General features: G+C 63.1%; 107 protein-coding genes (1 of these 107 cut by a window edge). 62 read left to right on the forward strand and 45 right to left on the reverse strand.

What is annotated here, in order from left to right; all coding sequences use genetic code 11:
• From WP12_RS24005 to WP12_RS06695, 3 genes are all read right to left on the reverse strand, one after another.
• On the reverse strand, positions 1 to 161 hold a 161-nt coding region (locus tag WP12_RS24005), incomplete at its 3' end, for a transposase (RefSeq protein WP_152663831.1).
• 37 nt (positions 162 to 198) lie between these two features.
• Positions 199 to 474, reverse strand: a complete 276-nt coding sequence (locus WP12_RS06690) for a dienelactone hydrolase family protein (RefSeq protein WP_160299172.1) — start codon at positions 472 to 474, stop codon at positions 199 to 201.
• Between the two features lie 38 nt (positions 475 to 512).
• Positions 513 to 2,684: a TonB-dependent receptor gene (locus tag WP12_RS06695; protein ID WP_052730256.1), complete on the reverse strand. Its 2,172-nt coding sequence runs from the start codon at positions 2,682 to 2,684 to the stop codon at positions 513 to 515.
• A 500-nt stretch (positions 2,685 to 3,184) separates the two neighbouring features.
• Between WP12_RS06695 and WP12_RS06700 the strand changes: the two genes are divergently transcribed.
• The 28 genes from WP12_RS06700 to WP12_RS06835 all read left to right on the forward strand — a co-directional run bounded on the left by WP12_RS06700 (position 3,185) and on the right by WP12_RS06835 (position 39,167).
• A complete protein-coding gene (locus WP12_RS06700; RefSeq protein WP_268794728.1) occupies positions 3,185 to 4,228 on the forward strand; it encodes an AraC family transcriptional regulator in 1,044 nt (347 codons plus the stop codon).
• Positions 4,229 to 4,465: 237 nt separating this feature from the next.
• Positions 4,466 to 5,215: an IclR family transcriptional regulator gene (locus tag WP12_RS06705; RefSeq protein WP_046193083.1), complete on the forward strand. Its 750-nt coding sequence runs from the start codon at positions 4,466 to 4,468 to the stop codon at positions 5,213 to 5,215.
• 367 nt (positions 5,216 to 5,582) lie between these two features.
• Positions 5,583 to 7,964, forward strand: coding sequence for a TonB-dependent receptor (locus tag WP12_RS06710; protein WP_046192934.1), 2,382 nt, complete (start codon positions 5,583 to 5,585; stop codon positions 7,962 to 7,964).
• Between the two features lie 113 nt (positions 7,965 to 8,077).
• Entirely contained in the window at positions 8,078 to 8,926 is an 849-nt protein-coding gene (locus tag WP12_RS06715; RefSeq protein WP_046192935.1) for an SDR family NAD(P)-dependent oxidoreductase, read from the forward strand.
• 108 nt (positions 8,927 to 9,034) lie between these two features.
• Positions 9,035 to 12,583 (forward strand): carboxylic acid reductase, encoded by a 3,549-nt coding sequence (gene car, locus WP12_RS06720; RefSeq protein WP_084691020.1) that lies wholly within the window; start codon positions 9,035 to 9,037, stop codon positions 12,581 to 12,583.
• Positions 12,584 to 12,617: 34 nt separating this feature from the next.
• Complete coding sequence (locus WP12_RS06725) at positions 12,618 to 13,823, forward strand: MFS transporter (RefSeq protein WP_046192936.1); 1,206 nt, start codon at positions 12,618 to 12,620, stop codon at positions 13,821 to 13,823.
• 287 nt (positions 13,824 to 14,110) lie between these two features.
• Positions 14,111 to 15,364: a 3-hydroxybenzoate 6-monooxygenase gene (locus WP12_RS06730; protein WP_084691003.1), complete on the forward strand. Its 1,254-nt coding sequence runs from the start codon at positions 14,111 to 14,113 to the stop codon at positions 15,362 to 15,364.
• Between the two features lie 61 nt (positions 15,365 to 15,425).
• Positions 15,426 to 16,457, forward strand: a complete 1,032-nt coding sequence (locus WP12_RS06735; protein WP_046192937.1) for an aromatic ring-hydroxylating dioxygenase subunit alpha — start codon at positions 15,426 to 15,428, stop codon at positions 16,455 to 16,457.
• Positions 16,458 to 16,585: 128 nt separating this feature from the next.
• Positions 16,586 to 17,980 carry an aromatic ring-hydroxylating oxygenase subunit alpha gene (locus WP12_RS06740; protein WP_160299174.1) on the forward strand — a complete coding sequence of 465 codons (1,395 nt, stop codon included), beginning with the start codon at positions 16,586 to 16,588 and terminating at the stop codon, positions 17,978 to 17,980.
• Between the two features lie 13 nt (positions 17,981 to 17,993).
• Complete coding sequence (locus WP12_RS06745; RefSeq protein WP_046193087.1) at positions 17,994 to 18,968, forward strand: 2-hydroxyacid dehydrogenase; 975 nt, start codon at positions 17,994 to 17,996, stop codon at positions 18,966 to 18,968.
• 1 nt (position 18,969) lies between these two features.
• Entirely contained in the window at positions 18,970 to 19,797 is an 828-nt protein-coding gene (locus WP12_RS06750; protein WP_443027856.1) for a kinase, read from the forward strand.
• On the forward strand, positions 19,794 to 21,017 hold the full coding sequence (locus WP12_RS06755; protein ID WP_046192939.1) for a CaiB/BaiF CoA transferase family protein: 1,224 nt from the start codon (positions 19,794 to 19,796) through the stop codon (positions 21,015 to 21,017). Before WP12_RS06750 ends, WP12_RS06755 begins: the two co-directional genes overlap by 4 nt.
• Positions 21,014 to 21,934 carry a hydroxymethylglutaryl-CoA lyase gene (locus tag WP12_RS06760; RefSeq protein WP_046192940.1) on the forward strand — a complete coding sequence of 307 codons (921 nt, stop codon included), beginning with the start codon at positions 21,014 to 21,016 and terminating at the stop codon, positions 21,932 to 21,934. The genes WP12_RS06755 and WP12_RS06760 overlap by 4 nt, the downstream gene beginning before the upstream one ends.
• Positions 21,931 to 23,346: a 3-isopropylmalate dehydratase large subunit gene (gene leuC / locus WP12_RS06765; protein ID WP_046192941.1), complete on the forward strand. Its 1,416-nt coding sequence runs from the start codon at positions 21,931 to 21,933 to the stop codon at positions 23,344 to 23,346. Before WP12_RS06760 ends, leuC begins: the two co-directional genes overlap by 4 nt.
• Positions 23,346 to 23,960 (forward strand): 3-isopropylmalate dehydratase small subunit, encoded by a 615-nt coding sequence (gene leuD, locus WP12_RS06770; protein WP_046192942.1) that lies wholly within the window; start codon positions 23,346 to 23,348, stop codon positions 23,958 to 23,960. The genes leuC and leuD overlap by 1 nt, the downstream gene beginning before the upstream one ends.
• A 282-nt stretch (positions 23,961 to 24,242) precedes the next feature.
• Positions 24,243 to 25,718 carry an aldehyde dehydrogenase family protein gene (locus WP12_RS06775; protein ID WP_046192943.1) on the forward strand — a complete coding sequence of 492 codons (1,476 nt, stop codon included), beginning with the start codon at positions 24,243 to 24,245 and terminating at the stop codon, positions 25,716 to 25,718.
• A 56-nt stretch (positions 25,719 to 25,774) separates the two neighbouring features.
• Positions 25,775 to 27,169 carry a M24 family metallopeptidase gene (locus tag WP12_RS06780; RefSeq protein ID WP_160299176.1) on the forward strand — a complete coding sequence of 465 codons (1,395 nt, stop codon included), beginning with the start codon at positions 25,775 to 25,777 and terminating at the stop codon, positions 27,167 to 27,169.
• Between the two features lie 46 nt (positions 27,170 to 27,215).
• Positions 27,216 to 28,436, forward strand: a complete 1,221-nt coding sequence (locus tag WP12_RS06785; RefSeq protein WP_046192945.1) for a cytochrome P450 — start codon at positions 27,216 to 27,218, stop codon at positions 28,434 to 28,436.
• 106 nt (positions 28,437 to 28,542) lie between these two features.
• Positions 28,543 to 28,848 carry a 2Fe-2S iron-sulfur cluster-binding protein gene (locus tag WP12_RS06790; RefSeq protein ID WP_235399017.1) on the forward strand — a complete coding sequence of 102 codons (306 nt, stop codon included), beginning with the start codon at positions 28,543 to 28,545 and terminating at the stop codon, positions 28,846 to 28,848.
• 26 nt (positions 28,849 to 28,874) lie between these two features.
• Positions 28,875 to 29,390: a MarR family winged helix-turn-helix transcriptional regulator gene (locus WP12_RS06795; protein ID WP_200894470.1), complete on the forward strand. Its 516-nt coding sequence runs from the start codon at positions 28,875 to 28,877 to the stop codon at positions 29,388 to 29,390.
• Positions 29,391 to 29,619: 229 nt separating this feature from the next.
• Positions 29,620 to 30,687 carry a maleylacetate reductase gene (locus tag WP12_RS06800; protein ID WP_046192948.1) on the forward strand — a complete coding sequence of 356 codons (1,068 nt, stop codon included), beginning with the start codon at positions 29,620 to 29,622 and terminating at the stop codon, positions 30,685 to 30,687.
• A 166-nt stretch (positions 30,688 to 30,853) separates the two neighbouring features.
• Positions 30,854 to 32,086 carry an MFS transporter gene (locus WP12_RS06805; RefSeq protein WP_084691007.1) on the forward strand — a complete coding sequence of 411 codons (1,233 nt, stop codon included), beginning with the start codon at positions 30,854 to 30,856 and terminating at the stop codon, positions 32,084 to 32,086.
• A gap of 251 nt (positions 32,087 to 32,337) precedes the next feature.
• Entirely contained in the window at positions 32,338 to 33,606 is a 1,269-nt protein-coding gene (locus WP12_RS06810) for an acyl-CoA dehydrogenase family protein (RefSeq protein ID WP_200894471.1), read from the forward strand.
• A gap of 87 nt (positions 33,607 to 33,693) precedes the next feature.
• Positions 33,694 to 35,808, forward strand: a complete 2,115-nt coding sequence (locus tag WP12_RS06815; protein WP_046192951.1) for a TonB-dependent receptor — start codon at positions 33,694 to 33,696, stop codon at positions 35,806 to 35,808.
• A 54-nt stretch (positions 35,809 to 35,862) separates the two neighbouring features.
• Positions 35,863 to 36,990, forward strand: coding sequence for an aromatic ring-hydroxylating dioxygenase subunit alpha (locus tag WP12_RS06820; protein ID WP_160299178.1), 1,128 nt, complete (start codon positions 35,863 to 35,865; stop codon positions 36,988 to 36,990).
• A 90-nt stretch (positions 36,991 to 37,080) separates the two neighbouring features.
• Positions 37,081 to 37,797 carry a dienelactone hydrolase family protein gene (locus WP12_RS06825; protein WP_046192952.1) on the forward strand — a complete coding sequence of 239 codons (717 nt, stop codon included), beginning with the start codon at positions 37,081 to 37,083 and terminating at the stop codon, positions 37,795 to 37,797.
• A 75-nt stretch (positions 37,798 to 37,872) separates the two neighbouring features.
• On the forward strand, positions 37,873 to 38,196 hold the full coding sequence (locus tag WP12_RS06830) for an EthD family reductase (RefSeq protein ID WP_046192953.1): 324 nt from the start codon (positions 37,873 to 37,875) through the stop codon (positions 38,194 to 38,196).
• Positions 38,193 to 39,167 carry a TAXI family TRAP transporter solute-binding subunit gene (locus tag WP12_RS06835; RefSeq protein WP_046192954.1) on the forward strand — a complete coding sequence of 325 codons (975 nt, stop codon included), beginning with the start codon at positions 38,193 to 38,195 and terminating at the stop codon, positions 39,165 to 39,167. Before WP12_RS06830 ends, WP12_RS06835 begins: the two co-directional genes overlap by 4 nt.
• A gap of 24 nt (positions 39,168 to 39,191) precedes the next feature.
• Here the strand turns inward: WP12_RS06835 and WP12_RS06840 are convergent, their stop codons facing one another.
• Positions 39,192 to 40,874 carry a sigma-54-dependent Fis family transcriptional regulator gene (locus WP12_RS06840; RefSeq protein WP_084691022.1) on the reverse strand — a complete coding sequence of 561 codons (1,683 nt, stop codon included), beginning with the start codon at positions 40,872 to 40,874 and terminating at the stop codon, positions 39,192 to 39,194.
• 656 nt (positions 40,875 to 41,530) lie between these two features.
• On the opposite strand from WP12_RS06840, the gene WP12_RS06845 reads away from it, so the two are divergent.
• Both WP12_RS06845 and WP12_RS06850 read left to right on the forward strand, forming a co-directional pair.
• Complete coding sequence (locus tag WP12_RS06845; RefSeq protein WP_160299180.1) at positions 41,531 to 43,633, forward strand: TonB-dependent receptor; 2,103 nt, start codon at positions 41,531 to 41,533, stop codon at positions 43,631 to 43,633.
• A 72-nt stretch (positions 43,634 to 43,705) separates the two neighbouring features.
• Complete coding sequence (locus tag WP12_RS06850; protein ID WP_046192956.1) at positions 43,706 to 44,113, forward strand: nuclear transport factor 2 family protein; 408 nt, start codon at positions 43,706 to 43,708, stop codon at positions 44,111 to 44,113.
• 138 nt (positions 44,114 to 44,251) lie between these two features.
• Here WP12_RS06850 and WP12_RS06855 read toward each other — a convergent pair whose 3' ends face one another.
• Genes WP12_RS06855 through hutI form a run of 5 tightly spaced genes read right to left on the reverse strand, consistent with a single transcriptional unit; the run spans position 44,252 to position 50,001 of the window.
• Positions 44,252 to 44,797, reverse strand: a complete 546-nt coding sequence (locus tag WP12_RS06855) for a HutD/Ves family protein (RefSeq protein WP_046192957.1) — start codon at positions 44,795 to 44,797, stop codon at positions 44,252 to 44,254.
• Positions 44,794 to 46,461: a urocanate hydratase gene (gene hutU / locus WP12_RS06860; protein WP_046192958.1), complete on the reverse strand. Its 1,668-nt coding sequence runs from the start codon at positions 46,459 to 46,461 to the stop codon at positions 44,794 to 44,796. The genes WP12_RS06855 and hutU overlap by 4 nt, the downstream gene beginning before the upstream one ends.
• Positions 46,461 to 47,282: an N-formylglutamate deformylase gene (gene hutG / locus WP12_RS06865; protein WP_046192959.1), complete on the reverse strand. Its 822-nt coding sequence runs from the start codon at positions 47,280 to 47,282 to the stop codon at positions 46,461 to 46,463. Before hutG ends, hutU begins: the two co-directional genes overlap by 1 nt.
• The gene (hutH, locus tag WP12_RS06870; RefSeq protein WP_046192960.1) at positions 47,279 to 48,808 is read right to left on the reverse strand and encodes a histidine ammonia-lyase; all 1,530 of its coding nucleotides are present in this window, start codon (positions 48,806 to 48,808) and stop codon (positions 47,279 to 47,281) included. The genes hutG and hutH overlap by 4 nt, the downstream gene beginning before the upstream one ends.
• Positions 48,805 to 50,001, reverse strand: coding sequence for an imidazolonepropionase (gene hutI / locus WP12_RS06875; RefSeq protein WP_046192961.1), 1,197 nt, complete (start codon positions 49,999 to 50,001; stop codon positions 48,805 to 48,807). The genes hutH and hutI overlap by 4 nt, the downstream gene beginning before the upstream one ends.
• A gap of 87 nt (positions 50,002 to 50,088) precedes the next feature.
• Between hutI and WP12_RS06880 the strand changes: the two genes are divergently transcribed.
• Together WP12_RS06880 and WP12_RS06885 are read left to right on the forward strand one after the other, a co-directional pair.
• Positions 50,089 to 51,468: a formimidoylglutamate deiminase gene (locus WP12_RS06880; protein ID WP_046192962.1), complete on the forward strand. Its 1,380-nt coding sequence runs from the start codon at positions 50,089 to 50,091 to the stop codon at positions 51,466 to 51,468.
• A 186-nt stretch (positions 51,469 to 51,654) separates the two neighbouring features.
• Positions 51,655 to 51,900, forward strand: coding sequence for a DUF6356 family protein (locus tag WP12_RS06885; RefSeq protein WP_046192963.1), 246 nt, complete (start codon positions 51,655 to 51,657; stop codon positions 51,898 to 51,900).
• 6 nt (positions 51,901 to 51,906) lie between these two features.
• Here the strand turns inward: WP12_RS06885 and WP12_RS06890 are convergent, their stop codons facing one another.
• The 3 genes from WP12_RS06890 to WP12_RS06900 form a co-directional block, all read right to left on the reverse strand.
• Complete coding sequence (locus WP12_RS06890) at positions 51,907 to 54,015, reverse strand: RelA/SpoT family protein (protein WP_046192964.1); 2,109 nt, start codon at positions 54,013 to 54,015, stop codon at positions 51,907 to 51,909.
• Between the two features lie 152 nt (positions 54,016 to 54,167).
• The gene (rpoZ, locus tag WP12_RS06895) at positions 54,168 to 54,509 is read right to left on the reverse strand and encodes a DNA-directed RNA polymerase subunit omega (RefSeq protein ID WP_046192965.1); all 342 of its coding nucleotides are present in this window, start codon (positions 54,507 to 54,509) and stop codon (positions 54,168 to 54,170) included.
• An 89-nt stretch (positions 54,510 to 54,598) separates the two neighbouring features.
• Positions 54,599 to 55,246: a class I SAM-dependent methyltransferase gene (locus WP12_RS06900; protein WP_046192966.1), complete on the reverse strand. Its 648-nt coding sequence runs from the start codon at positions 55,244 to 55,246 to the stop codon at positions 54,599 to 54,601.
• Between the two features lie 370 nt (positions 55,247 to 55,616).
• Here WP12_RS06900 and WP12_RS06905 point away from each other — a divergent pair, with 370 nt between their 5' ends.
• Positions 55,617 to 56,501, forward strand: a complete 885-nt coding sequence (locus WP12_RS06905; protein WP_046192967.1) for a LysR substrate-binding domain-containing protein — start codon at positions 55,617 to 55,619, stop codon at positions 56,499 to 56,501.
• Positions 56,502 to 56,626: 125 nt separating this feature from the next.
• On the opposite strand, the gene WP12_RS06910 is transcribed toward WP12_RS06905, so the two are convergent.
• On the reverse strand, positions 56,627 to 57,094 hold the full coding sequence (locus WP12_RS06910) for a peptidylprolyl isomerase (protein ID WP_046193090.1): 468 nt from the start codon (positions 57,092 to 57,094) through the stop codon (positions 56,627 to 56,629).
• Between the two features lie 146 nt (positions 57,095 to 57,240).
• Here WP12_RS06910 and WP12_RS06915 point away from each other — a divergent pair, with 146 nt between their 5' ends.
• From WP12_RS06915 to WP12_RS06925, 3 genes are all read left to right on the forward strand, one after another.
• Positions 57,241 to 58,791, forward strand: coding sequence for a DHA2 family efflux MFS transporter permease subunit (locus WP12_RS06915; RefSeq protein WP_046192968.1), 1,551 nt, complete (start codon positions 57,241 to 57,243; stop codon positions 58,789 to 58,791).
• A 77-nt stretch (positions 58,792 to 58,868) separates the two neighbouring features.
• Entirely contained in the window at positions 58,869 to 60,275 is a 1,407-nt protein-coding gene (mgtE, locus tag WP12_RS06920; RefSeq protein WP_046192969.1) for a magnesium transporter, read from the forward strand.
• A 22-nt stretch (positions 60,276 to 60,297) separates the two neighbouring features.
• Complete coding sequence (locus WP12_RS06925) at positions 60,298 to 60,714, forward strand: DUF1489 domain-containing protein (protein ID WP_046192970.1); 417 nt, start codon at positions 60,298 to 60,300, stop codon at positions 60,712 to 60,714.
• A gap of 9 nt (positions 60,715 to 60,723) precedes the next feature.
• Here WP12_RS06925 and WP12_RS06930 read toward each other — a convergent pair whose 3' ends face one another.
• From WP12_RS06930 to WP12_RS06950, 5 genes are all read right to left on the reverse strand, one after another.
• Positions 60,724 to 61,452: a head GIN domain-containing protein gene (locus WP12_RS06930; protein WP_046192971.1), complete on the reverse strand. Its 729-nt coding sequence runs from the start codon at positions 61,450 to 61,452 to the stop codon at positions 60,724 to 60,726.
• 127 nt (positions 61,453 to 61,579) lie between these two features.
• Positions 61,580 to 62,098 (reverse strand): CarD family transcriptional regulator, encoded by a 519-nt coding sequence (locus WP12_RS06935; RefSeq protein ID WP_046192972.1) that lies wholly within the window; start codon positions 62,096 to 62,098, stop codon positions 61,580 to 61,582.
• Between the two features lie 232 nt (positions 62,099 to 62,330).
• A complete protein-coding gene (gene fdxA, locus WP12_RS06940; RefSeq protein ID WP_046192973.1) occupies positions 62,331 to 62,669 on the reverse strand; it encodes a ferredoxin FdxA in 339 nt (112 codons plus the stop codon).
• Between the two features lie 30 nt (positions 62,670 to 62,699).
• Positions 62,700 to 62,981 carry an RNA-binding S4 domain-containing protein gene (locus WP12_RS06945; protein ID WP_046192974.1) on the reverse strand — a complete coding sequence of 94 codons (282 nt, stop codon included), beginning with the start codon at positions 62,979 to 62,981 and terminating at the stop codon, positions 62,700 to 62,702.
• Positions 62,968 to 65,517, reverse strand: a complete 2,550-nt coding sequence (locus tag WP12_RS06950; RefSeq protein WP_046192975.1) for a helicase-related protein — start codon at positions 65,515 to 65,517, stop codon at positions 62,968 to 62,970. Before WP12_RS06950 ends, WP12_RS06945 begins: the two co-directional genes overlap by 14 nt.
• A gap of 213 nt (positions 65,518 to 65,730) precedes the next feature.
• On the opposite strand from WP12_RS06950, the gene WP12_RS06955 reads away from it, so the two are divergent.
• The gene (locus WP12_RS06955) at positions 65,731 to 67,278 is read left to right on the forward strand and encodes a M23 family metallopeptidase (protein WP_046192976.1); all 1,548 of its coding nucleotides are present in this window, start codon (positions 65,731 to 65,733) and stop codon (positions 67,276 to 67,278) included.
• Positions 67,279 to 67,376: 98 nt separating this feature from the next.
• Here the strand turns inward: WP12_RS06955 and WP12_RS06960 are convergent, their stop codons facing one another.
• Positions 67,377 to 67,670: a hypothetical protein gene (locus tag WP12_RS06960; RefSeq protein WP_046192977.1), complete on the reverse strand. Its 294-nt coding sequence runs from the start codon at positions 67,668 to 67,670 to the stop codon at positions 67,377 to 67,379.
• 120 nt (positions 67,671 to 67,790) lie between these two features.
• On the opposite strand from WP12_RS06960, the gene WP12_RS06965 reads away from it, so the two are divergent.
• On the forward strand, positions 67,791 to 69,419 hold the full coding sequence (locus WP12_RS06965; RefSeq protein WP_046192978.1) for a helicase HerA-like domain-containing protein: 1,629 nt from the start codon (positions 67,791 to 67,793) through the stop codon (positions 69,417 to 69,419).
• A 46-nt stretch (positions 69,420 to 69,465) separates the two neighbouring features.
• Here WP12_RS06965 and WP12_RS25760 read toward each other — a convergent pair whose 3' ends face one another.
• Positions 69,466 to 69,984, reverse strand: a complete 519-nt coding sequence (locus WP12_RS25760) for a hypothetical protein (RefSeq protein ID WP_235399018.1) — start codon at positions 69,982 to 69,984, stop codon at positions 69,466 to 69,468.
• A gap of 39 nt (positions 69,985 to 70,023) precedes the next feature.
• Between WP12_RS25760 and WP12_RS25765 the strand changes: the two genes are divergently transcribed.
• The gene (locus tag WP12_RS25765) at positions 70,024 to 70,509 is read left to right on the forward strand and encodes a hypothetical protein (RefSeq protein WP_235399019.1); all 486 of its coding nucleotides are present in this window, start codon (positions 70,024 to 70,026) and stop codon (positions 70,507 to 70,509) included.
• Positions 70,510 to 70,584: 75 nt separating this feature from the next.
• On the opposite strand, the gene WP12_RS06975 is transcribed toward WP12_RS25765, so the two are convergent.
• The 3 genes from WP12_RS06975 to WP12_RS06985 all read right to left on the reverse strand — a co-directional run bounded on the left by WP12_RS06975 (position 70,585) and on the right by WP12_RS06985 (position 73,957).
• Positions 70,585 to 72,219, reverse strand: a complete 1,635-nt coding sequence (locus WP12_RS06975) for an ATP-binding protein (RefSeq protein WP_046192980.1) — start codon at positions 72,217 to 72,219, stop codon at positions 70,585 to 70,587.
• Between the two features lie 68 nt (positions 72,220 to 72,287).
• A complete protein-coding gene (locus tag WP12_RS06980) occupies positions 72,288 to 73,046 on the reverse strand; it encodes a TIGR02186 family protein (RefSeq protein WP_046192981.1) in 759 nt (252 codons plus the stop codon).
• On the reverse strand, positions 73,043 to 73,957 hold the full coding sequence (locus tag WP12_RS06985; RefSeq protein ID WP_046192982.1) for a sulfite exporter TauE/SafE family protein: 915 nt from the start codon (positions 73,955 to 73,957) through the stop codon (positions 73,043 to 73,045). Before WP12_RS06985 ends, WP12_RS06980 begins: the two co-directional genes overlap by 4 nt.
• 122 nt (positions 73,958 to 74,079) lie before the next feature.
• Between WP12_RS06985 and pdeM the strand changes: the two genes are divergently transcribed.
• Complete coding sequence (gene pdeM / locus WP12_RS06990; protein WP_046192983.1) at positions 74,080 to 74,742, forward strand: ligase-associated DNA damage response endonuclease PdeM; 663 nt, start codon at positions 74,080 to 74,082, stop codon at positions 74,740 to 74,742.
• Positions 74,743 to 74,778: 36 nt separating this feature from the next.
• Here pdeM and msrA read toward each other — a convergent pair whose 3' ends face one another.
• From msrA to WP12_RS07005, 3 genes are all read right to left on the reverse strand, one after another.
• Positions 74,779 to 75,516: a peptide-methionine (S)-S-oxide reductase MsrA gene (gene msrA / locus WP12_RS06995; protein ID WP_046192984.1), complete on the reverse strand. Its 738-nt coding sequence runs from the start codon at positions 75,514 to 75,516 to the stop codon at positions 74,779 to 74,781.
• Positions 75,517 to 75,615: 99 nt separating this feature from the next.
• Positions 75,616 to 76,818 (reverse strand): pyridoxal phosphate-dependent aminotransferase, encoded by a 1,203-nt coding sequence (locus WP12_RS07000; RefSeq protein WP_046192985.1) that lies wholly within the window; start codon positions 76,816 to 76,818, stop codon positions 75,616 to 75,618.
• A gap of 73 nt (positions 76,819 to 76,891) precedes the next feature.
• Positions 76,892 to 77,518 (reverse strand): aminotransferase class IV, encoded by a 627-nt coding sequence (locus WP12_RS07005; RefSeq protein WP_046193091.1) that lies wholly within the window; start codon positions 77,516 to 77,518, stop codon positions 76,892 to 76,894.
• A gap of 198 nt (positions 77,519 to 77,716) precedes the next feature.
• On the opposite strand from WP12_RS07005, the gene WP12_RS07010 reads away from it, so the two are divergent.
• Entirely contained in the window at positions 77,717 to 78,385 is a 669-nt protein-coding gene (locus WP12_RS07010; protein WP_046193092.1) for an MBL fold metallo-hydrolase, read from the forward strand.
• A gap of 32 nt (positions 78,386 to 78,417) precedes the next feature.
• Here WP12_RS07010 and WP12_RS07015 read toward each other — a convergent pair whose 3' ends face one another.
• Positions 78,418 to 78,858 carry an MAPEG family protein gene (locus tag WP12_RS07015; protein ID WP_046192986.1) on the reverse strand — a complete coding sequence of 147 codons (441 nt, stop codon included), beginning with the start codon at positions 78,856 to 78,858 and terminating at the stop codon, positions 78,418 to 78,420.
• A gap of 175 nt (positions 78,859 to 79,033) precedes the next feature.
• On the opposite strand from WP12_RS07015, the gene rpmF reads away from it, so the two are divergent.
• The 5 genes from rpmF to WP12_RS07040 all read left to right on the forward strand — a co-directional run bounded on the left by rpmF (position 79,034) and on the right by WP12_RS07040 (position 82,092).
• Positions 79,034 to 79,213: a 50S ribosomal protein L32 gene (gene rpmF, locus WP12_RS07020; protein ID WP_046192987.1), complete on the forward strand. Its 180-nt coding sequence runs from the start codon at positions 79,034 to 79,036 to the stop codon at positions 79,211 to 79,213.
• Between the two features lie 24 nt (positions 79,214 to 79,237).
• Positions 79,238 to 80,302 carry a phosphate acyltransferase PlsX gene (gene plsX / locus WP12_RS07025; RefSeq protein ID WP_152663928.1) on the forward strand — a complete coding sequence of 355 codons (1,065 nt, stop codon included), beginning with the start codon at positions 79,238 to 79,240 and terminating at the stop codon, positions 80,300 to 80,302.
• Positions 80,299 to 81,270: a beta-ketoacyl-ACP synthase III gene (locus WP12_RS07030; protein ID WP_046192989.1), complete on the forward strand. Its 972-nt coding sequence runs from the start codon at positions 80,299 to 80,301 to the stop codon at positions 81,268 to 81,270. The genes plsX and WP12_RS07030 overlap by 4 nt, the downstream gene beginning before the upstream one ends.
• A gap of 93 nt (positions 81,271 to 81,363) precedes the next feature.
• Positions 81,364 to 81,666 (forward strand): integration host factor subunit alpha, encoded by a 303-nt coding sequence (locus WP12_RS07035; RefSeq protein ID WP_046192990.1) that lies wholly within the window; start codon positions 81,364 to 81,366, stop codon positions 81,664 to 81,666.
• A 12-nt stretch (positions 81,667 to 81,678) separates the two neighbouring features.
• A complete protein-coding gene (locus WP12_RS07040) occupies positions 81,679 to 82,092 on the forward strand; it encodes a MerR family transcriptional regulator (protein WP_046192991.1) in 414 nt (137 codons plus the stop codon).
• A 34-nt stretch (positions 82,093 to 82,126) separates the two neighbouring features.
• Here WP12_RS07040 and WP12_RS07045 read toward each other — a convergent pair whose 3' ends face one another.
• Entirely contained in the window at positions 82,127 to 82,669 is a 543-nt protein-coding gene (locus tag WP12_RS07045) for a SixA phosphatase family protein (protein ID WP_046193093.1), read from the reverse strand.
• Positions 82,670 to 82,777: 108 nt separating this feature from the next.
• Positions 82,778 to 84,880, reverse strand: coding sequence for a TonB-dependent siderophore receptor (locus tag WP12_RS07050; RefSeq protein ID WP_235399021.1), 2,103 nt, complete (start codon positions 84,878 to 84,880; stop codon positions 82,778 to 82,780).
• 163 nt (positions 84,881 to 85,043) lie between these two features.
• Between WP12_RS07050 and WP12_RS07055 the strand changes: the two genes are divergently transcribed.
• From WP12_RS07055 to WP12_RS07065, 3 genes are read left to right on the forward strand one after another with little or no spacing between them, the layout of a single operon-like run.
• Positions 85,044 to 85,355 carry a hypothetical protein gene (locus WP12_RS07055; protein WP_046192993.1) on the forward strand — a complete coding sequence of 104 codons (312 nt, stop codon included), beginning with the start codon at positions 85,044 to 85,046 and terminating at the stop codon, positions 85,353 to 85,355.
• Complete coding sequence (locus WP12_RS07060) at positions 85,352 to 86,935, forward strand: PepSY-associated TM helix domain-containing protein (protein WP_046192994.1); 1,584 nt, start codon at positions 85,352 to 85,354, stop codon at positions 86,933 to 86,935. The genes WP12_RS07055 and WP12_RS07060 overlap by 4 nt, the downstream gene beginning before the upstream one ends.
• Before the next feature lie 5 nt (positions 86,936 to 86,940).
• Positions 86,941 to 87,207 carry a hypothetical protein gene (locus tag WP12_RS07065; RefSeq protein WP_235399024.1) on the forward strand — a complete coding sequence of 89 codons (267 nt, stop codon included), beginning with the start codon at positions 86,941 to 86,943 and terminating at the stop codon, positions 87,205 to 87,207.
• Here WP12_RS07065 and WP12_RS07070 read toward each other — a convergent pair.
• Positions 87,172 to 89,898, reverse strand: a complete 2,727-nt coding sequence (locus WP12_RS07070) for an ATP-dependent DNA helicase (protein WP_046192996.1) — start codon at positions 89,896 to 89,898, stop codon at positions 87,172 to 87,174. The two genes, WP12_RS07065 and WP12_RS07070, sit on opposite strands and share 36 nt — an antisense overlap.
• Before the next feature lie 204 nt (positions 89,899 to 90,102).
• Here WP12_RS07070 and WP12_RS07075 point away from each other — a divergent pair, with 204 nt between their 5' ends.
• Positions 90,103 to 91,689 carry a lysine--tRNA ligase gene (locus WP12_RS07075; protein ID WP_046192997.1) on the forward strand — a complete coding sequence of 529 codons (1,587 nt, stop codon included), beginning with the start codon at positions 90,103 to 90,105 and terminating at the stop codon, positions 91,687 to 91,689.
• Between the two features lie 291 nt (positions 91,690 to 91,980).
• Here WP12_RS07075 and WP12_RS07080 read toward each other — a convergent pair whose 3' ends face one another.
• The 4 genes from WP12_RS07080 to WP12_RS07095 form a co-directional block, all read right to left on the reverse strand.
• A complete protein-coding gene (locus WP12_RS07080; protein WP_046192998.1) occupies positions 91,981 to 93,792 on the reverse strand; it encodes a DUF885 domain-containing protein in 1,812 nt (603 codons plus the stop codon).
• 106 nt (positions 93,793 to 93,898) lie between these two features.
• Complete coding sequence (locus WP12_RS07085) at positions 93,899 to 94,375, reverse strand: RcnB family protein (RefSeq protein WP_046192999.1); 477 nt, start codon at positions 94,373 to 94,375, stop codon at positions 93,899 to 93,901.
• 276 nt (positions 94,376 to 94,651) lie between these two features.
• The gene (locus tag WP12_RS07090) at positions 94,652 to 95,476 is read right to left on the reverse strand and encodes an RcnB family protein (RefSeq protein ID WP_046193094.1); all 825 of its coding nucleotides are present in this window, start codon (positions 95,474 to 95,476) and stop codon (positions 94,652 to 94,654) included.
• A gap of 130 nt (positions 95,477 to 95,606) precedes the next feature.
• Positions 95,607 to 96,176: a (2Fe-2S)-binding protein gene (locus tag WP12_RS07095; protein ID WP_046193000.1), complete on the reverse strand. Its 570-nt coding sequence runs from the start codon at positions 96,174 to 96,176 to the stop codon at positions 95,607 to 95,609.
• A gap of 208 nt (positions 96,177 to 96,384) precedes the next feature.
• Between WP12_RS07095 and rpsU the strand changes: the two genes are divergently transcribed.
• Both rpsU and WP12_RS07105 read left to right on the forward strand, forming a co-directional pair.
• Positions 96,385 to 96,591 (forward strand): 30S ribosomal protein S21, encoded by a 207-nt coding sequence (gene rpsU / locus WP12_RS07100; protein ID WP_029548939.1) that lies wholly within the window; start codon positions 96,385 to 96,387, stop codon positions 96,589 to 96,591.
• A gap of 75 nt (positions 96,592 to 96,666) precedes the next feature.
• Positions 96,667 to 97,230: an FKBP-type peptidyl-prolyl cis-trans isomerase gene (locus WP12_RS07105; protein ID WP_046193001.1), complete on the forward strand. Its 564-nt coding sequence runs from the start codon at positions 96,667 to 96,669 to the stop codon at positions 97,228 to 97,230.
• A gap of 210 nt (positions 97,231 to 97,440) precedes the next feature.
• Here the strand turns inward: WP12_RS07105 and WP12_RS07110 are convergent, their stop codons facing one another.
• Genes WP12_RS07110 through pyrE form a run of 5 tightly spaced genes read right to left on the reverse strand, consistent with a single transcriptional unit; the run spans position 97,441 to position 101,108 of the window.
• Complete coding sequence (locus WP12_RS07110) at positions 97,441 to 98,481, reverse strand: AI-2E family transporter (RefSeq protein ID WP_046193002.1); 1,041 nt, start codon at positions 98,479 to 98,481, stop codon at positions 97,441 to 97,443.
• A gap of 4 nt (positions 98,482 to 98,485) precedes the next feature.
• On the reverse strand, positions 98,486 to 99,361 hold the full coding sequence (gene lepB / locus WP12_RS07115) for a signal peptidase I (RefSeq protein ID WP_046193003.1): 876 nt from the start codon (positions 99,359 to 99,361) through the stop codon (positions 98,486 to 98,488).
• A gap of 36 nt (positions 99,362 to 99,397) precedes the next feature.
• Positions 99,398 to 99,799 (reverse strand): holo-ACP synthase, encoded by a 402-nt coding sequence (gene acpS, locus WP12_RS07120; protein WP_046193004.1) that lies wholly within the window; start codon positions 99,797 to 99,799, stop codon positions 99,398 to 99,400.
• Positions 99,796 to 100,521, reverse strand: coding sequence for a pyridoxine 5'-phosphate synthase (locus WP12_RS07125; RefSeq protein ID WP_046193005.1), 726 nt, complete (start codon positions 100,519 to 100,521; stop codon positions 99,796 to 99,798). Before WP12_RS07125 ends, acpS begins: the two co-directional genes overlap by 4 nt.
• Positions 100,518 to 101,108 carry an orotate phosphoribosyltransferase gene (gene pyrE / locus WP12_RS07130; protein WP_046193006.1) on the reverse strand — a complete coding sequence of 197 codons (591 nt, stop codon included), beginning with the start codon at positions 101,106 to 101,108 and terminating at the stop codon, positions 100,518 to 100,520. Before pyrE ends, WP12_RS07125 begins: the two co-directional genes overlap by 4 nt.
• A 193-nt stretch (positions 101,109 to 101,301) precedes the next feature.
• Between pyrE and coxB the strand changes: the two genes are divergently transcribed.
• The 8 genes from coxB to WP12_RS07165 all read left to right on the forward strand — a co-directional run bounded on the left by coxB (position 101,302) and on the right by WP12_RS07165 (position 107,713).
• On the forward strand, positions 101,302 to 102,321 hold the full coding sequence (gene coxB, locus WP12_RS07135; protein WP_046193007.1) for a cytochrome c oxidase subunit II: 1,020 nt from the start codon (positions 101,302 to 101,304) through the stop codon (positions 102,319 to 102,321).
• 10 nt (positions 102,322 to 102,331) lie between these two features.
• Positions 102,332 to 104,017: a cytochrome c oxidase subunit I gene (gene ctaD, locus WP12_RS07140; protein WP_046193008.1), complete on the forward strand. Its 1,686-nt coding sequence runs from the start codon at positions 102,332 to 102,334 to the stop codon at positions 104,015 to 104,017.
• Between the two features lie 85 nt (positions 104,018 to 104,102).
• Positions 104,103 to 105,014 (forward strand): heme o synthase, encoded by a 912-nt coding sequence (locus WP12_RS07145; RefSeq protein WP_046193009.1) that lies wholly within the window; start codon positions 104,103 to 104,105, stop codon positions 105,012 to 105,014.
• The gene (locus WP12_RS26210; RefSeq protein WP_268794727.1) at positions 105,011 to 105,139 is read left to right on the forward strand and encodes a hypothetical protein; all 129 of its coding nucleotides are present in this window, start codon (positions 105,011 to 105,013) and stop codon (positions 105,137 to 105,139) included. Before WP12_RS07145 ends, WP12_RS26210 begins: the two co-directional genes overlap by 4 nt.
• Positions 105,136 to 105,711 carry a cytochrome c oxidase assembly protein gene (locus WP12_RS07150; protein ID WP_046193010.1) on the forward strand — a complete coding sequence of 192 codons (576 nt, stop codon included), beginning with the start codon at positions 105,136 to 105,138 and terminating at the stop codon, positions 105,709 to 105,711. Before WP12_RS26210 ends, WP12_RS07150 begins: the two co-directional genes overlap by 4 nt.
• Positions 105,712 to 105,744: 33 nt before the next feature.
• Positions 105,745 to 106,611: a cytochrome c oxidase subunit 3 gene (locus WP12_RS07155; RefSeq protein ID WP_046193011.1), complete on the forward strand. Its 867-nt coding sequence runs from the start codon at positions 105,745 to 105,747 to the stop codon at positions 106,609 to 106,611.
• Between the two features lie 86 nt (positions 106,612 to 106,697).
• Positions 106,698 to 107,081 carry a DUF983 domain-containing protein gene (locus WP12_RS07160; protein WP_046193012.1) on the forward strand — a complete coding sequence of 128 codons (384 nt, stop codon included), beginning with the start codon at positions 106,698 to 106,700 and terminating at the stop codon, positions 107,079 to 107,081.
• Positions 107,081 to 107,713, forward strand: coding sequence for an SURF1 family protein (locus WP12_RS07165; protein WP_046193013.1), 633 nt, complete (start codon positions 107,081 to 107,083; stop codon positions 107,711 to 107,713). Before WP12_RS07160 ends, WP12_RS07165 begins: the two co-directional genes overlap by 1 nt.
• Positions 107,714 to 107,786: 73 nt before the next feature.
• Here WP12_RS07165 and WP12_RS07170 read toward each other — a convergent pair whose 3' ends face one another.
• From WP12_RS07170 to WP12_RS07180, 3 genes are read right to left on the reverse strand one after another with little or no spacing between them, the layout of a single operon-like run.
• Positions 107,787 to 108,521: a glutathione S-transferase family protein gene (locus WP12_RS07170; RefSeq protein ID WP_046193014.1), complete on the reverse strand. Its 735-nt coding sequence runs from the start codon at positions 108,519 to 108,521 to the stop codon at positions 107,787 to 107,789.
• A 25-nt stretch (positions 108,522 to 108,546) separates the two neighbouring features.
• Positions 108,547 to 109,020: a nuclear transport factor 2 family protein gene (locus WP12_RS07175; RefSeq protein ID WP_052730261.1), complete on the reverse strand. Its 474-nt coding sequence runs from the start codon at positions 109,018 to 109,020 to the stop codon at positions 108,547 to 108,549.
• A 22-nt stretch (positions 109,021 to 109,042) separates the two neighbouring features.
• Complete coding sequence (locus WP12_RS07180; protein ID WP_084691013.1) at positions 109,043 to 111,280, reverse strand: TonB-dependent receptor; 2,238 nt, start codon at positions 111,278 to 111,280, stop codon at positions 109,043 to 109,045.
• A gap of 314 nt (positions 111,281 to 111,594) precedes the next feature.
• On the opposite strand from WP12_RS07180, the gene WP12_RS07185 reads away from it, so the two are divergent.
• Both WP12_RS07185 and WP12_RS07190 read left to right on the forward strand, forming a co-directional pair.
• Positions 111,595 to 112,845 (forward strand): CaiB/BaiF CoA transferase family protein, encoded by a 1,251-nt coding sequence (locus WP12_RS07185; RefSeq protein WP_084691023.1) that lies wholly within the window; start codon positions 111,595 to 111,597, stop codon positions 112,843 to 112,845.
• A gap of 21 nt (positions 112,846 to 112,866) precedes the next feature.
• The gene (locus WP12_RS07190; RefSeq protein WP_046193016.1) at positions 112,867 to 113,643 is read left to right on the forward strand and encodes an SDR family NAD(P)-dependent oxidoreductase; all 777 of its coding nucleotides are present in this window, start codon (positions 112,867 to 112,869) and stop codon (positions 113,641 to 113,643) included.
• 15 nt (positions 113,644 to 113,658) lie between these two features.
• Here WP12_RS07190 and WP12_RS07195 read toward each other — a convergent pair whose 3' ends face one another.
• The 3 genes in view from WP12_RS07195 to WP12_RS07205 are tightly spaced (at most 18 nt apart) and all read right to left on the reverse strand, a layout consistent with a single transcriptional unit that may run on beyond the window.
• Complete coding sequence (locus tag WP12_RS07195) at positions 113,659 to 114,051, reverse strand: YybH family protein (RefSeq protein WP_046193017.1); 393 nt, start codon at positions 114,049 to 114,051, stop codon at positions 113,659 to 113,661.
• Between the two features lie 18 nt (positions 114,052 to 114,069).
• Complete coding sequence (locus WP12_RS07200; protein ID WP_046193018.1) at positions 114,070 to 114,387, reverse strand: hypothetical protein; 318 nt, start codon at positions 114,385 to 114,387, stop codon at positions 114,070 to 114,072.
• Between the two features lies 1 nt (position 114,388).
• On the reverse strand, positions 114,389 to 114,850 hold the 3' portion of the coding sequence (locus WP12_RS07205) for a VOC family protein (protein WP_046193019.1). It continues 174 nt past the right edge of the window; only the last 462 of its 636 coding nucleotides appear in the window; the start codon falls outside the window, past its right edge; it ends in the stop codon at positions 114,389 to 114,391.

The following is a 114,850-nucleotide window of genomic DNA, read 5'->3' on the forward strand; positions in this document are numbered from 1 at the left end:
GTCGGCAGATCACGCCATGGACTGCCCGTCCGGACAATCCATAGCACTGCCTCCAAAAATAGACGGTTGTTCCTCCCGCTTCGTCCCGGGTCGGTCGGCTTACCCAGACAATGCGGTTCCATCTTTGCCCACTGGGCGTCGGTCAGTACGAAGCGTTCCATCCAAAGTGTGAATCACATCTCCCCAAAAATGTGAATCCTAAATCCCCACAACCCCTAGAGCCTTTGCACGGTCGGTTTCGGAAGAAGGATCGAGCTCGACGTCAGGTTCTGTCCGCCAGTAGAGATCGGGGGCGATCGCGGCATAGCCCGCATTCGCCAGCTCATCGACGATCCCGCGAATGTTCGCGTTGACGCCGAAAATTTCCTGCAGGACCACCACGGCGACATGCCCGCCGTTGCCCGGTGTCGCGAAATAGGCGCTGAACCCTGCGTCGCCGTTCTCTATCCGGATAGTGCCATTCTGCTTGGTCAAGGCCTGCTCCCCAAAATCAAATGTGAGATTGCTGCGCATCAGAAATTATATCGCGCCTGGATCCCATAGGTCCGCGGAGGGCGCAGTGTCGTCGAAATCACCGGGATGGCCGGATACACGGCGTGAAGGAACACGTTGCCGGAGACGTTCTTGTTCTCCAGATTGTTGACGTAGGCCGTCGCGCTCCACCGTTTATCGGGCGCGTTGTAGGTCAGGCTGACATCGGTCCTCGTGTTCGAACCCGAGCGTGTCTCTGCCAGGTAAGATTCGGACACCCAGCGGCTGCCTTCGAACCGAGTGCGCACCTCTGCGACGATCGATGCGCCTTCGGCGAGGTCGACGGTCTGGCGGATAAACCCGTTTGCCGTCCAGGTCGGCGACTGGAACATCCTGCGCCCGCTGCAGTCGATTGTGTATTGGCCGCCCGCCAGGGTGGAGCGGCAGCCCGTATTGGCGGGGATCGCCCCGGGCGGGAGGCCCAGCAGCGGCGAAATGTCCGGGCTCAGATAGGAATAGCTGTCATAGCGCGAATGCACATAGTTTAGTTGCGCGCCGACGAGGAGGCTGCGGGTCACGAGATACTGGGCCTCGGCTTCGAGGCCATAGATGGTCGAGCGGCCCACATTCTCGGTCGGGAAGCCAGATATCGGGCCGGTCAGGGAGTCGACCAGCGCCAGGTGGGCCAGTTGCTGATCTCGATACTTCAGCAGGAAGATTTCCGCGTTAAGCTGAAGCCGGCGGTCGAAGAAGCGGTTCTTCGTTCCCAGCACATAGGAGGTGACCTTCTCCGGTTCATAACTATTGCGGGTCTGGGAAAAGAAGAAGCCGCCTGCCTTGAAGCCGGTGCCCACATTTGCGTAGACCAGCGAGCTCGGCCCAGCATCGAATTCGACACCGATCTTCCAGTTCACCGCCTCGAAGACCCGGGAGGTGTTGATGATGATTGATGGTACGGCCGGAACGATGACGAGCGGATCAAGACCTGGCCCACTTGTGAGAACGGCAGGCGGCCCGGATCCGTTGACCCCGTCGAGCGACTTTCTTTCCCAGGTGTAGCGAAGCCCGCCGGTGATCCGAAGACGATCACTCGCGGCGACTATTATCTGTGAGAATGCCGCGGCGGTTTTCGTGGCGACGCTCGCGTCGGTCTGGATCACGCCCGCGAACTGAGCGTCGGGTGCCGTGATGAAGGATGACGACTCCTTGAAATAGTAGCCACCGAGCAAATAACGGATCGTCCGGTCGTCATCCGAGGCTAGCCGCGCTTCCAGCGATGTCTGACGCTGCTCGCCCTGGTCGACGAGGAAATAGCCCGTTGAGGTAACGAAATTGTCGATCGACAACTCTCGATAGGCGGGGACCAGGGTTAGGGTGCCGACCGGCGTCACGGCTGTGATCTCGGCCATGACGCCGCCCGTCTTGTTTTCGATCCTGGCGAGTCGCTGGGGGATCGGCGTCGCGGCGCCCGGAAACAGAAGGAAGTTGATCGGCAGGTTCTGGAACAGGGCCGCCACCGCCGGATCGCCGAGTCCGCCGCGGACGGGGGTCGTGCCCAGCGGCAGCAGCGCGACGCCGGGTCCCCTCCCTCCGGCCTTGGAGTAGTCGCCGACGATATTGACCGAAAGGTCCGGGGTCAGTTGCGACCGCATCGACAGGCGGAAGGACCGGGTCTTCGCATCGTCGGTGCCGTCGCGATAATATCCGTCACGATCCTCGGTCTGGAATGCAAGCCGCAGTCCGCCGTCCGGGCCCATAGGAAGATTGAGCGCACCGTTCAGCACCAGCGTATCGTAATTGCCGTACTGCGTGCCGAGATAGCCGTTGAATTCACCCAGGTCGGGCTTGCGCGACAGCAGATTGACCGCACCGCCCGTGGCATTCCGGCCATAGAGCGTGCCCTGCGGCCCCTTGAGCACTTCGACCCGTTCAACGTCGAAAAACTGGCCGTTCACACCATTCGGGCGTGCGATATAGACGCCGTTCAGATTGAAGGCGACGGCGGGCTCGGTGAAGGGGTTCAGCGCCAGGCTGCCCACCCCGCGGATGTAGAACACGGAATATCCGCCCTGATCCGACGCCTGAAGCGCGGGCACGACCGCCGTCAGAGCGGAAGCGGTGGTGATCGACTGGCGGGTGAGCTGATCGGAGCTTACCGCCGACACAGATATGGCTGCCCGTTGCAGGTTTTCCGACCGGCGCTGCGCTGTCACGACGATATCCTGAATGCCGTCGGTCGTAGCCCCATCCGTCGGGGATGCCGGAGTGCTTTCAGGGGGAGGGACAAGTGTCTGTGCCGAGGCGGCGGAAAGCGCCGCAGGCAACAGGAACGATGCCGCCAAAAGACCTGTTCTAAAGTGCTTCATCTCCGGGGTCCCCTCACTAAATTTTCTATTATTTACAGCTATGACTGCCCGTCTGGCGCCACGCCGCAAATCTGACGGATGATTTCCGGTACAGAGTGCTGCGGCGCCGACGGCATAGCGGTCATATCAGGGACAGCCTCCAACGCTTTAGCGGGAGCCGCCAATCGACTTGCGTAAGGCGCCAATCTGCGAGAGGCTGTGCCGGGCTCAGCATCCGCATCGAATATCGGCGGCGTTGATATTATAACGTATGCATGATAAATTTGCGTTTCAGCCTTTTGCTATTTTTACTTCCGGATTTCAGGCAGATCCAAGATTAAGAGTACAAAGAGATGACGATCCTTTCCATGGATGCATGTAAAATCCCTCCGGCCTTCTGGCGTGCGCTCGAGCATGTCGGTTTGCGGCCGGCGCCGGTGTTGCGGCTGGCCGGCTTGCCGGCCACGCTTCATCTCAATCCTTATGCCCGGATCACGACGGCCCAGCTCTTCGCTTTCTGGAAAGCCGTCGAGGTGCTCGCGGCGGATGCGGGTTTCTTCCATAAGTTCGTAAATGCTTTTGATACGACGGGACATCAGCCGGCATTCCTGGCGGCATCCTTCGCCGCCGATTACCGCGACGGGCTGAACCGGATCGATCGTTTCAAGCGTCTAAGTTCCAGCGAACGGTTCCGTCATGAAGAGCGGGAAGGCGAATTTCTGGTCTATAAGGACTGGCCGTTCGCCGTCGAACCGGAGCCGGCGATTTCCATCGAACTGTCATTCGCTTTCTTCGTCAAACTTGGCCGGATGGGTACCGGGCGGCACCTGACGCCGGCCCGGGTCGAGTTCGCCCTGCCAAAAACCGATCGCGATGAGCATCGATCCTATTTCGGATGCGAGATCATATATGATGCGCCCCGCAACCTGATCGTGTTGAGGGCCGAGGATCTCGACCGTCCCTTTCCGGGGCATAATCCGGAATTCCTTGATCTGCTAACGCCGGCTTTGGCCGCATCGGTCAAGGAGATCGAAGCGAAGGCATCGGTGTCGGAGCAGGTCAAGATCGTCTTGCGAAAGACCCTCGCAAGCGGGCGGCCGGACCTGGCTGACGTCGCCCAGGATCTTGGCACAAGCGAACGGACGTTACAGAGGCGGATAACCGAAGAGGGCAAGACGTTTCGCGCCCTTCTGGTGGAAGCCCGGCAGGAGGTCGGCCGCGAACTTTTGTCGGACCCCTCGGTGGAGGTCGAGGAGGTGGCGTGTCTGCTCGGTTACCAGGACACAAGTTCGTTCTACAGGGCGTTCAGGGAGTGGGAAGGGGTCACGCCGAACCGCTGGCGGACATTGAACCATATCAGTCGTTATAACGTCGCCGGGCCGCAGCCGCGCTTCAGCACGCATCTGTCCTAGGCTCGTCCGCCCTGGTGAGGCGGGTGGGCGATGTCGTGGGTTGGCGGCGGCGGCAGCCGCCGTGCGGCGGTTCGCGATGTTCATCCACGCCATGGCGTCTCATGAATCGACTTGCCAGCCAGAGGCAACCGTTTCAAAGCATCGGGATATGCCGCGCTGCGATCTTCGTTCCTTCGTGTCCTCGACATTCGCGAGCCACGCGATTCAGGCGTCGCGTTCCTCGGGCTGCGTCCTGGTATGAGCACGGCCGATAACCTGCTCACTGCATTGGCGCTGTTCACGATGGAAGCGCCCGAATGGTCGGTCGAGGGTGCCGCCGCCAGCCTGGGCGTATCCGGCAGCACGGCATATCGCTATTTCAGCAGCCTCGCCAAAGCGGGGCTTCTCGAACAATCGACGGGCGGACGTTATGTGCTGGGGCCCGCGGTTATCGCGCTGGATCGGCAATTGCGCCTGCAGGACCGGCTCATCCGCGCGGCTGACGTCACGATGAGGCGGCTGATCAAGCGGAATGACGGCCAGGGCGTGACGTTGCTTTGCCGCCGCTTTCGTCAGCAGGTCATGTGCATCCATGAGGTTTTCGAGAATCGGCCGGCCAACGCCGTCAGCTACGAGCGCGGCCGTCCGATGGGGCTGTATCGCGGCGCGGCTTCGCTGACGATCCTGGCGCATCTGCCGGTCAAGACCTTGCGCGAGCTCTGGGCGCGTGATTGGGAATTGATGAAGGATACGCTCGGCGCCAGCTGGGAAGAGGCGCGACAGACGCTGAAGACCATCAGGAAGGAGGGCGTCCTCGTGACGCACGCCCATCTTGATCCCGGTGTCGTGGGAATCGCGGCGCCGATCTTCGATCCTGAGCGGAAGTCGGTTCATGCGATTAGTCTGGTGGTCGCCGAAGGGTCGGCGACCTCCAGCGAACTTGCGGGGCTGCAAGGACTCGTCCAGGCGGCGGCCCGTGAGATCACCGGAGCCTGCAAGGAAGACTAGGCGACTCGACACGGATCGAATCATCCGCCGCTCCAAAAATCGTGATGAAGAGAAGCTTGGCCCGCGGCCCCTCGAGCAGCCACATGCTCGTGGGACGGGTCGAGGCGACCCGCCCCTAAGGCCGGCTGATGCCCCGTCCTATCGAAGGCATTCACGTATTTATGAAGTATCGCGGCTCTGCGGCCGCGCTCGCTCACTCAATAATAACCTCATAAACAGTCACATAAAGGGCATGATCGTGATCATATAATCTCTGAATTATCATAATACGACGAATTCGATCGTAAAAAACGGATCGCAGCGTTGACGTTGGAGGTCGTCGTGATAGGATGGCCGCTCTACTTGAAAGCAAGAGAGGGGAGATCGGATGAAAGGTGGTCAGCATCTGCTGGCGGCGCTGCTTTGCAGTGGTGCGGCAACAGGATTGGCACAGGCGGGCCATGCGCAGGCGGTGGCGCCCCGGCCGCCGCTTCCATCGGCCGACAATGCCGTCGTCGATGCCGGCTCGTCGATCGAAGACATCATCGTGACGGCGCAGAAGCGCTCCGAAAGATTGCGGGATGTCCCGATCTCCATCACGCCGGCCAGTGGCGATCAGCTGAAGGCGCAGGGGATCACGAGCCCCGAGGATCTCGGCAGGGTGGTTCCTGGATTCACGGTCGCCAAGACGACCTATGGCACTCCGGTCTTCTTCATTCGCGGGGTTGGATTCAACGATACGACGCTGGGCGTCAGCCCCACCGTTTCAGTCTATATGGACCAGCTGCCGATAGCCTATTCGGCGATGGCCCGGGGGACCACGCTGGATCTTGAACGGGTGGAGGTCCTCAAGGGACCGCAGGGCACCTTGTTCGGGCAGAATTCCACCGGCGGCCTGGTCAATTACATCGCGGCGAAGCCCACCGACCAGCTTGAGGCCGGGTTCGATCTGACGTTCGCGCGATTTAAGGAGGTCAACGCGGAGGCATATGTCAGTGGGCCGCTGAGCGACACGATCTCCGCGCGAATCGCCGTGCGCAACGAATATCGCGACGACTGGCAAAAGGGCTACACCACCAACCAGTCGATCGGCAGTAAGCACTTCCGGAACGCGCGACTGATCGTTGACTTCAAGCCCTCGAGCCGCGTGAAGATCGAGCTGCTGGCGACGGGCTGGGAAGACAAGTCCGATTCTCAGCAGGTGCAGTTTGTCGCCTTCGATCCGCTCAGGCCCGGTCCTGCCGGCTATCCGATTCCCTTTCCGATCGGTACATTCCCCGCAGCACCGAGCAACAACCGCGCAGCAGCATGGGATCCAGGCCGCGATTTCGGCATGGATAAGTCCTTCTACCAATTCGGTGCGCGCGCCGATGTCGAGATCGCCGACAACTTCGATCTGACATCTTTGACGTCCTATTCGCATTACAGGCAGAGCGTGGCGACCGATTTCGACGGGACCGTCTTTCCGTTGTCGGTGAACACCGACAACGGGCGGATCCGATCCTTTTCCCAGGAGCTGCGCCTCAGCGGGACGACCGCCGATGGCCGCGTCAAGGGGATGGCCGGGATCAATTATCAGGACGACAGCGTCTTCGAGAACCTCGTGGCGGATCCGATCACGAACACCGCCTCGCGGTTCGGACCCTTTCTCCTGAGATCGACATCGAACATCAATTCCCAGGATGTCAGCACGACGGCCGTATTCGGCAGTCTCGACGTCAGCCTCACCGACACGCTGACCCTTCAAGGATCCGCCCGATATACATGGCATGATCGGGATTTCGAGGGGTGCTCCTATGATACGGGGGATGGCTCGGCCGCAGGCGTGTTCGGATTCCTTTCGACGATTGCCACCGGTGTTCCCCGGACGATCGCTCCGGGGGCGTGCATAACGCTGGATACGACCGGTGCTCCGGTCACCAACATCGTCTCAAAGCTGAAGGAGCATAATCTTTCCTGGCGCGGCAGCCTCAACTGGAAGCCGACATCGGATATGCTGGTCTACGCCAATGTCACCAAGGGCTATAAGTCGGGAAGCTTTCCCACGCTCCCCTTCGTCGTGACGACGCAGGCCAATGCCATCAAGCAAGAATCCGTACTGGGATATGAAGCGGGATTGAAGCTCGGCGCCTTCTCCAACAGGCTGCAGATCAACGGCGCCATGTTCTATTATGATTATAAGGACAAGCAGCTGAGAGGATTTATCCTCGCCCCGCCGCTCGGGGTATTTGCCACGCTGGTCACTATCCCGAAGAGCACGGTCAAGGGTGCAGAACTGAGCGTGACGATGCGCCCTGTGGGCGGACTGACGATTTCGGCCAGCGGCACCTATGTGGATACGCGGATCGACCGCAACCCTACGCTGCCGATCGGCTCCTATGGCAATGTCGCCAATTTCGTCGGCCAGCCCTTTTCGAACGCTCCGAAATGGCAAGGCATATTGGATGCCGAATATCGCTTTCCTGTCGGCACGGACCTCAGCGCCTATCTGGGCACGACCATCAGCGCCCGCAGCTCCACGGCCGGGGCATTGCGCAGCGGCGATCCCGCCGTAGCCGCACGGGAAGATCTGTTGACCCTTCGCGGATATACGCTGGTTGATCTGCGTGCCGGGGTCGAAGTCGATGGCGGGGCGTGGCGGGCCGAAATATTCGGACGTAACATAACCAACAAATTCTACCTGATCGGCAGTGGCAAGTTCTCCGACTATGTCATCCGCTATACTGGCACTCCGGCGACATATGGGGCCAGTCTATACTTCCGTTATTGAGGATCCGGTTGCCACCGATGCGGGAAATACTCGTATCGATGGCGGCGGCCTAGTTTTTTCCAGACGGCTCTCGACTGTTTCCGGGCGGAGCCGGGCAATTACAGGAGGCAGGCATGTCGAGGATTTGGTTCATCACCGGTGCGTCGCGGGGGTTCGGGCGTATCTGGGCGACGGCGGCGCTGGCGCGCGGAGACAGGGTCGCGGTCACCGCTCGTGATGCCGAGAGCCTGTCTCATTTCACGGAGGAGTTTGGTGACGCCGTCCTGCCCTTGACGCTCGACGTCACCGATGCGGCGCAGGCGGCAAACGCTGTCGTGAGGGCGCATGATCATTTTGGCCGTCTGGACGTCGTCGTCAACAATGCCGGATATATGCTCGTCGGTACGGTCGAGGAAGCGAGCGAAGCTGAAGCGCGCGCGCTCTTCGACACCAACTATTTCGGTACGCTCAGCGTCATCCAGGCCGCGCTGCCGCTGATGCGGGCGCAGGGCGGCGGCCACATCATCGGCGTGTCCAGCGCGCTCGGCCTCGTCTCCTTTCCGCTGATGGGCCTGTACTGCGCTTCCAAATGGGCCGTCGAAGCTCTGCATGAGGGGCTGGCCCAGGAGGTGGCGCCGTTCGGCATAAAGGTGACGCTGGTCGAACCGGGCCCCTATGCGACGGATCTGACGAGTGGAAAGTCCCTGAAGATATCGCCCGGCCTCGATGTCTACGCCGCCAGCCGGCAATGGATGCAGGAGCATCTGTCCAACGGCGATATCGGCGATCCCGACGCGACGGCCGCGGCCATCCTGGCGATCGTGGACGCCGAAAGGCCACCGCTTCGGATCGCGCTGGGCTCCATGGTTCTGCCGATGATCCGGGCCAGCTACGCCGACCGGATCGCCACCTGGGACAGCTGGGAAGCCGTCTCCAATGCCGCGCAAGGCGAAGCGAGAAGAGGGGTCGTCAGGCAGTTTTGACGGTGTTCGGCCCGGTCCGATCGTTCGGCGACGGCGCGGGGCGGCGCCCCTTCTTTCCAACTGCGGGAGCGTGCCGATGCCGCTCCCGGTGCAAGGACATCTATGGAAATGCGTTCGAAGCCTAGGCACGAAGCCTCTCCACTGTCCGTTCCGGGCTTCGCGCAGGATGTGCAGGATAGGGTGCGGGCGCTGATCAAAAGCGATTCCCACTTTCGCGCTGCGCTCCCGTCGCCGGACATCAGCGCCATGACGCGGCGGGACTCCCTTCGGCAGATCGAACTGCTGACGGCGGTGATTGAAGGCTATCGGGACCGCCCCGCGCTGGGCCGGCGAGCGACCGAACTGGCGGCCGATCCCGTCACCGGCAAGACCGCCCGACGGTTGTTGGATCGTTTCGAAACGATCAGCTACCATGATCTTCTGAGCCGGGTGCGTGCGCTAGCGGCCTTTTGGTATCACCACATCGCGCGTCCGCTGCGACCCGATGACATGCTCTGCGTGATCGCCGCTTCGGGTTTCGATTTCACCACGATCGACATCGCCTCGATTCATCTTGGCGCGGTTCTCGTGCCCGTTCAGGCCAAAGCCCCGGCGGCGCAGTTGCTGAGCATCCTGGACGAAGTGCAGCCGCGCTGGCTGGCTGCCAGTGTCGATTCCCTGGACAGCGTCGTCGAACTGGTTCTTGCGGGCGTGCGTCCGGTGGGGATCCTCCTGTTCGATTATCACCCGGAGGCAGACGACGAGCGTGAGGCGCTGGAGCGCGCGAAGACCATTCTGGCCGAGAGCGGCCATGATGGACTGATCGTCACCCTGTCCGACGCCATCGAGCAGGGCGGCAGGCTCGCTCCTGCCCCGGCCTATCTGGACGGCGACATGGAGCGGCGCGTGTCCACGATCATCTACACCTCGGGCAGCACCGGGCAGCCCAAGGGTGCGATGTGGCCGGAGAAAACGATGACCGGCTCCTTGCGGGCGTTTTCGTCACTCCCCTCCATCGTGCTGCATTATGCGCCGATGAACCATTCGATCGGTCGGCCGGGCGTGTTCGCGACGCTCTGCGCCGGGGGAACCTGCTATTTCACCGCCCGGAGCGACCTTTCCGAAGTGCTCAACGACATCAGCCTGGTGCGTCCGACGCAGATGTTCTTCGTGCCTCGCGTCTGCGAGCTGCTGTTCCAGCAATATCAGATCGAGCTCGATCGCCTGAAGGCTGGCGCGGACGACGTCGGGGCGGTCGAGCGATCGCTCATCCTGGACATGCGCGAACGCGTGCTGGGCGGGCGCTTGCTGTCCGCCGCCTTCGGCACGGCACCCTTGTCACCAGCCCTGAAGACATTCATGGACCAGTGCCTGGGCTTCCCACTGGTCGACGGCTATGGGTCCACCGAATGCGGGCGGGTCCTGCTCAACAGCCAAGTCCTGCGTCCCTCGATCATCGACTATCGCCTGGATGACGTTCCCGAGCTCGGCTATTTCAACACCGACAAGCCGCATCCCAGAGGCGAGCTGTGGGTCAAGTCGTCGACCATGTTCCTGGGCTATTTCAAGCGGCCCGACGTCACCGCATCGGTGATGACGGCGGATGGTTTCTACAAGACCGGCGACATCATGGCGGAGATCGCCCCCGATCAGCTGGTCTATCTCGATCGCCGTAACAATGTGCAGAAGCTCGCACAGGGCGAGTTCGTCGCGATCGCGCAACTCGAAACCCTCTTCACAAACGGCGATGCGCGGATCAGGCAGGTCTTCCTTTATGGGACGAGTGACCGATCCTTCCTGCTGGGCGTCGTCGTGCCCAGTGAGGATGCCGTCCTGCAGTCGGGGATCGATCCGGAGGGGGAAACGCGCCTTAAGGCGGAGCTGCAGGCCGCGATCAAGAATGTTGCCCTGAAAGAGGGCCTGAAGGCCTATGAAATGCCCCGCGATTTCATCGTGGAGCTTTCACCGTTCACCGTCGGCAACGGCCTGTTGGCCGACGTCGGCAAATATCAGAGGCCTAACCTCCGGAAGCATTATGGGCCCCGGCTCGAACGTCTTTACGAACAGATCGCGGCGGGCCAGGCCGACGAGCTGATGTTGCTGCGCCGGAACGCGCGGGACATGCCCCTGCTCGATACGGTGATCCGCGCCGTCCGCGCCACGCTTGGGCTCGATGATGTCGACCTGTCGGGCAGCACGAAATTCTCCAGGCTGGGCGGAGATTCCCTGTCGGCGCTATCCTGTTCACTGTTGCTGGAGGAGATTTACGACGTCGACATCCCGGCGGCGGTGATCAACGGCCCGGGAGGAACCCTGCAGCACATCGTCGACCATATCGCTCGCGCCCTGTCACAGGATCGCGGGCGCCCCACCTTCGCATCCGTCCATGGGCGCGGGGCCACGGAAATCCGCGCCGCGGACCTGAAGCTCGAGAAGTTCCTGGATGCCCCCTCTCTCGATGCCGGCCATGCGGTGCTGCCGGCCCGCCAGGATGTCCGCACCGTCCTGGTCACCGGTGCGACCGGTTTCCTCGGCCGCTTCCTGTGCCTGGAATGGCTGCAGCGTATGGCGGCGGTGGGCGGGCGCGTCATCTGCATCACGCGGGGGCAGGATGCCGCCGACGCCTATCGCCGTATCGCCGATATGTTCGAATCCGGGGATGCGGACCTGAGGCGGCATTTCAGTACATTGGCCGACGGAGCACTGACGGTGCTCCGCGGCGATCTTTCGGAGCCGGACCTTGGCCTGTCCCGGGCCGACTGGCTGGATCTCGCCGAACGCGTTGACCTGATCGTCCATCCCGCGGCGCTGGTGAACCATCTGCTGCCCTATTCCCAGCTGTTCGGGCCCAATGTCGTCGGGACGGCGGAACTGATCCGGCTGGCCATAACCCATCGCCTCAAGCCCTTCATCAACCTGTCGACCGCCACGGTGCCGATGCTGCCATCGTTGTCGCCTGTGGATGAGGACGCGGACGTGCGCATCGCGATGCCGGTCCATCAGCCGGACAATGCGCGCTATGCGGATGGATATACGCTGAGCAAATGGGCGGGCGAAGTCCTGCTCCGCGAAGCGCATGACCGCTATCGGCTGCCGGTATCGGTTTTCCGATCCAGCATGATCCTGGCGCATGAGGCCTATGCCGGCCAGATCAATGTGCCGGATGTGTTCACGCGGCTGTTGTTCAGCGTCATCGTCACCGGCCTGGCGCCGCGATCCTTTTATGCGGGCGACGGTGCGGCAGCCCATTATGACGGCCTCCCCGTGAACTTCACCGCCGCAGCGATATCGGCGCTCGGCGCCGGCGTCCTTTCGGGATATCGCAGCTATCATGTGGTCAACCCGCATGATGATGGCGTGTCACTCGACACGATCGTCGGCTGGATAGCGGCCTCGGGCCGTCCGATCGAGTTCCTCGACGACTATGCGCAGTGGATCACCAGGCTTGAGCCGGCGCTGCGCAGCCTGCCGGAAAGGCAGCGCAACCAGTCGATCCTGCCGATCATCGATCATTTCGGGCAACCGGCCCCGGCCGTTCCCGGCATGCCCCTGGCTACCGAGCGGTTCAGGGCCGACCTCGACCGCTTCGCTCCTGAAGGCGCCAGGACCATTCCCCATCTGACGCGCGCCTTCGCCCTCAAATACCTGTCCGACCTGCGCGCGCTGGGCATGGTCTGATGACCCGTCATCGGCCGCATGAAGGGAGTATTGCATGACCAGGCAGAAACTGGTGCTCGGTTCGCTGTGGTTGCTGCTGCTCGCGAATTATCTGGAGCGGGTCGCGATCAGCTTCGCCGGCCCAAGCATCATGGCGGCACTGTCGATGACGCCCCGCACCTTCGGCGCCGTGCTGTCGGCGTTCGGCATCGGCTATCTGCTGGCCCAGATCCCGGGCGGGCTGCTTGCCGACCGCTACGGTGCCCGGCGGATGCTGGTGATCGCGGCGGTCCTATGGGCTTTCTTCACGGGGCTGACCGGGCTCACCGTCACCGTGACGGCTTTCGTGGTCGTGCGCTTTCTGTTTGGCCTTTCGGAGGGCGTGGTCATGTCCTCCTTCTACAAGACCATCGGCGATAATTTCGAACCCGCGAAGCGCGCAAGGGCGGTTTCGATCGGGCTGACCGCGATTGCAGTGGCGCCCGCCTGCGCGGGGCCGCTCGTCGGCGGACTGGTGGCGCATTCGGGCTGGCAGGCCATGTTCCTGTGGATGATGATCCCGGCATTGCTGGCCGCCCTTTGCGCCTATTTCTTCATCCCACAGCAAGCGTCAGTGGCGCTGGCGGAGCCGGATCCGCCCGAAGAAAGGGGCGGCTATATCGATGTTCTCAAACAGCCGAGCCTATGGCTTCTGTCGCTCGCCGCTTTCGCCTGGAACATTCCCTATTGGGGTTTCCTGGGCTGGATGCCCAGTTACCTGGCGATGGCGCGCGGCATCGATCTCAAGATGCTGGGTATGCTCGCGGCTATCCCCTATGTGTTCGCCTTCCTCGGTATCCTCGCCTTCGGCTGGCTGGGAAGCAGGCTTCCGCGCCACTGCACCTATATCGTGGCCGGCGGGTTCGCGGCCGCCGCGCTGTCGCTCGCAGGTGCCTATCGTGCAGAGACGGTGCCGTCGGCTATCGCGGGCCTGTCGGCCGCCGCCTTCTTTCTGTTCGGCGTAGGCGGCCCGATCGGGAAGATATCGCTCGACCTGGCGCCTGCACGCCGGCGGGCGGCGTTCGTCGGCACATATGGCACCGCCGGCCAGATCAGCAGCGCCCTCGCGCCTGGCGTGATCGGCTTTCTCGTCTCCGAGACCGGCAATTTCGGGAGCGGGTTCACATTGATGGCCGTCTCGCTCGGCCTGTCGGCCGTCTGCCTGCTCGCACTGACGCCCGCCGCCGCGCGTGGACATCGCGCCGGGACGTTACCTGCGTAAGTGCAACGGAGCCAGTTTCGCGCCGACGTCGTCCCGGGCAGATGTTTCCGGGGTGCAAGCGGGAATCGGAGAATTATAAGCATACATATTAATAGCTTAATGAGCCATTTCTTAACTGGGAGGGAGGCATCGAAGTTTGCGCCTTCCGATATGAAGTAGCTCGCCGCCAGCGCTTGATACTCCCCGTCACAATCGTCCGATAATAGCCCTATTCCGCGCTTTCTAAATATTGACAGTATACATTCTATCTCTATGCTGCTCCCATAATTAGAGACTCAGGGGAGAGTATGGCGAACGGTCCTGTCATCATCTGTGGCGGCGGCATCGGCGGGTTGTCCGCCGCGCTGGGTCTGGCGAAATTCGGCGTTCGGTCTATCGTGCTGGAGCGGGCGCCGCAGATCGCCGAGATCGGCGCCGGCATTCAGCTGGGCCCCAACGCGTTCCACATCTTCGATTTTTTCGGAATCGGCGCAGCGGTTCGCGAGACCGCGGTGTTCATCGATCGGTGCCGTCTGATGGACGCGATTTCAGCCGAGCAGATCACCGAGCTGACGATCGACGAGGCATTTCTGGCGCGTTTCCAGAACCCTTACGCCGTCGTCCACAGGGCCGAACTGCATAGCCTGATCCTCCAGGGTTGCCGCGCCAGCGGGCTGGTGGAGTTTCGCACCAACGCGGAAGTTGTGGGCTATGAGCAGGGCGAGGGCGAAGCCGCCGCGATCCTGGCCTCGGGCGACAGGGTGCGGGGTCGCGCCGTCATCGGCGCCGATGGCCTCTGGTCGAGCATCCGGAGCCAGCTGGTAAACGACGGCGCGCCGCGCGTGACCGGCCATACGACCTACCGCGCGGTCATCCCGGTCGAGGATATGCCCGAGCAGCTGCGCTGGAACGATATGGCGCTTTGGGCCGGTCCGAAATGCCACATCGTCCATTATCCATTGTCGGGCTGGAAGCTGTTCAACCTGGTCGTCACCTACCATAACCATGCGCCGGAGCCGGTTTCCGGCGTGCCGGTGGATGCGGCCGAAGTGCTGCTGGGGTTCGAGGATGTCCATGAGCTGCCCCGGCAGGTCATCTCCATCGCCCGGGACTGGCGCAAGTGGGTGCTGTGTGATCGCGCGCCGCTGATGAACTGGACGCAGGGTCGCGTCACGCTCCTCGGCGATGCGGCGCACCCCACGATGCAATATATGGCCCAGGGCGCTTGCATGGCGATGGAGGACGGCGCGGTGCTGGCCTCGGAGATCGCGCAGGCGCCCGACGATGTCCCGGCCGCCCTTCAGCGCTATCAGGAACGCCGCCTGCTCCGTACCGCGCGCATCGTGCTGCTGTCGCGTGAGATGGGCGATCATGTCCTGCACGCAACGGGCGCTCATGCGGCTCTGCGAAACAACCTCATGGGACGCAAATCGCAGGCCGAGTGGCATGAGATCCTGGACTGGCTTTACCGGCCTGGCTGCCTCGGTGATGACATAGTCCAGGCTGCCTCCAGCGACTGCGAAACGTCTTCGAGCTCTGAAAAAGCGTTGGCAGCCGAATAAAGTATAACAACGAAAATATAATATAATGGGCGACATAATAATAACGGTTTGAGGATGTGTTATGTCATTTCTTCGCAATTGTTGGTATATGGCGGCGTGGAAGGATGAGATCCAGGATAAGCCGCTTGGCCGGCAGATCATTGGCGAGCACATCGTATTCTTTCGGCGTTCGACCGGAGACGTCGTCGCGCTGTCGGGCCGGTGCTCCCATCGCTTCGCGCCTCTGCATCTGGGCAAGATCATCGATGACGCGATCGAATGCCCCTATCACGGCCTGCGCTATAATGGGGAAGGCGCCTGTGTGCTCAATCCCCAGGGCAATGGAGCCACACCCAGGAGCGTCCGCCAGACCGTCTATCCGCTGATCGAGCGCTACGGCGGATACTGGATCTGGATGGGTGATCCGGACCGGGCGGACCCGACCCTGCTGCCCGATTATTATTTCCTGGAGGATCCGCGGTTCAACTATGTGAGCGGCTATATTCATTCAGCCTCGAACTATGAGCTGATGACCGACAACATCCTGGATCTCGGCCATGTTGATTTCCTGCACGCGGGAACGCTCGGATGCGAGGCCACGGTTCGCGCCAAGACCGACGTCCGCCAGATCGGCGACCGGGTGGAATGCGATCGCTGGATGGCCAATGAGGTGCAGAGCCCGGTCATCAACTATATCTTCCGACGCGAGGGACGGGTGGATGCATGGCTCGACGTGCGGTGGGAGCCGCCCGGGCTGATGATGCTGACCGTCGGCGTGACGGATGTGGGCGCGTCGCGCGAAGCCGGTGCGGCGATCGAGAATGTTCATCTGATGACGCCTGAAACCGAAGATTCGACCCATTATTTCTGGGCGAACGCACGCGACTTCCAGCTGAACGACGAGGAGTTCGATCGGAACCTCTACGAATCCGCGACTGCGGCCTTCACGCTCGAGGACAAGCCGATGATCGAGGCGCAGCAGCGGATGATGGGCACCAATGATCTGTTCTCGTTGAAGCCAGCATTGTTGCCCGGCGATGCGGCGGGCGTGATGGCGCGCCGGACACTCGCAAAGCTCATCAAGCAGGAAAGCGAGCGTGATCATGCGGGATGAGATCGACCATTTTGAGCAACTTGCATCAGCCTCACCAGCAGCTGAGCAACGGACAACCCGGCGACAATGGGTTTCGCCCGCGGCCTGACGCCCATGCCGCGAATCCCCTTATGGACGGAGTGATGAATATGATGAGCGCCGCACTCGAAGCCACCGACAGGGCCTCTGAGAAGGAAATTGCCCGGAACGATTATCCGGCCGGTTTCCCTGCACTGCACCCTGTTCCGATCGGCCGCTACACCGATCCCGCCTTTCTGGAGGCAGAGAACCGCCACCTCTGGAAGTCTTCCTGGCTGCTGGCCGGGACGGAGGGGGACATCCCGGAATCGGGCTCCTATATCCTGTTCGAGAATGCCGGATTGTCGATCATCATCAGTCGCGGCGACAACGGCGTCATTCGCGCCTTTCACAATATCTGCCGGCATCGCGCCGCAGCGCTGCTCGAAAAGCCGCAGGGCAAGGCGAAGCGGTTCGTCTGTCCCTATCATGCCTGGAGCTATTCGCATGAAGGCAAGCTCGTCTCGGTACCGCGCGAGCATGATTTCGCCTGTATCGAGAAGGCGAAGCTCGGCCTTATCCCGGTAAGGTGCGAGTCGTGGCGCGGCATGATCTTCATCAACTGCGACATGGATGCCGCGCCCCTCAGCGAACTCCTGGCGCCAATCGCGAAGTCGACCGAAGGATTCCCGATCGAGACTGTCGTGACACGCGGACATTTTCGGATCGAAATGGATTGCAACTGGAAGCTGGCCTATCAGAACTTCCTGGAATTCTATCATGCGCCGGCCATCCATGCACAAAGCCTGGTGCCGCATTTCTCGCTTAAGAGCTTCCACATGTCGCTGCTCGGCAACGCGCATGTGAGCTACGCGATCAAGAAAAAGGGCGGCAACTCCGTCTATGTGGGCGACGCGGCATTCGCGCCCGAGGGGATCGATCCGGTCTATTACGACTATATGATTTCGCTGGGCCTTTTCCCGAACAGCTTTGCGGCTCTCGATCCGGCCGGTTTCGCGCTGCAGTCCTTCTGGCCACTGGGTGTGGATCGTTCGGTGATGGAGGTCCGTATGCTCGGCTGGGACACGGGCAAGGACGAGGGCAATTACTGGGAAGCCGTTCGCGAACGCTTCGACGTCGTGGTGGGCGAGGATACGCGCTATACCAGGACGCTTCAGCGCAGCTGCGAAAGCGGTTTCGCGACGGACCTGATCATGGGCTATCAGGAGCGGGCGCTCTATCGGTTCGAAGAGGAGCTGGATCGGCAGATCGGCGTCGAGAATATCCCGGAGCACCTGCGGGTGACCCAGGTCCTGCGGTTGGCGCCGAGACCCGGTAGCGGGAACGCGGCGATCGATCATCCTGCTGCTTCGATCGACGGCCGGCCAAGCAGCGGGGGGCGGGCTTCCGACCGCCCACCGGCGCTGATCTCCGCCCCGGACGAGTATCTCCGTGCGGGAGCGCCGACAGGACGGACGCGGTCATTCACCGATCGCGTCCGGTCCGGCCCGGATGGAGCGAGCTGACCGCGAGGAAATGATGGCAAGCCAACCGAAATTGCTCCTCACCCGACGTTGGCCGGCGCCCGTCGAGGCGGAAATGCGATTGCGCTACGACGTGACCGTCGATCCGGACGACCGGCCGCTGACGGAGGCGCAGCTGCGAGAGGCGATGACGCTGTTCGACGTCCTGTGCCCCACCGTGTGCGACCGTATCGACGCTTCCGTGCTTTCGGTTTCCAACCCGCGTGTCACGCTGGTCGCCAGCTATGGCGCGGGGGTCGATCATATCGATCTCAAGGCGGCTGCTGCGGCCCGGCTGATGGTCAGCAACACGCCCGACGTCACCACGGATGCGACCGCCGATACGGCGATCCTGCTGATGATGATGGCCAGCCGGCGAGCGAGCGAGGGCGAGCGCGAGTTGCGGGCGGGGCGGTGGTCGGGATGGCATCCGACACATCTTGTGGGCCAGAGCCTCAGCGGGAAAACCCTGGGTCTCGTCGGCCTCGGCCGCATAGGGCAGGCGACCGCGACCCGGGCCGCCAGGGCTTTCGGCATGAAGATTCTCTATCATAGCCGGACGCGCCGTCCCGCGGAGATCGAGGCGGAAACCGGTGCGCGCTACGTCGCTTCGCTCGATGCGCTGGCGGCCGAAGCCGATGTGCTCTCGCTCCATTGCCACGGCGGCCCGGCGACCCGTCATCTGGTCAACCGCCGGCTGCTCCAGCTCATGAAGCCCAGCGCGATCCTCATCAACACCGCGCGCGGCAGCATCGTCGACGAGGCCGCCCTGGCCGATGCCCTCGCCGCCGGAACGATCTGGGCTGCGGGCCTCGACGTGTTCGAGCGCGAGCCGAACATCCCCCATGCCCTGTTGCGTCTGCCCAATGCCGTCCTGCTTCCGCATCTGGGCAGCGCAGTCGAACAGACACGGGTCGCAATGGGTATGCGGGTCGTGGCGAATATCGATAGCTTCTTCGCCGGAAAGGAGTTGCCCGATCGTGTCTCCTGAGATTGCGGGCCCGGCCATCGACATGATCGGGCCCCATGTCCATGCGCAGCTTGCGGCGCGCGCCGGGCGGCCGGTCGTCATCGGAATCTGCGGCGCGCAGGGGTCGGGCAAGTCCACGATCGCCGCCGGCCTGGCCGAGCGCCTGCGCGTAGCGGGGCTGAGGGCGGCGACGCTGTCGATCGACGACATCTATCTGGACAGGCAGGAGAGGGAGCGATTGGCGGCGACCCACCCCCTGCTGCGCACGCGTGGCGTACCGGGAACCCATGACGTCGATCTCGGCAGGCGGACCATCGAGGCATGTGGTCGCGACGGAACCTGCATCCTGCCGCGCTTCAGCAAGTCCGCCGACAGCCGCGCGCCCGAAAGTGCCTGGGAGCGCGTCGAAGGCCCCGTCGAGGTGCTATTGTTCGAAGGCTGGTGCGTCGGTGCCCTGCCGCAGGCGGCGGCGGCGCTCGCCGAGCCGGTCAACGCCCTCGAGCGGCTCGATGATCCGGACGGGCGCTGGCGGCGCTATGTGAATGATTGCCTCGACGGGAGCTATCGGCCGCTGTTCGACAGGATCGACTGGCTGGTCCTGCTTGCGGCCCCGAATTTCGACTGTGTCGCGGGCTGGCGCAGGCAGCAGGAGCACCGCCTGCGCGCATCGCTCCCGGCCGCGGGCAAGGGGCTGGACGCCACGATGGACGATGCCGGCATCGACCGGTTCGTCCAGCATTACCAGCGCATCACCCAGCATATCCTGGCCGAGATGCCGGGACGTGCCAATCTGACAATCCGTCTCGACGAAGCGCGGCGACCCGTCGCGCAGCAGGAGCCACTATCATGATCGGCGACAGTTCCCCCCTCCATGGCCTGAGGGTGCTGGAAATCGGGCATTTTGTGGCGGCGCCCTTCGCCACCCGGCTGATGGCCGATCTGGGTGCGGACGTGATCAAGATCGAGCCGCTTACCGGCGATCCCGTTCGGCAATGGGGCGATCAGATCGACGGAAAGTCGCTCTGGTGGTCACTGCACGGCCGCAACAAGCGGAGTGTGGCCTGCAATCTGAAGGATCCTCGCGTCAGGGACCTGATCCTCAGGCTGGTCCGCGAATGCGACGCGGTGGTGGAGAATTTCCGCCCGGGCCAGCTCGTCAAGCTCGGGCTTGGCCCGGATGTGCTTCGCAGGGAGCGGCCCGACCTGATCATCGCTCATATCTCCGGCTATGGTCAGACCGGACCTTATCGCGACCGGGCTGCATTCGGCGTGATCGGAGAAGCCATTGGCGGCCTTCGCCACCTGACCGATCAGCCCCCTGGCGTGAGCGATCTGCCGCCGGTGCGGGTCGGGGTCAGTATCGGAGATTCCCTAGCAGGGCTCTATGCCGCGTTCGGGCTGGTATCCGCACTGTGGCAGCGCGACCGGTCAGGCGGAGACGGCAGGCCGCGGACCATCGACATAGCCCTCACCGAGAGCGTTCTAAGCCTGATGGAGGGGATGCTGCCCGAATATGGAAAGCTGGGAAAGATACGCCAGCCCACCGGCGGTGGGATAGCGACGGCGGCTCCGACCAACGCCTATCCCAGTGCCGATGGCGGCTTCGTGCTGATAGCCGCGAACTCCGAACCGCTGTTCGCGAAGCTGATGCATCTGATCGGCCGGGCGGATCTGGTGGGCGTTCCAAGGTTTACCGGCAATCAGAAGCGCGTCGAGCACAGCGGAGAGCTCGATCAGCTGATTGCCAACTGGTCACGCCAGCATGATCGTGAAACGCTCATCGGGCTGCTCAACGAAGCGGATATTCCCAGTTCGTTGGTCTACACCGCCGCGGACATCGCCGCCGATCCGCAATATCGCGATCGCGGCATGGTGATCGACGTCCATGACGAACAGTTCGACGGATCGATACTCCACCCCGGCGTCGTACCCCGATGCGGTGCCGAGCCGGCGGCCATCCGGTGGGCGGGGCCGGCCATCGGCGCCCATACTGATGAGGTGTTGCAAGGGCTGCTCGCGATGAGCGGCGAGGAAATCTCCGAATTGCGCGTGCAAGGAGCGATATCATGACCCCGGACGCAACCCTGATCGAAGTGGGGCCGCGTGATGGTTTTCAGCCGATCGGTCCGCTGATCGATACGGCCATCAAAATCGACTATATCCGCAGGCTTCATGATGCCGGCATCCGCCGCGTGGAAGCGACGGCCTTCGTAAGCGACCGGGCGGTGCCGCAGTTGTCCGATGCGATCAAGGTGCTTGCTGCGGCGAAAGCCTTGCCCGGTCTCGACGTGCAGGTCCTGGTTCCCAGCCAGCGATATTGTCAGAAAGCCATTGAAGCCGGCGCGGAGAACATCGCCTTCGTCCTTTCCGCAAGCGAAAAGCACAACATGAATAATGTGCGTCGCACGCCGCAGGATTCGGTTGAAGAATATCGGCGGTTGGTTGCCGATCTTCCGAACGAGACAAGCCTGCGGCTTAATCTTGCGACTGCCTTTGACTGTCCGTTCGACGGCAGCGTGGCGGCCAGTGAAGTGGTCGCGCTGCTCGATCAGCTCGTTGCCATTCGCCCCGATGCGGAGATCGCGCTCTGTGATACGACCGGAAGAGCGACGCCGGGCGAAGTGAGTGCACTATTCGCTCAGGTGATGGCTCGCTTCACAAGCGGGCCGAGCTGGGTTTTCCACGGTCACGATACCTATGGCCTTGGCGTCGCAAATATACTTGCCGCCTTTTCCGTCGGCGTGCGGAATTTCGATGCGTCCTTCGCAGGTTTGGGCGGCTGTCCGTTCGCGCCGGGCGCGACCGGCAATGTCGCGACAGAGGATGTCGTCTGGACATTCGACCGGATGGGCGTCTCGACGGGCATCGATCTTAATCGGCTACTAGACGTTGCCGAAGATGGAGTTTGCATCCCGGGTGCGTCATCGGGGGGACGTGTCCGCGCGGCGTTGCGCGGCGAGGCATGCGTTCCGGCACTAAGCGCATGAGCAGCCCGCGAACACTTTACCAGAAAATATGGGACAGCCATGTCGTCGCCGCGCTGAGTGATGAGGAACGGCTTATCCAGGTCGACCGCCACCTCGTCTATGAGGTTACGAGCCCGCAGGCCTTCGAAGGCTTGCGCGCAGCCGGACGTAAGGTGCGCCGTCCCGACCTGACGCTTGCCGTCGCTGATCATAATGTTCCGACGGAGGGACGCGCGGGCGGGATCGCATCGATCAAGGATCCGGACAGCCGGCTGCAGGTGATGACACTCGAGCGCAATGCTGCGGAAACCGGCGTTCGCTATGTGCCGTTGACGAATCCCAGGCAGGGAATTGTCCATGTCGTAGGTCCTGAACTCGGGCTGACGCTACCCGGCAGCGTGATCGTATGTGGTGACAGCCACACCTCTACGCACGGCGCTTTCGGCGCACTGGCGTTTGGCATTGGCACGTCCGAGGTCGAGCATGTGTTGGCGACTCAGACGCTGATCCAGAAGCCGTCGCGAAATATGCTCGTCCGTGTGAACGGAAAGCTCGGCCCAGGCGTCACGGCGAAGGACGTGATACTCTACATCATCGGGGTAATCGGAACGGGCGGGGGTACCGGCCATGTAATTGAATATGCCGGAGACGTGATCGAGCGGCTCGACATGGCCGCGCGTATGACGATCTGCAACATGACCGTGGAAGCCGGTGCACGGACGGGGCTCATCGGCCCCGATGAGACGACATTCGCGTTTCTGGCCGATAAGCCGCTGGCCCCCCAAGGCGCGGAATTCGAGGCGGCAAAGGCCTATTGGAGCAGCCTGCGAAGCGATGAAGGCGCTCGTTATGACCGGACGGTCGAAATAGATGGTTCAGCCATCGAGCCGATGGTCACCTGGGGGACGACGCCCGAGGCGGTGACGACGATTGGCGGATCGGCGCCGGACCCCGCCCAGGAACCCGACCCGCTCCGGCGGAAACAGGTCGCACGCATGCTCGACTATATGGGTCTGAGGGCCGGTATGCCACTGGCGGGGATCCCGGTCGATGTCGTCTTTATCGGATCTTGCACGAACAGTCGGATCGAGGACTTGCGCGCGGCGGCATCGATCGCGCGGGGGCGGAAAGTAGCCGATCATGTCCGCGCGCTTGTCGTTCCAGGATCGGGAAGCGTGAAAGCGCAAGGGGAAGCAGAGGGCCTCGATCGCATATTCTTGGAAGCAGGATTTGAATGGCGGGATTCCGGCTGTTCGATGTGTCTCGGCCTCAATCCCGACAGGCTGGAGCCTGGGCAACGTTGCGCATCCACGTCGAACCGTAATTTTGAAGGACGGCAGGGTGTCGGTGGTCGAACCCACCTCGTTTCGCCGACAATGGCCGCCGCCGCCGCCATCAACGGCTGCCTCTCCGACGTAAGAGAATTAGCGTAATGGAGCCCTTTCTCTCGATCACTGAAATCGCGGCCCCGTTGGAGATCGCGGATATCGATACCGATATGCTGTTTCCGGCCGCATTCCTGAAGACGGTAAAGCGCAACGGCTTGTCGAAGGCGCTGTTCTATAACATGCGCGTTGAGCAGCCTGATTTTGTGCTGAACAAATCTCCCTGGGACCGCGCCGGTATTCTGATCGCTCTGCATAATTTCGGCTGTGGATCCAGCCGTGAGCATGCACCATGGGCGCTGATGGATTTCGGCATAAAATGCATCATTGCACCAAGTTTTGCGGAAATTTTCCAGGGCAATTGCTTCAAGACGGGGATCCTTCCCATCGAGCTCGATGAGGGCGAGGTGAAATTGCTCCTGTCCGAGGCAAAGGATCCCGCCACGGCGATGATGAAAGTCGATCTGGAAGATCAAATGATCACGCGCGCCAAAGGCCAGCGCCTGCCCTTCTCGGTCGACCCTCAGCGGCGTCAGCGTTTGCTACATGGCACCGACGACATTGAACTGTCGCTGGCCCATGTCGAAGACATGACGCGACATGAGCAACGGTCCGCCGAGGCGCAGCCGTGGTTGAAACCCATTCCCGCCGAATTGCCCTGATCTGCAGATCGCTGAAACGCCGCATACCGGCAGGAGCGGCGGGGGGATCCAGGAATGTACCCGTCCCCGATACGCGCTGCAGTTGATCGGTGGCCCTAATCAGCACTCGTTCGGGGCTTTGGCGCAAATTGCAGCCGTATTGGCGCCTTCAGTTACTGCCGGAACGCCGCTTGCCGCCTAGATAAATGCCAGGCGCTGGCCAGGTGAAGAAGCCAGGCAGGCTCGTTGCCAAAGCCCTTCCCGCCGATGATCAAATTATGACCAATCAATAGGAGAATCTTTATGGACGTCGAAGCCATGGAAAAGCCAGCGGCCAGCAGTCAGGCGGCAACCATATTGATTGACGGTAAGTGGGTAGGTTCGCAGTCGGGCGAGAGCTTCCCCAGTGTCAATCCGGCGACGGGCGAGACCGTTGGTGATGTCAGCGCTGGCACCGCAGCGGATGTGGACGCCGCCGTGCGCGCCGCGCGGGCATCGTTCGAAGACCGGCGCTGGATCGATATGCCTTATCCCCAGCGGGCCAAAATCATGTTCGACATCGCTGACCGTATCGAAGCGGCGATGGAAGAGCTGATTGTCAATGAAACCCGTGAGAACGGCATGCCCCTCATGGGCGCGCGCGGAACCATCGGCAATGGTGCACAGGAGTTTCGGTATTTCGGAGGCTGGATCGGCAAGGTTCACGGCCAGACGGGTGAAATCGCTGCCGGCCCAGCCTATCACGCTTACACGCTCAAGGAGCCGGTGGGCGTTGCGGCGCTGATCATTCCCTGGAATGGCCCGTTCATGCTGGCGTGCCACAAGCTGGCGCCGGCACTTGCGGCCGGCTGCAGTGTGATCCTGAAGCCCGCCGAAGACACGTCGCTTAACACGCTTAACCTGGCGCGCATCTGTCTCGAAGCCGGCGTTCCGCCAGGCGTCATCAACGTCGTTACTGGCCTTGGTCCAGTCGTCGGTCAGGCGCTGGCCGAACATCCGGACATCGATAAGGTCAGTTTTACGGGTTCGACGGCCACCGGCCGAAAGCTGATCCAGGCATCGGCAGGCAATTTCAAGCGGCTTTCGCTTGAACTTGGCGGGAAGTCTCCGGTGATTGTGCTCGACGATGCGGATCTGTCCCTGACCGTTCCCGGTATTCTCGGGGGGATCATGGCCAATTCGGGCCAGGCCTGTATCGCGGGATCGCGGCTGTACGCACAGCGTGGCATCTACGACAAACTCATCCAGGCGCTCTCTGACGCAGCATCGAAGATGGTCGTCGGCAATGGTCTCGACCAGGGTGTTCAGATGGGGCCCGTGATTTCCCAGCGGCAGTTCGATCGCATCATGGGGTATATCGACAGCGGGGTCTCCGAAGGGGGTGAAATCGCCACCGGCGGCAAGCGGCGTGGCGATACCGGCTTCTTCATCGAGCCTACCATCCTTTCAAATGTCCCAGCTGATTCGAAGGTGGTGCGGGAGGAAATCTTCGGTCCGGTACTGTCGGCACTGCCATTTGATGACCTCGATTGGGCCATCAAGGAAGCGAACAATTCCCGCTACGGGCTGGCCGGCGCGGTCTACACGACGTCGTTTGCGAAGGCGCACATCGTCGCGCGGTCTGTGAAGGCCGGCACTTTCTGGATCAACGCCCATCGTCCGACGGACTTCTGGATGCCCTTTGGCGGGTACAAGGAGTCGGGCTGGGGCCGCGAAGGTGGTGCCATGGGCGTTGACGCCTTCCTGGAGACGAAGTCGGTGGTTGCCCGCCTCTACTGACCATCGTCGCCGCTTAAGCACAGCGCGCTAGCGGGTCGCCCCTTTTTCAAGAAGTTTTGGAAGAGGCGCGGCCTGCGCGCGGTGCTCGGGCGGCGGGCGGGCAACGAGTTCGCATCGCGACCGGACCGCATTTGTCGTCCATGCCTGGCACCGGATCCAGCGGATTGGCTGGTCGGTCGTCGCAAGCAACAACAACCCCGGCGCATCCACTATGCGCAGCGATCGCCGGTATATTTTCTGGGATGGCCGATATGCAAAGTGATCTGGTGGCCGATGTGCCGCGCTTCTCGCTGGAGGAACGAACCCGCCGATGGGCCCGGGTCCGCGCCATGATGCGTGAGGAGCGGCTCGATGCGATCTTCGTGCCGCCCAACACCGGCTTTTGGGACCAGTTCCAGGCCAATGTCCGCTATCTTACCGGGATCGGCGGCAATTGCGCCCAGATCGCCGCGGTGTTCCCGCTGGAAGGCGATGTCACGGCCGTGACCAACCCGGACATGGACGTGCGCTATTGGCAGGCGCGGCAGGATTGGGTTCACGACATTCGTCCGGTCAGTGCGGGATGGGGCTATGTCGGTGGCGCGATCGAGCGGATGAAGGAATTGTCGCTGTCCGAGGCGCGGATCGGCGTCACCGGCCTGACGGACAACACGCGCTTTCCCGAGGGCATCACGTCGCTCGGCATTTTTCGACGTTTGCAGGAAGCCTTTCCGAAAGCGGAAATCGTCAATGCCAACCTGCTGCTGGAACGCTCCCGTTTCGTGAAGAGCGACGAGGAGTTGGCGTTCATGAGTGCGGCCACGGCGCTGGTCGAGGGCGCCGTCGAGACCTTGCGTCGCGAGGCCCGGCCGGGTGTTGCCGAGAACATCGTTTACGCCCGCATGCTGGCCAGCATGATCGAGGCGGGCGGCGAAACGCCGACCATGATCCTGTGGTCCGCCGGCTGGCCGCAGCCGCCGTCCAACCAGTATCTGCCCTCGCGGCGAAAGCTCCAGACGGGCGACATGATCTGCATCGAAGCCGAGGGCCGGTGGGGCGGATATTGCGCGCAGAACACCCAGCCCATTTTCGTCGGGAAGGCGCCGGCGGAATATCACCGGATGTTCGCCCGTCAGCAGGAAGCGGTGGCGGCTTGCTACGCCAAGCTCCGGCCGGGCTCTACCGTCGGCGACATCGTCGAGGCCGCGTCGGCTTTCACGAACGATGAACTCCAATGCCGCCTGTTGATGCATGCCCGCGGCTTGGGGGACGATTCGCCGATCGCGATCTATGCCGCGCGGAACGAGCTGATGCGCGATTGGCCGATCGAAGAGAACGCCACCTTCATCGTCAAGCCGATGATCAGCACGCCTGATCACCAGAAACGCATCTACTGGGGCGACACCGTCAAGGTGACCAAGGACGGCGCGCAGCGGCTGGGCAACAGGCCCGCGGAAATCATCGAATTATAAGATGTGGCGTTGCCCGCCGGGATCGGGCCGAGGGGAGAAATTGTCGATGAGTCAACATACACCCAAATGGCTGAGCGAGATTGACCCGGTCGAGTTCGAACGCGCGTTGACGGACGACCCCTACCCGTATTGGGCTCGGCTGCGGGAGGAGGCGCCGGTCGCGTGGGTTCCGTCCATGCAGATGTGGATGGTGACCCGCTGGCGCGAAGTGCGCGCCGTCGCCATGGACAGGAAGAGTTTCCATGGCGCGTGCGATCCCGCTCATATGCGGTTGTTCGGCGAGAACAACGTCCTGTCGGCTGAAGGCGCGGTCCATGCCGAGATCCGTTCGTTCGTCGATCCGCATCTGCGCAAGAACAAGGTTTCGACATATGTCGACGATCTGGTCAGGCCAACCGCGCGGCGATTGCTGGAATCGCTGAAGAGCAGGCGCAAGGCCGATATCGTCGCCGAATATCTCGAACCGGTAAGCGTCCGCGCGCTGGGCGATTATCTGGGCCTGCGGGATGTGCCCTCCGCTCAGCTCATGCGCTGGTTCCACGGGCTCGGCACCGCGCTGGTCAACAAGGGCATGGACGAGCACGGCAATTTCCTGGCTCCTGAGGCCCAGCAACATGCCGATGTCATCAAGGCGGAGATCCGCGCGACCGTGGATCCGATCCTCGATCGGGTGCGGCGGACACCCGATGATTCAGGGCTGTCGCATTGGGTCAACGAGGCGACGCCGCCGGGGCAGCCGCGGTCTAACGACTTCATCTATCCCACGCTGTTCGTGACGATCCTGGGCGGAATGCAGGAGCCGGGTCATGGTGCGGCGAATACGCTGCTCGGGCTTTTCTCCCGGCCGGATCAATTCGAAGAGGTGCGCGCGGACTGGAGTCTGATCGAACTCGCCAATCATGAAGGATATCGCTGGATATCGCCGATCGGCGTGTTCACCCGTCGGGTGATGAAGGATACCGAAGTGGGCGGCGTCCTGATTCCCGAAGGGGCGATCGTCGCGGGGTCGATGGCATCGGCGAACCGGGATCCTGAGCAGTTTCCCGATGGCGACGTCTACGACCTCCGGCGGCCGCCGAAGTCGCACATCGCCTTCAACATGGGCGCGCATTCCTGCGCGGGGCGCTATTTCGGCAGCGCCGTGCAGCGCATCGCACTTGAGGAGCTGTTCGCGGCCTTCCCCGGCCTTGCTCAGGACAAGGATGCCGATCCGACTGTGTCCGGCTGGTTCTTCCGCGCTACGGTGGGGCTGCCGGTCGTCTGGTGACGGACGGCCGACAGATGCAAATCTGTCGCACGGCCGTCACGCAGACTACGGCGCGCTGGCGCATCCGGATCGGGAGAAGGTAGCGCGGATGATAAGGGTCAATTTCTTGCTGGCGGATCAGCGCGTGGTACAGGTCCGCGCTGAAGCCGGCGACAGCGTGATGCATGTGGCGCTCATGCAGGAAGTCGAAGGAATCCTGGGCGAATGTGGCGGGGGCATGATGTGCGGCACCTGCCATTGCTATGTGGGCGACGAATGGGTCGATGCGGTCGGGCCGGCGTGCGCCGACGAAGCGGACCTTCTGGAGGGCGCGATGGCCGAGATACTGCCCAGCAGCAGGCTGTCATGCCGTATTCTGTTGTCGCAGGCGCTCGATGGTCTGGTCGTCCGCATCCCCCAAACGCAGGGCTGACGATAGCTGCGGCCGGCTTTTCCGGCTTGCCCAAGCCGGCGAGACGACGCTACGTATCCTGCGACATGAAAATGAGCCACGTGAGAACGTTTCCCGGGCACCTGCTCAGGCGAGCGAACCAGATTTCGATGGCGATCTTCGCTGAGGAAATGGCGGAGACGGAGCTGACCTCGGTCCAGCATGTCGCGCTCATCGCGATCGCCGAATATGGCAAGCTAGATGTCACAAGGCTCGCCGAAATCATCGATTTCGACAAGGCGACTATCGGTGATGTCGTCCTGAGACTCGAAAGAAAAGGCCTGTTGAAGCGCACCGTCAGCGAATCCGATGGCCGGGTGAAGCTGCTGCGGCTCACCGCCGCCGGAAAAGCACTGCTGTTCGTGAGCGAACAGCGGGTCGAAGCTGTCCAGGCACGGATATTGGATCGCCTGCAGGAAGACGAGCGTGCGCACTTCATCGCCCTGCTCGCGAAACTGGTGGGTGGAAACGCTGCCCAACCGGAAGATAGCGAAGATAATCTGGTGGCAGATCTTCGCCGGTGAACTTGGATGTGCACGGGTAGTAACGGCCATCCCCGAACAAGTATATTCTGGGAACAGCCAGAAGCGCCAAGACATTGACGAGTTGCGCCAATCTGGAGCGACGCGCTGGGCGAAGGAGGCCGCACCATTGTACTGGTGACAACGTTGCCATAGTCAAACCACTGACGATGATATGGCCGCAGCCTTTCGATCATCTCCGAGATCATCCCGGATAACAGCCGAGGTACATATGCGCGACGCGTTCGTTTATTCAGCAAACCCGTCACGGATCATATTCGGGCGGGGCAAGCTGGCCACCCTAGCGGATGAAGCGGACAGGATAGGCATATGCCGCGCGCTCGTGCTTTCCACGCCCGAGCAGGCGGCGTCCGCTCTAGATATCGCAGGCCGGCTTGGTTCCCGTTCCGCCGGCACCTTCACCGGCGCGGTCATGCACACGCCGGTGGAGGTGACGGACCAGGCGCTCGCCGTCGCGAAGGACCTTGGCATTGACGGGATCGTCGCTGTTGGCGGAGGTTCCACGATCGGCCTCGGCAAGGCGATAGCGTTACGCACGGATCTGCCGCAGATCGTCGTGCCGACGACCTATGCCGGATCGGAGGTCACACCGGTGCTTGGCGAAACCAGGGATGGCCAGAAGGTTACGCAGACCAATCTCAAGGTGCTGCCAGAGGTCGTGATCTACGACGTCGACATGACCCTGGGTCTTCCCGAACGCATGTCGGCGACAAGCGGCATCAACGCGATCGCCCATGCGGTCGAGGCGCTCTACGCGATGAACGGCAATCCGATCATCGACATGATGGCCGCGGCCGGGGTTCGCTCGCTTGCCGGGGCGCTACCGCGCATCGTCGCCAACCCCATGGATCTCGCCGCACGATCCGAGGCTCAATATGGCGCCTGGCTTTGCGGCACCTGCCTGGGCGCAGTCGGCATGTCGCTCCATCACAAGCTTTGTCACACGCTCGGCGGCTCTTTCAACCTGCCTCACGCGGAAACGCACACGATCGTCTTGCCGCATGCGTTGCGCTACAACGCGCCGGCAGTCCCCGGAGCGATAGCGGCTCTGGCCAGCGCGCTGGGCGCCAGCGATCCGGCATTGGAATTGTTCGATCTCGCTGGTCGGCTCGGTGCGCCGCGCGGCCTGAAGGATATCGGAATGCCCGAAAGCGGCATTGATGAGGCTGTCGATCGGGCACTCGCCAATCCCTATTACAATCCCCGGCCGCTCGATCGCGCTTCGCTACGCGCGTCGATCGCGGCTGCATGGGCGGGGGGTCCGCCACAAGGCAACTAACACCGCCCCACCCGCACTGTGGTTGGCATTTTCATGCGTATTATGATCAAATCGGCAATATCATTGCGCCAAACATTCACAATACGATAAGGCTGGCAAAATTGTCTGCCGAGGGGATTATGATGACAGCCGAAATTCGCGCGCCATCCGGACGGATATCGGGCCGATGAGCGACGTGAGCCAGCAAGTCGGCACCTTGGGGAAAACGCGTGCGCGGGTCGCGGCGGCAGCGGTCATCATGACTATGGACGGGTTCGACTCTTTCAGCCTCAGCCTGATGGCGCCCCTGATCACCCGCGAGCTCGAGATCCCAGCCGCGACTTTGGGACTCGTCTTCGCCAGTGCGATGGGCGGAATGACCATCGGCGCCCTGGTCGGAGGAACGCTGGCGGACAGGTTCGGGCGGCTGCGGCTGTTGTTCGTGTCGATCCTGCTCTTCGCCCTGGCCGCCCTGACGATGCCATTGGTCGGCAGTCCGGGCGAGATCATCCTCAACCGAGCCATCGCCGGCATGGGGCTGGGCGCGGCGGGTCCGATCGCGACATCGTTGCTCAATCGCCCCGGTGAGAAGCCGCCGGGCGAGTTCGCGGTCGCGCTGGTCTGGTCGGGCATAGCCATTGGCGGGTGCCTCGCTGCGCTGTTCAACTATGTGTTTGCGGCTACCTATGGCTGGCGGCTGATCTTCATCGTCGGCGGCCTGCTGCCCATTCCCGTCGCCATCTGCACCTATTTCGTCTTTCGCGATACGCCATCTGGCGTCCCTTCGGGTGGGATGGACAGGGCGGCTGCGCGCCCGCGGATATCGGGTCTCTTCACCCATGGCCGCGCCGCTCGCACGTTCATCGTCGCGGGCATGTTCTTCTTCGGCTTCGTCACGACATCGATCATGGTGTACTGGCTGCCGACGGTGCTCAGCCATCTCGCGGCGTCGTCCTTCATGATCTCCGCGACCTTCGCCGGCATTAACGGCGGTTCCGTGGTTGGAATGCTGCTCCTTGGTTTCCTGGCTTCCCGCGGACGATCGGCACGGATCAGGACATGGACGTGGGCCTCTGCCGGCCTGTGCGGCCTGGGGGCGTCGCTGCTGAGCGGCAACGCGGCAATGATCGCCTTGCTGGCGATTATCGGGGCAACGATCGCGGCGGGCGGCCAGTCACTGGCGATTTCGCTCGCCAACGACCTCCACCGCACAACCGGCCTTCAGGCCACCTCGGTCGGCTTCATGACCGCGGCGGGACGCATCGGTCAGTTCAGCGCACTGGGTATCAGCGGAGTGATCGTCGCATGGAGTGGTCAGGAGACGGTGGTGTTCGCGCTCGCGGGGGTGGCGGCGCTCCTGGCGGCCCTGCTGTCCGCTATTGCCGCCAGATCGATGGAGAAGCATGTCGCGCCGGTTTGACGGGCTCCGACTTCGTCCGGTCTCGCCCGCCGGCCAGTGACCACTATCATGGCTAATTTTAACCAGTAAAATTGAAACTGGTTTAATTTAGCCATGATTAGGCCGCCGGTCGGAGTGGCAAAAATCGAGTTGAAGAATAAATCATTGTTTTTCAATCCATTGAAGGAATTCCGCCTCTGCCGTTGAACTGGCACGGCTCCTGCAATGCCTCCCGCAACGCGGCTTGACCGCTCGCTGGAGAGGATCTGCACTTGGCTACCCCGTCAAACACGGTTGAAAGCATATCGGAAGGGGGCGGCGGTTCCGCCACCGGCTGCATGGATTCCTTCTTCGATGCACCGGGGCCGGACCACGAGATCGTCGCCAGCGCGCGTGCGCTCCAGCCGCTCATCCGTGAACATGCCAGCGATGGCGACGCCAACCGTCGTGCAAGCGACACCGTGATGGACATACTTCACGCGCAGGGCTTGCTGCACATCGCCGTTCCGAAGCGGCTGGGCGGCAAGGGCGCGAATTTCCGCACCTTCATCGATGCGGTGGCAGAGATCGGCTATGCCGATGGCGGCACTGCATGGGCGTCCGCGCTGCTGAACGTCTGCACCTGGTTCGCGACGCTGTTTTCGGAGCAGGCGCAGGCCGATGTGTTCGGCGGCGGCAAGCTTTCCCGGGTCTGCGGCATATTCACGCCGCCCCAGATTTCGGAACGGATCTACGACAAGGTAAGCGGCGGCGTCCGCGTGACCGGGGAATGGCCTTATGCGTCCGGGTCCGCGCACGCCGATTGGGCAGTGCTGGGCGTGAAGGTCGGCGAAAATGCCGATGGTTCGCCCATCCTCGGCCTCGGCCTGATTCCGATGGCGGATCTCTCTCTCAAGGACAGCTGGTTTGTCGCTGGTATGCGGGCCTCGGCCAGCAATACGCTGGTGGCCAACAACGTCTTCGTTCCTGATCACCGCATCCAGCTGTTCGAAAGGATGGGCGACGAGGATTATCTGCGGGAAGCGTCGGACGAGGCGAGCGACTATGCCTCGTTCATACCGGTGGCCGCGCTCGTCCTGTGCGGTGCGCAATTGGGACTGGTAAGGGCGGCGCTCGACCTGAGCCGTGAAAAAGGCGCGGCGAAGAATGTCGCCTACACGATATACGCCCAGGCGCGGCAGTCGCCCGCGCATCAGATCGCGATTGCGCAGGCGGCCAGCGAAGCCGATCAGGCCTATCTTCTGCTCGCCCGCGCCGCCGCCGACATCGACAAGGCGGCATCACGTCGCGAGAAGCTCGATCGGCTGACACGCGCCCGCATCCGGATGGATACGGGCCAGACCGCCAGGCTTTGCCGGACCGCCATCAATCGCCTGCTCAGCTTCAACGGCGCCAGCAGCTTTGCGGACGTCAATCCGATCCAGCGGATCTGGCGCGATAGCGAGATAGCGGGCCGACATGCTTTCGTGATGCCGGAGATCGCCGACCTGATCTACGGCCGTATCCTGCTCGGCCTCGAGGAACCTGTTCAACCTTTTTGATGCGGCCGGCGGCGCCGGTTGCGGCCGTAAGATTAAATATTCCGACGTCGGACAAGAATGATTCTAGAATTAGAAGAGGAGGGCATAATGAAAAAAGGCAAAATATTGCGGAGCACGACCGCCATGCTGATCTGCACGATGGGTGCGGCGGCCAGCGCGCAGGTCGCTTCTCCTTTAGCGGGAGAGGCGGCTGCTGCCGTCGAGCAGGGCGATAGCGTCGGCGGCGACATCATCGTCACCGCGCTCAAGCGCTCGGAATCGTTGCAGGACGTACCGGCCGCCGTGTCGGTGCTCAGCAATGAAAAACTCTCGACGCTGGGCGTTACCAATCTCACCCAGATCGGCAACATCGCGCCGGGCATCAGCGTCACGCCGATCCGCACCCAGGCATTCATCTTCATCCGGGGCGTTGGACAGACGCTGACCTCACCAAATGCGGATGCCCAGACAGCGACCAATTTCAACGGCGTCTACCTTCCCGCGGAGATTGCCGGAACGGCGTTTTTCGACGTCGATCGCGTCGAAGTCCTCCCCGGGCCTCAGGGGACGCTCTATGGCCGCAACTCGACGGGCGGAGTCGTCAACCTGATCAGCCGCAAGCCGGGAACTGATTTCGGGATCGACGGCCTGCTGGAAATCGGCAATTATTCGCGGGTTCAGGCTCGGCTGGGCGTGGATGTACCGCTGTCGGACACGCTATCCTCGCGCACCGCAGGCACGCTCATCCGCCACGATGGCTATTTCAACAATGGCGAGGACGATCAGAAGACCTGGTCCGTCCGCGAGACCCTTGTCTGGGCGCCTCGCGACGGGACCAATGTCACGGCCGTCGCGACCTATACGCATGATGGCGGCATCGGAAACACGCTTCAGAACATTCCACCGCGCGAATGCGGATCGCGCTGCGCCACTTTCGATCCGAAGGCGCTCGGATATTATAGCGACGCCGATACTTTCATATCGAGCCTTCAGGTGCAGCAGGACCTGTCGGACAGCGCGCAACTGACCTACATTGGCGGCTATTCCAAGCTCAAGCTCGATTCGCTGAACACGATCTTCACCGGCCCGCCGGTGGCGCCGCTGCGCTTCATCGAGGATATCGACAGCCAGAGCCATGAGCTGCGCCTGTCCGGCCAGCTTGGCCAGGTCGATTTCGTCCTGGGCGGCTATTATTTCAAGCAGGACGCGACCTACGACTTCTTCGCGTCTCCCGTTCCGGCCCAGAAGATCACTACGATCTTCCGCGCGAAATCACATGGCGAGGCCGCGTTCGGCCAGGTCAGCTATTCGATCACGCCCGAATTGCGGCTCGTCGGTGGCCTGCGATATTCGAGCACGACGAAGAGCCTCGACGGCTTCAACGCCGTCGACAATGCCGCCAATGTCCGCATCCAGTTCCGCCCCTATGAGGGCAAGTCGACGTTGAACCGGTTAGACTGGAAAGCGGGTGTGGAGTTCGATGTGACGCCGGACTCGCTCCTGTACGCGAACGTCGCCACCGGATTCACTCCGGGCGGGTTCAGCACCGGGCCAGCCGTTGTCGGCCAGATCCAGGCGGCGTCGTTCGAGCCCGTGAAGCTGCGGGCCTATACAGCCGGTGCCAAGAACAAGCTTTTCAACGGGCTGATGACGCTGAACGTCGAAGGCTTCTACTATGACTACAAGAACTACCAGGTCAGCGCGCGCGATATCATCACGCTACAAAACCTGGTGTTCAATGCCGACAAGGCGACCATCTACGGTGCCCAGATCGACTCGCGGCTGAACCTCGGCTCGCATGACGAGTTCGCGGTCGGCGCCACCTATCTCGATGCCAAGGCGGATCGCCCGATCACGCCCGTGGCCAACTATAGCGGCTTCGCTCTGCCCTATTCGCCGCGGTGGACGCTCAACGCTTTCTATCAGCACCGCTTCGATCTCGCCGACGGCGCCGAACTGCGCGGATCGGTCAATTTCAAATATACCAGCAAGCGCTGGTCGATCTACAGCCATGGCGTCGGGTTCGACATCAAGTCCAACACGCACACCGATCTCAACTTCGGCTATTTCGCCGATCGCGACAGATGGTCGCTCCAGGCATTCGTGCGCAATCTCGAAGACAGCCTGGTCAAGACGTCGTGCGCCAATGCGATCCCGGGGCCCGCCGGATGCTTTTTCGAGCCTCCGCGCACCTACGGCGTTACTCTGCAGTTCAATTATTGACGTATGACCACGATACCGGATCTCGATGATCCGGTATCGTTGAAAGGAGCAGCAATGGACGTCGAGCAAGAGGGAACACGCGATAGCGAGCGTTCCGAAAGCTCCAACGGCGCCGGCCCGGCAGGCCGGGCATCGCGCGCCAGGCAAGGCCATCCCGGTCAGTTCCTGCGCAACCAGTGGTATGTCATCGCGTCGAGCGCAGAGCTGGTCCCCGGGACGCCGCTCGCGCGTACCCTGCTAGCCGAGCCGATCCTGCTGTGGCGGAGCGAGGGCGGGGATGTCAGCGCGCTGGCGGATTTCTGTCCACATCGTTACGCGCCGCTGAGCTTCGGCCGGCTGGATCATGAAGGTGTGCGCTGCGGCTATCATGGCCTCAAATTCGATGGCCGTGGGCGATGTATCGACAATCCCCACGGGCCGATTGTCAGCACCCTGGCCGTGCAGGCCTTCTCCGTCGTCGAGCGTCACGGTTATATCTGGCTGTGGATGGGTAAGCAGGACCTGGTCGACGCATCGCGTATCCCTGATCTCGGTTTCATCGATGAGCGGCCCGCCACCGCCGTGAGCCAGGGGTATTTATTTTCAAAGGCGGACCACCGATTGTTCGAGGATAATATCTTCGACCTGAGCCACGTAGATTATCTGCATGCCTCGGCGCTTGGAGGCGGATCGGTCACGCGGAGCAAGGGCAAGGTCACGGAAGGCGAGGGTGGCGCGGTTCGTATCGAGTGGTCCGCGGAGGACGAAGTGCCATTCCCCTTGTTCAAGCCGGATCTGCCGCCCGGCGCCAATGTCGACATGCTGATGAGCGTGGAGTGGTTTCCTTCCGGCGTGATGATCCACCGGACGCAGGTCACCCCGACGGGGACGCCGATGGAGCAGGGGTTCGGATCGTGGAATGCGCATTTCATGATGCCTGAAACGGCGCGGACGACGCATTATTTCTTCTGTAACACGCGCGATTACCGCGCCGACGACGCCTATCACAATGCGGCACGCGCGGCGCATATCCAGGAGATATTTGGGACGCAGGACAAGCCGATCATCGAGGCGCAGCAATTACGCCTTGGCGACGCCGACCTCTTCGATCGCGAACCCCGGCTGTTGCCGACCGATGCTGCCTCGACCCGCGCGAGGCGGGTCTACAACCGCATGCTCGCGGATGAGGTGGCCGCCTGGTGACAAGGCTCGACGTTGCTGAAGCACAGCGAAAGCTCGTGCGGGCCGCTCGTCGTCGCCTCATTGCATTTCTAGACCAATAGAGAGTGATTTATGTCCATACAGCGCCACACCGTCATCCACGAGGGCCCAGGCGGTCCATTCGAGTCGACCGCATTCCTCGATCCATCGGCCGGCGTTCAGCCTGGTCTGTTGCTATTCCCGAACTTCCTTGGCGCGCAGCAATCCTATGCGGAGATCGCGGAGGACATAGCGGGCCTCGGTTTCAAGGTGCTGGAGGTAGACTTCTATGGGCAGGGCAAGCGTGCTTCGGATGGTGAGACCGCGACGAAGCTGATGGGGGAACTGGTATCCGACCGGGCGGTGATGCGCGATCGACTGCTCGGTGCACTGGCGGAGCTCCGGAAGCTGCCGGGCGTAGATGCGGCCAAGGTCGGCGCGGTCGGCTTCTGCCTGGGTGGCAAGTGCGTGCTCGATCTGGCGCGGGCCGGTGCCGACATCGCCGGTGGCGTGGTTTTCCACGGCGTCTACGATCGCCCGCCTTTTCCCAATGCCGCCATCACCGCGAAGCTGCTGATTTGTCACGGCTGGAACGATCCACTCTGTCCGCCGGATGCGACGGCCGGGCTCGCGCAGGAACTGACGGAAGCGGATGTCGACTGGCAGTTGATTGCCTACGGCCGTACCGGGCACGCCTTCACGGCGGCGCAGATGCCGATGAACGAAGCCAGAAGCTTCGGTTTTCAACCCGATGCAAACCGCAGGAGCTTTAAGGCGATGGAGAACTTCCTGGCGGAAGTGTTCGCCTAGCGCCGTCCGTCCGCGGTTTCGCGCGCCGACGCTGTCGTCGGCGCGCATCGTCTAAACCATCCGAGGAGGCGGCCGATGCATAAACTCGTCGCACTTTATCATGAGCCCGCCGATCGCGATCATTTCCGAACCCATCTGCTCGAGGTGCATTTACCCATCGTGCGTCGGTTCCCGCGCTTGCGTGCAATGCGCGTAGCGTTCGATCTGGTCGATGCCAGTGGTGCATCGTCCTATTTCGCGATGGTGGAATGCGGGTTCGATGACCAAGCCGATTTACAGGAGGCGCTGGCTTCCCCAGCCGGGATCGAAGCATCGCAGGACGTGCCGAACTATGCCGGCGCGGGCGTGACCATCCTGACTTTCGACAGCTACGACGCGTTGCAGGGAGATATGGCATGACGCCTTCGGCACCGACAATTTCGCGGTCGGTCACGCTCAACTTCAATGGCGACTGGGGCTATGCGAACTTTCATCGCATATGTGCCTGGCTCACCCAGGAATTTTGTGACCGGGCCGGGCCCAGATCGAGGACTGCGATCTGGAGCTTGCGCGGCGGTGGATCCGAGCCGCTCTATCTCCTCAACGATGGTGAGTTGGACCTCTGCATCGCCACTCCGACGATGATGCTGCCCGACGCGCTCGCCGGGAAAGGGATGTTCGCCGGAACGCCGATGCCCGAGCTTCGGGCGCTCGCGACTATCCCGCAAAATGACCGGATGGTGTTCGCGATAGATCCGAAGTTCGGCATTTCCACATTCGAGGAGCTTCGCGCCAAGAAGCCGGCGCTCCGGATCGCGGCCTCGATAGACGATGGATCAAACTTTATCGGCTATGCCAGTCGGCGCATGATGGAGGCTCACGGGCTCGACGAAGCGACTCTCCTGTCCTGGGGCTGCGAATATGTCGTTGATAACCGGCCCGACGATTCCCTGGCGCGGATGCGTGATGGCGAGGTGGATGCGATCGTGCAGGAAGCGATCATGATGCCTTGGTGGCGCGCGGTCATCGACACGCGCAACGCCATACCCCTGCCAGCGGAAAGCGCCGCGCTGTGCACGTTGGAAAAAGATTATGGCTATCGCCGCAACAGCCTTCCGGCCGGCTTCTTCAGCACTCTGAAAGACGAAATCCCGACGCTGGATTTCTCCGACTTCGCAATCCTCGTGCGAAGCGACTTACCCGACGATATCGCCTATCTGCTGACGTGGTGCCTCGTCGAGACGCGGGGAGCTCTCGAAGCGCAATATCGTCATGTCCCGTCTGATCGAAGCCCGGTCAACTATCCGATCGAGCCGAAGAAAATGGCTATGACCTCGATCCCGCTGCACCCTGCCGCCAAGCGTTTCTATGAAGAAGGCGGTTATCTCTGAGCGACGGGGGCGCCGTTTCTCCCGCTATTTGTCTCTCAGTCGATAGCGCATCTGTGACCTCGTCAGACCGAGTTTCCGCGCCGCCTTGGAAACATTTCCGTGACAGGCGGCCATGGCTTCGCGGACTGCGATTGCCTCGATTTCCCACAGATGCAATCCGGACGTCAAACTGGTTTGCGCGGGCTCCGGCTGCTCCCTGAACTCCTGCTCGATCAGCGCACCCGATGTCAGAGGCGTAAGAAAGGTTTTCTTCAGGTAATTCTTGCCGTGGAAAAGATGCAGGGCGTCGATCGGCTCGTCATCCAGCGTCAGGATCGCCGCCCGTTCGATCATATTCTCGAGCTCCCGCACATTGCCCGGAAAATCGTGCAGCAACAGGGCATCCGCCGCCGACTGCGTAAAGCCCGCCACGCGCCGCCCCGTGCGCTGGTTGAAGCGTGCGAGGAAGTACTGGATGAGCGGGGGGATATCGTCGCGGCGTTCGCGCAGCGACGGAATGGTCAGCGGAAAGACATTGAGCCGATGCAGCAGGTCGAGGCGGAAATTTCCGCGGCGCACCTCATCCTCGAGATCGACGTTGGTGGCGCATATGAGGCGGACGTCGACCTTGCGCATCGTGGTGCCGCCAACGCGCGCAAATTGACCGTCCTGGATGACTCGAAGCAATTTGGCCTGCGCATTCAGGGCAAGCGTGCCGATCTCATCGAGAAAAAGCGTGCTTCCGTCGGCGGCTTCGAACCATCCGGGCCTCGAATGGTTTGCGCCGGTATAGGCGCCTCGCTCGACGCCGAAGAGTTCGGCATCTATGAGGCTTTCCGGTATTGCGGCGCAGTTGACGCTGTATAGCGGCTTGGCGGCGCGGGGGCTCTCATCGTGCAGCGCACGCGCGAACACCTCTTTGCCCACGCCGGTTTCGCCTTGAAGCAATACGGTAGTGGTCATCGGAGCAACCCGCTTCAGCAGATACCAGGCTCCCAGGAAACCGGGAGACGTGCCGATGACCCCGACCGGCATCCTGTCCTGAATCCGGTCGCCTACCGGCGGCAGTACGACGTGAGGCGTCATGACCATATTGGCCGTGTCAGGCCATTCCTCGGCGGGCTTGCCGACTATCCGGCAGGTCGGGTCACCACAGGCAACACATTCGACCTCACGAAACTCGATAGGCCGTTCCATGACGGCGCTCGTATAGCCCGAGGCATATCCGATCTGCATCCAGCATACCGGGTCGGAGCTGCCGCCGAAACAGGCGACGTGGCTTTCCGCTTCCGCCGAATTGCGCCAGATGAGTTCGCTATAATATTGGCCGGACTCGACATCGGCGTCGATGGAAACCGGCTCCACGAACACTTCGCCGCGTAGCGAGTGAAGCTGCGGGCCGACCAGAAATGCGTCGAGCTGCGGCTTGCCTGCCCGAACCTTTAACGCGATTATGGCCTCGCGCGTGCCCGCGGCATAGCCCATTCGAAACAAACTCGCCCGCGCCTTGCCCGGTCCGAGCGCCTCGAACAATTCGCGACGCATAGCGATCAGCGCTTCCAGATTCAGGATCACCACGCGCTGGTCGTCGAGCCAGATCTGTCCCTCGTGCGGCGAAAACCTTATGCGCCTGCTGAGATCCGAAATGTCCGGCAATATGGACGTATCGCCGGTGCTTGCCCCGGCATTGGCGTTCTCTCTCAACGAAAAGCTTGTGAAACGCGTCATCAGCGGCGCTCGCTTTTGCAGCTCAATTGCCGGCAGAAAAGGACGTTGGCCCCCCGCAATGCCGCCGCCCATCCGGGATGATGTGGACAGCCGATTTCATAACAAGCTTGGCTATCATTAGCCATTTAGAATCCCGCCGCAAAAGGAACATGCGCATTGCGCTTCGCGATTGGCGCATTCGGCCAAGAACGTGGCGGTTTTTGCCACTGTCTCCCGGGACCCCGGGTCTTAGCGTCAAGCCCAGACCGCATGAATGGTCGATTTCACTAGGGAAAATATCGGAATTCAGACCCACGGGAGAGCGGGTCCGAAGCGATGGGAGCGGCTGGATGCCTGGCAAAAACCGCCACGCCGTGAGGAGCGCTGTACACGCGGTCATCGAATGCTGACGGAAAGGCAAGCGAAGTGAATAAATTTGCCGACGCGGCTAACGTTCTCATCACAAGTAAGTAGTGAATAGATGTTTTTGATATTCTATAGAATAATTGATGTATCTAATAAGTTAATTTCAAAAAAATTTGTTTGATCAATAATATTAAAAATAGAAACATAATTAGGAAGGATGAGCGATGAAGAAGGGGTTACTGTCTGTATCAACGGCCGCGTTGCTTTGCTGGCCGGTCATGGCGAATGCTGTCACTGGAGAAGCCCTCGGCGTGGATGCTTCGTCTGTCGATACGCGCAACGATGCTTTGGCTGAGATCGTGGTCACCGCGCAGCGTAAGGCTGAGCGCCTCCAGGAAGTCCCCATCAGCGTCAATGTGGTCTCCGGATCGCAACTTGCCGCGCGCGGCGCCGGTTCGTCGATCGATCTGGTATCGCTCGTGCCGGCCCTCCAGTTCACGACGTCCGGCGGTGGAGGAACGCCGTTTCTTCGCGGCGTCGGGACCACGAACGGGGATCCCAACGTCGAGCCGTCGGTCGCCACCTATATCGACGGCGTCTACATCGCCAATAACTATGTGAATGTCACAGCGCTCGGAGATGTTGAGCGCATCGAAGTGCTCAAAGGGCCGCAGGGTACCCTTTTCGGGCGCAACGCCACGGGTGGCGTCATTCAGGTCATCACGCGTGATCCCACACCGGTCCCCGCGATCGAAGCATCTGTGGGCTATGGCAATTATGACAGGATTTTTGGCGCAGTTTACGCGACGACAGCCATCACCGACCGGTTGAGCGGCAATGTTTCGGTGCAAGCGTCGAACCAGCGCGAGGGCTGGGGCAGGAACGTCGTCAGTGGTGGCGAGACCTATAAAGCCAAGGATCTCTCCATTCGTGGTAAACTTCTATGGGACCTTTCCGACGATCTCGTCGTCCGCCTTGCCGGCGACTACGCTTATGTGAAGAGCGGAACGGGAGACTTCCGCCTGCCATCGGGGGGAATAGGTTTCGACGGGGTCGCCTTTCCGTCAAATCGCTACGACACCCGCGGGGATGTGCTCATTGAGGGTCTCGGCGAGCCTTTCGTGCAGACCGAGCAATATGGCGGATCGTTGCGGATCGACTATACGACGGATTTTGGACAGTTCGTGAATATAACAGCCTATCGGGAATCATCCGGCGTCGCGGTCGCCGATCCCGATATGACGCCCATCCATGTCCAGGAGATAAAGTGGCCGGTTCGACAGCATAACCTTTCGCAGGAGCTTCAATATATCTCGCCCACCTCCTGGCCGGTTTCCGTTACCGCCGGCATCTATTATTTCGATAACAAAGCCGGCTATGCCAATGCGCTGATCGGCGGCCTCGCGCTCAGTCCGAACTTCGATCAGTTCGTGACGGTGGGGTTCACGTCCTCGCAGCGCTCTCGCTCGCTTGCCGGCTACATGCAGGGAGATGCGACCATATTACCCAAGACCAAGCTGACATTGGGTATTCGTTACACGCACGAGCGTGACAAGGCGGACGTCAGCTTCCTTGGTTTCCCGATCCCGACGCCGAAGATCGGCTATGACAAGCCGACCTGGCGCATGGCCATCGATCACGCTTTCACGCGCGATATCCACGCCTATCTGTCCTACAATCGTGGCGTGAAGGCGGGTGGTTTCGATCTGGTGGACTTTTCAGGCGTCTCGACAGGCTTCGATCCCGAGACACTGGATGCCTATGAAGCCGGTATCAAGACAGAATTGTTCGGTAATCGGCTTCGCTTCAACGCGGCCTATTTCTATTATAAATATCGCGATATCCAGCTGCAGGTCCTACCGGTGGGCAGTGTTTCGATAGCGCAGACCATAAACGCGGCGAGAGCCCGCATACACGGGTTCGATGTGGATTTTGCCTTCGTGCCGTTCCGGAATTTCCGAATCAACGGCGGCTTTGCCTATGTCGATGGTAAGTATCTGAAGTTTGACAACCTCGTTCCTTCCTGTCCGATATCGCCGTTGATTCCTGCGCCGGCCCCAGGTTTCCCCAACGGGAATCCTACCGTTCGCACTCCCAAATACAGTGCCAATCTAAGTGCCAGCTACGAGATAGAATCCTCGGTGGGCACCTTCAGCATGACCGCGTCGGGCAGCTATAACGGCGCCTATTCGTTCAGTCCCGACAACAGGTTTCGGCAGGACGATTATGTCCTGATGAACCTCTCGTTGGGTTGGGCGCCGCTCGAACGCGATTTCGGCGTGACGGCATTCGTGCGAAACGTCACCAACGCGCGCTATTATTCAGCGCAGGTACCATCATCCTTCGGCCCCTTCACATCCTATGCCGCGCCGCGAACATATGGGGTGTCGGTGCGGGCGAAGTTTGGCGGTTGAACGCGAAGCGGCCCCGCCGATCGGGGCCGCTTCACCAATCTAACCGCATCCGGCATATCGAACAGGAAACTCATGACGATCGAACAGAATAAGAGGACAGCACGTCGGCTGGTCGAGAGCCTTGGTAACAACGGCGATACCGACGCTTTTGATTTGCTCGATACAGAACTCGTGTGGACCGTTATGGCGGATAGCGGGTCGTTTCCCGTCGCAGGCGATATGTCGAAAAGCCAATTCATCGATCATTTCGAGGGTTTCCGTAACGCGTTGCCCGAGGGGATAAATGTCGTCGTCACTGGCATGACCGCAGAAGGTAATCGGGTAGCGGTAGAGGCGGAATCTACTGCAGTATTGGCAAACGGAAACAGGCTTAATCAAGTCTATCATTTCCTGATAGAAATAGAAGGTAGTAGTATAACTAGAGTAAGAGAGTATATCGACACCGCTCATGCGGTAAGAGTATTTGGCGGCGATAAATAATATATCAGGAAGACGATCTGAGTAGAATAATGTGAGCGGCGATCTGATGTAGGCGGATCAAGCCTCGGACGCGACAGCGTGATCGAGCAGCAGGTTACGGTCCCCAATCGTGACCGCTCCGGTCTCAGCGTGCCACTGCTAACCGGCTTGGCGCGGCGTCGCGTATATGCTCAGGGCGCCGCCGGTCGCCGCGATGGGCGCGTCGATTTCGGCGCAATCCCGATAATCGAGCACCACGTCTCCTACCGCCTGTCGGGCCAGGGCAAAGAGCAATGTGGTGCCTTTGCAGATGACGGTGTCACCGGTCCCCACGCGGCGGACTTCGATGTCATATTGGCTGCGACGGGCCATGGCATTGAGATCCAGCACCGGCCCATGCAGTGGCGAACCGGTCACGTCCGCTCCACCGTCAAATGCGAACGGCAGGCTGTCGCCGTCCAGCTCGGTCGCGAAATCGCGGCCGCGCAGTTCGAGCTTGCCCTCAAGCACGGTCAGTACCCGGTTCACGCCGCCAAAGGCCGAAAACGGACCGGCCGTTTCGACCCGAGCCATGCTGAGCCGCCATAGAAAATCGTCGATGCCGGCCCCGGGCGGAAAGACCGCGATCTCGCGTGTCGTTCCGCCACCATTTTTCCAGGCGATTTCCGGACAATCGCTGTGGCGAATGACCCGGACGACGCTCAACCGATGATCCCCGGCAGATCGAGCCCCTTCTCCTCCGCGCAGGCCCGGGCGATGTCATAGCCCGCGTCGGCATGGCGCATGACGCCGGCGGCCGGGTCGTTCCACAACACGCGCTCCAGCCGGGCGGCCGCCTCGGCTGTGCCATCGGCGACGATCACCATGCCGCTATGCTGCGAGAAGCCCATGCCGACCCCGCCGCCATGGTGGAGCGACACCCAGGTCGCGCCCGAAGCGGTGTTGAGCAGCGCGTTGAGCAGCGGCCAGTCGCTCACAGCGTCCGATCCGTCCTTCATCGCTTCGGTTTCGCGATTGGGGGAGGCGACCGATCCCGAATCGAGATGGTCGCGGCCGATCACCACCGGCGCTTTCAGCTCGCCATTCGCCACCATCTCGTTGAAGGCGAGGCCGAGGCGATGACGGTCGCCCAGGCCGACCCAGCAAATCCGCGCCGGCAGGCCCTGAAAATGGATCTTCTCGCGCGCCATGTCGAGCCAGTTGTGGAGATGCGCGTTATCGGGCAGCAGCTCCTTCACCTTGGCGTCGGTCTTGTAGATGTCCTCCGGATCGCCCGACAGCGCCACCCAGCGGAACGGGCCAACGCCCCGGCAGAAAAGCGGGCGGATATAGGCAGGCACGAAGCCGGGAAAGTCGAAGGCATTCTCGACGCCTTCATCCTTCGCCACCTGGCGGATGTTGTTGCCATAGTCGGTGGTGGGCACGCCCGCCGCCTGGAAGTCGAGCATCGCGCGAACATGAGCCGCCATCGAAGCCTTGGCGGCTTTCGCCACAGCTTCGGGTTCGCGCTCGCGGCGCTCGATCCATTCGGCCACGGTCCAGCCAATCGGCAGATAGCCGTTGACCGGATCATGCGCGCTGGTCTGGTCGGTCAGCAGGTCGGGGCGGATGCCGCGCTTGTATATCTCGGGAAGCAGTTCGGCTGCGTTGCCGAGCAGGCCGACCGAGACCGGCTTCTTGTCGGCGCAGCTCTTTTCTATGATTGCCATCGCCTCGTCGATCGTCGAGGCCGCGACATCGAGGTAGCCGGTGCGCAGGCGCATCTCGATACGGCTAGGCTGGCACTCGATCGCGAGGCACGATGCCCCGGCCATTACGCTGGCTAGCGGCTGTGCCCCGCCCATGCCGCCCAGCCCGGCGGTGAGCAGCCATTTGCCCGCTAGGCTGCCGCCATGATGCTGGCGGCCCATTTCGACGAAAGTTTCGTAGGTGCCCTGCACGATTCCCTGCGTGCCGATATAGATCCACGAACCGGCGGTCATCTGGCCGTACATCGCGAGGCCGCGCTTATCGAGCTCGTTGAAATGCTCCCAGTTCGCCCAGTGTGGCACCAGGTTGCTGTTGGCGATCAATACGCGCGGAGCATCTGGGTGGGTACGGAATATGCCGACCGGTTTGCCCGACTGGACGAGGAGGGTCTCGTTGTCTTCGAGACGCGTCAGCGCCTCGACGATCTTGTCATAGCTTTCCCAGTCGCGCGCGGCGCGGCCGATGCCGCCATAGACGACCAGCTCCTCGGGCCGCTCGGCAACATCGGGATGAAGATTGTTCATCAGCATCCGCAGCGGCGCTTCGGTGAGCCAGCTTTTCGCGCTCAGCGCGGTGCCGGTCGCGGGCTTGATGATGCGGCTGTTGTCGATGCGGGTCATTATCGGGCTTTCTGGTCGGTGAAGGCGATGCACGCCTTGATGATGTCGGTGAGAATGGGGGTGATCGCCGCGGCGCGGGCGGGGTCGTGATCCGGGGGCCAGTTGTCCTCCGCGACAAGCTCGGGTTCATCCATATAACCCCGGATCGCCAGCTCAATCTGGATCGCGTGGACGCCCCGTTCGGGCCGGCCGTAATGGCGGGTCGTCCATCCGCCGCGAAAGCGTCCGTCCAGGACATAAGACCGCCCGCTCGCTGCGCAGATATCGCTTACGGCGCTCGCCAGCGCGGGATCGCAGGTGACGCCGCCATTGGTGCCGATGTTGAATTGCGGCAGTTCGCCATCGAACAGGCGGGACACCCGGCTCAGGATCGAATGGGCGTCATAAAGCACGACCGTGCCATGCATTGAGCGCAGCCGGTCGAGCTGCTCGTTCAGCGCGGCATGATAGGGATCGAACCAGTTGACGCGCCGTCGCGCGATTTCGGCATCATCGGGCGGACTAGCACGATAGAGGGGCCGGCCGTCAAAAGTCGTGGTCGGGCATAGTTCGGTCGTCGCCTGGCCGGGATAAAGCGAGGCGCCGGAAGGATCGCGGTTCACGTCGATCACGCTGCGCGAAATGCGGGTGCGCACCATCGTCGCGCCGAGCGCGGCGACGAAGGCATAGAGCTGCTCGATCCACCAGTCGGCATCCTTGCGCGCGAGCCAGGTCGAAACAAAGCCCTCCGCCAGTTCGGGCGGGATGTCGGTGCCGGTGTGCGGAAAGCTCACCACCAGCGGCGCGTCGCCGCGGTGTATTTCGAGCCAGTCCTGGGTCACGCGAGCCCCGGAAGCGCGATCTCCGCGGCGGCGATCAGGTCGCCCGAGCGGACGATTGCGTTGGCCGCCTCCATATCGGGATGGAAATGCCGGTCATGGTCGAGCATCGGCACGTCGCGCCGCAGCCGCGCCCTTGCGGCTTCGAGCGGCGTGCTCGATTGCAGCGGGGCGTGGAAATCGCAGCCCTGCGCCGCGGCGAGCAGTTCGATGGCCACGACCGCGCTGGCATTGGCCGCCATGTCGAGCAGGCGGCGCGCGCCATGCGCGGCCATAGAGACATGATCTTCCTGATTGGCCGATGTGGGTATCGAATCGACGCTCGCCGGGGTCGCGCGCTGCTTGTTTTCGGAGACGAGCGCCGCCGCGGTCACCTGCGGGATCATGAAGCCCGAATTGAGCCCCGGCCGCGGGGTCAGGAAGGCGGGCAGGCCCGACAGCGCAGGATCGACGAGCATCGCGATCCGCCGCTCGCTGATCGATCCGATCTCGCAGATGGCGAGCGCGATGATGTCGGCGGCGAAGGCGACGGGCTCGGCGTGGAAATTGCCCCCCGACAGCGCTTCGTCGGTGTCCGGGAAGATGAGCGGATTATCGGACACGCCATTGGCCTCGGTGCCGAGCGTGGTGGCGGCGTTGACGAGGATGTCGAACGCGGCGCCCATCACCTGCGGCTGACAGCGCAGGCAATAGGGGTCCTGCACACGCGCGTCATTGTCGAGATGGCTCGCGCGGATCGCCGATCCGTCCATCAGCCGGCGTAACGCGTCGGCGGTCTCGATCTGTCCGGGCTGGCGGCGCAGCGCATGGATGCGAGGATCGAACGGCGTGTCGGATCCCTTGGCCGCCTCGGTCGACAATGCGCCGGTGATCAGCGCCGACTGGAACAGGATTTCGGTCTCGAACAGGCCCGCCAGCGCGTTGGCGGTCGAGAACTGGGTGCCGTTGAGCAGCGCGAGCCCTTCCTTGGGGCCAAGCGTCAGTGGGGCGAGGCCGGCGCGGGCGAGCGCGCCTTCCGCGCTCAAAGTCTGGCCGCCGACGTCGATATGGCCGACGCCGATCATCGCCGCCGCCATATGCGCGAGCGGGGCGAGATCTCCGCTGGCGCCGACCGAGCCCTGCGCGGGCACCACCGGCGTCAGTCCGGCGAGCAGCATCGCTTCGAGCAGTTCGATCGTCTCGATCCTCACCCCCGAGGCACCCTGCGCGAGGCTGGCGAGTTTGAGCGCCATCATCAGCCGGATAACAGGGGTGGGCGAGGGCGCGCCCGTGCCCGCTGCATGGCTGAGCACTATGTTGCGCTGAAGCGTGGCGAGATCTTCGTCGCCGATCCTGACGCTGGCCAGTTTCCCGAAGCCGGTGTTGATCCCGTAGACCGGCTCGTGCCGCGCGAGGATGCGGCCTACCGCCGCCGCGCTTTCGGCGATGATCGGCGCGCAGGCGCTGTCGAGACTGGGTACCGCGCCGCGATAGATGGCGCGCCATTGATCGAGCGGTACGGAGCCTGGCTTGAGAATGATGTCGCTCATAGGCCTTTCCAGATGCGGGCATGGAGGGAATTGAAACCGATGCGGTAGACGAGCTCGGCGGGGCGCTCGATGTCCCAGATGGCGAGGTCGCAGCTCTTGCCCGCCTCGATCGTGCCGGTCTCGCCGGATAGGCCGAGCGCGCGGGCGGCGTTGCGGGTGACGGCGGCGAGGCATTCTTCAACGGTGAGGCGGAACAGCGTCGCGCCCATGTTCATGGCCAGCAGGAGCGACGTCAGCGGCGACGTGCCGGGATTGCTGTCGGTCGCCAGCGCGATCGGAACGCCCGCCGCGCGCAGCGCCGCGACCGGGGGAAGATGAGTATCGCGCATGAAATAATAGGCGCCAGGCAACAGGGTTGCGACGGTGCCCGCGCGCGCCATCGCGGCGATGCCCTCCGCATCGAGATGTTCGAGATGGTCCGCCGACAGCGCCCCGGCGCGGGCCGCGAGCGCAGCGCCGTTCAGATTCGAGAGCTGTTCGGCGTGGAGCTTGACCGGCAGCCCGACCTTCGCCGCCGCATCGAATACGCGCTGCGTCTGGGCTGGCGTGAAACCGACCCCCTCGCAAAAGGCGTCGACCGCATCGGCCAGCCCGGCCTCGGCGATCGCGGGGATCATCCAGCGGCAGACGAGATCGACATAGCCATCGGCATCGCCGGCATATTCGGGCGGCAGAGCGTGCGCGCCAAGAAAGGTCGTGCTTATCCTGACGCGGCGTTCCTTGCCGAGCCGCCGCGCCGCGCGCAGCATCTTGGTCTCGTCGTCGCAGGTCAGGCCGTAGCCCGACTTCACCTCTATCGTGGTGACGCCCTCGGCGATCAGCGCATCGAGCCGGGGCAGGGCGCCGGCGACGAGATCGTCCTCGCTCGCGGCGCGCGTAGCCTTCATCGTCGAGACGATGCCGCCGCCGGCGCGGGCGATCTCCTCATAGGACGCGCCCTTCAGCCGCAGCTCGAACTCATGCGCGCGGTTGCCGGCATAGACGAGATGGGTGTGGCAATCGATCAGGCCCGGCGTGATCCAGCGGCCTTCACAATCGATGACCTCGGCCGCGTCGAACATCGGGGCCGCAGCTTGGGGGCCGGCATGGAGGATGACACCGTCCCGCGCCGCGATCAGGCCATGGTCGATTGCGTCGACGCCCTCCGCCATGGTGGCGAGACGGGCATTCTTCCATAATGTGTCACAACGCATTGCCGTGAGGTCCCCTGCCTGTTCCACCCTGATTGCATCATTCGAATTTAATGTATAGACAAAATGTCGAAAGCGGGAGCAATTTTCATGTCATCGGGGTCCGCCGCGCGCGCCACATCGCTGTTCTTCCGGCATCTGCTGCTGCCCGCCGGATGGGCGCGCAATGTACGGGTAAAGATCGAGGGCGGGCTGATTTCCGCGACCGATGCGGACGCCGATGCCCGGCCCGATGACGAACGCCATGACTGCGGGCTGCCCGGCATGCCCAACCTGCACAGTCACGCCTTCCAGCGGGGCATGGCGGGCCTCGCCGAACGGCGCGGCCCGACTGGGGACAGCTTCTGGACATGGCGCGACCTTATGTACCGCTTCGTCGAGCGGATGACAGCCGACGATGTGCGGGTGATCGCGACGCTGGCCTATATCGAGATGCTGGAGCGTGGTTTCACCCGTGTCGGCGAATTCCATTATCTCCACCATGATCGCGGCGGCGCCCGCTTTGCGGACATCGCGGAGATGAGCGGGGCTATCGCCGCCGCCGCCGCCGACAGCGGCATCGGACTGACGTTGCTCCCCGTCCTCTATTGCCATGCGGGTTTCGGCGGGCAGCCGCCGCGCCCGGATCAGGCGCGCTTCATCCTCGATCTCGATGGCTATGCGCGGCTGCTCGAAGGAGCCGACCGCGCTGTCGCGGCCTTGCCGGACGGCGTGGTCGGAACCGCGCCGCATAGCCTGCGCGCCGTTTCCCCGGGGCAGCTGAAGCAGCTCGAGCAGCTGACTGCCGGCCGACCGGTCCATATCCATATCGCCGAGCAGGTGAAGGAGGTCGATGATTGCGTCGCCTGGAGCGGGCAGCGGCCGGTCGAATGGCTGCTCGACCATGCCGACGTCGATGGCCGCTGGTGTCTTGTCCACGCTACCCACATGACCGATGCCGAGGCCACGGCCATGGCGCGCAGCGGCGCGATCGCCGGACTATGTCCGATCACCGAGGCCAATCTGGGAGACGGGCTGTTTCCGGCGGAGGTCTTCCTCAGTGCGGGCGGGCGCTATGGGGTCGGCAGCGACTCCAACGTCCTGATTGACTGTGCGGAGGAATTGCGGCTGCTCGAATATGGGCAGCGGCTGGCGCGGCGCGAACGCAATGTTCTGGCGCGCGGGGCGGGGCGATCGACGGGGGCCGATATCTACGCGGCCGCGCTGGATGGCGGGGCAACGGCGCTGGGCGTGGCGGCGGGGCTCACCATCGGCGCGCCGGCCGATATCGTCAGCCTCGACCTGCGGCATCCGTCGCTCGACGGGCGGGAAGGCGATGCGATCACCGACAGCTATGTTTTCGCGGCGGGCAGCCGAGCGATCGACTGTGTCTGGCGTCGCGGCGACAAGCTTGTCAGCGGTGGCGTACATCGCGACCGCAGCCGCGTGGCCACATATTATCGCGCTGCGTTGGGCAAGCTGGTCGCCTGAGATTTCACCGCCGCGGGCCCGCCGCCGACGTCGGCGGCATTGGCCATATGGTCGGCAGGGTCATGACTCGCATCTCTTCCAAAGCGATGATCTTCTGACCGGCACGGCCCGGCGCGATCCGTTCCATACAGGCTGACATCCGCTGGTTTCCGGCTACACTCCCTGGGCCAGCCGACGGAGACTCGCATGTTCGACCGCCTTTTCCTCGCCCATCCCCGGTCGGTGGATGAAAGCTACTGGGCGCATTTCCGGGTGGCGAGCGGCGTTGGCCTGAAGATGGTCGGCGGCGGGCTCGCCTGCTTCGTCCATGCCGTCCTCCCATCGCTGCACGAGCGCACCGGGAGCCGCACGATCCGTGGGCTCAACGCTCAGTTGCAGGGCCGAACGGCGACTCAGGCCGAACTGGATGGGGAGCTGACCTACGACATCTGATGCGGGCTAACCGGCGGGCGTCCGCTCGGCCTGTGAAACCGCGTCGGCGGCGCGCAACGCCGCGACGATCTTCATCAGATGCTGAACGTCGTGGACCTCGATCGTGACGTCATAGGTGTGAAAGGCGGTGTCGCGGTGCGACAACGAAAGATTGACGATGTTCGCATGATGCGCGCCCAATATCCCTGACATCACCGCCAGCGCGCCCGGCTCGTTCTTGACGATGACGGTCAGCCGCGCGGTGCCGCCGTCCGAACCGTCCCCCCAAGCGAGATCGACCCAGTCGGCATCCTGGCTCTCGGCGAGCTTGCGGCAGTCGATGGTATGGACCTCGACCGGCTCGTCGGGGCGTCGCACGCCGATGATGCGGTCGCCGGGCACCGGGTTACAACAGCTGGCGAGCTGGAAGGCGACACCGGGGGTCAGCCCCTTCATCGAGATCGCGTCGCGCTGCGCGCCTTCCCGGCGCTTGACCCCCGCCTTCTCGGCGCTGCCCGGCATCAGTGCGTCCATTACCGTGGCGTCGTCGACCAGCTTGCGGGCGATCGCCTCCATCAAGGCTTCCTCATCGGGCAGCTTGAGCCGCTTGAGCGCCTCCGGCAGCGCTTCCTTGCCGAGTTCGGCGGGAATGCGCTTGATAATCTCGTCATAGAATTTGCGGCCGAGCGCAATCGTCTCCTCGCGCTCCTTCTGGCGGACGAAGCGGCGGATCGAGGAGCGCGCCTTGCCGGTGAAGGCGAAGGTCAGCCATTCGACCTGCGGCTCCTGCGCTTTCGAGCGCAGAATCTGCACCTGGTCTCCATTTTCGATCGGGGTGCGCAACGGCACCACCCGGCCATTGACCTTCGCGCCGACCGTCGTGTCGCCGACGTCGGTGTGCACCGCATAGGCGAAGTCGATCGCCGTCGACCCCTTGGGCAGCTGGATCAGCTCGCCGGTCGGGCTGAACGCGAAGATGCGATCCTGGTACATCGCCATTTTGGTGTGCTCGAGCAGCTCTTCGGGATTGCCGGCATGTTCGAGGATGTCGACCAGGTCGCGAATCCAGCTGTGGCTGCTCGCCTTGCTGGCTGACTTGTCGCCCTGCTTATAGGCCCAATGCGCGGCGAGACCATATTCGGCCTGGGCGTGCATCTCCTCGGTGCGGACCTGCACCTCGATGCGCATCTTCTCCGAATGGATGATCGAGGTGTGGAGCGAGCGATAGCCGTTGCGCTTCGGCGTCGAGATATAATCCTTGAACCGGCCCGGCACCATGGGCCAGCGCCGGTGAAGAACGCCCAGCGTCTTGTAGCATTCGTCGATGTCCTTCACGATCACACGGAAGGCCATGACATCGGACAGCTGCTCGAAACTGATGTGCCGTTCGGCCATTTTTCGCCAGATTGAATAGGGGTGCTTCTCGCGGCCCTGGATCTCGGCCTTGACCCCCGCGCGGCTCAGCTGGAGGCGCAGCCCCGAGCTGATCCGCGAGATGATGTCGCCGCCGCCCTCGTGAAGCTGGTGCAGCCGCTTGGTGATGGAGGTATAGGCGTCGGGTTCGAGTTGCTGGAAGGCAAGCGTCTGCATCTCGCGCATGAACTCGTACATGCCGATCCGTTCGGCGAGCGGCGCATAGATATCCATCGTCTCGCGAGCGATGCGGCGGCGCTTCTGTTCCGATGCGATATGGTGCAGCGTGCGCATATTGTGGAGCCGGTCGGCAAGCTTGACGAGCAGCACGCGGATATCGCTCGACATGGCGAGCAGGAATTTGCGCAGATTCTCGGCGGCGCGCTCGTTTTCGGTCTGCGCCTCGATCTTGGACAGCTTGGTGACGCCATCGACCAGCCGCGCGACCGAGGGGCCGAAGCTCTTCTCGATCTGTTCGGGGGTGGCGACGGTATCCTCGATCGTGTCGTGGAGAATCGCGGTGGCGATCGTCTCGTCGTCGAGCTGGAGATCGGTCAGGATGCCCGCCACCTCGATGGGGTGGCTGAAATAGGGGTCTCCGCTGGCGCGCTTTTGGCTGCCATGCGCCTGCATCGAAAACACATAGGCGCGGTTGAGGAGCGCCTCATCGGCGTCCGGATCGTAGTTCAGTACCCGATCGACGAGTTCATATTGTCTCAGCACCCACTTATGTGGGGGCGTGTCCGCAATGGATGCAACAGGCAAAAGGCGGATTTCGTGGCATTATTGCCACAAAATGCCATTCAACTCGCCCGAAACGAAAACGGCCCGCCTCCGTGGGGAGGCGAGCCGTGTCGGTTTAGTCGCGCGGTGGCTTATTCGTAGTCGCCGCCGATGTTCTGGTTCCGCGGCGGCGCGGCGGCGGTAAGGCGCAGCGCCTCGGCCGAAGCGGCCAGCGAGCCGATCTCATCGGGCGCATCGTCGTCGTCGACGCGCACGCGCTGCAGGCTGGAGACCAGCGACTCGTGCAAATCGGGAGGCGTGACCGTCTCCTCGGCGATCTCGCGCAGCGCGACGACCGGGTTCTTGTCGCGATCGCGATCGATGGTCAGCTCCGCACCGCCCGATATCTGGCGCGCGCGTTGCGCCGCCATCAGCACCAGGTCGAACCGGTTGGAAATCTTGTCGACACAATCTTCGACAGTGACGCGCGCCATGAAACGCTCCGCTAATACAGTTATTCGGAAAGAGGGCGCGGCTAACAGGCGCGGGCGCGAATGTAAAGGAAAATGGGCTGCCCGAGCGATCAGCCTTCGGGCGGCTCATCCGCCTTATAGGCCCAGAACAGGCCGCATGGCGGGATGTTCCACCATTCGAGGTCGCGATCGATACGAGCGAACAACGGTTCGACCAGCCGCAGCACATAAGCCGAATATTGATAGATCAGAAAAGCGCCGCCGGGACGAAGCACGCGGTGAGTCGCCTCGGCGATCGCCGGCCCGACGCCATGCGGCAGGGTCGAAAAGGGCAGGCCCGAGAGGACATAGTCTGCCTTGTCGAAGCCGTGCGCGGCGATGATCTCGTTGACGTCGGCAGCCGAACCGTGGGCCGCGACAAATCGGGTATCGGCATATTTGCGGCGCAGAAAATCGACGAACACCGGGTTGGTGTCGATCACCAGCAAGGTCGCATCGGGCGCCAGCCGTTCGAGAATGGTCCCGCAGAAGGTGCCGACGCCGGGCCCATATTCGACGAACAGCTTCGTATTGGCCCAGTCGACTGGCGACAGCATCGCCTCGATCGTCCGCTTCGACGATGGGATGATCGATCCGATCATGACCGGATGCCGCAGGAATTCCCGGAAGAACAATGCGAAAGGATTTACCGCGGTGGAAGCCGAACTGCGGGCCTTCGCGCCATTGTCGAGCGCCTGTTCGGCCGAGAAATCACCCATGATGTTCCTGTCGGGCTTATGATCTTGCGCACCCCGTTCGCAAATGGCGCGGGCAAAGGCAAGCGGCACACGTTACGGACGCAATCGTTCGAAGGCGAAACCCTCCGAAACGCGGAGAGTTGCCGAGCAGCAAAAAAAAGGCCGACCCCAAGGGGCCGGCCGTAAAGTTTTAGGAGAGGATGCCTGAAAGGCCCGATCTTTTTGCACTGCGGCATCAATCTCCGCAAATGCGAAAACAGGACGAGCAATTGCAAAAAATGCAAGCAAGAATCTGCTGAAATCTGGGGTTTAAGCGACCACTCGGTCGTCAATTAGTGGCTCACCGATATTTTGCATTGCAACGCAGCCCGGCGTCTGATGAAATGATGCCATGCGTAGATTGCCGCCGTTGACCGCCATCGAGGCCTTTGTCCAGGTGGCGCGCCTTGGCTCCGTCAAGGCCGCTGCCGAGGAACTGGCGCTGTCCTCGCCGGCGCTGAGCCGCCGCGTTCAGGCGCTGGAGCGATTCATGGGTCGCAGCCTGTTCGAACGCCGGCACCAGTCGATGATGCTGTCGAGCGATGGCGAAATGCTGCTGTCACGCATCGCGCCTGCGCTCGATGCGCTGACCCTGGCGATCGACTCGACGTCTGGCGACAGCGAACTGGTGCGGCTGCGGCTGGCGGTGATGCCGCTCTTCGCTTCGCAGCGGCTGATGGGCCGGTTGCCCGAACTCCGGCAGCGCCACCCCGAACTGCATATCGATATCGACACAGGCAGCCACGCCCTTGCCCGGCTGGGAGAAGGCGTTGATGCCGCGATCGTCCTGGCACGCGATATCGATTCGAGCCTCTATTCACGCCGGATCGATCGCGACACCACGGTGGCGATCGTCAATCGTTCGCTTCTTTCCGGTCGTTTCCCGGTCAGTCGCGTCGAGGATCTCGGGCGGCTGACCATCTTCCTTCATCGCGACATGCCCGAACTGTTCACCGTCTGGCGCGAGGCGCTGGGCCGGCCCGATCTTGAGCCTGCGGCGGTGGACGTGTTCGATTCGGGGCAGCTGATGCTCGACGCCGCGGCGCAGGGGCTTGGCGTGGCCTTCATGTTGCGCAGCCATCTTGAGGATTCACGCGACGAGCGGCTGACCAAATTGTTCGATGAGGCCGTCGAGAGCCCCTATGGCTACTGGTTCGCCTGCCGCCGCCCCGCGCTGTCGACCCGCGCGGTGCGGGTCTTCCACGATTGGCTGTTCAGCACGCTGTCGACGTCCTGATTGGTGTCAGCTTGCGCTGAAACGATCACCGGCCCGCACCCCGACCCGGCTCCCACCAGATAAACTGTTTGGGAGGTCGGGTCGGGATGCGGGCCGGTACCGCATCCGGCGTTAGCCGGACTAAATCAGGCCTCGGCGGCGATGCGTGCCTTGATGATCTTGCCGGGCTCGCGCGGCGGCTCGCCCTTGGGCAGCGCGTCGACATGCTCCATGCCCGACTCGACCACGCCCCACACGGTGTACTGACCGTCGAGGAAGCGGGCATCGTCGAAGCAGATGAAGAATTGGCTGTTCGCGCTGTTCGGGTTCTGGCTGCGCGCCATTGAGCAGACGCCGCGGACGTGCGGCTCGCGGCTGAACTCGGCCTTCAGGTTCGGCTTCTCCGAACCGCCCATGCCCGAGCCGGTCGGATCGCCGCCCTGCGCCATGAAGCCGGGGATGACGCGGTGGAACACGACGCCATCGTAAAAGCCTTCGCGAACCAGCGACTTGATCTGGTCGACATGGCCGGGCGCCAGATCGGGACGCAGATTGATGACGACATCGCCGCCCTCAAGGGTCAGCACCAGCGTGTTTTCGGGATCGGCAGCCATCATCGTCTCCTTTTGGACAAAGCGAATCTGGGCCGTCCCTATCGGCAGATCGCCGTCGAGGCGAGCGATGATTGCGGGGCTGCGGCGATCTGGTGGGCGATCAGGTCATTGCGGTCTGCTGGCGCGAGTCCTAGAGCGGCGTGGTGATGGCGACGGTACATAGCGCAGACGTGGCGGCAGTCCCTGTCGCACCGGTGCCCAAGGCCATAGCGACGGCCCTGATCATGGCCGCGACCATCCTAGTCGTGCTCGACCAGACGATCGCTACCGTCGCATTGCCCCATATGCAGGCCGCGCTGGGCGCGACCCCGGAGACGATCAACTGGGTGCTCACCTCCTATATCTTGGCGACCTCGGTCGGCATCCCGCTGACAGGGTGGCTGTCGGGACGCGTGGGAAGGGGCCGCCTGTTCGGCATCTGCATCCTGGGGTTCACGATCAGTTCGGCGCTATGCGGACTGGCAGTATCGCTGCCGATGATGGTCGCCGCCCGGCTGGCACAGGGCTTCTTCGGGGCTTTTCTGGTGCCGATGTCGCAATCCTTCCTCTACGACATGAATGCGCCGTCGCAACAGATGCGGGCGATGACGTTATGGGGCGTCGGCGTGATGGTCGGTCCGCTGGTTGGTCCGGTGCTTGGCGGCTATCTGACCGAGACCTTCGACTGGCGCTGGGTCTTCTTCATCAATGTGCCGATCGGGCTGGTCGCCGGCCTGGGCATCCTCGCGACGATGCCGGCCTTTCCTGCGGTACGGCGCGCGTTCGATCATGTCGGCTTCATCCTGATCGTGGTGGCGCTCTGCGCGCTCCAGCTCGCACTCGACCGGGGAAGTCAGTTGGACTGGTTCGACTCCACCGAGATCGTGATCGAGTGCGGAGTCAGCATTGCCGCCTTCTGGATGCTGATCTTCCACCTGTGGCATGCCCGCGAACCGATCTTTTCGATCAGCCTGTTTCGCGACCGCGCCTTTTCGATCGCGTTGCTTCTGTCGCTGGTGGTCACGCCGGTTATGATTGCGGCGACCGCCCTGCTGCCGGCGCTGCTCCAGACCCTGCTCGGTTACCCGGTCACGCTGGCCGGCTTGCTGAGCCTTCCCCGCGGTATCGCGATGCTGATCGGCATAATAATCGGGGGAAGACTGTTCCGGATAATCGGTGCGCGCGCGCAGGTCGCCATGGGACTGGCTTTCACGGCCTTCGCGACGTGGCTGCAAACCCGGATCAATCTCGAAATGGACAGCCATCTGATTATTTGGGCGGGCATGGCCCAGGGGCTTGGGACGGGAGTTGCGCTGACCGTACTCAACTTTCTGACCGTAGCGCATGCGCCGACCGCGTTCCGCACCGATGCGGCGGTGCTGTACAACCTGGCCCGCAATACCGGCGCGTCGATCATGATTGCGGCGTTCACGGCGATCCTTGCCCGGAACATTCAGGTGAATCATGCGGAAATCGGGGCGGCCATAGGGGCGACCAATGTGCCGTTGGGGCTCTCGCAGATGGCGGGCGGCCCGTATCTTACGAACCGGCTTGCCGCCTTGATCGACGCGGAAGTGACCCGCCAGTCTATGATGATCGCCTATATTAACGACTTCTGGCTGATGATGTGGCTTACCATCCTGGTCATGCCACTGGCCCTCCTGCTGGGCCGCGAGCGTCCGCGGCAGAAGCCCGACGAGATGATGATCGTCGAATAGCCTTATCCCGCATTGCGACGACGCCATTCTCCCCCTAGAGCCTCCCATGGACGCGGCCGAAATGCGCGGAGGACGGCATGAGCGAAACCGATATCGAAACCGCCGACGCCGCGCCCGCCGAGACGCTTCACGACGAGGATGACCGGCTCAAATCGACCTTCGTCGATGCCGTCATCGCCTGTGTCGAAGAGGGCGACGCCGAAGGCGCTCGCGATCTCGTCCGGCCGCTCCACCCCGCCGACATCGCCGACCTGTTCGAGCTGGCGCCGCAGGATATGCGCCGCCCGATCGCCACCGCGATCGCGGAACTGCTCGACGGCGACGTGCTGTCGGAAATGAACGAATGGGTGCGCGACGAGCTGATTGACGCGCTCGCGCCCCACGAGGTGGCCGAGATCGCCACCCAGCTCGACACCGACGATGCGGTCGCGATCATCGAGGAGATGGAGGAGGAGGACCAGCGCGCCGTCCTGCGCGCGATGGAGCCCGATGACCGCGCCGCGATCGAGGAGGCCCTGTCCTATCCGGAAGAATCCGCCGGTCGCCTGATGCAGCGCGACCTGATCGCGGTGCCTGAGCATTGGACGGTTGGAGACGTGCTCGACTATCTGCGCCGCAACGAGGACCTGACCACTGATTTCTGGGAAATCTTCGTCGTCAATGCCGCGCACCATCCGATCGGCAGTTGCAAGCTCAGTTGGGTGATGCGCACCCCGCGCAAGATTTCGATCAGTGACGTGATGCAGCGCGAGCAGACCCTGATCCCGGTCGAGATGGATCAGGAAGAAGTCGCGCTGCGTTTCCAGAAATATGCGCTGATCTCCGCCGCGGTGACGGATCCTGCGGGACGGCTGGTCGGTATGATCACCGTCGATGATATCGTCCACATCATCCAGGAAGAAGCCGGCGAGGATATCCTCAAACTGTCGGGCGCCGGCGATGGCGACATCAACGAGCCGGTGTTCGAGACGGTCAAGGTGCGGCTGTCCTGGCTGGTCGTGAACCTCGGCACCGCAGTGCTCGCGGCGTCGGTCGTCGGCCTGTTCCAGGATACGATCGCGCAGTTGGTGGTGCTGGCGGTGCTGATGCCGATCGTGTCGGGCATGGGTGGCAATGCCGGGACCCAGACGATGGCGGTGGCGGTGCGCGCGCTCGCGCTCAACCAGCTCACCTCGTCCAACACCCAGCGCATGATATTTCGCGAATTCCGCATCGCGATCATCAACGGACTATGCCTGGGCGCTCTGATCGGCGTCGTCGTGACGCTGGTTTACGGCAAGGCCGATCTGGGCATCGTCATCTGCCTGGCGATGGTGATCAACAACATCATCGCGGGGCTGGCCGGCATCCTTGTGCCGGTGGGGCTCGACAAGGCGGGCGCCGACCCGGCGGTGTCGTCGGCGGTGTTCGTCACCACCGCGACCGACGTGATGGGTTTCTTCTCCTTCCTGGGCCTGGCTGCCTTGTGCGGCCTGCACGGTTGATCCAAAGCCGGCTCATGCCAATATGCTGGGCATGAGCGAACTCCATCTCACCAAGATCGCCTATGGCTGCGATAGCTTCGATTATCTGCGCGCGCGGCTGCAGGATCGGATCGACCGGGGCGAGAACATCCTGCTGTCGACCCGCTACAAGCCCAAGCGCGCCGACGAACTGGTCGGGGGCTCGCTATACTGGATATCGCAGCATCGCTTCGGCCTGCGCCAGCCGCTGATCGGCTTTGAGGATGCGGAGGGCGGGCGCTGCTCGATCGTCCTCGCGCCAGTGCTGATCGAAGTCGAGCCACGCCCCCGCCGCGCACATCAGGGCTGGCGCTATATCAGCACAGCGGACGCGCCGGCGGACCTTGATGCGGGCATCGATGCCGAAGGCCGGATACCGGCCGGGCTCCACGCCGAACTCGCGACGCTCGGGCTGATATAGGTCCGGACGCTAGTCCTTCTTGTCCATCAGCTTGCCGCCGCAGCGGATGTCTCCAGAACCAACCTTGTTGAACGTGCAGCTGGGGCGGCCGCCCACGGTTATGTCGCCCGATCCCACGATGCTCGCCCTGGCGATGCGCGTCGGCCCCACCGTGATGTCGCCCGATCCCGCGACCGACGCGGTGAGCAGGTTGACCGTCAGACCGGCGGCGCGCAGGTCGCCCGATCCCTGCACCATGGTGTCGGCCCGGCCTGTGCGGCCGGCGATCGACAGGTCGCCCGAGCCCGTCACCGCAGCCTTGAGCCGGCTGGTTTCGAGCTGACCGACCACCATATTCCCTGATCCTGTGAGCAGCGCACTGAAGGCGGTGGTGCGGACCTTGTCGATGCTGATGTCGCCCGATCCGGTCAGTTCGGCCGACTCGAGGGTCGCGACGCCGATGTCGATCATGACCGCGTCGTTCTTGCCCCAGCTCACGCTACGCCAGTTCCAGCCTTTCTCGGTGGTGACGACCAGCATGTCGCCGCGCGATTCGACGATCAGCTTATCGATCCGCGCCGCCGGTCCATTGGCGACCACCGAGGCCCTGCCGCCGCTGCGGACCCGCACCGTATAGGGGCCTTCGACGCGGAGCTTGGTGAAGCTCGGCACCGGAAAGCTGCGTGTCGCGGCATTGGCGGGCAGGGCGACGGCGGCAGCCAGCGGCAGGCCGATCAGGGTGGCGATCGATAGGCGCATCGGGGCGATCCTTTCCTTCTGTATTATCGAAATAATACGGGGAAGAGAGTGCCGCGGCAAGCGGACATGAAAAAGGGCGGCCCCGAAGGACCGCCCTTTTTCAGACCACCGCCCATGGGGCAGGAGCTTATTTGTTGTGGATCGCCGCAGCCTTGCGGAGGATGTCGAGGATCTTTTCCTGCGCGGTAGGCTCATCGACCGCTTCCATCGCCGCGAGTTCGCGGGCCAGGCGGCTGGTCGCCGCTTCGAAGATCTGACGCTCCGAATAGCTCTGCTCCGGCTGATCGTCGGCGCGAAACAGGTCGCGGACCACTTCGGAGATCGACACCAGGTCGCCCGAATTGATCTTCGCTTCATATTCCTGGGCGCGGCGCGACCACATGGTGCGCTTGACCTTGGGCTTGCCCTTGAGCGTGGTCAGGGCTTCGCCCATCGTCACGCTCGACGACAGCTTGCGCATGCCGACGGCCTCGGCCTTGTTGGTGGGGACGCGCAGCGTCATGCGCTCCTTTTCGAAACGCAGCACATATAGTTCGAGTTTGGCTCCCGCAATTTCCTGGCTTTGCAATTCGACCACGCGGCCGACACCATGCTTGGGATAAACGACATAATCGCCGACGACGAAGCTCAGCGCCTTGGCAGCCATTTAGCAGACCTTTCTTTGGGATGCCGGAAAAGGCCCCGCCAGATCCGCCCTCCCCGCGGCGATCGACGGCAATCCTGACACGGCGGATCACAGGTTCCATGTTGCAGGCGCTCTTGGAACGCGCCCGAATACGAATCTTGTAACACATTGGTAAGCGAAAAGCCAGCATCTCGGGCATTTCGCCTTCGAGGTGCCGGATTCGCGCTATCGATTTCGCAATGACAGAGGGCGGTCAGTCGCCCTGGCCGGGCTCCGGCGAGAAATATTTGTCATATTTGCCGTCGACGCCTTTGAATTCGTCGGCATCGGCGGGCGCGTCGCGCTTGCGGGTGATATTGGGCCACTGCGCCGAAAAGGTCGTGTTGACCTCCAGCCACTGCTCCAGCCCGGATTCGGTATCGGGCAGGATCGCCTCGGCCGGACATTCCGGCTCGCAGACGCCGCAGTCGATGCACTCGCTCGGGTTGATGACGAGCATGTTGTCGCCTTCATAGAAGCAGTCGACCGGGCACACCTCGACACAGTCCATATACTTGCACTTGATGCAGGCATCGGTGACGACGTAGGTCATTGTAGCTCCTTGGGGACGAACGGGCCCCCGTTAGGTCCCCGCCAGCCCGCCGTCAACAGGGGGTGGGGAGAGGTCGCTATAGCAGGCGCGAGCCTCCGGCGCGGGGCCGCGCCGCACGGGCAGCGCTTCGATCCTGATCACGCGGACCCGGTCATGCAGCGGAAAGCTCAGCACATTGCCAGGCGCGACGTTGATATGAGCCCGGTCGATGACGCGCCCGTCGATCCGCATATGGCCGCCCGCCGCCACCGCCTGCGCCATTGCGCGGGTCTTGGTCAGCCGGGTGAACCAGAGGAACTTATCGACCCGCATTGCCGGCGGCGGCACCCGGATAGAGGTCGGCCAGCGCGCCGAAGGCGTTGCCGGGCCGGCGGATCACCTCCTTGCGCGGTTCGCGCTTGCCTTTCCAGACCCAGGCATCCGGCTCGCCCTGTGGGGTCGCGCGGAAGCCGAGTGCGAGCATAAGCTGGGCGAAGCTGGCATGGCGCAGGCCGAGTGATGTGGATAATCCGGGATCAGGGGTAAAGGGCGTGCGGCCGCTGCGCGCATCATGGGCAAGACGCGCGAGCCGTTCGACCAGATCCACCCGGAGCATCTGCGCTCCGAGCGCACGGAAGCCGGCGCGCACCATCGCCTCGCAGGCGGCGGTGTCGGGCGGGGTATTCATCGACACCGCGCCGGGCACCGGCAGCTCGGGCATCATTTGTCCCTCGGCCGCGGCGAACAGCGCCAGCCGCCAGCGGGTCGGCTCCGGTTTAAGCAGCGTCGGCGAATGGACGTCGAGGGTTCCGATCTTGACGTCGAGCCGCTCGGCGCGCGAGCGCCCATCGCGGTCGAGATGCTCGATCGCCGAGGCGATGACGGATCGCGATATCACGCCGCCCGCCTCGGCCAGCGGCGACAGCAGGGCGCGCAGCGAGGCGGGGCAGGCCGGGTCGCGCGCCGCCTCGAAATAGCGGGTGAGCGGTTTCAGCTCGCGTTGGACTCGCGCTTCGAGCCAGGCGGCGAGCCGTTCCTCGACGCCCGAGCGGTCGGCCGTGCTGAGCGTGTCGAGCGCGCGGTGCAGGCGGATGCGCGGGCTGAGCAGCGTCCGCCCCTTTTCGAGCCGAGCCACGACATCGCCGCGCCAGAAGATCGCGACGGGTCGGCCAGCGTCGGTCGCGAGCGTGAAATGGCCGTCCTCGTCGGCGGCGAGTTGCCGCGCGCGAGACGCCAGCTCGGTGCCCAACCGCCGCTCCGCCGCCGCCATCAGGCGCTTCATGTCACCATGCCGGGCAAGGTGATCGGCCTTGAAGCGGAAACCGATCAGCCGTCCGATCGGTTCGCCGTCGACCGTGACGATGCCCTCCTCGTCGACCTTGACCGGGAGCAGCAGATCGCCGCCCTTTGCGCCCAGATCGCGCATCAGCACCGATGTCCGCCGGTCGACGAAACGCTGGGTCAGCCGCTGGTGGAGTGCGTCGGACAGCTTTTCTTCCAGGGTGCGGGTGCGCTCGGCCCAGGTCTCGGCATCCGCCAGCCAGCCCTGGCGGTGCGCGATATACGCCCAGGTGCGCACGCCGGCGATGCGGTCGGCGAGCGTCTCGACATCGCCCTGGACGCTGTCGAGACGGGCCAGCTCGTCGGCGAACCAACTGACCGGAAGATGGCCGTCGTCCTCGCTGAGATGGCGAAACACGCGCGCGACGAGGCGGCCATGCGGTTCGGGACCGGTTTTGCGGAAATCGGGGAGGCCGCAGGCGGCCCAGAGCCGCGCAATCATCGGCTGGCTCTTGGTACGGTCCCGGACCCAGTCTTCCTCGGCGAGCCGCTTGAGCACCGCGAGATCGATCGCCTGCGGTGCTGCGCGTAGCACCTGCCGGTCGGGCCGCCGTTCGAGATCGCCGATCAGCTTGTCGAGGCTGGCGAGCGAGGGCTGTCCCTCGCGCCAATAGAGATGGTCGATAGACGGGAAGACATGCGCCTCGATCGCATCGACCTCCTCATCCTCGAACCGCCCGCCGCTATTGCCCTCCAGCGCCAGTGTGCCGAAGGTGCCATCGCGCTGGTGGCGGCCGGCGCGTCCGGCGATCTGCGCCATCTCGGATATGGTGAGGCGGCGGGAGCGCCGCCCGTCGAACTTGCGGAGCGAAGCAAAGGCGACATGGTTCACGTCCATGTTCAGGCCCATGCCGATCGCATCGGTGGCGACCAGATAATCGACTTCACCTGCCTGGAACATCGCCACCTGGGCGTTGCGCGTGCGCGGGGACAGCGCCCCCATGACCACTGCCGCTCCACCGCGCAGGCGGCGCAGCATCTCGGCGACGGCATAGACTTCCTCCGCCGAGAAGGCGACGATCACCGATCGCGGCGGCAGGCGCGAAAGCTTGGTGGCCCCGGCATAGGTCAATGTCGAGAAGCGCGGGCGGCCGATAATCTCGGCCTTCGGCACCAGTGCGCGGATCATGGGCCGCAGCGCCTCCGACCCCAGGATCATCGTCTCCTCGCGACCGCGCGCACGCAACAGCCGATCGGTGAAGACATGGCCGCGCTCGGGATCGGTGCCGAGCTGGGCTTCATCGAGCGCGACGAAGGCGAATTCGCGATCGAGCGGCATCGATTCGGCGGTGGTCAGATAATATTGCGCGTGGGGCGGAAGCAGCTTCTCCTCGCCGGTGAGCAGCGCGACGCGCTCCTTGCCCTTGATCGCGACGACCCGGTCATAGACCTCCCGGGCGAGCAGGCGCAGCGGGAAGCCGATCATCCCGCTCGAATGGCCGCACATCCGCTCGATCGCGAGATGGGTCTTGCCGGTGTTGGTCGGGCCCAGCACGGCGACGACCGGCTCGGCACTGAAGTTGGACATGGCCACAAGATTGGCAGGGCATGTTACGAACGCAAGTGCGAAACCGCGAAGACTCGACTCACGGAGAAAATGACTCGGTTCGTCGCATAGCCTTGCGACGAACCGTTGCATTAGTTTGACTTTAACCATGCTGAGGCAGACTGAATCTTGTCCGGCAAAAAATGTCTCGTCAGGGCAAGTAGATAGGCGTTCTTGAGTAAAGGGGCGGGGGCTTTGTTCCAAAGCAGCAGCCAGGGATTTGACGGTCAGGGTTATGCAGCCGTTGGCGGTGCGCGGGCGTTGACGCTCGTCAAGCCGAGCCGGTTCAGCCTGGTCGACAGCCCGTTCGGCGGCGCGGTGGACCGGATCGTCGGTGCTGATCTCGTCGTCGACCTCGGCGCGCGCATCGGTTCGCGCGAATGGTTCCAGGGACTGTTCACCTGCCTCGCGCTGTGCACCGCCGCGGGGATGATGGCGCCGACCTTCAAGCCCGTCCGCTTCGCCGCCGAAGCGCCGCTGGCACCCACCCAATATGAACAGGCCCGCGCGCTTGCCATCGCGCCTCTGGGGCTCGGCGGCGACACCGGCCACCGCATGGCCGGCACCAGCGCGGTCGAACCGCTTACCGACACGCCCGAGCGGCCCCGCGTCGAACTGGCGGCGACGATCGGTCAGGGCGACGGCTTCGCCCGCGTCCTCGAACGGGCGGGCGTTTCGCGCGCCGAGGCCGGCAAGGTGGCCTCGCTTGTTTCCGATGCGGTTCCATTGAACGATCTCAGCGCCGGCACGCATATGGACATGGTTCTGGGCCGCCGCGCGGTGAAGACCGATCCGCGCCCGCTGGAGAGCCTCGATTTCCGCGCCCGCTTCGATCTTAAGCTGGCGGTTCAGCGGGTCGATGGCCAGCTTCGCCTCAAGCGTATTCCGATCGCGGTGGACAATACCCCGCTGCGCATTCAGGGCCGGGTCGGGTCGAGCCTCTATCAGTCGGCGCGTGCCGCCGGCGTGCCCGGCAGCGCGATCGAATCCTTCATCAAGGCGGTGTCGCAAAAGCTGGCGATGCGCAGCATCGGCTCCGACGCCCGCTTCGACGCGATCGTCGAACATGCCCGCGCCGAAACCGGCGAGGTCAAGGTTGGCAGCCTTTTGTTCGCCGGGATCACGCAAGGCGGCAAGAAGACCCAGATGCTCAAATGGACCACCGGCGGCCGTGACCAATGGTATGAGGCGTCGGGCGTCGGTGAGACCAGGGGCGTGATGCGCCAGCCGGTGCTCGGTCGCCTCACCTCCAGCTTCGGCCTGCGCCGCCACCCGATTCTCGGCTTCTCGCGGATGCATCAGGGCATGGACTTCGGCGCGCCGATGGGCGCACCGATCGTCGCGGCGACCGATGGCGTCGTAAGCTTCGCGGGCCGTCATGGCGGTCACGGCAATTATGTCCGGCTGAGTCACAGCGGCGGCATTTCGACCGGCTATGCGCATATGAGCCGGATCATCGCCCGTCCGGGCGAGCGGGTCCGCCAGGGGCAACTGATCGGCTATGTCGGTTCGACCGGCATGTCGACCGGCCCGCATCTCCATTATGAGGTGTTCCGCAACGGCAAGGCGATCAATCCCTCGTCGATGAAGTTCACCACGGTGCAGCAGCTCGCTGGCCGCGACCTCGCCAATTTCCGGGCGAAGCTCAACAAGCTCCTTTCGGTCCGCATCGCCAATGGCGGCGGCGAGAAGAAGGTCAAAAAGAGCGCCGAGGTTAAGGCCGAAAAGGCTAAGAAGGGCTGAGTCTGTCGCGTCGCCCCGGCAGAGCCGGTGCTGCCCCATTCAGCGGGTGACCTTGCCCTTGCCGATGCGGCCCCGGCCTCTGCGGGGGACGATGGCGATCATTTCTTCGCATTCTTCCGACGCGTTACCCAACCTTTGCGCGCGGCTGCCGACCGCTGCTCGGTAGATCCCGACCTGTTCGCCTTGCCGCCTCGTGACGAGGAGACGTGGGTATCTTTCTTGCCCCGGCCCGAGCCCGACTTGTTGCCGCCGCCCGATTCCTTGTTGACCGTCGCCCAGGCGCGCGCTTCGGCCTGCTTCCTGGGTACGCCGCGCTCCTCGTAGCTTTCCTCGATATGTTCGGCCTTGCGCTTCTGCTTGTCGGTATAGGCGTCCTTGTCTCCACGCGGCATGTCACTCTCCTGTCTCAGTCATGGCGATGAAACGCGCGACATAAGTCCGTGATCCGGTCGGCCCTCCTTCCGCTGGCCGGCTTCGCGGTCTAAGCTCGCCCTCGACAAAGGAGAGCCGGCATGATCGACGAGAAGGGCATTTTCCTCGGCGCGAGCCCAAACACCGCTGGCTCCCAGCCGCAATATCTCAACCTGCGCCGCGCCAATCGCCACGGCCTGATCGCGGGCGCGACCGGCACCGGCAAGACGGTTACGCTGCAGGGTGTCGCCGAAAATTTCTCCGCCGCCGGGGTGCCGGTGTTCATGGCCGACGTGAAGGGTGATCTCGCCGGCATCGCAATGGCGGGGTCTCCGACCGCGAAAAATGCCGATCGGCTGGTGGCGCGCGCCGCCGAGATCGGGCTGGAGCCTTTCACCTGGGGCGACAATCCGGCGATCTTCTGGGATCTCTATGGCGAGCAGGGTCATCCGATACGTACCACCGTGTCGGAGATGGGCCCCTTGCTGCTCGCCCGGCTGATGAACCTCAACGAGGTGCAGGAAGGCGTACTCAACATCGCCTTCCGCTATGCCGACGAAGAAGGGCTGCTGCTGCTCGACCTCGGCGATCTTCAGGCGATGCTCGCTTATTGCGCCGAAAATGCCGAGGCGCTGTCGGCGCGCTTCGGCAATATCACCAGGCCCAGCGTAGGATCGATCCAGCGCCAGCTGCTCCAGCTCGACAGTCAGGGCGGCGCACATTTCTTTGGCGAGCCCGCGCTCGACATTCATGATTTCCTGGGGCTGGACGACCAGGGGCGCGGCTATATCAACGTGCTGGCCGCCGACAAGCTGATGCAGAGCCCCAAGCTCTACGCCACCTTCGTGCTCTGGCTGCTCAGCGAATTGTTCGAGACGCTGCCCGAAGTCGGCGACCCCGATAAGCCGAAGCTCGTCTTCTTCTTCGATGAGGCGCACCTGCTGTTCGAGGACGCGCCCAAGGCGCTGACCGACAAGATCGAACAGGTCGTGCGGCTGATCCGGTCGAAGGGCGTCGGCGTCTATTTCGTCACCCAGAACCCGATCGATATCCCCGAAGATGTTGCGGCTCAGCTTGGCAATCGCGTCCAACACGCGCTGCGCGCTTTCACGCCCCGCGATCAGAAGGCGATCGAGGCGGCGGCCGACACATTCCGGATCAACCCCGATCTGGACGTCGCCAGGGCGATCATCGAACTGAAGGTCGGCGAGGCGCTGGTTTCGGTGCTGCAAGACGACGGCAGCCCGAGCATCGTTCAGCGCACCCTGATCGCGCCGCCACGCTCGCGGCTCGGCCCGCTCGACGCGAAGGAGCGCGCGATCATCCAGGCGATCTCGCCCGTTGCCGGCAAATATGACGACGCGATCGACCGCGAATCCGCCGAGGAGATATTGGCGGCACGCGGCAATGCATCGGCTGCCGCCGCACAGGCCGCCAAGGCGCAGGTTGAAGCCGACAAGGCTGCTGCCGTGCAGGCCAAGGTCGAGGCGAAGCAGCAGGAGCAGGAGCTCAAGGAACAGGCACGGCTCGATGCGGTCGCGGCGCGTGAAGCGGCGAAGCCGTCGGGCGTCGACCGCGCTATCCAATCGGCGACCCGAGCGGCGGCCTCGTCGGTGGGACGCCAAGTGGCGAACGAGCTTGGAAGGGCCGTGTTCGGCGGTAGCAAGCGTGGATCGAGCGGTATCGCAGGCCAGCTTGTAAGGGGAATTTTAGGTAATTTATTCCGATAGTTAGTCTTGAGTATCTATGTATTAAGCCTATGATTCCCTGATTATATCAGGGGTTACAGTGCGTTTTGCAGCGAAGCGTCGCGAGGCAGCCGATCGGCGGATCGCCTATCTTTTTGGATGCGATGATCAACGTGGCGTGGTGCGCGCCGGTGGAGCCGGCCTTTACAATCGGGGCAGCACCGATGTCTGGCGGCTTCGCGGCGATGGCGATGGCGATGGCAGGTTCCTGCGGTTGCACATCCCAGGCAATTTTCGCCGGATCAAAGTGCGGCCTTCGCTTGCCGAAGTTGGCACTATTCTCAACCTTATCACCGATCCCGAACTCAATCCGAATGTGCTCAAATATGCCGACCGATATTTGCGGGGGCATGAAGGCAGGATCATCAATCGGCCTGCCGATGTCCTCCGCTCGGGCCGGGACCACGTCGCGAAGCTGCTGGCTGGAATCGATGGACTGATCGTGCCGCGGATCGTCCGCTTTCGTGGCCGTCCGAATCTGGCGCGGTGCGCGATGGACGACATGGGCATCCGATTCCCGGCGATCTTGCGCGAAGTCGGGACGCATAATGGCGATATCGTAGGTCTCGTCGCCACGACTGACGACGTGCTGGCGAAGATCGATCCGCAGAAGACCTACTTCCTGACCGAGTTCGTGGAGACGCATTCCGCGGACGGTTTGTATCACAAGATCCGCCTTTATTTTTTCGGATCTCATCCGCTGGTTCGCCACAGGATCGTGTCAGAGCATTGGAACGTGCACGGGCCTGATCGTGAGCGGGTCCTGCAGCATTATCCCGCCGCGATCGCCCTGGAGAAGGCGGTGATCGAACAGGGCCTCGCGGCGTTTCCGGCAGCGGTGCAGTCGGTGTTGCTCGCCATCCGCGCGCGGATGCCGCTCGATTATTTCGGGATCGATTTTGCCCTGATGCCTGACGGACGCGTGCTGCTGTTCGAAGCCAATGCGACGATGAACTTCTTTTCGTTCACTGCAGAGCCGCCCTTCGAATATTTTGCGCCCTTATTATTGGAGGCCCAGGGGAAGTTCGGCGCGATGCTGGCCGCCGATGGTCGATCCACCGGCCATGTATGACACTTATCCAGAAACCATATGCGGATGGGGAGGTGGGCGCGGCCGCACGGTGCCGCTGCCACCTGGCGGGCAAATTCAACGCCCCTGATTCCGCCACCGCCCGATGACATGCTCTACCAACGCATCCTCGTCGCCGGCGCAGCGCCACAGGTCGGAGAAGACCGGATCGTTCGAGGCGGGGCGCAGGCCGTCTGCGAGGTCGTCGAAAGCGACGCGGATCGGGATCGACACGCCTTCGCCGCAGATGATCGCCTCGCGGTTGCGTAGAGCCGGGATCGAATCGAGGAAACCGCGCGCGCCCTCTGGCATTGCGGCGCGAACGAAGGCCTGGTCACGCTCGTTGTTCAGGCGCATCGCGATGATCGTGCCGCATTGCGACAGCACGCCTTCTGCCAGGTCTGACGGGCGCTGCGTCACCAGGCCCAGCGAGACGCCATATTTACGGCCTTCCTTGGCGATTCGTTCGAGGATCTTGCGGACCGGGCCGTTATTGGTCGAGCGGTCCGAAGGGACGTAGCGATGCGCCTCCTCGCAGACGAGCAGGATCGGGTGCTGCGCCTGTCCGCGCGCCCAGATCGCATAGTCGAACACGCAGCGCGCCAGCACCGCGACCACCACCGAGGTGATTTCCGACGGCACGCCCGACACGTCGATCACGGAGATCGGCTTGCCCTCCGCCGGCAGGCGGAAAATGCGTTTGATGAAGCTTTTCATGCTGTCGCCGACGAGCATGCCCGAGAACATGAAATGATAGCGCGGGTCTGAGCGGATTTCTTCGATCTTGTGCTTGAGGCGCAGATAGGGCGCGCTGTTCGATGCCTTGTCGAGCTTGCCCATCTCGGTCTGGATGATGTTGGTCAGGTCGGACAGCACATAAGGAATTGGGCTGTCGACGGTGATGCGCGCGACGCTGTCGGCGGCGCGGTTCTTCTGGCGCGCGGCGAGCATGCATTTGGCGAGTATGTCGGCATCGGTCTGCCGCTCGGCGCCGGTCGTGGTCAGCAGAACTTCGCAATGCTCTTCGAAGTTCATCAGCCAATAGGGCATGGCGAGGTTGGTGACGTTATAGGACGCGCCGACCTCGGCAAAGGCGGCGTCATATTCGCCGTGCGGGTCGATCATCACGATATGGCCGGCCGGGGCCATCTGGCAGATGCGGTGTAGAATCAGCGCGGTGGCGGTCGATTTGCCGGTACCGGTCGATCCGAGCAACGCGAAATGCTTGCCAAGCATCGCATCGACCAGCAACGCGGCGCGGGTCGAATTGGTGGGATGGACGGTGCCGATCTCGATGTGCGGGACATTGCCGGCGCTGAAGATCGCCATCGTATCGATGCTGGAGACGGCGTGGACCGGAGTGCCGGGCAGGGGATAGCGCGTCACGCCCCGTCGAAAGTCGGCGACATGGCCCTCGCCGTCGATCACGCCCTCACCGAGGAAGGCGATGCGCGCGGTGATCTCGCCGCCTTCGCTGCCGAGATTATGGACCGAGGCGATGACGCAACGGCCCGCCACCATCATTCGCAGCATCGAGCCGATCTCGCCCGCCATCGCGACGGTGCTGTCGCCGTCGCGCGACATGAGCTCGAGGAGCTGCGGGTCGAGGCGTACCTCGGCATCGCCGCCGGTGACGCGCTCGATCCGCCCCAGCGGGGTCGCGGCGAGGGTCGCCGTCTTCTCGAACGGGCTGCCCCCGGTGATGTCGTTCATGCCGCCAAATCCTCCATGCGCCCGCGATGGTTTACGGAGGAGCGGTTAATTCTACGTTCCTGTGGGCTTCATTCGCGAAGCCGCTTGAAGATCGTGCTCGCCAGCCAGCCGAGCGAGAGCGAGAGGATCACGGCGAACAGGCCATAGAGGAAACTGTGGCGCTCGGCGGCCTGGGCGACGAAGGCTTCCATGCCCGACTTGTCGATATCGATGTCGCGGGTCGCGGCGGCGATGACGCGGCCCTTTTCGATCAGGAAGGTCTCGGCGGTGTAGCGGCCCACGGGAACTCGCGCGGGGATGGCGATGCGTGCGCGATACAGAACGCCTTCGCTGATCTCGACCCCGCGGTCGGTCTCCGAATAATAGCCGCCGCGGCGCTTGAGATCGATCAGCCCGCTTTCGAAGCGGCGGTCCTCGGCAGGGGCGCCGCCGCTGGCGGGCGACAGCTGGAGATTGTCGATGCCCAGCTCATAGATCACCGAGGTGCGCGGATCGACGATGCTGGCGATCGGCTTTGACGAGGCGAGCGCATAGAAGGACGGCACCGAGCGGAAATCGGCGCTGTCGGCGTTGATCCACATGCCGGCGATCTTGCGCTTCTCGCGGATCAGCACGGGTTCGGACGGTCCTTTCACCACCACCGCGATCTGGGCGTCGTCGCTGGGGGCCCGGCCGCCGGGATAGAGGATCGCACCGAACAGCAGCAGCTCCGCGCCGGTGAAACTATAGATGATCTCGATCTTGCGCTGCGAGACGTCGGGCACCAGCCGGGGGCTCTCCGCGCCGATCAGCAGGGGCGCGAGCATCAGGAGAAGAAGCTTCCTCATAAGCTCTGCACCGTGAAGATTTCGGGCGGACGCCAGGTCAGGCCGAGCAGCATGCGGATCGCCACCACCAGCACGATGAAGGCGAGCGCGAGGCGCAGATATTCGGGCTTTATCGTCTGCGCCATGCGCGCGCCGACCTGCGCGCCGCTGACACTGCCGATCAGCAGCAGGCCCGTGAGGACGAGGTCGACCGCGCGGGTGGTCATTGCGTGGACCATCGTCGTCGCGGCGGTCACAAAGAGTATCTGGAACAGCGAAGTGCCGACCACGACCCGCGCCGACATGCCGAGTAGGTAGATCATGGCGGGCACCAGGATGAAGCCGCCGCCGACCCCCATCAACACCGTCATGATGCCGGTCAGCAGGCCGAGCAGAAAAGGCGCGAGCGGCGATATGTACAGCCCGGATTTATAGAAGCGCCAGCGGAAAGGCAGCATCGCGATCAACGGATGGTGGCGCTTGCCCTCGACCCGGGGCCGCTCGCCGCGCCATTCGGCCAGAAGCGCGCCGATCGCATCCTTGGCCATCACGATGCCGATGCCGCCGAGCATAAGCACATACATGACGTTCACGACGGTATCGATCTGGCCGACATCCTGCAGCACGCGGAACAGGAAGCCGCCGAGCAGCGAGCCGAGCGCGCCACCCGCCACAAGCACCGCGCCCATATGATAGTCGACCCCGCCCCGGCTGCCATGCGCGAGCACGCCGGAGACGCTGGCGCCGGTGATCTGGGGCGCCGAAGAAGCGACCGCGACCGCTGGCGGAATGCCGTAGAAGATCATCAGCGGGGTGGTCAGGAAGCCGCCGCCAACGCCGAACATGCCCGACAGCAGGCCGACCAGCCCGCCCAGGCCGATGATGACGAGGATGTTCACCGAAAGGCCGGCAATGGGCAGGTAAAGATCCATCGCCAAGGGCTAGAGCATTTTGGGGGCGCGAGGGAAGGCTTCCTATCCCGAAATGGTCATTCTGACGGACGGACGCGTGAAGAGACCCTTGCCCCGCAATCCCGACGCGATATATCGGGGTCATGGTTCCCTTTTCGTTCTGTTCGGTGGACTTGTGCGCATTGGCGGAGGGCGGACTGTTCCATTCCGCATCGCGCAGCCTGCTGCTCGCCGATCTCCATCTCGAAAAGGCGAGCAGCTATGCGCGGCGCGGGCAGATGCTGCCGCCCTATGATTCGATCGAGACGCTGCGCCGAGTCGCCGCGCTGGTCGAGCGGACGGGGGCTGAGGCGCTCTATTGCCTGGGTGACAGCTTCCATGATCGGGGCGGGGTGGCGCGGTTGCCCGACGAGGCGCTGGGCCTGCTCGGGCTGCTCACTGCCAAGACGCGCTGGACCTGGATCACCGGCAATCATGATGCGGCAATCAGCGATCCACTCGGCGGGCATGTCGCGGCGGAGGTCGATCTTGATGGGCTGCTGCTCCGTCACGAGGCCGATCCCGCCGATCCGCGACCCGAGATATCGGGCCATTATCATCCGCGATATCAGGTGACGTTGCGCGGCCGCCGCGTATCGCGGCCCTGTTTCGTCGCAGGGCGAAGCAAGCTGATCCTGCCGTCCTTCGGCGTACTCACCGGCGGCATGAACGCCGCCGATCCGGTTATCCTGAAAGCCGTCGGCGCGGATGCCCGCGCGCTGATCGCGGTGCAGGAGAAGCTGCTCGATTTTCCGCTGGCGGCGTGATCTTTTACCGCCTCGGCCTCCCCGAAGGCGACGCGCTCACCCGATCGGGTAAACCGTCACCGGCCGCTTCTCGAAATGATTTGGGAAGGCGACGCGCAGCGCCTCCACTTTGGGCAGATCGTTATAGACGATATATGGATAATCGGGTTTCCGGATCAGGAAATCCTGATGATATTTCTCAGCTGCGTAGAAGCCGCGATTGCGCTCGACCCGGGTGACGATGGGCGCCTTCCAGGCCTTCGCCGCGCGGAGCTGGGCGATATAGGCCTCGGCCACCGCCTTCTGCTGCGGCGTCGTCGGAAAGATTGCGGTGCGGTACTGGCTGCCCCGGTCGGGGCCTTGCCGGTTCAGCGTGGTCGGGTCGGCGACCACCGCGAAGAAGATACGCAGGAGCGTGCCGTAGCTGACCTTCGCTGGGTCGTAGGTGATTTTCACCGCCTCGGCATGACCGGTCGAGCCCGATCCGACCGCTTCGTAATTAGCAGTCCGGGCCTGGCCGCCGGCATAGCCCGACACCGCGGACTTCACGCCATCGACATGCTGATACACGCCTTGAACACCCCAGAAGCAGCCGCCGGCGATAACGGCGGTCGCGGTGGCGCCGGGTTCCTTCGGGTCCACCGCAGGCGCGGGCACGCGGACGATCGGGCCGGCATCGACCTTCGGCGTTGGGGCGACGGCGGGGCTGCGCGTGGCTATCATGCCGGCGGCCGCCAACAGCAGCATGCCGGCCGAGATCCCGGCGATGAGCGGCCGGTTAGGAGTGTCCGTCAAGAGGGCATCCTTTTTTTCATCTTGTGACGATTATGTCACACAGATGGGGGCCGGCCAATCAGAATCAATGATTTGACGACGGCTCCGAAACGATCTGTCTTAACGCAGCGCTGCGCAGGCGGCCTGGATGCGCTCGCAAGCCTCGGTGAGAATCTTCTCCGACGTGGCATAGCTGACCCGGAAGGCGGGCTCGAGACCGAAGGCCGCGCCGTTGACTGCCGCAACGCGGGCATCGTCGAGGAAGTAGTCGATCAAGTCGGCGTCGTTGACGATCTTCTTGCCGGCGGGGGTCGACAGGCCGATCAGCTCGGATACGTCGGGATAGACGTAGAAGGCGCCTTCGGGCCTAGGACAATGGATGCCCTTTGCCTGGTTGAGCATCGACACGACGAGGTCGCGCCGCTTCTGGAAGGCAGCATTGCGGTCCAGAAGGAAGCTCTGGTCGCCATTTAGGGCAGCGGTCGCCGCCGCCTGTGCGATCGAGCAGGGGTTCGAGGTCGACTGCGACTGGAGCTTGGCCATCGCCTTGATCAGCGGCAGCGGCCCGCCCGCGTAGCCGATCCGCCAGCCCGTCATCGAATAGGCCTTCGAGCAGCCGTTGATCGTCAGCGTGCGCTCGTACAGATCGGGTGCGACCTCGGCGATCGTGGCGAATTTGAAATCGTCGTACAGGATGTGCTCGTACATATCGTCGGTCATCACCCAGACATGCGGGTGGCGGCGCACCACCTCGGCGATCGCCAGCAGTTCGTCTGCGCCATAGGCGGCACCGCTCGGATTGGACGGCGAGTTGAGCAGCAGCCACTTGGTCTGCGGGGTGATCGCCGCTTCGATCTGCTCGGGCGTCACCTTATAGTTCTGCGCCGCGCCGGCCTTGATGAACACCGGAGTGCCGCCGGCGAACTGAACGATGTCGGGATAGCTGACCCAGTAGGGCGCGGGGATGATCACCTCGTCGCCGGCTGAGACGGTGGCGACCAGCGCGTTGAACAATGTGTGCTTGCCGCCGACGTTGACGCTGATCTGGCCGGGTTCGTAGGTCAGGCCGTTGTCGCGCTTGAACTTGGCGATGATCGCGGCCTTCAGCTCTGCAGTGCCGTCGACATTGGTATATTTGGTTTGCCCGTTGCGGATCGCCGCGATCGCAGCTTCCTTGACGAAGTCGGGCGTGTCGAAATCGGGCTCGCCCGCTGACAGGCCGATCACGTCGACGCCCTTCGCCTTCAGCTCGAGCACCCGGCTGGTCATGGCGAGCGTCGGAGAGGGCGATATACGGTTGAGGGCAGGGGCGATGAGGCTCATGGCGAGGCGCTTTCCTGATTGCTTCGGTTAGGAATCGCGGGCGCTATAGGAGAGTGAGGCGCGCGCCTCAACCTTAGTTGTGCGGTGCCGCAACCAAGCGGGCCGGGATCAGGCCGCGCAGCGAATTGCCGATGAAGAAATCCCCCGCCAGATCCGCAGGGCGGACATCGCCCTCTACCGCCTCGTCACGCTCGAGCAGCTTCTCCCGCAATATGCCGGGCATCAGCGATCCGCTCCGGGGCGTGACCAGCACGCCGTCGCGCTCGACGAAGAGGCTGGTGAAGCTGCCTTCGGTGAGGAGGCCGTCCGGACGCGCGAAGATCACGTCGAATGTGCCGGCCGCATGGCGGGCATCATCGAGGAAGGCGCGATCGGTGGTCTTGTGGGCCAGGCGTGGATCGTCGGCGGCGACCGGAAGCGGTACTATGGTGACGTGGACCGGCCCGGCCGGCTTTGCGGGCATCGGCCGCACCTCGATCGCCAGCGCGCCGCTTTGTGACAGCAGCAGGCGGATGCGGGCATCCTCGGTAAGGCGGAAGGTCGCGGCCTGAAGGTCGTTGCGGCAATCATGGCGATTGAACGCGAAGCCGAGCGTTTCGGCGCTGGTCTTCATCCGCTCGAGATGGCGTTCGAGATCGATGAAGCCGTCGAGCGCCTCGAATCGCATCGTCTCAATCAGGTCGAATGCCCTTGCCGCCATCGCGACCAAATGTCCCTGTAACCGGTGGTCTGACAAATACGCCGTCGCCAGCCGATAGCTTTCGACTCGGCAACAGGCGGGAGCCTAGAGGCAAGTTGCCGATTCGCCTCGAAATTTTTCAGTTATGCGTGTTTTTTGCGCGGCCTGTGTCCGCGTCGCCTTCTTGCATTGGTGGGCGGCATTGATCATGTCGGGGTGATGACCAGTCCCGCCGATGCTCCCCTGAAAGCCGTGATCGTTCCCGTCACCGCGTTTCAGCAGAATTGCACCCTATTATGGTCCACCCGCACGATGAAAGGCGCCTTCGTCGATGCGGGCGGCGATCTCGATCGGCTGAAGGCGGCCGCCAAGCAGCATGGCGTGACGATCGAGAAGCTGTTGGTGACACATGGCCATATCGATCATTGCGGCGGCACGGGAATCCTTGCCGAACAGCTCGGTGTGCCGATCGAAGGGCCGCATCCGGAAGACCGCTTCTGGATTGCGCGGTTAGGCGATGACGGCCGCAGCTACGGTATCGAGGGCCGGCCGTTCGAGCCCGACCGCTGGCTCAAGGACGGCGATCAGGTAACGGTGGGCGAACTGATATTCGACGTAATCCACTGTCCGGGCCACACCCCGGGGCACGTCGTCTTCCACCATCCGGCGTCGAAACTGGCGCTGGTCGGCGACGTGCTGTTCCAGGGTTCGATCGGCCGCACCGATTTCCCGCGCGGCAACCATGCCGACCTGATCGCTTCGATCACCAAGAAGCTGTGGCCACTCGGCGGCGACACCGCCTTCGTCCCCGGGCACGGCGCGATGTCCACCTTCGCCCACGAACGCGCTGGCAACCCGTTCGTGGGAGACCAGGTGGTCAGCGGCTAGCAGCTTTCTACCCTGTCTTGGGAACGGCCGGTCTAGTTTCCGCTTCTCAGGCTGTCGCTGGTCACGGTCGTGATCATCCCGCTCTTGGTCGTGTAGGGGATGGTCAGCGCGTAACCGGCCAGGCCGAGCATGACGATCCAGGTCGTCAATATGCCGGCGGCACGCAGCGGGTGTGGGGTCTGCCTGTCCATGCCGAACGGATGCAGGACGCGGCCCAGTATGTAGATGATGCCAACCGCCCACAGCCAGCCCTGTGTTCCGCGCGCCAGTTCGATCAGGCCGATCAGGATGAGGACTATCGGCGTATATTCGGCGAAGTTGATCTGGGCGCGGGTGCGCGCGACGAGCAGCGGGTTGCCGCCGTCGCCGATCAGCACCTTTGCCTTCATGCGAAGCGTAACGATGCGCAGAGCAAGCCAGAGATTGACTACAGCGGCGGCGCCGGCGATCGTCAGGGTAATCGGTAGGATCATTATAGCCCCCTCCTGTAAGTGTGTGGGATGATTGGCAGGTCCCATCGCGAGGGTCCAGTCCCCCTACTTGCAACGCGGAGCGAAATCGCTATAGGTCGCGCGCTCGCGGCGAGCCCGGCCCTCAGCGTGTCGGGCATTCGCCGCTTTATTTATTTAGCTAGGAATAGGTGCCGACATGGCCGTCCCGAAGAGAAAAACCTCGCCCTCTAAGCGCAATATGCGCCGCAGCCATGACGCGCTGACCGTCGAGGCCTATCAGGAATGCCCGAACTGTGGCGAACTGAAGCGTCCGCACAACCTGTGCAACGCCTGCGGCCATTATAACGGCCGTGAGATCGTTTCCGTCGAGGCCTGATAGAGGCCAGCAGGGGAAATGACTGTGGACGAGGCGCCGCGAATCGCACTCGACGCGATGGGCGGTGACGGCGGGGCGGCGACGATGGTCGCCGGTGCCGCAATCGCTCGCGAGCGCGACTCTGCCATCGGCTTTACCCTGTGCGGCGATGAGACGGCCATTCGTGCCGAGCTTCAGCGCTACCCTATCCTCGCCGATTCGATCGTCGTGCATTGCGACGATGTGATCACCGGTGACGACAAGCCCAGCCAGGCGATCAGACGCACGAAGACCAGTTCGATGGGGGCTGCGATCCTTGCCGTGAAAGCGGGCGAGGCCGCGGCCGCGCTGTCGGCGGGCAATACCGGTGCGCTGATGGCGATCGCGAAGCTGTCGCTGCGGACGATGCACGGCATCGACCGGCCGGCGCTCGCCGCGCTGTTGCCGACGCTCGGCGACAATGATCTCGTCATGCTCGATCTGGGCGCGAACACCGACTGCGATTCGCGCAATCTCGTCGAATTCGCGGTGATGGGTGCGGCCTATTCGCGGGTCGCGGTCGGCGTGCAATGTCCGCGCGTCCGCCTGCTCAACATCGGCACCGAAGAGCTCAAGGGCACCGGCGAACTCAAGGAAGCCGCCGCCGAGCTGCGCCAGCAGACGAGCGGCGAGTGGCGCTTCGATGGCTTCATCGAGGCCGACAGGCTCGGTCGCGGCGAGGTCGATGTGGTGGTGAGCGACGGCTTCTCGGGCAATATCGCGCTGAAGTCGATCGAAGGCACCGCGCGTTTCATCACCGACCTGCTCAAGCGCGCCTTTTCAAGTTCGCTGCGCTCCAAGGCCGGGTTCCTGCTGTCGAAGCCGGCCTTTGCGCTGCTGCGCCACCATCTCGATCCGAACAATCACAATGGCGCGGTCTTCCTTGGCCTCAACGGCCTGGTCGTCAAAAGCCATGGCGGCGCGGACGCCAACGGCGTCGCCAACGCGATCGGTGTCGCCGTAAAGATCGCGCGCGACGACATCACCCGCCGGATCACCGAGGATCTCGAACATTTCCGCAGCCGGCTGACCCAATCCAACGATTCTCAGCCCGAAAGCAGCGTGGCATGACCATCGCCGTACAGCGCCGCTCCGTGATCGCCGGCACCGGTTCGGCATTGCCGCACCGCCGCGTCACCAACGCTGAACTGGCCGAGACCGTTGACACGTCGGACGAATGGATCGTCGAGCGGACCGGCATCCGTGCCCGCTACCTTGCCGGGGAAGGCGAGACGACGGCGTCGCTGGCGACCGATGCCGCGCGCCGCGCGATCGAAGCGGCGGGCATCACCCCCGGCGAGATCGGCCTGATCGTGCTCGCGACCTCGACCCCCGACCAGACTTTCCCCGCCTCGGCGACGATCGTCCAGGCGGCGCTGGGCATCGACGATTGCGTCGCCTTCGACGTTCAGGCGGTCTGCTCCGGCTTCCTCTATGCGCTGACGGTCGCCGACAGCATGATCCGCGGCGGCGCGGCGGACCATGCGCTGGTGATCGGCGCGGAAACGTTCAGCCGCATTCTCGACTGGGAGGATCGCACCACCTGCGTCCTGTTCGGCGATGGCGCGGGCGCGGTGGTGCTCAAGGCCGAAGAGGGCACGCGCGGAATACTTACGACCAAGCTTCATGCCGATGGCCGTCATAATCAGCTGCTCTATGTCGACGGCGGCCCGTCAACGACTCAGACCGTCGGCAAGCTGCGCATGAAGGGGCAGGAAGTGTTCCGTCACGCGGTCACCAACCTTGCCCAGGTATTGCGTGAGGTGATGGAGACGGCGGGGCTCGACGTCGCCGAGATCGACTGGGTCGTGCCGCATCAGGCCAATCGCCGCATTCTCGACGCGACGGCACGCAAGCTGGGCCTTCCCGCGGAGCGGGTGATCGTGACCGTTGACCAGCATGCCAACACGTCCGCCGCGTCGGTGCCATTGGCGCTCGACACCGGCGTGCGCGATGGCCGGGTCAAGCGCGGGGACCTGCTGGTGCTCGAAGCGATGGGCGGTGGATTCACCTGGGGAGCCGCCGCGATCCGCTATTGAGACGGGGGGTGATAGAACCCCTTGGAAAACGGCTTTGATTCGCCTCGGACTAAACGTAAGATGGCCGATACTCAATGTGATTGGGGGGGCAGTATGGCGTTGGATCGGGGGACATTGACGCGGGCGGATCTATCCGAGGAAGTACACCGGGAAATCGGCCTCTCGCGGGCTGACTCGGCGTCGGTCGTCGAACAGATGCTCGAACATATGTGCAGTGCGCTCGCCAAGGGCGAGAATGTGAAGATATCGGGATTCGGCAGCTTCATCCTTCGCGAGAAGGGGCAGCGGATCGGCCGCAATCCCAAGACCGGAGTCGAAGTGCCGATCGCACCGCGCCGCGTGTTGACCTTCCGGGCCAGCCAGATGCTGCGTGATCGGATTGTTGCGGGTAATTAAGGCGGTTTTTCAATGAGTTCGGGCGGAGATAAAGCCGAAGACGCGTTTCGTACGATCGGCGAACTTTCGGCCGAACTCGGTATCCAGCAGCATATATTGCGCTATTGGGAGACGCGTTTTCCGCAGCTCCGCCCGCTCCAGCGGGCGGGCAACAGACGCTATTATCGCCCCGCCGATGCGGTTCTCGTGCGCCGGATCCACAGCTTGCTCAACGAGCAGGGCTATACGATTCGCGGCGTCCAGAAGCTTCTCGCGCAGAAGGGATCGGCCGAGTCGGAAGCGGCCGTGCCTCCCCCGGCCGTCACTCCGATCGCACCCCAGCCGGTCCTGGTGGTAAGCCAGTCGACCCTGCCGTCGAGCGCGCGGACCGAGCTCCAGGCGATTCGCGAATCGCTGGTCGAGGCGCTCGCGGCGGATATGGATTAGCTTCTGGCTCCTCTCCTTTTTCGGGAGAGGCGAGTCAGCCCCTGTCTGGGCCCAACTCCGGGTCGAGGTCCCTCGGCCGCACGAACAGCGACAGCGTCCCGCCATTCGGGCGCACATCCTCCCAGTGATCGACCGGAAAGCTGATCTCGGCAATGCTCGCGGTCGGGAATTTCTCCTCGACCTGATCGCGCGCCTCGTCACCAGGCTTGTCGGGCACCATCATCAGCACCAGATCCTCCAGCCCGGGATTGTGGCCGACCAGCAGCAGACTGTCGTAGCGGTCGTCGGCATCCTGGATGACATCGAGCAGCGACACCGCGGAGGCGAGATAGATGCGCTTGTCCCAGATCGGGGCGATGGTCTCGCCCGTGCCTTCGGCCAGATGCTCGAGCGTCTCGACCACGCGGACGGCGGGGGAGGCGACGACATGATCGAAGCCGATGCGATGCTCACGCAGATATTGGCCGACGCGGTGGGCGGCGCGCTGGCCCTTGGTGTTCAGCGGCCGATCGAAATCGCGCGACACGGGGTCATCCCACCCCGATTTTGCGTGGCGCAACAACATCAGCTTCTTCACGGCCCGATCACCCTCCCTCTGCATGGCTCCGGGTGATGCCCGAAAGATGCGACGGAAGAAAGACCATGCGGGCATCCCGCCGCGATGGCGACCGGATGCCCGCGCCGATCAGAAGCGCTTCTTGAAGGTAGCGAAGATGTTGCGCGGTTCGCCGATGAAGCAGTCGCCACGTGACAGGCAGGAAGCGTAGAACTTCTTGTTGAACAGGTTGGTAGCATTGATCGCGAAAGACCAGTCTTGCCAGTTCACCTCGGCCAGCGCGTCGAACAGCGTGTAGCCGGGGGTGCGGATCGTGCCCGAATAGTTGACGCTGGTGTGGCGGACGCCGCCACCCAGCCGCAGCGAGATATCAGACTGGATCGGCAGAGTCTTTGTCGCCCACAGAGACGCCGTACGTTTCGGCACATTGTCGATCTGCGGGCGGATCTTGTTATAGGCATAGGCAGCGATCAGCTCGAAGTTTCCGGGCAATATCCGGCTCGCTTCGAACTCATAGCCCTTCGATGTCAGCTTCCCGATCTGAATCTCTCCGTTGAGCGGAAGGTTCGTGGACGGATCGATGATGATCGTGCCAACCGGCCGGTTCGCCTCCCGGATGTGATAGGCGCTCAGCGTGATCAGGGTCTTGCTGTCGGGGTGGAACTTGATGCCGCCCTCATATTGCGTACCGGTCTTCGGTTTGAAAGGCTGCAGAAAGATGTCGGTGCCTGAGATCGGCTCGAAAGACTCGGTGTAGCTTAGGAAGGGCGAAACACCCTTGACGATCTCTGCGATCAGCCCGGCGCGGAAGGTGGTGGCATGGTCCTTTTCCGCCACGCCGCCCGCCGCTTGCGTGCGCGTATAATCCCGCCGCGCGCCGATCACGAGCGACACGCGGTCCCAGAAACGGATCTGGTCCTGAACGTAGAAGCCGAGTTGCTTCTGCCGCGTGTCTTCTGAAAACCCGCCAAGGAATCCGGGATAGGCCGCGCTGGGAAGGCCGCCGCCGAAATCGGACAGTGAGGCGTAATCGATGTCGTAGATGTCGATCGTCTCATAGGCATAGCTGCCCGTCTTGCGAACGCGGTTCCAGCTGTAATCGATTCCCGCCAGCAGGCTGTGCTCGATCTGCGCGCCGGTATCGAAGTCGAACTGGATATTATTGTCAGTCGAAAAGATGTTCAGCCGGGCATAGCTGCCCTCGGCATAGAGGCCGATCGTCCGCTGTGCCGCATCGAAATAGGGGTTGGGCGGACTATTATAGCTGTCAGGATAATGGGTCAGATAAGTAAGGTCGCTGTCGATATAACGCGCCTTCAGGCTGATCTTCAGCCGGTCGCTCAGGCTGTGCTCGACGCTGCCCGTGCCCTGGAGAAGGCGGCCGTCATAGCGATCCCAGCCCGGTTTCCCGATGAAAGTGCTGTTTGATAACTTCCCGTTCGGATTGGGCAGGATCGTGCCGACATTGGGGAGGAACTGCGACGTCGATCCGCTATCGTCCTCCTGATAGAGGCCGAGCAGGGTGATGTCGGTATTCTCGCCCGCCCGCCAGCGCAGCGATGGCGCCAGCATCACCCGATCGTCTGGCACGTTGTCGACACGGGTATCGGCATCGCGCACGCGGGCGATGATACGGCCAGCGAGGCCCTCGACGAGCGGACCGGTGAGGTCGGCAAATCCCTCCTTGCGCTGGAAAGAGCCGTAGCTCAGCGCCACCTCGCCGCCGGTATCGAATTCGGGCACCTTCGAAACGAGGTTGATCAGGCCGCCGAGCGTCCCCTGTCCGAACAATACCGACGCCGGGCCGCGTACCAGCTCGACACGGGAGAAATTATACGGATCGCCGCGGATGCTGGCATAATAGCTGAAGATGTCACGCATGCCGTCGCGGAACTGCAACGGATTAAGGCCACGGACGAAGCCTCCGTCGGTGCGGCTGTCCTGCCCATAGGGATTGGCCACGACACCGGCGGTATAGCGCAGCGTGTCGGAGATCGAGATTGCTCCCTGGGCCAGATAGACTTCGGCGGGAACTATGGTCAGCGCCTGGGGAGTTTGGGCCAGCGGGGTGTCGGTCTTTGTACCCGCGCTGCTACGATCGGGCGCGCCGACGACGATGATGAGGCCATCGCGCTCCTCCGCGCTGTCGGCATCGGCCGCCCGGACCGGGCCGGTCAGGATCGCCGTCGCCGCGACAGCCGACAACCACCAGCTCTTGTTCGATATCGTCACCGCTAATCCCCAATCATTACGCCGCCAGGCGGCAATCATTGCGCTGCTAATGCGAATTAAAATCAATATCAAGCATGAGCTTGGATGGGGGCTCTTTTAATTAAGAGCGAGTTGCAGTAGCAATAGCCGCACTTGGGCGGTTATAACTGGGAGTACAGATGGCGTGAGTGCTGCGCGTACCGCTAAATGGGTCAGGGTCGGCTTCGCCGGCCCCGGTGCGATCGTCATATCGGTGGTCATCATCGCCGGCATGGCATTGTGGTTGCCCGGCGGAGCCGCCGGGATCGACAATCTTATCCTTCCGCTCGTCCTGCTCCCGCTGATCTGGGCGGTGCTGTTCTTCCACGCCTGCCTCGACCGCAAGCTGGCTCGCATCGTGATCGTCGCGCTCGTCCTGTTTGGGCTGCATGCCGGCCTGGTGGCGCAGAAATTTCTGATGAAACCGGCCCCTGTCGCCGGAAAGGCGCATAAATGATCCACCTTCCCAAGGAAGAGACCAAGCTGATGGTTGCGGTGCACGGCTGGTCCGGCATCCTGCTCGGCTTGCTTCTGTACGCGGTGGTGCTGACCGGCACCGTCGCCGTCTTCGCCGAAGAAATCGGAATCTGGTCAGCAGGGCACCGCGAAACCGTATCTGCCTTCGAGCGGCCGATCGACGCGGCCATGCGCGCGCTCGGTGAGAAGACACCGGAGAAATATCGCCGCGACGTCTCGATCTTCGAGATCGGCGATCACCGGCTCGGCGTGTTCTTCCACGACCATGCGACCGACGAGGATGGGCATTTCACCGAAAAGGGCATCTATTATCAGACCAACGCCGACGGCAGCATCGCTCGTCAGATCGAGGGCTTTAGCGAGGACGTGTTCGGTCCGCGCAATGACGACGCGCTGAGCAGCTTTCTGGTCGATACCCATGTCCAGCTCCACGTTCCCAATCCCTGGGGGCTGGTCCTGACCGGGGTGCTCGGCCTCGCCATGCTGATCGCCGCGGTTTCAGGCCTGTTGATCCATCGCCATCTGTTCAAGGACATCTTCACCCTGCGCCGTAAGGCGAATCCCGTGCTGGTCGATCGGGACCGGCACAGCGTCGCGGGTAGCTGGAGCCTGCCTTTTGCCTTCCTGCTCGCCTTCACCGGCAGCTATTTCTCCTTCTTCGGGACGATCGGCGTCCCCGTCGTCGCGATGGCTGCGTTCGGCGGCGACGTCGAGGCGATGAGTGAGGCCGTTTTCGGCAGCACCGCCAAGCCAGACCCGACCCCGAAGGCGATCGGCAATCTCGACCGCATCGCCGCCGACGCGAAAGCGCGGGCAGGCGGCGCGCCCACCTTCATGACGATCGAGCATTATGGCCGCGCCGATGCGAGCGTCACCACCTTCCACGAGCCAGCCGAAGGTCATCTTTCGGCGCCGACGCTGGTCTACAAGGGCGCCACGGCCGAGTTCGATCGGGTCAAGCCGGGCATTGGGACGACCCCATCGATGGGCGGCACCCTCGCCGCGGTGATGGGACCGATCCACTTCGGCAATTTCGCCGGCATGCTGTCAAAGGCGGTCTGGTTCGGCCTCGGCTTCGCCACCTGCTTCGTGACCCTCACCGGCCTGCGCTTGTGGCTCGCCCGGCGGCGGGAGGGGCCGCGATCGTTCGACTGGCTCGAGCGCGCGACCACCGTCGTCGGCATCGGCTTGCCCTTCGCGCTGGCCGTCTGCGCGGCTGCCTTCTTCGTCGCCTATCCGCTGGATCGTGCAGTCTTCTGGACCCCGGCGGCTTTCCTGGCGGCCTCAGCTGCCGCGATTCTCGCCGCTTGCCTGCTGCGCACGCATGCCCAGCTCGACCGCCTGTTGCAGATCGCGACCGGCGTGGTGCTCGCCGCGCTGCCGGCGATCCGGCTGATTACCGGCGGTCCCGGTTGGGGTGAGGCGATCGCGGCGGGCCAACCGATCATCATCGCGCTCGACATCGCCATGGTGCTGGGAGGTGGCTGGGTGCTCTGGCATCAGTTCGGTAGCCGGTTGCTCCGCCGCGAATCCCAACCTGTCCTGCAGCCCGCGGAATGATCGTCATGACCATTATCGGCGTCGCCCTCTCGACGGCGATCCTCATCCTGCTGTGCCTGGGCGATCCAAAACGTCGGCGCACCGCGCGGCTCGACGGTACCGAAATGGGCACGGCCACGCGGCGCACCTTGACGGTGCTGGCCTGCATGCCCGGGCTCTATTTCGCGCTGACCGGGTCGGGCGCCGCCTTCTTCATCTGGCTTGGCGGTTGCGGCGTCGCCGGCTGGCTGATCGCCTTATTGTTCCGCCAGCCCGGACAGAACGCCGCCTGAGTCGATCGGCCGTGCGACCGTTTCCCGGCTCGCGATCCGCGCGATCGCCTCGTCGAGGGTGACGCGCAGCACCGGCACGCCGCCCGGAAAGGCATCAAGCAAGCGCGATGGCGTCGCCGCGCCGAGCAGCACGAAGTGGCCGCGATCCTCCGCGCTACGGATCAGCCGCCCAAACGCCTGACGCAGGCGTGCGCGGACGATCCGGTCGTCGAAGACGCTGCCGCCACCCGCCGCCTTGCGCGCGGCATGCAGGACGGTCGGGCGTGGCCAGGGCACGCCCTCCATCACCACCAGCCGCAGCGAATCTCCGGGCACGTCGACGCCGTCGCGCAATGCGTCGGTGCCGAGCAGCGACGCATGCGGATCGTCGCGGAAAATGTCGACCAGCGTGCCGGTGTCGATCGGGTCGACATGCTGGGCATAGAGCGGCAGCCCGTCGCGTGCGAGACGGTCGGCGATGCGGGCATGAACCGCACGCAAACGCGAGATCGCGGTGAACAGGCCGAGCGTGCCGCCACCCGCCGCCTGGATCAGCCGGTGATAAGCCTGACCGAGCTGGGCGACATCGCCGCGCTTCAGGTCGGTGACCACCAGCACCTCGGCATGGTTGGCATAGTCGAACGGGCTCGGCACCGCGACATGGCGCGGGGCGTGGTCGAGATAGGGCACGCCACTGCGCGCTTCGGCGATCGTCCAGTCCTCTCCATCGCGCAGCGTCGCCGATGTGACGAGCACGCCATGCGCGGGTTTCAGCACCGTTTCGGCGAGCGGGCGGGCGGGGTCGAGCCAGTGGCGGTGCAGGCCGATATCGAACTCACGACCTTCGACCCGATCGACCGCCAGCCAGTCCACGAAATCGGCGTCGATCGGTCCACCGAGCCGGGCGAGCATCGACACCCAGGCGGCGACGAGCTGGCCGCGCTGGTTGAGCCCCGCGATCGCCCCTTCGATCCGCGCCCGCGCCTGTCCGTCGAGCCAGTCGGGACCGTCATCCATCACCGCCGCCAGCCTTTGCCGGAGCCGCGCCATCGGACGCACCAGTGCCTCGAGCGCTTCGATCGCGGGCTGGGCCGCGTCGATCAGTTCGGGATCGGGCTCACCGACATCGGTTTCGAGTCCATAGCCGGCGTCCGCCGCACTGGCGCGGGCGTAGACGGTAGCGCGGGCGGCCGCGAGCAGCTTTTCGACGGGGCCGAGCGGAAGATTCTCGCCGAGCCGGCCGAGCCAGCCATCGGCGGGGAGTAGCGTCGCGGCGGCAGAGGCCGCCTCGATCGCCAGCGCGCCTTCCTCGTCATAGCTCGCCACATCGGACAGGCGGGCGGACAGGCCGCGCCGCCGTCCGCGCGCCTTGGCTTCCGGGCCGATGATCCAGCGCCGGAGCTCGATCGCCTCCTGCCCGGTCAGCGCCGCCGCGAAGGTCGAATCGGCGGCGTCGAACAGGTGATGGCCCTCGTCGAAGATGATCCGGCCGAGCGGATGGCCCTCGTCCGCGCGCCGCTGGGCGAGGATCATCACCAGCGCATGATTGGCGATGACAATCTCGGCGGATTCTGAGGCGCGCGCCGATCGCTCGATGAAGCATTTGCGGTAATGCGGGCAGCCCGCATAGACGCACTCGCCGCGCCGGTCGGTCAGCGCGGTCGATCCCGCCCGCCGGAACAGGGTAGGCAGCCAGCCGGGCAGGTCGCCGCCGACCATGTCGCCGTCGCGGCTATACATTGCCCAGCGCGCGATCAGCTGCGCAAGGATCGCGGCGCGGTTCTGGAACCCGCCTTGCAGCGCGTCTTCAAGGTTGAGCAGGCAGAGATAATTTTCGCGCCCCTTGCGGACGACCACCTTCTCGCGCCGCACGGCCGGATCGGGGAAGAGGCGCCGCGTCTCGAAATCGAGCTGTCGCTGGAGCGCCTTGGTATAGGTCGAAATCCACACCGCGCCGCCGGCCTGTTCGGCCCAGAGCGATGCGGGGGCGAGATAGCCCAGCGTCTTGCCGATCCCGGTGCCTGCTTCGGCAAGGACAAGGTTGGGGCGGCCTTCGCCGAGCCGCGGATCGAAGGCGCGGGCGTTCGACACGGCATAATGCTTCTGCCCCTCGCGCGCCTCCGCCGTCGTGCCGACGAGCGTGGCGAGCCGGTCGAGCGTCTCGGCGTCGCCGAGCTGGACGTTGCGCGGCTGCGGACGCCCGCCGGCTTCGTCCCATTCGGGCAGGCGCGCGAACAGGCCGCGTTCGGGCTGCGACGGTTCGCGAAGGACCTGCCGGATGGCGCGGGTCCAGGGCCAGCCCAGCCGGCCGAGCGACTGAGCGCTGTTCCATGCGCCTTGGCGTTCGGCCCAGCCTTCGGGCTCGGCCATCCGCCCCAACAACGCCGTCGCGGCCTCGATCAGGAAAACCGGAGCGCGGGCGTCATCGATCGGCGGGGGGAGGCCCAGCGTGCGGGCGAGACCCGCGGGGGTCGGCACCGCGAAGCGCGCCGGATGGACGAAGGCGAACAGTTCGAGCAGGTCGAGACCGGAAAATTCGGCGATGCCAAGGCGCGTCGCGGTCACGGCCGCGTTGAGCACGATCATCGGCGTCTCCGCCGCCCGCGCCGCCGCCTCGCCACGCCCGATCCCCCGGACCTCGCCATTGGGGGAGGCGATCCAGATGCCACCATGGGTGGCGTAGAGCGCCGGATAGGGGAGGTCGGACGACATCGAATCTACATGTAGGAGACGGAGAACGATTTAGGAACACCCCAACCTCCTCTGTCATTCCTGTGGAAGCGGGAATCCACGGTAAGGGCGTACAAGAGGCTCTTGCGCACCGCTGTCCACGGATTCCCGCCTCCGCGGGAATGACAATTGGGGGGAGGGCGACGATTGTTGATTCGGGCGCAAGGCACGCTACAGGAGCGCGATATGTCCGACAGCATCACCCCTGCCGCCCTGCGCGAAGCCGCGCTCGTTTCCAAGGCTTGGCCTTATGAAGAGGCGCGCAAGCTGCTCAAGCGCTATGAGAAAGGCGCGCCGGCAAAGGGTCATGTCCTGTTCGAGACCGGCTACGGTCCTTCGGGCTTGCCGCATATCGGTACTTTCAACGAAGTGCTGCGCACGACGATGGTGCGCCAGGCCTATCAGGAGCTGTCGGACGTCCCGACCCGGCTGATCGCGTTCAGCGACGACATGGACGGTTTGCGCAAGGTGCCCGACAACGTGCCGAACCAGGAGATGCTGCGCGGCCATCTCGGCAAGCCGCTGACCAAGATCCCTGATCCGTTCGGCAAATATGAGAGCTTCGCGCATCACAATAACGCGATGCTGCGCGAATTCCTCGACCGCTTCGGCTTCGATTATGATTTCCGCTCGTCGACCGAAGCCTATGAGGGCGGGGAGTTCGACGAGGCGCTGAAGAATATATTGCGCCATTATGACGCGATCATGGGCGTCATGCTGCCAACGCTGCGCAAGGAGCGCCAGACGACCTATTCGCCGGTGCTGCCGGTCAGCCCGAAGAGCGGCATCGTCCTGCAGGTGCCGGTCGAGGTGATCGACGCCGAGGCCGGCGTGATCCGCTTCGACGATGAGGGCGAGACGATCACGCAGTCGATCCTGAGCGGCAAGGCGAAGCTGCAGTGGAAGGTCGACTGGGCGATGCGCTGGGTCGCGCTGGGCGTCGATTATGAGATGTCGGGCAAGGACCTGATCGACTCGGTCACGCAGTCGTCGAAAATCTGCCGCGTGCTCGGCGCGCGTCCGCCCGAGGGCTTCAACTATGAGATGTTCCTCGACGAAAAGGGCGAGAAGATCTCCAAGTCGAAGGGCAATGGCCTGACCCTCGAACAATGGCTGACCTATGGCCCCGACGAGAGCCTCGCCTTCTACGCCTATCGCGAGCCAAAGAAGGCCAAGCAGCTCCACATGGGTGTGATCCCCCGCGCGGTCGACGAATATTGGCAGTTCCGCGGCAATTATGCCGGACAGGCGGTCGAGCAGAAGCTGGGCAATCCGGTCCACCATATCCATGGCGGCAAGCTACCCGAGGGCGAGCTTCCCGTGACCTTCGGCCTGCTGCTCAATCTCGTCGGCGTGATGGGCGAAGCATCGAAGGAACAGGTCTGGGGCTATCTCGCCAATTATGTGGCCGATGCGTCCGCAACCAAATATCCCGAGCTCGACCGGCTGATCGGCCATGCCCTCGCCTACCATCGCGATTTCGTCGCGCCGACGCTCAGCCGGCGCAAGCCTGCCGCGAACGAGGCGGCGGCGCTGCGTGCGCTCGACACGAAGCTGGCCGCGATGCCGACGGAGGCATCGGCCGAGGACATCCAGAACGAGGTCTATGCGATCGGCAAGGACGAGGCTTATGGCTTCGACTCGCTGCGCGACTGGTTCAAGGCGCTCTACGAAACCCTGCTCGGAGCCGAGCAGGGGCCGCGCATGGGCAGCTTCATCGCCCTTTACGGCATAGCCAACAGCCGCAAGCTGATAGCCGAAGCGCTCGCCTAGAGTTTGTTTCAGCGAAGCTGAAACGGCGGTGCCGGCCCCCCCCCCCACCCAACCTCCCGATATATTACGCTGGATCGGGAGGTTGGGTGGGGGAGCGGGCCGGCACCGCTTCCACGTAAGTGAAACCGACTCTAAACAGCTTGATAGAGGTTAGTTCTCCGCGCCACGGGGAAACCCAGCGCGCCCGGCGCGTTACGTCCCCCGGTCCATTCCCCTTTCGGACTGACATACGCGCCAACGCGCAGTGTCGGCCGCGCCGTTGCGTATCATGCGGCGCGGCCACCAGGGGCGTTATTTCGTCGCCTCAATCCAGGCGCCGATCTTTGCCTCGAGCACGCCCATCGGCAGCGACCCGGTGTCCAGGACCTGGGCATGGAAGGCGCGCGGATCGAACTTCGCGCCGAGCGCTTTCTGCGCGAGCGCCTTTTCCTTGAGGATCGTGAGCGCGCCGATCTTGTAGGCGAGTGCCTGTCCCGGAATGGCGATATAGCGCTCGACCTCGGCGGTCGCGTCGGCCCTGCCGATGTTCGAATGGGTCAGCATGTAATCGAGCGCCTGGTCACGGGTCCAGCCCTTGGCGTGGATGCCAGTGTCGACCACAAGCCGCATCGCGCGCAGCATCTCGTCCGAAAGACCGCCGAAGCGCTGATAGGGGTCGGTTTCCATGCCCAGATCGCTCCACAGCGTCTCCGCATAGAGTGCCCATCCTTCGACAAAGGCGGTGTTGCCGCCGAAACGCATGAAGGCGGGCAGCGCCTCATTCTCCTGCGCCAGGCTGATCTGGAAATGATGCCCCGGCACCGCTTCATGAAGATACAGCGTCTCCATCCCCGGCGTGGTCCGCGATTTCAGATCATAGCTATTGTAATAGAAGGTGCCGGGCCGCGATCCGTCGGGGGTGCCCTGCTGATAGCTGCCGCCCGCCTCGGTCTTCTCGCGATAGGGCTCGACCGCCTTGATCTCAAGCGGGCTCTTCGGGATCAGCGAGAACTGCTCGCGTACGCGCAGGTCCACACGCTTGCCGATGCGGAAATATTCGTCCCGGATCCATGCCGCGCTTTCGGGCTGGAATTTAGGATCGTCGCGCAAATAGACGAAGAATCCGGCGAGCGTGCCCTTATAGCCGACCTGCTTCTTGATCGCTTCCATCCCGGCTGTGATCCGGGCGACCTCGCTTAGTCCGAGCTGGTGAACCTCCTCGGCCTTGAGCGGCAGCGTGGTGTTCGATTCGATCAGATAGGCATAGAGCCTGTCGCCGCCCTTGAGCCCGCTCAAGCCCACGCTGTCGCGCGCAACCGGCAGATATTCGGTCTTCAGGAAGCCGCGCAGGCGGGTGAGCGCAGGCAGGATGCCGTCGCGGATAGCCGCCGCCATCGCGCCGCGCAGCCTTGCCTGATCGGCGGCGGAGATACCCTCGGGGAAGGTCTTCACCGGGCCATAATAGGTCGATCCCTCGACGCCCTGGGCGATCTGCATGTCGAGCTGCTCGATCATATTGTTGACCACCAGCTTCGGCTCGACGATCCCGGCCTTCATCCCCTCGCGGAAACGGCCGATCCAGCGGTCGACCATGATGATATAGTCGCGGTGGCGCCTAAGGTTGTGCTCGTAATCGACGACCGTCTTGAATGGCGCGGCGCCCTCGCCGGAGGCGAAGCCCGGATAATATTTGTGGAAGCCCGCGAAATGATCGATCGGCTGGGCCTTGGTGATCTCCAGCAGTCCGGGTGAGTAAGCCTTCAGGCCGAATTCGGTCTGCCATTTGAAGACGTCATAGGCGATCTGGTTGGTGGGGGTCAGCCTGGTGCGATCGATCTTCTTCAGCGCGGCGAGGTCGGCTTCGCCGGCGGCGCGCTCACCCTCATAATAGGCGTCGCTTACATAATCGCCGAGCCGGTCGGCATAGCGCGTGTCGCCGCGATATACCGCGCTGATCGGATTACGGCGCAAAGAAGCCTCGTCGCTGTCGTGAAACAGCTTGAGCAAAGCGGCGTCGGTGGCTGAGGGCTGTGACGCCGCCTCCGGCGCAGCGATGGCCGGGGACAACGGCTGCAGGGCGAATGCGGACAGGGCGGTAGCGAAGAACAGAGTCTTGCGGATCATGGTGGAGGGCATCCTGAATGTGATGCCCTGTGCTATGCCTCTAACACAGCAGATGCAAGCAGCCCCGGCATCGGGGGAAATGCCGGGGCTGCGATGCTCTTCCGTCTTACCAGAAGAAGCTGTTGTGGACCTCGATTACTCGGCCGGTGCGGATATTCACGAGAACCACGTCATTGCCGTAGCGGACCCAGCGATTGTAGCCGGTCGTCCGCGGCAGGCGATAACGATACGGGTCCGAGATCACATAGCGCGAGCTGTAATAATGCGGCTGGAAGCGGTAGCCGACGCCCACGGGACGATAAGCGTAGCCGCGCGGGCCGACATAGGCGGGGCGGCGATAGACATCGCGGTTGGACCTGCGATAATCGCGCCAGTCACTGCGGGCTTCCTGCCGCGCGTCACGCAGGTCCCTGCGGGCCTCGCGGACATCGCGGCGGTCGCCATATGCCTGCGCCTCACGCAGGTCGCGGCGCTCCTCACGGACGTCACGCTGGCTCTCGCGCGCTTCGCGCAGCGACTGCGCGGGGGCGATCGATGGGACCGCAACGGCGGCCATAAGCCCCAGGATGATCGGTGTACGCATTGGATTACTCCTTTCACTCTCCGAATCTTGTTTGCGGCGGGCTCAATGGTCCGGGACCGCCACAGGTTCCTGATTCGCACAGTGCGCCTGAACCCGGCGGGAATGGATTGGTCAGCGAAATGAAAGGATTTGGGAGCGTGGCTTGATTTTCTGCTCCGCCGAAAAGCCGCAGGGAGCGGCGGCGGCTGCATGGACCATGCGTCGCCAAAACAGCGAAAGGCCCGGTGGCATCGCTGCCACCGGGCCTCCTCGGCCACTCTCCTTGCCGAACTCTCTTTAGAGGAAGAAGGAGTAAATGATGTCTACGATCTCGCCATCGCGGGTGTCGACCAGCACCACGTCGTCGAAGTAGCGGACCCAGCGATAGGGGCCGTATGCCGGCGGCAGGCGATAGTAGGACGGATCGTTGATCCAGTAGCTCGAACTGTAGAAGAACGAGTCGAAGCGATATCCGGGGGACCAGCGGCGATAGCTGTAACCATGGCGCGAATCATACCGCCCCTGGCGATAGATGTTCCGGTTATGCTTGCGATAATCCTGCCAGCTATAACGCCGGTCGTTGCGCCAGTTGCGGTCCCAGCGGTCATTGTCGCGCCGGTCCCAGTCGCGCCCGTTCCAGTCGCGGCGGTCGGTCGTCCAGCGGCGGTTGCCGTCATTGCGGTTGTTGCGATCGCGGTCGCGCTCCCAGTTCTGGCCCCGATCGCCACGACCAACGGCGCGATCGCCGTCGCGAGTGCGATCGCGATCCCAGCGACGGTTGTCGCCATCGCGATTGCGATCGCCGCGATCACGATTTGCGTCGGTGGCGCGCACGGCATTCTCGCGACGCTGCTCTACCCCGCGGGTTGCTCGATCGTCGCTACGATTACGGTCGCCGCCCTGCCATTGGCGACGATTCTGGCCGGCATCGGTCCGCATGCTTTGCACGGGGGCAGGGCGCTCGACGGCGCGCTGGGCTTCGCGGGCCTGGCTGACCGCCTCACGGCGGGCATCGCCATTAACCTGCGCACCCGCGCGGGCATCACCGCGATAGCGGCCACGTTCCTGGGCCTGTGCCGCGATCGGTGACACCATCACCGCCCCCAGCAGCAAACCGATCATCATCCTTGAAGGGTTACGCATCGGAAATACTCTCCAGACAGGCGGCGTGCTGCCACCCTTGCCGTCCTTGTGCGCCCCGGCAACTGAGCCGATGCTGAACCTCGTTGTCAGCATCCAGAAAGAATAGCGTTCAATCGTCCTTGCGTGAATCATTCGGCGCGGCCCGTCCGGGGGTCAGCGCCGGTATGGCTTGCGCCGCATCGGCGGGATCGATGCCGGGCGGTGGCGCGGCGGCGATCGTCTCGGCGCCGGCCATCACCCGGCCAGCGCGGCGAATCGCCCGTCGAATGCGGGGATAGGTGCCGCAGCGGCAGATATTGGTCATCGCCGCATCGATTTCCGCATCGGTCGGACTGCGGCTTTTTTCGAGCAGTGCGGCGGCGGCCATGATCATGCCGGACTGGCAATAGCCGCACTGGGGCAGGTTTTCGGCCACCCAGGCCTGCTGCACCGCATGGCCGCGATCGCGCGACAGCGCCTCGATGGTCGTGACGAAGCTGCCTTCGATCGTGCCGATCGGCAGCTGGCAGGACCGCATCGGCTGGCCATCGACATGAACGGTGCAGGCGCCGCATTGGCCCGCGCCACAGCCATATTTCGTGCCGGTGAGATTGGACGCGTCGCGGAGCGCCCAAAGCAGCGGCGTTGCGGGGTCCATCTTGTAATGAATGGGCTGGCCGTTGACCGTAAACCTTGTCATGCCTCGTCATAGCGCGAAGCGCCGAACGGCACAGCGCAAAAAATACCGCGTTTCGCTTGAAGAATCATAGGGCGGCTGGTAGGGGCGGCGCTTCACGGCGCGGATCGCTTTCCGCGACGACACGCTGTTTTGCGTTGAAGCTGGAGACACCGTCGGATCGGCGGCGTGGCTGGCTCGCTCCGCAAATGATTGGAGAATTGGGTTTTTTATGCAGATCATCGTTCGCGATAACAATGTCGACCAGGCCCTGCGCGCGCTCAAGAAGAAGCTGCAGCGCGAAGGCGTTTATCGCGAAATGAAGCTGCGCCGTCATTACGAGAAGCCTTCGGAAAAGCGCGCCCGCGAGCGTGCCGCCGCGATCCGCCGCGCCCGCAAGCTTGAGCGCAAGCGCATGGAGCGTGACGGCGTCCGGTAAGAACAAGGCGTTATCCGGCGTCCGGGTCCACCGGGCGGCGGCCAGTCCATCATTGCCATAGAGAGCGAGCCGCCCATGTCCGAAGTGACCGCCGTCCCCCTTCGTCCGATCGCGAAGGGCTCGCTGGTGAAGCTTTGGGTAGGAATTGCGGCGGTTGTCGCCATCGGCGTGGGCGCTGCCTATATGAGCACCGCCAGCCAGGTCACGATGGCGATGTCGCCCGCGGAGTTCATGGCTTCCAACGGCAAGCATGGCGACGTCGTGACAACCCCTACGGGTCTTCAATATCAGATCCTCGAAGAAGGCAGCGGCCCCAAGCCGGGCCCGTCCGACATGGTTCTGGTCAACTATGACGGCAAGCTTCTGAGCGGCAAGACCTTCGATTCGACCAAGACCGACGGCAAGCCGCGGCCGATGCCGATCGGCGGGACGATTCCCGGCTGGACCGAGGGCATCCAGCTGATGAGCCAGGGTGCGAAATACCGTTTTTGGATGCCGCCGGAGCTCGCTTATGGCGAGCAGGGCGCGGGCGGGGTGATCCCGCCGAATGCAGTTATTACCTTCGACGTCGAATTGCTGGCGATCGCACCGGCCCAGATGGGCGCGGGCGGTATGCCGGGCGGCCATGGCGGGATGTAAATCCGACAGGTTCGATACTGAATAGGAGAGGATGGGGCTGCAGCGATGCGGCCCCATTCTTTTATGGCGATAGCGGCTGTTTGTCGCTTGGCGCAGCGTGGCGATACCGGGCGTGGCTCACGATCTGATTGCACCAGATCGGCCGATCCAGTTCCTTGGTTTTAACGCGATTTCCGAACGGGCAGATGATCTTACTGCCTCGAAATCGCTCTATTCCGCCGGGCGCTTGGCGCGTTCTTCCAGGAAGACCTTGATCATCGCCACGATCGGATCGGCGAGCGCCAGGCCGACGATGCCGAACAGCGTCCCGAATAGCAGCTGCGCGCCGAGGATCAGCGCCGGGGCGAGATCGACCGAGCGGCGCGCGACCCATGGGACGATGATATTGCCGTCGATCACCTGTACCGCGACATAGATGATGATCGCCCAGATGCCCGTGTCGAACCCGGCGGAAAAGCCGACCAAGATGATCAACACGCCGGAGATGATCGATCCGATATTGGGCAGGAAGGCGAGCAGGCCGGTGAGCAGACCAAGCAGCGCCGCCATCGGCACCCCGGCGATCGACAGGGCGATGCCGGTGCCGAAGCCCTCTACCGCCATGCCGATCAGCCGGCCGAACATCAGTCTGCGCATGGTGAAGCCCATCCGCGCGGTCGTCGCGTAGAAATCGGCGCGCTTCTCGATCGGCAACAGCCAGGCAAAGCCACGTTCGTAGAGCCGAGGTTCGGCGGCGATGAAGACGCCGAGCACGAGGATCATCGCAATGCTCGACACCGCGCCGAGCGCGGTACCCACCCAGCCGGTCAGCCTATCGAACGATCCCATCAGTTCGCTGGCGACCGCCTGGCCGCCGCCCGTCTTGGGCATCAAGCCGCGCGCGTTAGCCCATTCGAATACGCGGGTGAGCTGCGTTTCAACGACGGTGCGTAGCGCCTCGAACTGGCCGGCGATCTGCGATCCGGCGAAATAAACCGTCCAGGTGATGAAGGCGACCACCGCGAGGCAGGTGATCAGCAGCCGCCAGCCGCGCCCGATCGGCAATATCCGGCCGAGCAGCCTTGTGCCGCCGTCGAGCATCGCGGCGAGGACCAGTGCCGCGAATACCAGCAGCAGCGGCTGGACAAGCAGCACGACCAGCGCGATCGCGACGGCGAGACCGAGCCAAATGGCCGCCTTATGGAGTTCGTAGATGGTCGCCGCCGAGCGGCTGTCCGACGGACCGGGCTGCTCGGGCTTGCGGATGGCCATCGCCTCAGCGCGCCTCGCGGTCGGGATGCAGGCTGGTGCCGGCGCGTCCGCCACGCAACGCCTGGATCCAGCTCAGCGGGTTCCAGAGCTTGGTCGTGCCGTCCAGCGAGAAGGTGATAAATTCGGCGCGGCCGCCGAGATTCTCGAAGGGAATGGGTCCGCCCAGGCCATTGCGCTCGGCCGGAACGCGGCTGTCGGCCGACTGATCGCGATTGTCGCCCATCACCCAGACATGATCCGCCGGGATGGTGATCGCCGGGACATCGTCGATCTCGGGCATGTAGCCCAGGTCGATCGTGTCGTAGCTGCGGCCGTTGGGAAGCGTCTCGCGAAAGCGGGGCAGCGCGCAATAAAGCTTGCCGTCGGGACCGGTGATACGGAAGCGGGCGACGTCATATTGATCGCACGGCACATTGGCGTCGACCGGGATCATCGCCGGAGACACGGGGGTCCGCCTGACCGGCACGCCGTTGATCACGACCACGCCGCCGCGCACTTCGAGCCGGTCGCCAGGGAGGCCAATCACGCGCTTGATGAAATCGGTGTCCGCCTGCGGCGGCTTCAGGATGACGATGTCACCGCGTTCGGGTAGCCGGCCCAGCAGCCGGCCCTGAATGAACGGCAGGATATGGAAGCTCGGCGACACATAGGACCAGCCATAGGGATATTTGGTCACCACCAGCCGGTCGCCGGTAATCAGCGTCGGCATCATCGATTCGGACGGGATATAGAATGGCTTGGCCACGAAGCTGTGGAAGCCGAGCACCGCCAGCACGAGCCAGAATATACCGCGGGCCTCGGCCAGCCAGTCTGTACCTTGCTTCTTGGGAGTTACCGGCGTTTCGGCCGGGGTGGCGGGCAGGTCGCTCGCATTGTCCATATCGTCACTCGGCTGATCGCTCACGCGATCCTCTCCTTAAAGCGGACGCGCATACAGGATAACGAACGCCTGCGCCCAGGGATGATCGTCGGTCATCGTAAGATGTACCTCGATGGCGTGGCCCGGCGGCGTCAGCGCGTCAAGCCTTGCCTTTGCCCCACCGGTCAAAACCAGCGTCGGCGCCCCGCTCGGCAGGTTGGCCACGCCGATGTCCTTCATGAAGACGCCTGCCCTGAAGCCGGTGCCGACCGCTTTCGAATAGGCTTCCTTGGCGGCGAATCGCTTCGCATAGGTGCCGGCGCGGGTGAATGGCCGACGCTCCGCCTTGCCGCGTTCGACATCGGTGAAGACGCGGTTGAGGAAGCGTTCGCCGAAGCGATCGAGCGAATTCTGGATCCGCTCGATATTGCACAGGTCGGAGCCAATGCCGACGATCACCGCGCCTCGTCCATCATCGCGCGCATCCGCGCCACCACCGGGCCCAGCCCCTCGAAGATCGCCTCCCCGATCAGGAAGTGGCCGATGTTGAGTTCGGCGATCTGCGGGATGGCGGCGATGGGGGTCACATTGTCGAAGGTCAGGCCATGGCCGGCATGTGGTTCGATGCCGTTCTTCGCGGCGAGCGCGGCGGCGTCGGCAATGCGGCGCAGCTCGGCGGCCTGCGCCTCGCCTTCGCTATGGGCGTAGCGACCGGTGTGGAACTCGACGACCGGCGCGCCGAGATCCAGCGCGGCCTCGACCTGGCGTGGGTCGGGTTCGATGAACAGGCTGACGCGGATGCCCGCATCGGCCAGCCGGGCGATCAGCGGCTTGAGGTGATTATGCTGCCGCGCCGCGTTGAGCCCGCCCTCGGTAGTCACTTCCTCGCGCCGTTCGGGAACGATGCAGGCGGCATGCGGGCGATGTTTCAGCGCGATCGCCACCATCTCCTCCGTCGCCGCCATCTCCATGTTCACCGGCAACTGGATCGCGCCGATCAGGCGGCCGATATCTTCGTCGATGATATGGCGGCGATCCTCGCGCAGATGCGCTGTGATACCGTCCGCGCCGGCTTCGCTCGCGATCAGCGCGGCGCGGATCGGGTCGGGATAAAGCCCGCCCCGCGCGTTCCGAATCGTCGCGACATGGTCGATGTTGACCCCGAGGCGAAGCTTGTTCACGCCACGACCTTCGCGCGGCTTCCCGGCTTGATCGCGGGAATCGCGGCAAGTTCGGGGGGCAGGGTGTCGACGGCGTAGGTCGGCACCTCGATCCGGATCAGCGGATAGAATGGGACGCCGAGGTCGGCGGCGCCGTTCGACCGGTCGACCAGCGAGGCCGCGGCAATCACCTCACCGCCTGCTTCCTCGACCGCCTTGATCGCTTCACGCGACGACAGGCCGGTGGTGACGACGTCCTCCATCAGCAGGACCTTCTGCCCAGGCTCCAGCCGGAAACCGCGGCGCAGGCCGAACACGCCCTCCGGCCGCTCGACGAACATCGCATCGAGGCCAAGCGCACGGCCCATCTCATGCCCGGCGATGACTCCGCCCATCGCCGGCGAGACGACAGCGCCGAGCTGAATCTTAATCTTGTCGGGAATCTTGAAGGCAAGCGCCTCGGCCAGCCGAGCCGCGCGGGCCGGATTCATCAATACCCGCGCGCATTGCAGATAGCGGGGGCTGCGCAGCCCCGAAGACAGGATGAAATGGCCTTCCAGCAGCGCTTCCGCCGCCCGAAATTCGGCGAGTACCTCTTCATCCGTCATCGTCATCCATCCCGTCGCGCGCTGCGGCTTTGCAGCACTTGCTCAGATAGAGGCAGGATATATTCGCTTCAACCGCTTGCATTCGGCGGCAAGCGGTGCTTGAGGCACAGCGAAGCCGCGCCTATAAGGCGCTCGATTTCGTAGGGCCCGACATCAGGCAGGCGCGGATCCAACCGCGCTTCACGGGGGTAAGATGAAGACGTTGAAGACATTGATGATGGCGCTTTCGCTGGCCGCCGTACCGCTGGCGGCACAGGCTCAGGAGGTAACTCCGGCCACGGCAAGCGCCGAAGCCGCGGCTCCCGCCGCAGCTGCTGCGCCCGCGTTCGCGCACCGCGCACCGGAGGCCGATATCGGCCAGCCGATTCCCGGCGGGTTCAAGATTCAGCCGCAAGTCACCGCGATCGGTGAGGAAGCGCAGTGGTTCCACGATATCCTGCTGATGCCGATCATCACGATCATCTCGATCTTCGTCCTGCTGCTTCTTGCCTATGCGATGATTCGCTTTCGCGCGAAGGCGAACCCGGTTCCGTCGAAGACCTCGCACAACACGCTGATCGAGATCGTCTGGACGCTCGTTCCGGTTCTCATCCTGCTGGTGATCGCGGTGCCGTCGATCCGGCTGCTCGCGAACCAATATGCCCAGCCCAAGCCCGATTTGACCATCAAGGTGATCGGCAACCAGTGGTACTGGACCTATCAATATCCGGATAACGGCGATTTCGAGCTGGTCTCGAACATGCTGCCCGATGCTGAAGCCAAGAAGCGCGGCGAGCCCCGCCTGCTCGCGGTCGACGAGCGCGTCGTCGTTCCGGTCAATTCGATCGTCAAGGTGATCGTCACCTCGAACGACGTCATCCACAGCTGGGCGGTCCCCGCCTTCTGGACCAAGATGGACGCCGTTCCCGGCCGCCTGAACGAAACCTGGTTCAAGGCCGATCGCGAAGGCCTCTATTATGGCCAGTGCTCGGAATTGTGCGGCGCCCGCCATGGCTACATGCCGATCGCAGTCGAAGTGGTCTCGAAGGACAAGTTCGCCGAATGGGTCCGTTCGAAGGGCGGCAAGATGCCGGGCGAGGAAGCGGCCGCCGCGCCAGCCCCGGCCGCCACGCCCGAAACCGCGACGGCAGCGCCTGCCGCCGACGCTGCGGTGCCGGGCACTGCGGCGCCTGCCGCGCCGACCACGTCCCAGCCTGCGACCGCGCAGAACTAAGGCCAGACAGATGACCGACACCACAGCATCTCCCGCTCATTTCCAGGCGCATGACGACCATCATCATGATGGCGATCACAAGCCGGCCTTCTTCGCGCGCTGGTTCATGTCCACCAACCACAAGGACATCGGGACGCTCTACCTGATTTTCGCGATCATCGCGGGCATCATCGGCGGCGCGATCTCGGGCCTGATGCGCGCCGAACTGGCGCATCCCGGCATCCAGTATCTCCAGACCTGGACCGTGCTGATGGGCGGCTCGCCCGATTTCGACACCGCGCTCCATATGTGGAACGTGCTGATCACCGCGCATGGCCTGATCATGGTGTTCTTCATGGTCATGCCGGCAATCATCGGCGGTTTCGGTAACTGGTTCGTGCCGATCATGATCGGCGCACCCGACATGGCCTTCCCGCGGATGAACAACATCAGCTTCTGGCTGCTCATCCCAGCCTTCGCGCTGCTGCTCGGCTCCACCTTCTTCGGCGGCGGCACGGGCAATGGCGCGGGCACCGGCTGGACGGTCTATGCTCCGCTGTCGACCAGCGGCTCGGCCGGCGCGTCGGTGGACATGGCGATCCTGTCGCTCCATCTCGCGGGCGCCTCTTCGATCCTCGGCGCGGTCAACTTCATCACCACCATCTTCAACATGCGCGCGCCGGGCATGACCCTGCACAAGATGCCGTTGTTCGTGTGGTCGGTGCTGGTCACGGCCTTCCTGCTGCTGCTGGCGCTGCCGGTGCTCGCCGCGGCAATCACGATGCTGCTGACCGATCGCAACTTCGGCACGACCTTTTATGATGCGTCGGGCGGCGGCGATCCGGTGCTCTATCAGCACCTCTTCTGGTTCTTCGGCCACCCCGAAGTGTACATCATGATCCTGCCGGGCTTCGGCATCATCAGCCAGATCGTCTCGACCTTCTCGAAGAAGCCCGTGTTCGGCTATCTCGGCATGGCCTATGCCATGGTCGCGATCGGCGTCGTAGGCTTCGTCGTGTGGGCGCACCACATGTTCACCACGGGCATGTCGGTCGACACCAAGATGTATTTCACCGCCGCGACGATGGTCATCGCGGTCCCCACCGGCATCAAGATCTTCTCGTGGATCGCGACGATGTGGGGCGGTTCGATGACGTTCAAGGCGCCGATGCTCTGGGCGATCGGCTTCATCTTCCTGTTCACGGTCGGCGGCGTCACGGGCGTCGTCCTCGCGAACGGCGGCGTCGACAACTATATGCACGACACCTATTATGTGGTCGCGCACTTCCACTATGTGCTGTCGCTCGGCGCGGTCTTTTCGCTGTTCGCGGCCTTTTACTACTGGTTCGGCAAGATGACCGGCCGGATGTACAACGAGGTCCTGGCCCAGATCCACTTCTGGCTGTTCTTCATCGGCGTGAACATCCTGTTCTTCCCGATGCATTTCCTAGGCCTTGACGGGATGCCGCGCCGTATCCCGGATTATCCGGATGCGTTCGCCAAGTGGAACCTGGTCGCCACCGACGGCTATATGCTGATGGCGTTCAGCATGATCTTCTTCTTCGTCAACGTCTTCTGGTCGATGGCGAAGGGCAAGAAGGCCGAAGGCAATTATTGGGGCGAAGGGGCGACCACGCTGGAGTGGACGCTGTCGAGCCCGCCGCCGTATCACCAGTTCGAGCAACTGCCGCACATCGGCGACGATAACGCGCACTGATCTGGCGGCGAACACCGGAAAAATGGGCCGCCGCTTCGACGACCAGTCAAAGCGGCGGTTTCATTAAGGACGCGATGTAGAGACCATGGCGAGTAAAGCTTACCCAGTTGCAATCCCGGCCGCCGCCGATTGGCGCGACTTCCTCGCGCTGACCAAGCCGCGCGTGCTGACGCTTGTGGTGTTCACCGGCCTGTGCGGGCTGCTCGCGGCGCCGCATACGATCAACCCGGTGATTGGCTTCACCGCGATCCTGTGCATCGCGCTGGGCGCTGGCGCTGCCGGAGCGCTCAACCAGTGGTATGAGGCGGATCTCGACGCGCTGATGGCGCGCACCGCCGACCGGCCTCTGCCCGCCGGGCGGATGGACCGTCAGTCGGCGCTCCACTTCGGCGTCGGGCTTGCCGTCTTTTCGGTGATCCTGATGGGGCTGGCGGTCAATCTGCTGTCGGCCGCAATTCTCGCCGTTTCGATCCTTTTCTATGTGGTGGTCTATACCATCTGGCTGAAGCGCCGGACCCCTCAGAACATCGTCATCGGCGGTGCGGCCGGGGCCTTTCCCGCCTTGATCGGCTGGGCGGCGGCGACCGGGCAGGTCGAGACGCTGCCGGTGCTGCTGTTCGCGCTGGTCTTCCTGTGGACGCCGCCGCATTTCTGGGCGCTCGCGCTGTTCATCAACTCGGATTATGCCCGCGCCGGGGTGCCGATGCTGCCCGCCGTCGCCGGCCAGCGCGCCACGCGTATCCAGATCATGCTCTACACCCTGCCGATGGCCGCTGCGGCGGTCGCTCCGTGGGCGATGGGGCTGACCGGGGCGATCTACGGCATCGGCGCGAGCCTGCTGTCGGGCTTTTTCCTGCTGCTGGCGTTGCGCGTCGGCTTCAGCGGCGAGAGCGACCAGGCGAAGATGAAGCCCGAGCGGCAACTCTTCGGCTTCTCGATCCTCTATCTGTTCCTCGTGTTCGGCCTTCTGGTTGCCGATAAGATGGTGCTGGCATGAGCTTCACTCCCGACGAACAGGCCGAGATTCGCCGCCGGCAAAGGTCGCGTGCGGTGGTCACCGCGCTGGTGCTGGGCGCGCTCGTCATCCTTTTTTACGCGATCTCCATCGCCAAGATGCTGTGAGCGCCGCCTTTTATCCCAAGGACCGCAATGTGCGGGTCGGCCTGCTCGCGCTGCTGATCGCGCTGGCGATGCTGGCGCTCGGCTTCGCCGCAGTGCCGCTGTACCGCCTGTTCTGCCAGGTCACGGGCTTTGGCGGCACGACGATGCGCAGCGCGACCGGCATCGCTCCGGGCGAAGTGGTAGGCAAGCTGGTCAACGTCCGCTTCGACGCCAATGTCTCGCCATCGCTGCCCTGGCGCTTCGAGCCGGAGAAGAACGTCGCGCGCGTCGCGATTGGCGCGCGGCAAATGGCTTTCTTCACCGCGACCAATCTGTCCAACGTGCCGATTACCGGCACCGCGACGTTCAACGTCACGCCTGAGCAGGCAGGCGCCTATTTCACCAAGATCCAGTGCTTCTGTTTCACCAGCCAGGTGCTCAAACCCGGCGAGACGATCCGCATGCCGGTGATCTATTATGTCGATCCCGCCATCCTCAAAGATAAGGATGCGCGCAATCTCAACGAAATAACCCTGTCCTACACCTTCTTCCCCGACAAATCCGCTGTGGATTCCGGACGGGCAGGCGGTTAAGGGACGATCCATCAGACCATCAGGGGCACGGAAATGGCCGGAGCGAAGAGCCACGATTATCACATTCTACCGCCGAGCATCTGGCCGTTCATAGGCTCGATGTCGGCGCTGATCATGGCGTCGGGCGCGATCATGTGGATGCACAAGGCGGCCTTTGGCGGCTATGTCTTCTTCGCCGGCCTGATCGGCGTGCTGTTCACGATGTTCAGCTGGTGGTCGGACGTGATCCGCGAGGCGCATGCCGGCGATCACACGCCGGTCGTTCAGCTTCACCTGCGTTACGGTATGATCCTGTTCATCGCCTCCGAGGTGATGTTCTTCGTCGGCTGGTTCTGGGCCTGGTTCGATTTCTCGCTCTTCCCGGTGGCGCTCGAGGTCAAGGAAGGCGTCGTCTCGATCATCGAGGGGCCGAACAGCATCACCCATGCCGAAGGCATCTGGCCGCCCAAGGGCCTCGAGGTCATCGACGCATTCCACCTGCCGCTGCTCAATACGCTGCTGCTGCTCTGCTCGGGCACCACGATCACCTGGGCGCACCATGCGCTTATCCATGGCGATCGCGATGGCCTTAAGAAGGGCCTGTGGCTGACGATCATCCTGGGCTCGGTGTTCAGCGCCGTTCAGGCCTATGAATATATGCATGCCCCGTTCGGCTTCAAAGGGCTGAACTATTCGGCGGCTTTCTTCATGGCGACCGGCTTCCACGGCTTCCACGTGCTGATCGGCACGATCTTCCTGATCGTCTGTCTGGTACGCACCTATCGCGGTGATTTCACCCCGAAGCAGCATTTCGGCTTCGAGGCGGCGGCCTGGTACTGGCATTTCGTCGACGTTGTCTGGCTGTTCCTGTTCATCGTCGTCTATGTCTGGGGCGGCTGGGGCGCACCGGTCCACGGCTGACCCGCCGGACGGCATGAGATATCTGGGGGCGCGGTGGCGGGGAAAACCTGCCACCGCGCCCTTTCTTTTGAAGCGGAAGGATTCCGATGCCCGAAGCGCCCGCGCCGATCCCCCCCCCGCCGCTCGATGCGGCGATACGAGGGCTGTGTCCGCGCTGTGGGACGCCGGGGCTGTTCGCCAGCTTTCTGCGCTTCGCCGATTTGTGCCGGGGCTGCGGGCTCGACTATCGCGCCTTCAATGTCGGGGATGGCGCGGCGGCCTTCCTGATCATGATCGTCGGCGGGCTGGTCTGTCTGCTCGCGATCATCGTCGAACTCAGCTACGCCCCGCCGCTCTGGCTGCACCTGCTACTGTGGGCGCCGCTGACGCTGATCCTTACGGTCGGCCTGTTGCGGATCGCCAAGGGCCTGCTGCTCGTGCTCGAATATAAGAACGCCGCCCGCGAAGGGCGCCTCCGGAAGCCCGACTGATGCGCCGTCTCCCGATAATTCCAACCCTGGTCGTGGCCGCCGCGCTGGCGGCGATGATCGCGCTCGGCATCTGGCAGCTGCGCCGCGCCGAATGGAAGGAAAGCCTGCTCGCCAGCTACCGCGCCAACGCCGGGTCACCCGCGCTGTACGGCCTGCCTGCGGCGTTGCCGATCGACGCGCTGGCCTTTCGCCGCGCGCATGTCCTGTGCCGGGTTACGACGAAGCCGATCCAGCTCGGCGGGGTAAACCAGCGCGGCCAGACCGGATTCCGCAATATCGTCGGCTGTGCGCTGATCGACAGGCGGGTGATCATGGCCGATCTCGGCTGGAGCGCGATCAATGCCCGTCCGGGCGCACCCGAAATCGGACAGCGAATTGAAGCGGACGGGCGAATCATTCCCGACGATGTGCTGGCGAAGCGGGTGCTGGGCAAAACTCCGGGCGCGACGCCGTTGCTGCTGGTGCTCGACGGCGCTGTGCCGGGCTTCTCGCCCAGCGTGCCGCCATCGATCGAGACGATCCCCAACAACCATCGCGGTTATGCCGGGCAATGGTTCCTGTTCGCGGGTGTCGCGCTGGTCATTTACATCCTCGCGCTGCGACGGCGGCGCTCCGACGCCATGCGCCGCTGATTAGGTAAGAACCGGCATGGGCAACGGGCTCGACAAGCGCTCTGCCATGCGCTTCAACCCGGGCGATGCATGACTATGGCAGAATGCGGCGCGCGGCGCCGTTGTGCATCTTCTCCCCAAACATATTCGACCATTGTTCTTTCGAGAGGCGCTGCCGAAGCCCAACATAGCTCTGCGGTACCTTACAGTCGGGATGTCCTAGCGCGCGCTGCACTGCGGGACGAGAGCCGATCGACTCCAGCCAGCGTGCCACGGCCGGTAAGTCATATGGCTCGGTGCCCATTAAGCTGGCCCAGAATCGAGCGGGCCAGATTGCGATATCGGCGATGGAATAGCTCGTCCCGGCGACGAACGGAGCATCCTGCAGCCGGTGATCGAGGACAAGGAGCAGCCGCTTCAGTTCCTTGCAATATCGCTCGATAGCATATTCATTTCCGTCGGGCGCATAGCGGGTGAAGTGGCTGGCCTGTCCGCCCATCGGGCCGATCGAGGCGACTTGCCATGTGAGCCAACTCAACGTCCGCCAGCGTTCCGCGCCTGCCTGGGCCAGCAGCTTGCCACTCTTTTCGGCAAGATACTGAAGGATAGCGCCAGATTCGAAGATCGGTAGTGGCTCCTCGTCGAGTGCCGGCTTGGTATCGACGATGGCCGGGAGCTTACGGTTAGGATGTATCAGCGCATAATCCGGTGCCAGCTGATCCCCCCTGAAGATATCGTAGTGAAGGATTTGATACGGCAGGCCGATCTCTTCCAGCATTATGACTATTTTCATGCTGTTAGGTGTCGGTGCGAAATGCAATTCGATCATCGGCCTAGTCCTAAGTCCAGGTGGCCTAAGCGGTCGGAGCACCAAAGATCATAGAAACATGCGCGGAATCCAGATACTCCTTGCAACGGTAGATTTTGCCATCTCGGAAGAACAACAGGAAGTGATAGTCGCTGGCATATGTGTCGCCGTTAGTAAGCGGCATATTCCCCTTGGCGGTCAGGCAGACGCGATCGGCCTCGCCGGTCATATCGTCGAACCGAAAACGGATTGGGCCGGCAGCATTTGCAAATAATTTTTCGAAATTGGCGAGCCACGCCTGTTTGTCATAGTTGCCGGAAAAGATGGTTGATGGGGATACCCACCATTTCAGATCCTCTGTGACCAAGCCCGCTATAAGATCGATATCGGCGGCCGAGATCGCATCGAATAGCGCCAGCGCGGCGCGCTTGTTAGCATCCAGCGCACCTTCGGCTCGCGCACCACTGGAGCCGGAGGGCGAGGCTGCCAGGTCAGGTTGGGGTAACTCGACACAGCTCATCTCGCCCTCCTCAAGCCAATAGTTAGAATTTGAAGGTTGCGCCGGCGCCATAGACACGGGGGTCGCTCACGGCGATCGAGGCGATGCCGCCAAAGCGAAAGCCGTTCGTGGGATGACGTTCGTCGGTGAGGTTGCGGCCGAAGGCGTATAGTTCGAGCCCATTGCGCAGCGCCAACGATGCCCGCGCATCCAAGCGATGCCATCCGCCATTGCTCAGCTGGACTTCATTGACTGAGCTGAAATAGCTGTTGCTTTCCCAAGCATAGTTCGCGCCGAGCTTCAGGGTGTTATCCCCGAGCGCGAATTCATAGGTCGCGCCCACGCCACCCGACCATTTCGGCGCTTCGTTCAGTGCGTTGCCGCGACGATCTGCGCCCGGCAATCCGTTAACCGAGCAGAGCGGATCGCCATTTCCGGGCGTTCCTGCCGTGATGGTTTCGCAAAATCGCGTGTAATGAGCGTTGGAATAAGTGGCCTGGGCATTGAGGGTCAGGCCAGCCATCGGCCGGAATATGAGCTCAGCCTCCCCGCCCTTTACGGTCGCAGCGCCCGCATTTTCCACCGTGGTTATGCCCAAGGCGACGGTGCGGCGAAGCTGAATGTCTTTGTAGTCATAATAGAAGGCAGCGAGGTTAAGGGTGATCATTCTGTCAAGGAACTGAGACTTGATGCCGGCCTCATAGGCCCACAGCGTCTCGGGGTTGAAAGTATTCACCGGATTGCCCGCACCTGGCAGATAGGCGTAGCCAGGCGATTGATAGCCCTTGTTCACCTTAGCATAGAGGAGAATATCGCGGGATAACTTGAAATTCACGCCCGCCGACGGCAGCCAAGCCGTATCGGAAACCTCGCCGACCAGCGGCTTCGCCGTGCCGTTGGAGGAGTAGTCGATCGTGAAATCGCGCTTTTCGTAGTTGAAGCGCAGACCCCCGACAATGGTCACCTTAGGCAGCAGATCGAACTCAAACTGCCCGAATCCGGCCAGTGCGTTGAGATCGCTTGTGGTGCGCGGCTGCGGGTTCCGATCGAGTTGGGCCTTGGTGAAGGCCGGCGGATTGATAGCGAGTTCCACCTGTGCCTTTTCGTTGAAGTAATTCGCGCCGACCGTGAAGCGAAAGCGGTCTCCGGCATAAACGCCGCGGATTTCCTCGCTGAAAGTCTCATTTTTGTTGGAGAACATCGGGTGAATGAGAGCTGCCGCACCGCCGTCGATGTCATAGACGGTGAAGAAGTTAAAGCGACGGTAGCTCGAGATCGAGGTAATGGTAAAATCAGTGGCGGGATGGACGTTCATTGTGAGCGCGACGCCGCCCGTGGTTAGCCGGGTCCGGATTTGACTTTCGAGATCGGTCGTCACGCTGTCCTTGGCGAAGCTCTGTTTTCGGCCGACGAGGTTCGATGGCGTGAAGAGATCGTCCGACAATTTGTGCGTGTAGTCGGCCGACAGCATGGCGTCGAAATTGTCGTGATTGTCATAGGCCAGCTTGATACGAGCCGAATAGGACTCGTTGCCGCCTATACGGTGGCCGGTAAGAGTGTTCCTGAAGAATCCGTCGCGACGATTGTAACCGCCCGACAGACTCGCGCTCAGGTCGCCGACAAGTGGACCGCTGACATATCCGCCGACAGACGCCGCATTGTAATTCCCGTAGCTGGCGTCGAACTTCCCCTCTAATTTATCGCTCGGGGTGTACGTGATAATGTTGATCGCGCCAGCCGTCGCGTTTCGCCCGTAGAGCGTTCCTTGGGGGCCGCGGAGCACTTCGACGCGCTCGACGTCTTGCAGGCCGAAGAAACCGGCATCGGGTTTTGAAAGATAAACCCCATCGAGGTAGATGGCGGTGGCTTGATTGGCGCCGATCGGCACCGCCTGCCCAGCCACGCCGCGCAGCGACACGAGATTCGTCGCGTTAATGCCGGCCGATCCTGTAATTGACAGGCCCGGCACACTGCCCTGAAGATCGACGATGCTGCCCGCGCCGCCTTGGCTCAAAGACGCCGGACCTAATGCACTGATCGCAATCGGAACATCCTGCAGCCGCTCGGAACGGCGCTGCGCGGTTACGACGATGTCGGCAACAGTAGCGCCATCGGCGGGCGGGGAGGCCGCGCTGTTCGATGCATTGCCAGGAGACGCGGTGTCTTGGGGTGCCTGAGCATGAACAGTCGACGGCACGACCGCGAAGCAGGCCGACCCCAATAGGATCGGCAACAAACGGCGGCGAGATCCCGGCTGAGCAACATCTTGTGAGTGAGCCAATTCATCCTCCCTTTTGTGTAATTGGGGGTATGTCTAGAACCGTTCGGATCAATTACAATTTGAAATATCCAATCCACTGATCTGAAAATCAGATCGCAGGTGGCCCTGATGCTGCACCGTTTGTCCCGGGCTATGGCGATGTCGTCGCCACTGAGTAACCTCATATGTCGCGGGTTAGGATGATGCGATTCCTCCTTAGGGCGCCGCCATTGCTCGCCATTGATCGAAAAATAGACGCAAATGCCAATATATTTGCAATTGTCGCGGCTATTTATCCCGCCTAGCAAGGGCGGCGTGATAACAGGATGTTTCCGATGGATGGGAAGACAACAGGCGAGGGTTCCGATGACGAGCAGGCTCTGCGCTACGGCCAGGGTGTGCTTGGTGGCGTCCGTGTACTGGATATCGCGACCTTCGTAGCAGCCCCGTTCTGTGGGACAATTCTGGCGGATTTCGGTGCCGAGGTGATTAAGATCGAGCAGCCGGAGACTGGCGACAGTCTGCGCAAATTTGGGAGCATAACCGAGTGTGGTGATACGCTGGTATGGCTGAGCGAGGCACGAAATAAGAAGAGCGTGACGCTCAACCTAAGCTCGCCTGACGGCGCGGCAATGTTTCGTCGGCTGGTCGCCCAGTCGGATGTGGTGCTCGAAAACTTCCGCCCCGGCACACTTGAAAAATGGGGAATCGGGTTCGAAACGCTCATTGATATTAATCCGCGTCTGATCATGTTGCGCGTGAGCGCTTATGGGCAGACCGGTCCGATGAAGAACGAGCCGGGCTTCGCGCGGATCGCTCACGCCTTTGGCGGGCTGTCCTTTTTGGCGGGCAATGCAGACGGGCCACCCGTCGTGCCTGGGTCGACATCGCTGGCCGACTATATTTCGGGCATGTGGGGCGCGATCGGCGTGCTTTTGGCGTTGCGGCATGCCGACGCCACGGGATGCGGGCAGTGCATCGATATCGGCCTATATGAGAGTATTTTTCGCCTGCTGGACGAATTGGCCCCGGCCTATGCGAAATTCGGCACAGTTCGTGAGCGGATGGGTGCGGACACGGTCAATGTAGCGCCCCATAGCCACTATCAGACGCTGGATGGCAGATGGGTCGCTATCGCCTGTACCAACGACCGCATGTTTGGGCGGCTGGCGGAGACGATAGGCCAGCCCGAATTGGCAGGCATGCCCGATTTCGCCACGTCGCTCGCGCGATCGGAAAATCGCGAGCGAATCAATGCGATCGTGAGCGCCTGGACGACGAGCTTGCCGCTTGAGGCGCTGCTGGACATTTGTCGCCGCGGGCAGGTCCCTTGCGGACCGGTTTATTCGATCGAGGATATTTTCGCCGATCCACAGTATAAGGCGCGCCGCAATCTCATGACCGTCGTCGATCCGCGTGTCGGGGAACTGACGATCCCGGCGGCTATGCCCTCGCTGTCGGAAACGCCTGCGCGTTTCCGACACACGGGCCGCTCGCTGGGCGCGGATACGACCGATGTCTTGCGTGACCTGCTCGGGCTCGACCGGCCCGGCATTGATCGACTGCGGCGTGCTGGCGTGGTTTGATGATTAATGGAAAAAAGACCTATGGTTGAACCCCGCGATCTCCCACAAACACCAAGCCTCCGCCTCGGCGGCAAGCGCGCGCTCGTCACGGGAGCCGGTAGAGGCATTGGCGCCGCCTGCGCAGTCGCTCTGGCCCAGGCTGACGCGACAGTCACGCTCGCCGCACGGACGGAGCATGAAATTGTCGAGTTAGCCGAGGCAATTGTGAGTGCTGGCGGTCGTGCCGATCATATGGTGCTCGATCTCGTCGATTTGGACGCGATCGAAGCGGCGGTGTCCGGCCGCCCACCTTATGATATATTGGTCAACAATGCGGGTACCAACCGACCGGCAGCCTTTCTCGAGGTTGCACCGGAAGATTTCGACGCGGTGCTGGCGTTGAATCTGCGCGGGACCTTCTTTCTGTCTCAGGCTGTTGCCCGGACAATGGTGCAGGCCGGCCGAGGCGGTTCGATCATCCATGTCTCTTCGCAAATGGGGCATGTCGGCGCCCGTGACCGGACCGTCTATTGCGCGAGCAAACATGCCCTTGAGGGGCTGACCAAGGCGATGGCTGTCGATCTCGGAGCGTTCGGCATCCGCGTCAATTCGCTTGCGCCGACCTTCATCGAGACCGAGCTTACCCGGTCCTTCCTTGCCGATCCGGCCTTCCGCGCCGATGCTCTTGGCAAAAGCAAGCTCGGACGATTTGGGACGGTAGAAGACATGATGGGTGCCGTCGTGTTCCTCGCCTCGGACGCCTCCGCGCTGATGACGGGATCGGCCATGATGCTCGACGCGGGGTGGACGGCGGACTAGCGCTTCGTGACGGGGTCATTCCGTTGGGCGGGGCGAGGCATGATGGGTCGCAATTTTCCACAGCCCGTCGCGTCGCACCAGCACATGGGTCATGCGATACGGGATGGCGGCGGTCTTGCCGCCTTCTGTCGAATAAAAGGTAACCTCTCCGGTCGCGGCAACGGCGTCGTCGCCAAGCGGCACTATATGCGGGATCTGATATTCGGCGGCAGTGAACCGTTCGGGTAGCAGCTCAAAATAGGTGCGGACGCCCTCCCGCGTTGTATAAAATGCGGCTGTCGACCCGTAAAAGGCAGTTTGATCGGCATATAATGATATCAGCCGATCGAGATCACGCGCCGCGAAGGCTTCAGCCCACGCACGCTGCACGGCGACTGCAGCCTCCGTATCGACGGCGCGATCATCCATGGTTGTCATGTCCTTTGGTCAGCCGACTTCACAGTCGATATGGGTCAGCGCGCCATCGAACATTTCGATCAACCTCAACGCCTGCTTACGCAGCGCGGCGCGTTCGGGTGAAGCCAACATATGCTCGATCGCCTCGACACTATCGAACTCGACAAGCACGATGCAGGCATGCTCAGGCGCTTTGTCCTCATAGCGATGCGGCCAGAGCGCTTTTGCGCCCCTGACGCCCGCCAGCCGCTGCAAGCCGGGGATCATCTCAATGTCGATTCCCTGGCGAAACGCCGCCTCCTGGCCCGCTTTGATGTTTCCGGTCCAGAACGCCGATCGAATCCACATGTCAGTTCCCCCGTGGAGCCGGGCGGAATAGCGTCATTCGCCTTCCCACGCGCGCGCGCCAATCAGAAAAAGGTTCGAAGCCTTCGCTCGCTTCGCATCGCGCCTTCGTCTCCCCGAGTATCTCTTCGTCGGACTTTGAAAAGTCGAGCGGCTCGAGGAAAGGCTGGGTGATGTACCAGTCGCTGTCCACGAAGAATTCCAGGTTGTTGCCTTCCGGATCGTGCGCGTACACGCTCCAGGCAATCCCGTGCGACGCCGGCATCATTCCGGAGCAGTCCTCGGCGACTAGCCTGCGATAAATCTGGCGGAGATCGTCGATTGTGGCCATCTTGAATGAAATTTGGTTGATGCTCGCCCCATATTGCGGATTGGCTTCGTTCAGCGGCATGCTCTTCGGTCGGCCCGTGGCGAGAACGATCTGATGGTGATCGGCGGGATCGCGCGAAAGAAAGGTTAGCTGCAT

The sequence above is a fragment of the Sphingomonas sp. SRS2 genome, assembly GCF_000971055.1.
Lineage (GTDB): Bacteria > Pseudomonadota > Alphaproteobacteria > Sphingomonadales > Sphingomonadaceae > Rhizorhabdus.

Coding starts and splice junctions, on each gene's coding strand:
- WP12_RS06700 (WP_268794728.1), top strand. CDS start 3,185: ATGGATGCATGTAAAATCCCTCCGGCCTTCTGGCGTGCGCTCGAGCAT.
- WP12_RS06705 (WP_046193083.1), top strand. CDS start 4,466: ATGAGCACGGCCGATAACCTGCTCACTGCATTGGCGCTGTTCACGATG.
- WP12_RS06710 (WP_046192934.1), top strand. CDS start 5,583: ATGAAAGGTGGTCAGCATCTGCTGGCGGCGCTGCTTTGCAGTGGTGCG.
- WP12_RS06715 (WP_046192935.1), top strand. CDS start 8,078: ATGTCGAGGATTTGGTTCATCACCGGTGCGTCGCGGGGGTTCGGGCGT.
- car (WP_084691020.1), top strand. CDS start 9,035: ATGCGTTCGAAGCCTAGGCACGAAGCCTCTCCACTGTCCGTTCCGGGC.
- WP12_RS06725 (WP_046192936.1), top strand. CDS start 12,618: ATGACCAGGCAGAAACTGGTGCTCGGTTCGCTGTGGTTGCTGCTGCTC.
- WP12_RS06730 (WP_084691003.1), top strand. CDS start 14,111: ATGGCGAACGGTCCTGTCATCATCTGTGGCGGCGGCATCGGCGGGTTG.
- WP12_RS06735 (WP_046192937.1), top strand. CDS start 15,426: ATGTCATTTCTTCGCAATTGTTGGTATATGGCGGCGTGGAAGGATGAG.
- WP12_RS06740 (WP_160299174.1), top strand. CDS start 16,586: ATGATGAGCGCCGCACTCGAAGCCACCGACAGGGCCTCTGAGAAGGAA.
- WP12_RS06745 (WP_046193087.1), top strand. CDS start 17,994: ATGGCAAGCCAACCGAAATTGCTCCTCACCCGACGTTGGCCGGCGCCC.
- WP12_RS06755 (WP_046192939.1), top strand. CDS start 19,794: ATGATCGGCGACAGTTCCCCCCTCCATGGCCTGAGGGTGCTGGAAATC.
- WP12_RS06760 (WP_046192940.1), top strand. CDS start 21,014: ATGACCCCGGACGCAACCCTGATCGAAGTGGGGCCGCGTGATGGTTTT.
- leuC (WP_046192941.1), top strand. CDS start 21,931: ATGAGCAGCCCGCGAACACTTTACCAGAAAATATGGGACAGCCATGTC.
- leuD (WP_046192942.1), top strand. CDS start 23,346: ATGGAGCCCTTTCTCTCGATCACTGAAATCGCGGCCCCGTTGGAGATC.
- WP12_RS06775 (WP_046192943.1), top strand. CDS start 24,243: ATGGACGTCGAAGCCATGGAAAAGCCAGCGGCCAGCAGTCAGGCGGCA.
- WP12_RS06785 (WP_046192945.1), top strand. CDS start 27,216: ATGAGTCAACATACACCCAAATGGCTGAGCGAGATTGACCCGGTCGAG.
- WP12_RS06800 (WP_046192948.1), top strand. CDS start 29,620: ATGCGCGACGCGTTCGTTTATTCAGCAAACCCGTCACGGATCATATTC.
- WP12_RS06805 (WP_084691007.1), top strand. CDS start 30,854: ATGAGCGACGTGAGCCAGCAAGTCGGCACCTTGGGGAAAACGCGTGCG.
- WP12_RS06815 (WP_046192951.1), top strand. CDS start 33,694: ATGAAAAAAGGCAAAATATTGCGGAGCACGACCGCCATGCTGATCTGC.
- WP12_RS06820 (WP_160299178.1), top strand. CDS start 35,863: ATGGACGTCGAGCAAGAGGGAACACGCGATAGCGAGCGTTCCGAAAGC.
- WP12_RS06825 (WP_046192952.1), top strand. CDS start 37,081: ATGTCCATACAGCGCCACACCGTCATCCACGAGGGCCCAGGCGGTCCA.
- WP12_RS06830 (WP_046192953.1), top strand. CDS start 37,873: ATGCATAAACTCGTCGCACTTTATCATGAGCCCGCCGATCGCGATCAT.
- WP12_RS06835 (WP_046192954.1), top strand. CDS start 38,193: ATGACGCCTTCGGCACCGACAATTTCGCGGTCGGTCACGCTCAACTTC.
- WP12_RS06840 (WP_084691022.1), bottom strand. CDS start 40,874: ATGACGCGTTTCACAAGCTTTTCGTTGAGAGAGAACGCCAATGCCGGG.
- WP12_RS06850 (WP_046192956.1), top strand. CDS start 43,706: ATGACGATCGAACAGAATAAGAGGACAGCACGTCGGCTGGTCGAGAGC.
- hutU (WP_046192958.1), bottom strand. CDS start 46,461: ATGACCCGCATCGACAACAGCCGCATCATCAAGCCCGCGACCGGCACC.
- hutH (WP_046192960.1), bottom strand. CDS start 48,808: ATGAGCGACATCATTCTCAAGCCAGGCTCCGTACCGCTCGATCAATGG.
- hutI (WP_046192961.1), bottom strand. CDS start 50,001: ATGCGTTGTGACACATTATGGAAGAATGCCCGTCTCGCCACCATGGCG.
- WP12_RS06880 (WP_046192962.1), top strand. CDS start 50,089: ATGTCATCGGGGTCCGCCGCGCGCGCCACATCGCTGTTCTTCCGGCAT.
- WP12_RS06885 (WP_046192963.1), top strand. CDS start 51,655: ATGTTCGACCGCCTTTTCCTCGCCCATCCCCGGTCGGTGGATGAAAGC.
- rpoZ (WP_046192965.1), bottom strand. CDS start 54,509: ATGGCGCGCGTCACTGTCGAAGATTGTGTCGACAAGATTTCCAACCGG.
- WP12_RS06900 (WP_046192966.1), bottom strand. CDS start 55,246: ATGGGTGATTTCTCGGCCGAACAGGCGCTCGACAATGGCGCGAAGGCC.
- WP12_RS06905 (WP_046192967.1), top strand. CDS start 55,617: ATGCGTAGATTGCCGCCGTTGACCGCCATCGAGGCCTTTGTCCAGGTG.
- WP12_RS06910 (WP_046193090.1), bottom strand. CDS start 57,094: ATGGCTGCCGATCCCGAAAACACGCTGGTGCTGACCCTTGAGGGCGGC.
- WP12_RS06915 (WP_046192968.1), top strand. CDS start 57,241: ATGGCGACGGTACATAGCGCAGACGTGGCGGCAGTCCCTGTCGCACCG.
- mgtE (WP_046192969.1), top strand. CDS start 58,869: ATGAGCGAAACCGATATCGAAACCGCCGACGCCGCGCCCGCCGAGACG.
- WP12_RS06925 (WP_046192970.1), top strand. CDS start 60,298: ATGCTGGGCATGAGCGAACTCCATCTCACCAAGATCGCCTATGGCTGC.
- WP12_RS06930 (WP_046192971.1), bottom strand. CDS start 61,452: ATGCGCCTATCGATCGCCACCCTGATCGGCCTGCCGCTGGCTGCCGCC.
- WP12_RS06935 (WP_046192972.1), bottom strand. CDS start 62,098: ATGGCTGCCAAGGCGCTGAGCTTCGTCGTCGGCGATTATGTCGTTTAT.
- fdxA (WP_046192973.1), bottom strand. CDS start 62,669: ATGACCTACGTCGTCACCGATGCCTGCATCAAGTGCAAGTATATGGAC.
- WP12_RS06945 (WP_046192974.1), bottom strand. CDS start 62,981: ATGCGGGTCGATAAGTTCCTCTGGTTCACCCGGCTGACCAAGACCCGC.
- WP12_RS06950 (WP_046192975.1), bottom strand. CDS start 65,517: ATGTCCAACTTCAGTGCCGAGCCGGTCGTCGCCGTGCTGGGCCCGACC.
- WP12_RS06960 (WP_046192977.1), bottom strand. CDS start 67,670: ATGCCGCGTGGAGACAAGGACGCCTATACCGACAAGCAGAAGCGCAAG.
- WP12_RS06965 (WP_046192978.1), top strand. CDS start 67,791: ATGATCGACGAGAAGGGCATTTTCCTCGGCGCGAGCCCAAACACCGCT.
- WP12_RS25760 (WP_235399018.1), bottom strand. CDS start 69,984: ATGCGTCCCGACTTCGCGCAAGATCGCCGGGAATCGGATGCCCATGTC.
- WP12_RS06975 (WP_046192980.1), bottom strand. CDS start 72,219: ATGAACGACATCACCGGGGGCAGCCCGTTCGAGAAGACGGCGACCCTC.
- WP12_RS06980 (WP_046192981.1), bottom strand. CDS start 73,046: ATGAGGAAGCTTCTTCTCCTGATGCTCGCGCCCCTGCTGATCGGCGCG.
- WP12_RS06985 (WP_046192982.1), bottom strand. CDS start 73,957: ATGGATCTTTACCTGCCCATTGCCGGCCTTTCGGTGAACATCCTCGTC.
- pdeM (WP_046192983.1), top strand. CDS start 74,080: ATGGTTCCCTTTTCGTTCTGTTCGGTGGACTTGTGCGCATTGGCGGAG.
- WP12_RS07000 (WP_046192985.1), bottom strand. CDS start 76,818: ATGAGCCTCATCGCCCCTGCCCTCAACCGTATATCGCCCTCTCCGACG.
- WP12_RS07005 (WP_046193091.1), bottom strand. CDS start 77,518: ATGGCGGCAAGGGCATTCGACCTGATTGAGACGATGCGATTCGAGGCG.
- WP12_RS07010 (WP_046193092.1), top strand. CDS start 77,717: ATGACCAGTCCCGCCGATGCTCCCCTGAAAGCCGTGATCGTTCCCGTC.
- WP12_RS07015 (WP_046192986.1), bottom strand. CDS start 78,858: ATGATCCTACCGATTACCCTGACGATCGCCGGCGCCGCCGCTGTAGTC.
- rpmF (WP_046192987.1), top strand. CDS start 79,034: ATGGCCGTCCCGAAGAGAAAAACCTCGCCCTCTAAGCGCAATATGCGC.
- WP12_RS07030 (WP_046192989.1), top strand. CDS start 80,299: ATGACCATCGCCGTACAGCGCCGCTCCGTGATCGCCGGCACCGGTTCG.
- WP12_RS07035 (WP_046192990.1), top strand. CDS start 81,364: ATGGCGTTGGATCGGGGGACATTGACGCGGGCGGATCTATCCGAGGAA.
- WP12_RS07040 (WP_046192991.1), top strand. CDS start 81,679: ATGAGTTCGGGCGGAGATAAAGCCGAAGACGCGTTTCGTACGATCGGC.
- WP12_RS07060 (WP_046192994.1), top strand. CDS start 85,352: ATGATCCACCTTCCCAAGGAAGAGACCAAGCTGATGGTTGCGGTGCAC.
- WP12_RS07065 (WP_235399024.1), top strand. CDS start 86,941: ATGACCATTATCGGCGTCGCCCTCTCGACGGCGATCCTCATCCTGCTG.
- WP12_RS07070 (WP_046192996.1), bottom strand. CDS start 89,898: ATGTCGTCCGACCTCCCCTATCCGGCGCTCTACGCCACCCATGGTGGC.
- WP12_RS07075 (WP_046192997.1), top strand. CDS start 90,103: ATGTCCGACAGCATCACCCCTGCCGCCCTGCGCGAAGCCGCGCTCGTT.
- WP12_RS07080 (WP_046192998.1), bottom strand. CDS start 93,792: ATGATCCGCAAGACTCTGTTCTTCGCTACCGCCCTGTCCGCATTCGCC.
- WP12_RS07085 (WP_046192999.1), bottom strand. CDS start 94,375: ATGCGTACACCGATCATCCTGGGGCTTATGGCCGCCGTTGCGGTCCCA.
- WP12_RS07090 (WP_046193094.1), bottom strand. CDS start 95,476: ATGATCGGTTTGCTGCTGGGGGCGGTGATGGTGTCACCGATCGCGGCA.
- WP12_RS07095 (WP_046193000.1), bottom strand. CDS start 96,176: ATGACAAGGTTTACGGTCAACGGCCAGCCCATTCATTACAAGATGGAC.
- rpsU (WP_029548939.1), top strand. CDS start 96,385: ATGCAGATCATCGTTCGCGATAACAATGTCGACCAGGCCCTGCGCGCG.
- WP12_RS07105 (WP_046193001.1), top strand. CDS start 96,667: ATGTCCGAAGTGACCGCCGTCCCCCTTCGTCCGATCGCGAAGGGCTCG.
- WP12_RS07110 (WP_046193002.1), bottom strand. CDS start 98,481: ATGGCCATCCGCAAGCCCGAGCAGCCCGGTCCGTCGGACAGCCGCTCG.
- lepB (WP_046193003.1), bottom strand. CDS start 99,361: ATGGACAATGCGAGCGACCTGCCCGCCACCCCGGCCGAAACGCCGGTA.
- pyrE (WP_046193006.1), bottom strand. CDS start 101,108: ATGACGGATGAAGAGGTACTCGCCGAATTTCGGGCGGCGGAAGCGCTG.
- coxB (WP_046193007.1), top strand. CDS start 101,302: ATGAAGACGTTGAAGACATTGATGATGGCGCTTTCGCTGGCCGCCGTA.
- ctaD (WP_046193008.1), top strand. CDS start 102,332: ATGACCGACACCACAGCATCTCCCGCTCATTTCCAGGCGCATGACGAC.
- WP12_RS07145 (WP_046193009.1), top strand. CDS start 104,103: ATGGCGAGTAAAGCTTACCCAGTTGCAATCCCGGCCGCCGCCGATTGG.
- WP12_RS26210 (WP_268794727.1), top strand. CDS start 105,011: ATGAGCTTCACTCCCGACGAACAGGCCGAGATTCGCCGCCGGCAAAGG.
- WP12_RS07155 (WP_046193011.1), top strand. CDS start 105,745: ATGGCCGGAGCGAAGAGCCACGATTATCACATTCTACCGCCGAGCATC.
- WP12_RS07160 (WP_046193012.1), top strand. CDS start 106,698: ATGCCCGAAGCGCCCGCGCCGATCCCCCCCCCGCCGCTCGATGCGGCG.
- WP12_RS07165 (WP_046193013.1), top strand. CDS start 107,081: ATGCGCCGTCTCCCGATAATTCCAACCCTGGTCGTGGCCGCCGCGCTG.
- WP12_RS07170 (WP_046193014.1), bottom strand. CDS start 108,521: ATGATCGAATTGCATTTCGCACCGACACCTAACAGCATGAAAATAGTC.
- WP12_RS07175 (WP_052730261.1), bottom strand. CDS start 109,020: ATGAGCTGTGTCGAGTTACCCCAACCTGACCTGGCAGCCTCGCCCTCC.
- WP12_RS07185 (WP_084691023.1), top strand. CDS start 111,595: ATGGATGGGAAGACAACAGGCGAGGGTTCCGATGACGAGCAGGCTCTG.
- WP12_RS07190 (WP_046193016.1), top strand. CDS start 112,867: ATGGTTGAACCCCGCGATCTCCCACAAACACCAAGCCTCCGCCTCGGC.
- WP12_RS07195 (WP_046193017.1), bottom strand. CDS start 114,051: ATGGATGATCGCGCCGTCGATACGGAGGCTGCAGTCGCCGTGCAGCGT.
- WP12_RS07200 (WP_046193018.1), bottom strand. CDS start 114,387: ATGTGGATTCGATCGGCGTTCTGGACCGGAAACATCAAAGCGGGCCAG.